Annotated in this window: 108 protein-coding genes, 4 pseudogenes and 1 riboswitch (1 of these 113 only partly in view); of the genes and pseudogenes, 49 read left to right on the forward strand and 63 right to left on the reverse strand. The window is 63.7% G+C overall.

Annotated elements, in window-relative coordinates:
* The 8 genes and pseudogenes from ACDELDRAFT_RS23795 to ACDELDRAFT_RS00540 all read right to left on the reverse strand — a co-directional run.
* Positions 1–287, reverse strand: a pseudogene (locus tag ACDELDRAFT_RS23795) (aldose epimerase family protein); the annotation flags it as partial.
* Positions 277–1,023 (reverse strand): 1-(5-phosphoribosyl)-5-[(5-phosphoribosylamino)methylideneamino]imidazole-4-carboxamide isomerase, encoded by a 747-nt coding sequence (gene hisA, locus ACDELDRAFT_RS00510; RefSeq protein ID WP_005792742.1) that lies wholly within the window; start codon positions 1,021–1,023, stop codon positions 277–279. The pseudogene ACDELDRAFT_RS23795 and the gene hisA, both read right to left, overlap by 11 nt.
* 65 nt (positions 1,024–1,088) lie before the next feature.
* On the reverse strand, positions 1,089–1,766 hold the full coding sequence (gene hisH / locus ACDELDRAFT_RS00515) for an imidazole glycerol phosphate synthase subunit HisH (protein ID WP_005792743.1): 678 nt from the start codon (positions 1,764–1,766) through the stop codon (positions 1,089–1,091).
* Between the two features lie 52 nt (positions 1,767–1,818).
* Entirely contained in the window at positions 1,819–2,454 is a 636-nt protein-coding gene (gene hisB, locus ACDELDRAFT_RS00520; protein ID WP_005792744.1) for an imidazoleglycerol-phosphate dehydratase HisB, read from the reverse strand.
* Positions 2,451–3,569 carry a histidinol-phosphate transaminase gene (hisC, locus tag ACDELDRAFT_RS00525; RefSeq protein ID WP_005792745.1) on the reverse strand — a complete coding sequence of 373 codons (1,119 nt, stop codon included), beginning with the start codon at positions 3,567–3,569 and terminating at the stop codon, positions 2,451–2,453. The genes hisB and hisC overlap by 4 nt, the downstream gene beginning before the upstream one ends.
* Positions 3,566–4,018: a PIN domain-containing protein gene (locus tag ACDELDRAFT_RS00530; protein WP_005792746.1), complete on the reverse strand. Its 453-nt coding sequence runs from the start codon at positions 4,016–4,018 to the stop codon at positions 3,566–3,568. Before ACDELDRAFT_RS00530 ends, hisC begins: the two co-directional genes overlap by 4 nt.
* Positions 4,019–4,035: 17 nt before the next feature.
* Complete coding sequence (locus ACDELDRAFT_RS00535; protein ID WP_040327632.1) at positions 4,036–4,260, reverse strand: hypothetical protein; 225 nt, start codon at positions 4,258–4,260, stop codon at positions 4,036–4,038.
* Between the two features lie 63 nt (positions 4,261–4,323).
* A complete protein-coding gene (locus tag ACDELDRAFT_RS00540) occupies positions 4,324–5,781 on the reverse strand; it encodes an aminotransferase-like domain-containing protein (RefSeq protein ID WP_005792748.1) in 1,458 nt (485 codons plus the stop codon).
* Positions 5,782–5,934: 153 nt separating this feature from the next.
* On the opposite strand from ACDELDRAFT_RS00540, the gene ACDELDRAFT_RS23500 reads away from it, so the two are divergent.
* Complete coding sequence (locus tag ACDELDRAFT_RS23500) at positions 5,935–6,255, forward strand: DUF2917 domain-containing protein (protein WP_005792749.1); 321 nt, start codon at positions 5,935–5,937, stop codon at positions 6,253–6,255.
* A 419-nt stretch (positions 6,256–6,674) separates the two neighbouring features.
* Here ACDELDRAFT_RS23500 and hisD read toward each other — a convergent pair whose 3' ends face one another.
* The 30 genes from hisD to ACDELDRAFT_RS00690 form a co-directional block, all read right to left on the reverse strand.
* Positions 6,675–7,988 (reverse strand): histidinol dehydrogenase, encoded by a 1,314-nt coding sequence (gene hisD / locus ACDELDRAFT_RS00550; RefSeq protein WP_005792750.1) that lies wholly within the window; start codon positions 7,986–7,988, stop codon positions 6,675–6,677.
* A 29-nt stretch (positions 7,989–8,017) separates the two neighbouring features.
* Positions 8,018–8,404: a hypothetical protein gene (locus ACDELDRAFT_RS00555; RefSeq protein WP_232504677.1), complete on the reverse strand. Its 387-nt coding sequence runs from the start codon at positions 8,402–8,404 to the stop codon at positions 8,018–8,020.
* A gap of 66 nt (positions 8,405–8,470) precedes the next feature.
* Positions 8,471–9,115, reverse strand: a complete 645-nt coding sequence (gene hisG, locus ACDELDRAFT_RS00560) for an ATP phosphoribosyltransferase (RefSeq protein WP_420042314.1) — start codon at positions 9,113–9,115, stop codon at positions 8,471–8,473.
* A 2-nt stretch (positions 9,116–9,117) separates the two neighbouring features.
* The gene (gene murA / locus ACDELDRAFT_RS00565) at positions 9,118–10,398 is read right to left on the reverse strand and encodes a UDP-N-acetylglucosamine 1-carboxyvinyltransferase (protein ID WP_005792753.1); all 1,281 of its coding nucleotides are present in this window, start codon (positions 10,396–10,398) and stop codon (positions 9,118–9,120) included.
* Positions 10,399–10,486: 88 nt separating this feature from the next.
* Positions 10,487–10,729: a BolA family protein gene (locus ACDELDRAFT_RS00570; protein ID WP_005792754.1), complete on the reverse strand. Its 243-nt coding sequence runs from the start codon at positions 10,727–10,729 to the stop codon at positions 10,487–10,489.
* Between the two features lie 147 nt (positions 10,730–10,876).
* Entirely contained in the window at positions 10,877–11,632 is a 756-nt protein-coding gene (locus ACDELDRAFT_RS00575; RefSeq protein WP_005792755.1) for an ABC transporter permease, read from the reverse strand.
* The gene (locus ACDELDRAFT_RS00580; protein WP_005792756.1) at positions 11,629–12,567 is read right to left on the reverse strand and encodes an ABC transporter ATP-binding protein; all 939 of its coding nucleotides are present in this window, start codon (positions 12,565–12,567) and stop codon (positions 11,629–11,631) included. Before ACDELDRAFT_RS00580 ends, ACDELDRAFT_RS00575 begins: the two co-directional genes overlap by 4 nt.
* Before the next feature lie 97 nt (positions 12,568–12,664).
* Positions 12,665–12,937: an STAS domain-containing protein gene (locus ACDELDRAFT_RS00585; RefSeq protein ID WP_005792757.1), complete on the reverse strand. Its 273-nt coding sequence runs from the start codon at positions 12,935–12,937 to the stop codon at positions 12,665–12,667.
* 16 nt (positions 12,938–12,953) lie between these two features.
* The gene (locus ACDELDRAFT_RS00590) at positions 12,954–13,595 is read right to left on the reverse strand and encodes an MlaC/ttg2D family ABC transporter substrate-binding protein (RefSeq protein ID WP_005792758.1); all 642 of its coding nucleotides are present in this window, start codon (positions 13,593–13,595) and stop codon (positions 12,954–12,956) included.
* Positions 13,596–13,721: 126 nt separating this feature from the next.
* A complete protein-coding gene (locus ACDELDRAFT_RS00595) occupies positions 13,722–14,516 on the reverse strand; it encodes an MlaA family lipoprotein (RefSeq protein WP_005792759.1) in 795 nt (264 codons plus the stop codon).
* Positions 14,513–15,001 (reverse strand): outer membrane lipid asymmetry maintenance protein MlaD, encoded by a 489-nt coding sequence (mlaD, locus tag ACDELDRAFT_RS00600; RefSeq protein ID WP_005792760.1) that lies wholly within the window; start codon positions 14,999–15,001, stop codon positions 14,513–14,515. The genes ACDELDRAFT_RS00595 and mlaD overlap by 4 nt, the downstream gene beginning before the upstream one ends.
* 34 nt (positions 15,002–15,035) lie before the next feature.
* Positions 15,036–15,818: a lipid asymmetry maintenance ABC transporter permease subunit MlaE gene (gene mlaE, locus ACDELDRAFT_RS00605; protein ID WP_005792761.1), complete on the reverse strand. Its 783-nt coding sequence runs from the start codon at positions 15,816–15,818 to the stop codon at positions 15,036–15,038.
* Positions 15,815–16,648 (reverse strand): ABC transporter ATP-binding protein, encoded by an 834-nt coding sequence (locus tag ACDELDRAFT_RS00610; protein WP_005792762.1) that lies wholly within the window; start codon positions 16,646–16,648, stop codon positions 15,815–15,817. The genes mlaE and ACDELDRAFT_RS00610 overlap by 4 nt, the downstream gene beginning before the upstream one ends.
* A gap of 424 nt (positions 16,649–17,072) precedes the next feature.
* Positions 17,073–17,867, reverse strand: coding sequence for an amino acid ABC transporter ATP-binding protein (locus tag ACDELDRAFT_RS00615; protein ID WP_005792763.1), 795 nt, complete (start codon positions 17,865–17,867; stop codon positions 17,073–17,075).
* Positions 17,848–18,501, reverse strand: a complete 654-nt coding sequence (locus ACDELDRAFT_RS00620) for an amino acid ABC transporter permease (RefSeq protein ID WP_005792764.1) — start codon at positions 18,499–18,501, stop codon at positions 17,848–17,850. The genes ACDELDRAFT_RS00615 and ACDELDRAFT_RS00620 overlap by 20 nt, the downstream gene beginning before the upstream one ends.
* Positions 18,502–18,635: 134 nt before the next feature.
* A complete protein-coding gene (locus tag ACDELDRAFT_RS00625; protein ID WP_005792765.1) occupies positions 18,636–19,433 on the reverse strand; it encodes an amino acid ABC transporter substrate-binding protein in 798 nt (265 codons plus the stop codon).
* A gap of 202 nt (positions 19,434–19,635) precedes the next feature.
* Entirely contained in the window at positions 19,636–20,061 is a 426-nt protein-coding gene (locus ACDELDRAFT_RS26165) for an IPTL-CTERM sorting domain-containing protein (RefSeq protein ID WP_420042313.1), read from the reverse strand.
* A 97-nt stretch (positions 20,062–20,158) separates the two neighbouring features.
* Positions 20,159–21,637, reverse strand: coding sequence for a glutamate synthase subunit beta (locus ACDELDRAFT_RS00630; RefSeq protein WP_005792766.1), 1,479 nt, complete (start codon positions 21,635–21,637; stop codon positions 20,159–20,161).
* Positions 21,638–21,681: 44 nt separating this feature from the next.
* Positions 21,682–26,415 (reverse strand): glutamate synthase-related protein, encoded by a 4,734-nt coding sequence (locus ACDELDRAFT_RS00635; RefSeq protein WP_005792767.1) that lies wholly within the window; start codon positions 26,413–26,415, stop codon positions 21,682–21,684.
* Between the two features lie 177 nt (positions 26,416–26,592).
* A complete protein-coding gene (locus ACDELDRAFT_RS00640) occupies positions 26,593–27,291 on the reverse strand; it encodes an REP-associated tyrosine transposase (RefSeq protein WP_005792768.1) in 699 nt (232 codons plus the stop codon).
* An 86-nt stretch (positions 27,292–27,377) separates the two neighbouring features.
* Entirely contained in the window at positions 27,378–28,289 is a 912-nt protein-coding gene (locus ACDELDRAFT_RS00645; protein WP_005792769.1) for a class I SAM-dependent methyltransferase, read from the reverse strand.
* A complete protein-coding gene (locus ACDELDRAFT_RS00650) occupies positions 28,286–28,921 on the reverse strand; it encodes a DUF1415 domain-containing protein (RefSeq protein ID WP_050784098.1) in 636 nt (211 codons plus the stop codon). Before ACDELDRAFT_RS00650 ends, ACDELDRAFT_RS00645 begins: the two co-directional genes overlap by 4 nt.
* Positions 28,922–29,393: 472 nt before the next feature.
* Positions 29,394–30,563, reverse strand: coding sequence for a deoxyguanosinetriphosphate triphosphohydrolase (locus ACDELDRAFT_RS00655; protein WP_005792771.1), 1,170 nt, complete (start codon positions 30,561–30,563; stop codon positions 29,394–29,396).
* Positions 30,564–30,620: 57 nt separating this feature from the next.
* Positions 30,621–31,739, reverse strand: coding sequence for a 3-dehydroquinate synthase (gene aroB / locus ACDELDRAFT_RS00660; RefSeq protein ID WP_005792774.1), 1,119 nt, complete (start codon positions 31,737–31,739; stop codon positions 30,621–30,623).
* A gap of 310 nt (positions 31,740–32,049) precedes the next feature.
* Positions 32,050–33,597 (reverse strand): Ig domain-containing protein, encoded by a 1,548-nt coding sequence (locus ACDELDRAFT_RS23800; protein ID WP_232504678.1) that lies wholly within the window; start codon positions 33,595–33,597, stop codon positions 32,050–32,052.
* On the reverse strand, positions 33,581–35,641 hold the full coding sequence (gene pilQ / locus ACDELDRAFT_RS00670) for a type IV pilus secretin PilQ (RefSeq protein WP_420042315.1): 2,061 nt from the start codon (positions 35,639–35,641) through the stop codon (positions 33,581–33,583). The genes ACDELDRAFT_RS23800 and pilQ overlap by 17 nt, the downstream gene beginning before the upstream one ends.
* A 74-nt stretch (positions 35,642–35,715) precedes the next feature.
* The gene (locus ACDELDRAFT_RS00675) at positions 35,716–36,258 is read right to left on the reverse strand and encodes a pilus assembly protein PilP (RefSeq protein ID WP_005792778.1); all 543 of its coding nucleotides are present in this window, start codon (positions 36,256–36,258) and stop codon (positions 35,716–35,718) included.
* Positions 36,255–36,923, reverse strand: a complete 669-nt coding sequence (locus tag ACDELDRAFT_RS00680) for a type 4a pilus biogenesis protein PilO (RefSeq protein WP_005792779.1) — start codon at positions 36,921–36,923, stop codon at positions 36,255–36,257. The genes ACDELDRAFT_RS00675 and ACDELDRAFT_RS00680 overlap by 4 nt, the downstream gene beginning before the upstream one ends.
* A gap of 3 nt (positions 36,924–36,926) precedes the next feature.
* Positions 36,927–37,544, reverse strand: coding sequence for a PilN domain-containing protein (locus tag ACDELDRAFT_RS00685; protein WP_040327614.1), 618 nt, complete (start codon positions 37,542–37,544; stop codon positions 36,927–36,929).
* Positions 37,541–38,611 carry a pilus assembly protein PilM gene (locus ACDELDRAFT_RS00690; protein ID WP_005792781.1) on the reverse strand — a complete coding sequence of 357 codons (1,071 nt, stop codon included), beginning with the start codon at positions 38,609–38,611 and terminating at the stop codon, positions 37,541–37,543. The genes ACDELDRAFT_RS00685 and ACDELDRAFT_RS00690 overlap by 4 nt, the downstream gene beginning before the upstream one ends.
* 275 nt (positions 38,612–38,886) lie before the next feature.
* Here ACDELDRAFT_RS00690 and ACDELDRAFT_RS00695 point away from each other — a divergent pair, with 275 nt between their 5' ends.
* The gene (locus ACDELDRAFT_RS00695; protein ID WP_005792782.1) at positions 38,887–41,289 is read left to right on the forward strand and encodes a penicillin-binding protein 1A; all 2,403 of its coding nucleotides are present in this window, start codon (positions 38,887–38,889) and stop codon (positions 41,287–41,289) included.
* Between the two features lie 132 nt (positions 41,290–41,421).
* On the opposite strand, the gene cyaY is transcribed toward ACDELDRAFT_RS00695, so the two are convergent.
* A complete protein-coding gene (gene cyaY, locus ACDELDRAFT_RS00700) occupies positions 41,422–41,751 on the reverse strand; it encodes an iron donor protein CyaY (RefSeq protein ID WP_005792783.1) in 330 nt (109 codons plus the stop codon).
* An 11-nt stretch (positions 41,752–41,762) separates the two neighbouring features.
* Between cyaY and lptM the strand changes: the two genes are divergently transcribed.
* Together lptM and ACDELDRAFT_RS00705 are read left to right on the forward strand one after the other, a co-directional pair.
* Positions 41,763–41,966 (forward strand): LPS translocon maturation chaperone LptM, encoded by a 204-nt coding sequence (gene lptM, locus ACDELDRAFT_RS23805; RefSeq protein WP_081470056.1) that lies wholly within the window; start codon positions 41,763–41,765, stop codon positions 41,964–41,966.
* 107 nt (positions 41,967–42,073) lie between these two features.
* The gene (locus ACDELDRAFT_RS00705) at positions 42,074–42,901 is read left to right on the forward strand and encodes an MBL fold metallo-hydrolase (RefSeq protein ID WP_005792784.1); all 828 of its coding nucleotides are present in this window, start codon (positions 42,074–42,076) and stop codon (positions 42,899–42,901) included.
* 67 nt (positions 42,902–42,968) lie between these two features.
* On the opposite strand, the gene ACDELDRAFT_RS00710 is transcribed toward ACDELDRAFT_RS00705, so the two are convergent.
* The 5 genes from ACDELDRAFT_RS00710 to ACDELDRAFT_RS00730 form a co-directional block, all read right to left on the reverse strand.
* A complete protein-coding gene (locus ACDELDRAFT_RS00710; RefSeq protein ID WP_005792785.1) occupies positions 42,969–43,607 on the reverse strand; it encodes a sulfite oxidase heme-binding subunit YedZ in 639 nt (212 codons plus the stop codon).
* Positions 43,608–43,637: 30 nt separating this feature from the next.
* Entirely contained in the window at positions 43,638–44,636 is a 999-nt protein-coding gene (gene msrP / locus ACDELDRAFT_RS00715) for a protein-methionine-sulfoxide reductase catalytic subunit MsrP (RefSeq protein WP_005792786.1), read from the reverse strand.
* A gap of 105 nt (positions 44,637–44,741) precedes the next feature.
* Entirely contained in the window at positions 44,742–46,079 is a 1,338-nt protein-coding gene (gene ccsB / locus ACDELDRAFT_RS00720) for a c-type cytochrome biogenesis protein CcsB (RefSeq protein WP_005792787.1), read from the reverse strand.
* An 8-nt stretch (positions 46,080–46,087) separates the two neighbouring features.
* Positions 46,088–48,232 (reverse strand): cytochrome c biogenesis protein ResB, encoded by a 2,145-nt coding sequence (locus tag ACDELDRAFT_RS00725; protein ID WP_005792788.1) that lies wholly within the window; start codon positions 48,230–48,232, stop codon positions 46,088–46,090.
* 134 nt (positions 48,233–48,366) lie between these two features.
* Positions 48,367–49,005 (reverse strand): c-type cytochrome, encoded by a 639-nt coding sequence (locus tag ACDELDRAFT_RS00730; protein WP_005792789.1) that lies wholly within the window; start codon positions 49,003–49,005, stop codon positions 48,367–48,369.
* A gap of 72 nt (positions 49,006–49,077) precedes the next feature.
* Here ACDELDRAFT_RS00730 and yihA point away from each other — a divergent pair, with 72 nt between their 5' ends.
* Together yihA and ACDELDRAFT_RS00740 are read left to right on the forward strand one after the other, a co-directional pair.
* Positions 49,078–49,812 carry a ribosome biogenesis GTP-binding protein YihA/YsxC gene (gene yihA, locus ACDELDRAFT_RS00735; RefSeq protein ID WP_005792790.1) on the forward strand — a complete coding sequence of 245 codons (735 nt, stop codon included), beginning with the start codon at positions 49,078–49,080 and terminating at the stop codon, positions 49,810–49,812.
* A gap of 50 nt (positions 49,813–49,862) precedes the next feature.
* Positions 49,863–50,771, forward strand: a complete 909-nt coding sequence (locus tag ACDELDRAFT_RS00740) for an alpha/beta fold hydrolase (RefSeq protein ID WP_005792791.1) — start codon at positions 49,863–49,865, stop codon at positions 50,769–50,771.
* A gap of 298 nt (positions 50,772–51,069) precedes the next feature.
* Here ACDELDRAFT_RS00740 and ACDELDRAFT_RS00745 read toward each other — a convergent pair whose 3' ends face one another.
* Entirely contained in the window at positions 51,070–51,936 is an 867-nt protein-coding gene (locus ACDELDRAFT_RS00745) for a lysophospholipid acyltransferase family protein (protein WP_005792792.1), read from the reverse strand.
* On the reverse strand, positions 51,933–52,781 hold the full coding sequence (locus tag ACDELDRAFT_RS00750; RefSeq protein WP_005792793.1) for a lysophospholipid acyltransferase family protein: 849 nt from the start codon (positions 52,779–52,781) through the stop codon (positions 51,933–51,935). Before ACDELDRAFT_RS00750 ends, ACDELDRAFT_RS00745 begins: the two co-directional genes overlap by 4 nt.
* Positions 52,782–52,913: 132 nt before the next feature.
* On the opposite strand from ACDELDRAFT_RS00750, the gene metK reads away from it, so the two are divergent.
* Positions 52,914–54,095 (forward strand): methionine adenosyltransferase, encoded by a 1,182-nt coding sequence (gene metK / locus ACDELDRAFT_RS00755; RefSeq protein WP_005792794.1) that lies wholly within the window; start codon positions 52,914–52,916, stop codon positions 54,093–54,095.
* A gap of 705 nt (positions 54,096–54,800) precedes the next feature.
* A complete protein-coding gene (locus ACDELDRAFT_RS00760; RefSeq protein ID WP_005792795.1) occupies positions 54,801–54,986 on the forward strand; it encodes a DUF1328 domain-containing protein in 186 nt (61 codons plus the stop codon).
* A gap of 149 nt (positions 54,987–55,135) precedes the next feature.
* Here ACDELDRAFT_RS00760 and ACDELDRAFT_RS00765 read toward each other — a convergent pair whose 3' ends face one another.
* Complete coding sequence (locus tag ACDELDRAFT_RS00765) at positions 55,136–56,377, reverse strand: diguanylate cyclase (protein ID WP_005792796.1); 1,242 nt, start codon at positions 56,375–56,377, stop codon at positions 55,136–55,138.
* 422 nt (positions 56,378–56,799) lie between these two features.
* On the opposite strand from ACDELDRAFT_RS00765, the gene ACDELDRAFT_RS00770 reads away from it, so the two are divergent.
* The 3 genes from ACDELDRAFT_RS00770 to ACDELDRAFT_RS00780 all read left to right on the forward strand — a co-directional run bounded on the left by ACDELDRAFT_RS00770 (position 56,800) and on the right by ACDELDRAFT_RS00780 (position 59,535).
* Positions 56,800–57,837 (forward strand): bifunctional nicotinamide-nucleotide adenylyltransferase/Nudix hydroxylase, encoded by a 1,038-nt coding sequence (locus ACDELDRAFT_RS00770; protein ID WP_005792798.1) that lies wholly within the window; start codon positions 56,800–56,802, stop codon positions 57,835–57,837.
* 604 nt (positions 57,838–58,441) lie between these two features.
* Positions 58,442–58,795 (forward strand): KGG domain-containing protein, encoded by a 354-nt coding sequence (locus ACDELDRAFT_RS00775; protein WP_005792799.1) that lies wholly within the window; start codon positions 58,442–58,444, stop codon positions 58,793–58,795.
* Positions 58,796–59,055: 260 nt separating this feature from the next.
* Positions 59,056–59,535 carry a hypothetical protein gene (locus tag ACDELDRAFT_RS00780; protein ID WP_005792800.1) on the forward strand — a complete coding sequence of 160 codons (480 nt, stop codon included), beginning with the start codon at positions 59,056–59,058 and terminating at the stop codon, positions 59,533–59,535.
* A gap of 62 nt (positions 59,536–59,597) precedes the next feature.
* Here ACDELDRAFT_RS00780 and ACDELDRAFT_RS00785 read toward each other — a convergent pair whose 3' ends face one another.
* From ACDELDRAFT_RS00785 to ACDELDRAFT_RS00795, 3 genes are read right to left on the reverse strand one after another with little or no spacing between them, the layout of a single operon-like run.
* Entirely contained in the window at positions 59,598–60,515 is a 918-nt protein-coding gene (locus tag ACDELDRAFT_RS00785) for a TIGR01777 family oxidoreductase (RefSeq protein ID WP_005792801.1), read from the reverse strand.
* A 53-nt stretch (positions 60,516–60,568) separates the two neighbouring features.
* The gene (locus ACDELDRAFT_RS00790; RefSeq protein ID WP_005792802.1) at positions 60,569–61,150 is read right to left on the reverse strand and encodes a lipocalin family protein; all 582 of its coding nucleotides are present in this window, start codon (positions 61,148–61,150) and stop codon (positions 60,569–60,571) included.
* A 10-nt stretch (positions 61,151–61,160) separates the two neighbouring features.
* Positions 61,161–62,117 (reverse strand): MerR family transcriptional regulator, encoded by a 957-nt coding sequence (locus ACDELDRAFT_RS00795; protein WP_005792803.1) that lies wholly within the window; start codon positions 62,115–62,117, stop codon positions 61,161–61,163.
* A gap of 172 nt (positions 62,118–62,289) precedes the next feature.
* Between ACDELDRAFT_RS00795 and ACDELDRAFT_RS00800 the strand changes: the two genes are divergently transcribed.
* From ACDELDRAFT_RS00800 to ACDELDRAFT_RS00840, 9 genes and pseudogenes are all read left to right on the forward strand, one after another.
* Positions 62,290–63,594 (forward strand): NAD(P)/FAD-dependent oxidoreductase, encoded by a 1,305-nt coding sequence (locus ACDELDRAFT_RS00800; protein WP_005792805.1) that lies wholly within the window; start codon positions 62,290–62,292, stop codon positions 63,592–63,594.
* Positions 63,591–64,415 (forward strand): DUF1365 domain-containing protein, encoded by an 825-nt coding sequence (locus ACDELDRAFT_RS00805; protein ID WP_005792807.1) that lies wholly within the window; start codon positions 63,591–63,593, stop codon positions 64,413–64,415. The genes ACDELDRAFT_RS00800 and ACDELDRAFT_RS00805 overlap by 4 nt, the downstream gene beginning before the upstream one ends.
* A 2-nt stretch (positions 64,416–64,417) precedes the next feature.
* Entirely contained in the window at positions 64,418–65,641 is a 1,224-nt protein-coding gene (locus tag ACDELDRAFT_RS00810) for an SAM-dependent methyltransferase (protein WP_005792808.1), read from the forward strand.
* A gap of 83 nt (positions 65,642–65,724) precedes the next feature.
* Entirely contained in the window at positions 65,725–67,404 is a 1,680-nt protein-coding gene (locus ACDELDRAFT_RS00815; protein ID WP_005792809.1) for a methyl-accepting chemotaxis protein, read from the forward strand.
* Between the two features lie 22 nt (positions 67,405–67,426).
* Entirely contained in the window at positions 67,427–68,029 is a 603-nt protein-coding gene (locus tag ACDELDRAFT_RS00820; protein WP_005792810.1) for a chalcone isomerase family protein, read from the forward strand.
* Positions 68,026–69,349, forward strand: a pseudogene (locus tag ACDELDRAFT_RS00825) (MFS transporter). The gene ACDELDRAFT_RS00820 and the pseudogene ACDELDRAFT_RS00825 overlap by 4 nt, the downstream one beginning before the upstream one ends.
* Positions 69,346–69,882, forward strand: a complete 537-nt coding sequence (locus tag ACDELDRAFT_RS00830; RefSeq protein ID WP_005792813.1) for a DUF3833 domain-containing protein — start codon at positions 69,346–69,348, stop codon at positions 69,880–69,882. Before ACDELDRAFT_RS00825 ends, ACDELDRAFT_RS00830 begins: the two are co-directional and overlap by 4 nt.
* 11 nt (positions 69,883–69,893) lie before the next feature.
* Entirely contained in the window at positions 69,894–70,676 is a 783-nt protein-coding gene (locus tag ACDELDRAFT_RS00835) for an SDR family NAD(P)-dependent oxidoreductase (RefSeq protein ID WP_005792814.1), read from the forward strand.
* A 4-nt stretch (positions 70,677–70,680) separates the two neighbouring features.
* On the forward strand, positions 70,681–71,148 hold the full coding sequence (locus tag ACDELDRAFT_RS00840; protein WP_005792815.1) for a nuclear transport factor 2 family protein: 468 nt from the start codon (positions 70,681–70,683) through the stop codon (positions 71,146–71,148).
* A 207-nt stretch (positions 71,149–71,355) separates the two neighbouring features.
* Here ACDELDRAFT_RS00840 and ACDELDRAFT_RS00845 read toward each other — a convergent pair whose 3' ends face one another.
* On the reverse strand, positions 71,356–71,646 hold the full coding sequence (locus tag ACDELDRAFT_RS00845; protein WP_005792816.1) for a hypothetical protein: 291 nt from the start codon (positions 71,644–71,646) through the stop codon (positions 71,356–71,358).
* A gap of 667 nt (positions 71,647–72,313) precedes the next feature.
* On the opposite strand from ACDELDRAFT_RS00845, the gene ACDELDRAFT_RS00850 reads away from it, so the two are divergent.
* A complete protein-coding gene (locus tag ACDELDRAFT_RS00850; protein ID WP_005792817.1) occupies positions 72,314–72,568 on the forward strand; it encodes a hypothetical protein in 255 nt (84 codons plus the stop codon).
* A gap of 160 nt (positions 72,569–72,728) precedes the next feature.
* Here the strand turns inward: ACDELDRAFT_RS00850 and ACDELDRAFT_RS23810 are convergent, their stop codons facing one another.
* Positions 72,729–73,439 carry an IclR family transcriptional regulator gene (locus ACDELDRAFT_RS23810; protein WP_005792818.1) on the reverse strand — a complete coding sequence of 237 codons (711 nt, stop codon included), beginning with the start codon at positions 73,437–73,439 and terminating at the stop codon, positions 72,729–72,731.
* A 231-nt stretch (positions 73,440–73,670) separates the two neighbouring features.
* Here ACDELDRAFT_RS23810 and ACDELDRAFT_RS00855 point away from each other — a divergent pair, with 231 nt between their 5' ends.
* The 9 genes from ACDELDRAFT_RS00855 to ACDELDRAFT_RS00895 all read left to right on the forward strand — a co-directional run bounded on the left by ACDELDRAFT_RS00855 (position 73,671) and on the right by ACDELDRAFT_RS00895 (position 82,380).
* Entirely contained in the window at positions 73,671–74,678 is a 1,008-nt protein-coding gene (locus ACDELDRAFT_RS00855) for a tripartite tricarboxylate transporter substrate binding protein (protein ID WP_040327649.1), read from the forward strand.
* Positions 74,679–74,721: 43 nt separating this feature from the next.
* Positions 74,722–75,642 (forward strand): amidohydrolase family protein, encoded by a 921-nt coding sequence (locus ACDELDRAFT_RS00860; RefSeq protein ID WP_005792821.1) that lies wholly within the window; start codon positions 74,722–74,724, stop codon positions 75,640–75,642.
* A gap of 12 nt (positions 75,643–75,654) precedes the next feature.
* Positions 75,655–76,674: a Bug family tripartite tricarboxylate transporter substrate binding protein gene (locus tag ACDELDRAFT_RS00865; protein ID WP_005792822.1), complete on the forward strand. Its 1,020-nt coding sequence runs from the start codon at positions 75,655–75,657 to the stop codon at positions 76,672–76,674.
* Between the two features lie 167 nt (positions 76,675–76,841).
* Complete coding sequence (locus ACDELDRAFT_RS00870) at positions 76,842–77,528, forward strand: diguanylate cyclase (RefSeq protein WP_005792824.1); 687 nt, start codon at positions 76,842–76,844, stop codon at positions 77,526–77,528.
* On the forward strand, positions 77,525–78,463 hold the full coding sequence (locus ACDELDRAFT_RS00875; protein ID WP_005792825.1) for an NAD(P)-dependent oxidoreductase: 939 nt from the start codon (positions 77,525–77,527) through the stop codon (positions 78,461–78,463). The genes ACDELDRAFT_RS00870 and ACDELDRAFT_RS00875 overlap by 4 nt, the downstream gene beginning before the upstream one ends.
* A 64-nt stretch (positions 78,464–78,527) precedes the next feature.
* Complete coding sequence (locus ACDELDRAFT_RS00880; protein WP_005792826.1) at positions 78,528–79,532, forward strand: Bug family tripartite tricarboxylate transporter substrate binding protein; 1,005 nt, start codon at positions 78,528–78,530, stop codon at positions 79,530–79,532.
* A gap of 17 nt (positions 79,533–79,549) precedes the next feature.
* Positions 79,550–80,521, forward strand: coding sequence for a Bug family tripartite tricarboxylate transporter substrate binding protein (locus ACDELDRAFT_RS00885; protein ID WP_005792827.1), 972 nt, complete (start codon positions 79,550–79,552; stop codon positions 80,519–80,521).
* A complete protein-coding gene (locus ACDELDRAFT_RS00890) occupies positions 80,518–81,408 on the forward strand; it encodes an amidohydrolase family protein (RefSeq protein WP_005792828.1) in 891 nt (296 codons plus the stop codon). Before ACDELDRAFT_RS00885 ends, ACDELDRAFT_RS00890 begins: the two co-directional genes overlap by 4 nt.
* Positions 81,409–81,429: 21 nt before the next feature.
* A complete protein-coding gene (locus tag ACDELDRAFT_RS00895) occupies positions 81,430–82,380 on the forward strand; it encodes an SMP-30/gluconolactonase/LRE family protein (RefSeq protein ID WP_005792829.1) in 951 nt (316 codons plus the stop codon).
* On the opposite strand, the gene ACDELDRAFT_RS24890 is transcribed toward ACDELDRAFT_RS00895, so the two are convergent.
* Positions 82,331–82,789 (reverse strand): helix-turn-helix transcriptional regulator, encoded by a 459-nt coding sequence (locus tag ACDELDRAFT_RS24890; RefSeq protein ID WP_005792830.1) that lies wholly within the window; start codon positions 82,787–82,789, stop codon positions 82,331–82,333. The genes ACDELDRAFT_RS00895 and ACDELDRAFT_RS24890 overlap by 50 nt on opposite strands.
* A 106-nt stretch (positions 82,790–82,895) precedes the next feature.
* Between ACDELDRAFT_RS24890 and ACDELDRAFT_RS00900 the strand changes: the two are divergent.
* The 3 genes and pseudogenes from ACDELDRAFT_RS00900 to ACDELDRAFT_RS00910 all read left to right on the forward strand — a co-directional run.
* Positions 82,896–83,219, forward strand: a pseudogene (locus ACDELDRAFT_RS00900) (5-methyltetrahydropteroyltriglutamate--homocysteine S-methyltransferase); the annotation flags it as partial.
* A 7-nt stretch (positions 83,220–83,226) separates the two neighbouring features.
* A riboswitch (cobalamin riboswitch) is annotated at positions 83,227–83,431 on the forward strand.
* Positions 83,432–83,587: 156 nt separating this feature from the next.
* Complete coding sequence (locus tag ACDELDRAFT_RS00905; protein WP_232504679.1) at positions 83,588–84,370, forward strand: acyl-CoA thioesterase; 783 nt, start codon at positions 83,588–83,590, stop codon at positions 84,368–84,370.
* Positions 84,351–84,848: a GNAT family N-acetyltransferase gene (locus ACDELDRAFT_RS00910; protein WP_005792833.1), complete on the forward strand. Its 498-nt coding sequence runs from the start codon at positions 84,351–84,353 to the stop codon at positions 84,846–84,848. Before ACDELDRAFT_RS00905 ends, ACDELDRAFT_RS00910 begins: the two co-directional genes overlap by 20 nt.
* A 145-nt stretch (positions 84,849–84,993) precedes the next feature.
* On the opposite strand, the gene ACDELDRAFT_RS00915 is transcribed toward ACDELDRAFT_RS00910, so the two are convergent.
* Both ACDELDRAFT_RS00915 and ACDELDRAFT_RS00920 read right to left on the reverse strand, forming a co-directional pair.
* Complete coding sequence (locus tag ACDELDRAFT_RS00915; RefSeq protein ID WP_005792834.1) at positions 84,994–85,623, reverse strand: hypothetical protein; 630 nt, start codon at positions 85,621–85,623, stop codon at positions 84,994–84,996.
* A gap of 19 nt (positions 85,624–85,642) precedes the next feature.
* Complete coding sequence (locus tag ACDELDRAFT_RS00920) at positions 85,643–86,005, reverse strand: hypothetical protein (RefSeq protein ID WP_040327626.1); 363 nt, start codon at positions 86,003–86,005, stop codon at positions 85,643–85,645.
* A gap of 689 nt (positions 86,006–86,694) precedes the next feature.
* On the opposite strand from ACDELDRAFT_RS00920, the gene ACDELDRAFT_RS00925 reads away from it, so the two are divergent.
* From ACDELDRAFT_RS00925 to metC, 12 genes are all read left to right on the forward strand, one after another.
* Positions 86,695–88,287, forward strand: a complete 1,593-nt coding sequence (locus ACDELDRAFT_RS00925; RefSeq protein ID WP_005792836.1) for a rhodanese-like domain-containing protein — start codon at positions 86,695–86,697, stop codon at positions 88,285–88,287.
* Between the two features lie 124 nt (positions 88,288–88,411).
* Complete coding sequence (locus ACDELDRAFT_RS00930) at positions 88,412–89,248, forward strand: transporter substrate-binding domain-containing protein (protein WP_005792837.1); 837 nt, start codon at positions 88,412–88,414, stop codon at positions 89,246–89,248.
* A gap of 90 nt (positions 89,249–89,338) precedes the next feature.
* Positions 89,339–90,238, forward strand: coding sequence for a transporter substrate-binding domain-containing protein (locus ACDELDRAFT_RS00935; protein ID WP_005792838.1), 900 nt, complete (start codon positions 89,339–89,341; stop codon positions 90,236–90,238).
* Positions 90,235–91,071, forward strand: coding sequence for a transporter substrate-binding domain-containing protein (locus ACDELDRAFT_RS00940; protein ID WP_005792839.1), 837 nt, complete (start codon positions 90,235–90,237; stop codon positions 91,069–91,071). The genes ACDELDRAFT_RS00935 and ACDELDRAFT_RS00940 overlap by 4 nt, the downstream gene beginning before the upstream one ends.
* The gene (locus tag ACDELDRAFT_RS00945) at positions 91,068–92,198 is read left to right on the forward strand and encodes an Ldh family oxidoreductase (protein WP_005792840.1); all 1,131 of its coding nucleotides are present in this window, start codon (positions 91,068–91,070) and stop codon (positions 92,196–92,198) included. Before ACDELDRAFT_RS00940 ends, ACDELDRAFT_RS00945 begins: the two co-directional genes overlap by 4 nt.
* A complete protein-coding gene (locus ACDELDRAFT_RS00950) occupies positions 92,195–93,649 on the forward strand; it encodes an FAD-binding oxidoreductase (RefSeq protein WP_005792841.1) in 1,455 nt (484 codons plus the stop codon). The genes ACDELDRAFT_RS00945 and ACDELDRAFT_RS00950 overlap by 4 nt, the downstream gene beginning before the upstream one ends.
* On the forward strand, positions 93,646–94,908 hold the full coding sequence (locus ACDELDRAFT_RS00955) for an aminotransferase class I/II-fold pyridoxal phosphate-dependent enzyme (RefSeq protein WP_005792842.1): 1,263 nt from the start codon (positions 93,646–93,648) through the stop codon (positions 94,906–94,908). Before ACDELDRAFT_RS00950 ends, ACDELDRAFT_RS00955 begins: the two co-directional genes overlap by 4 nt.
* Entirely contained in the window at positions 94,905–95,657 is a 753-nt protein-coding gene (locus tag ACDELDRAFT_RS00960; protein ID WP_005792843.1) for an amino acid ABC transporter permease, read from the forward strand. The genes ACDELDRAFT_RS00955 and ACDELDRAFT_RS00960 overlap by 4 nt, the downstream gene beginning before the upstream one ends.
* Positions 95,647–96,468, forward strand: coding sequence for an amino acid ABC transporter permease (locus tag ACDELDRAFT_RS00965; protein ID WP_005792844.1), 822 nt, complete (start codon positions 95,647–95,649; stop codon positions 96,466–96,468). Before ACDELDRAFT_RS00960 ends, ACDELDRAFT_RS00965 begins: the two co-directional genes overlap by 11 nt.
* Positions 96,455–97,315: an amino acid ABC transporter ATP-binding protein gene (locus ACDELDRAFT_RS00970; protein ID WP_005792845.1), complete on the forward strand. Its 861-nt coding sequence runs from the start codon at positions 96,455–96,457 to the stop codon at positions 97,313–97,315. Before ACDELDRAFT_RS00965 ends, ACDELDRAFT_RS00970 begins: the two co-directional genes overlap by 14 nt.
* Before the next feature lie 23 nt (positions 97,316–97,338).
* Positions 97,339–97,971 (forward strand): cysteine dioxygenase family protein, encoded by a 633-nt coding sequence (locus ACDELDRAFT_RS00975; RefSeq protein WP_005792846.1) that lies wholly within the window; start codon positions 97,339–97,341, stop codon positions 97,969–97,971.
* The gene (gene metC / locus ACDELDRAFT_RS00980; protein WP_005792847.1) at positions 97,968–99,185 is read left to right on the forward strand and encodes a cystathionine beta-lyase; all 1,218 of its coding nucleotides are present in this window, start codon (positions 97,968–97,970) and stop codon (positions 99,183–99,185) included. The genes ACDELDRAFT_RS00975 and metC overlap by 4 nt, the downstream gene beginning before the upstream one ends.
* Before the next feature lie 128 nt (positions 99,186–99,313).
* Here metC and ACDELDRAFT_RS00985 read toward each other — a convergent pair whose 3' ends face one another.
* Positions 99,314–101,533, reverse strand: coding sequence for a rhodanese-like domain-containing protein (locus ACDELDRAFT_RS00985; RefSeq protein ID WP_005792848.1), 2,220 nt, complete (start codon positions 101,531–101,533; stop codon positions 99,314–99,316).
* Positions 101,534–101,725: 192 nt separating this feature from the next.
* On the opposite strand from ACDELDRAFT_RS00985, the gene ACDELDRAFT_RS00990 reads away from it, so the two are divergent.
* Positions 101,726–102,730, forward strand: coding sequence for a tripartite tricarboxylate transporter substrate binding protein (locus tag ACDELDRAFT_RS00990; RefSeq protein ID WP_005792849.1), 1,005 nt, complete (start codon positions 101,726–101,728; stop codon positions 102,728–102,730).
* 930 nt (positions 102,731–103,660) lie between these two features.
* Here the strand turns inward: ACDELDRAFT_RS00990 and ACDELDRAFT_RS25505 are convergent.
* The 4 genes from ACDELDRAFT_RS25505 to ACDELDRAFT_RS25940 form a co-directional block, all read right to left on the reverse strand.
* A complete protein-coding gene (locus tag ACDELDRAFT_RS25505) occupies positions 103,661–103,894 on the reverse strand; it encodes an alpha/beta fold hydrolase (protein WP_005792851.1) in 234 nt (77 codons plus the stop codon).
* A 27-nt stretch (positions 103,895–103,921) separates the two neighbouring features.
* Positions 103,922–104,458 (reverse strand): alpha/beta fold hydrolase, encoded by a 537-nt coding sequence (locus tag ACDELDRAFT_RS25510; RefSeq protein ID WP_005792852.1) that lies wholly within the window; start codon positions 104,456–104,458, stop codon positions 103,922–103,924.
* Positions 104,407–104,700, reverse strand: coding sequence for a hypothetical protein (locus ACDELDRAFT_RS24505; protein WP_005792853.1), 294 nt, complete (start codon positions 104,698–104,700; stop codon positions 104,407–104,409). The genes ACDELDRAFT_RS25510 and ACDELDRAFT_RS24505 overlap by 52 nt, the downstream gene beginning before the upstream one ends.
* A 553-nt stretch (positions 104,701–105,253) precedes the next feature.
* Complete coding sequence (locus ACDELDRAFT_RS25940; RefSeq protein WP_269763803.1) at positions 105,254–105,385, reverse strand: hypothetical protein; 132 nt, start codon at positions 105,383–105,385, stop codon at positions 105,254–105,256.
* A 532-nt stretch (positions 105,386–105,917) separates the two neighbouring features.
* Between ACDELDRAFT_RS25940 and ACDELDRAFT_RS01010 the strand changes: the two genes are divergently transcribed.
* The gene (locus ACDELDRAFT_RS01010) at positions 105,918–106,637 is read left to right on the forward strand and encodes a Crp/Fnr family transcriptional regulator (protein WP_005792856.1); all 720 of its coding nucleotides are present in this window, start codon (positions 105,918–105,920) and stop codon (positions 106,635–106,637) included.
* Positions 106,638–106,709: 72 nt separating this feature from the next.
* Positions 106,710–107,281 (forward strand): annotated as a pseudogene (locus tag ACDELDRAFT_RS23820) (transposase); the annotation flags it as partial.
* 328 nt (positions 107,282–107,609) lie between these two features.
* Here the strand turns inward: ACDELDRAFT_RS23820 and ACDELDRAFT_RS01020 are convergent.
* Positions 107,610–108,047, reverse strand: coding sequence for a BON domain-containing protein (locus ACDELDRAFT_RS01020; RefSeq protein WP_005792860.1), 438 nt, complete (start codon positions 108,045–108,047; stop codon positions 107,610–107,612).
* Between the two features lie 384 nt (positions 108,048–108,431).
* Here ACDELDRAFT_RS01020 and ACDELDRAFT_RS01025 point away from each other — a divergent pair, with 384 nt between their 5' ends.
* Positions 108,432–109,304, forward strand: a complete 873-nt coding sequence (locus ACDELDRAFT_RS01025; RefSeq protein ID WP_232504680.1) for a GGDEF domain-containing protein — start codon at positions 108,432–108,434, stop codon at positions 109,302–109,304.
* Positions 109,305–109,455: 151 nt separating this feature from the next.
* On the opposite strand, the gene ACDELDRAFT_RS01030 is transcribed toward ACDELDRAFT_RS01025, so the two are convergent.
* Positions 109,456–110,157, reverse strand: a complete 702-nt coding sequence (locus ACDELDRAFT_RS01030; protein WP_005792862.1) for a Crp/Fnr family transcriptional regulator — start codon at positions 110,155–110,157, stop codon at positions 109,456–109,458.
* 190 nt (positions 110,158–110,347) lie between these two features.
* On the reverse strand, positions 110,348–110,739 hold the 3' portion of the coding sequence (locus tag ACDELDRAFT_RS01035; RefSeq protein WP_005792863.1) for a Crp/Fnr family transcriptional regulator. 328 nt of this gene lie beyond the right edge of the window; only the last 392 of its 720 coding nucleotides appear in the window; the start codon falls outside the window, past its right edge; its stop codon occupies positions 110,348–110,350.

Here is a 110,739-nt window from a genome sequence, read left to right on the forward strand (position 1 = left end):
CGCACCGCCAGGCCAGGTTGCGCGCAAACCCGTGCTTGGGCAGCGGACCGCGCTGATTGAACTGGGGAAAACACAGCGGAATGCCGCCGCGGATGGCCGTGTGGCCGTCAAAAAACCGCACGGGGGCTGAGGTAGAGGCGCTCGCGCCCGTCCGCCACCCACGACAGCACCTGGGCGCCATGGCAGGCCACAAGCGCGCTGTCGCCGTTGGCGGCCTGCAGGCGAATGCAGGGCTGGCCCTGCACCGTCTCCAGGCGGCCCGCGGCCACCGCGGAGTCAGGCTGCATTGCCCAGCGCGTCGGCCCGGGCCTGGGCGGCGGCGAAGTCGAGGTCGCCGCTGTAGATGGCCCGGCCGCAGATCACGCCTTCGACGCCTTCGCTCTCCACGGCGCACAGCTGCTCGATGTCGGCCATGTTGGACAGGCCGCCCGAGGCGATCACGGGGATGGACAGCGCCTGCGCCAGCTTGACGGTGGCGTCGATGTTGATGCCCGACAGCATGCCGTCGCGGCCGATGTCGGTGTAGATGATGGATTCGACGCCCCAGTCCTCGAACTTGCGGGCCAGGTCCACCACCTCGTGGCCGGTGAGCTTGCTCCAGCCGTCGGTGGCCACCTTGCCGTCCTTGGCATCGAGGCCGACGATGATGTGGCCGCCGAAGGCGCTGCAGGCGTCCTTGAGGAAGCCGGGGTTCTTCACGGCCGCGGTGCCGATGATCACGTAGCGCAGGCCGCCGTCAATGTATTTTTCGATGGTGTCCAGGTCGCGGATGCCACCGCCGAGCTGCACCGGAATCTCGTCACCCACTGCCTTGAGAATGGATTTGATGGCGCCGTGGTTCTTGGGCACCCCCGCGAAGGCACCGTTCAGGTCCACCAGGTGCAGCCGGCGCGCGCCGGCATCGACCCACTTGCGCGCCATGGCGGCGGGGTCTTCACCAAAGGTGGTGGATTGGTCCATGTCGCCTTGCTTGAGGCGTACACAGTGGCCGTCCTTGAGGTCGATGGCGGGAATGAGCAGCATGGTGGTGAAGTTCGGGGGATAAAGGGCGAGTCAGTGCTCGGCCCGAACGGGTGGATGTGAGGAAATCAGGGGTTCCAGTGCAGAAAATTGCGGTACAGGGCCAAGCCGTGCTCCGCGCTTTTTTCCGGGTGAAACTGGGTGGCGAAAATATTATCGCGTGCAATGGCCGCGGCAAACAGACCGCCGTAGTCTGTTTGCCCGGCGCAGTGGGCGGCATCGCGCGGCACGGCGTAGAAACTGTGCACGAAGTAGAAGTAGCTGTCGTCGGGCACCCCGGCCCATACCGGGTGCACGCCGCCCGCATGGTGGGCGTGGTGCACCTGCCGCACCTGGTTCCAGCCCATTTGCGGCACCTTGTAGCGGCTACCGTCGGGCTGGGTGCGGCCTGCCAGGTCGAACTTGAGCACATCGCCAGGGATCAGGCCCAGCCCCGATGTATTGCCCTCGGCGCTGTGGTCCAGCAGCATCTGCATGCCCACGCACACGCCGAACATCGGCTTGGTGGCGGCGGCCTCAAGCACCGAGTCCTGCAGGCCCGATTCGCGCAGTTCGCGCATGCAGTCGGGCATGGCGCCCTGCCCCGGCAGCACGACGCGCTCTGCTGCGCGCACGTCCTCGGGGCGCTGGGTGACGAGCACGGTCCAGCCTGAGCCCACGGCGGCGGCCTGCACGGCCTGCGACACCGAGCGCAGGTTGCCCATGCCGTAATCAACCACCGCCACTGTTTTTGCTTTCATATTCATAGCTGCTGGCGCTTATCCATCAAGCGCTAGGGCCCGATTTGCTTCAAAAAAATCACAAAGAACCCTTGGTGGAGGGAATCACGCCCGCCGCGCGCGGATCGCGCGTGAGCGCCGCGCGCAGCGTGCGCCCGAAGGCCTTGAAGATGGTTTCGCACTGGTGGTGGGCGTTGACACCCTTGAGGTTGTCGATGTGCAGCGTGACACCCGCGTGGTTCACGAACCCCTGGAAGAACTCGTACACCAGCTGCGTATCGAGCTGGCCGATGCTGCCCGCCGTGAACTTCACGTCGATGTGCAGCCCCGGGCGGCCCGAGAAATCCACCACCACGCGCGAGAGCGCCTCGTCGAGCGGCACATAGGCGTGGCCGTAGCGCTGGATGCCTTTCTTGTCACCCACGGCGCGCGCGAACGCCTGCCCCAGCGTGATGCCCACGTCTTCCACCGAGTGGTGGCCGTCGATGTGCAAGTCGCCGTCGCAGTCGATCTCCAGGTCGATCAGGCCGTGGCGGGCAATCTGGTCGAGCATGTGGTCAAAAAAGCCGATGCCGGTGTGCAGCTTGGCCTGGCCGGTGCCGTCGAGGTTGATGCGCACGGTGATGCGCGTCTCGGCGGTGTTGCGGCTGACCTCGGCGGTGCGGTCGGCCGTCGGGTCGGCCAGTGAGGAGGTGACGAGTGCGGAAGAAGTCATAGGGAAGCTTGCAGGGCGGCCAGCATCTGCGCGTTGTCGGGGGCAGCGCCCACCGTGAGACGCAGGCAGTTGGCCAGCAATGGGTGCATTGTAGAAACGTTCTTGACCAGAACCTTGCGGGTTTTCATGCCCTCGTAGGCTTTGGCCGCATCCGCCACGCGGATCAACACCATGTTGGCCTCGCTGTCCCAGCATTTTTCTACACCCGGCATCTGGCGCAGCGCCTTGACCAGCACGGTGCGCTGGGCCACCAGTTCGGCGGCCTGGGCGGCAAACACCTCGGCGTGTTCCAGCGCAAACAGGGCGGCTTCGCAGTTGAGCACGCTCACGTTGTAGGGCGGGCGCACCTTGTCGATTTCTGCCACGAAGGCCGCCGGACCGATGAGGTAGCCCAGGCGCACACCCGCCAGGCCAAACTTGCTGAGCGTGCGCATGAGCAGCACATGGGCGTTGCGGGCGGGCTCGGCACGCATGCGGTCGATCCAGGTGCGGCTGGCAAAGGGCTGGTAGGCCTCGTCCATGACCACGATGCCGCCCTGCGCGCCCGCGGCGTCGATGATGCGCTGCACGGCGCCCTCGTCCCACAGCGTGGCCGTGGGGTTGTTGGGATAGGCGATGTAGGTGATGGCGGGCCGATGCTGGGCGATGGCGGCCAGCATGGCAGGTTCGTCCAGCTCAAAGTCGGGCGTGAGCGGCACGCCCACGAAATCGAGGCCCTGCAGCTGTGCCGACAGCGGGTACATCACGAAGCCCGGCATGGGCGCGAGCATGGTGGCACGCTGGCCCGTGCCAGGTTGTGCGCAGGCCAGGGCCAGCAGGGTGATGAGCTCGTCCGACCCGTTGCCCAGCACGATGCCGTAGCCCTCGGGCATGCCGGCGTAGCGCGCCAGGGCGGCCTTCAGGTCGGCAATGCGGTCGCCCGGATAGCGGTTGAGCGCCACCATGCCCAGGCGCTGGCCCAGCGCGGCCTGCAGGTGCGGGGGCAGGCCGAAGGGGTTCTCCATGGCGTCCATCTTGAGCATGCCGGCGGAGGGCTGCACGCCATACGCGTGCATGGCGCGCACGTCGGGACGGATGCGGGCCAGGGCTTGGAGGGGAGACGACGGAGTGGTCATTCGGCAGTGTCCAGTTCGGAGGGTGCAACAAGAAAGGGGTTGATGGGGCGCACTGCGTCCAGCGGCTCGCCGTGGGGCAAGGCCTCGGTCAGCAGGTAGCGGCAGCCCTGCTGGTGGGCGGACGACAGGATGAGCGCGTCCCAGTAGCTCAGGTGGTAGCGGTCCTGCAGATCCCAGGCGCCGTCCACGGTGTATGCATCAAGGTGCGGCGGCAGCCACACACGCAGGCGGCGCACCTGGGCGCGCACCTGCTGCACCACGCGTTGCCCATCAAAGCGCTGGATGGCCTGGTTGTACAGCTCGTTGAGCACCTGCGAGCTGATGCGGCCGCTGCGCGTCTGCCAGCAAAAGCTGATCCATTCGCGCGCGCGGGCCTGGCGCGCCGAATCGCGCTCGTCCACGCTGGCCAGCAGGATTTCGGTATCCACAAAGATCGGGGCCGTCGCCATGCAATCCGTCCTGGTTCTCAGCGTCGGAACAGCGTCTCGCGCGGCACGTAGGGGCCACTGGAGGTGCCCCAGGTCTCGAAGCTCAGCGCCTCGCGCATGGCCTGGACGTAGGCATCTTCCTGGCGCATCTTCTCGGCCAGCCATTCACCGAGCAGCCGCGAAACGCTGCTGCCGCGCCGGGCGGCCTCGACGCGCACCCATTCGGCAACGGCGTCGTCCATGGTGACCGTGATGTTCTTCATGACGGGGGCCATATTACACGAACTTCGTGCACCACGAACTTCGTGGCGATTCTTTACACTGCGTCAGGCAGCGCGGAGTTGTGCCCTCCGGCGCAGCATGCGACATGCCACATCGCCCACGGTGCACAGTGCGGCGAGGTGCGCGGGCGACCAGTCGCCACCCACGCCGATGCGCAGGCAATTGCGAAACCGCCCGCTGGCGCTGAACAGGGTGCCCGGTGCAATTAGCACCTTCTGCGCCAGGCAGACTTCGTGCAGCTGCACCGCGTCGAGCGCACGCGGCAGTTCCAGCCACAGCAGCAGTCCGCCGGGCGGATCGCTCACCCGCGTGCCCGGCGGAAAATGCGCGGCAACGGCGCGGCGCACTTCGTCCATGCGCGCCGCGATGGCCGCACGCAGCTGCCGCATCGCGGCCGCATGGCCCGCCTGGGTGATGAGATCGGCCAGCGCCAGTTCCAGAACGGCCGACTGCCCGCCCGCCTGCAGGTCCTTGATGGAGCGCAGCTTGTCGGCCCAGCGCCCCGGCTCCAACCACCCCAGGCGAAGCCCGGGCGCCAGCGTCTTGGAAAATGAATCGCAGAGCATCACCTGGCCCGTGGTGTCGTAGGACTTGACCGAGCGGCGCACCTCGTCTATTTCTGCGAGGTCGTTGTAGATCGCATCCTCGATCACCGCCAGGCCGTGGCGCGCCGCCATCTGCGCCAGGCGCCGGCGTTCAGCCTGCGGCATGCAGCTGCCCAGCGGGTTGCTGAGCGTGGGCACCACCATTACGGCCTTGACGGGCTGGGTGTCCAGCGCGAGTTGCAGCGCATCGAGCGACAGGCCATGGCGCGGGTGCGTAGGAATTTCGAGCGCCTTGAGGTGCAGGCCCTGCAGCACCTCCAGAAACGAAAAATGCGTGGGCGACTCGAGCGCCACCACATCGCCCGGCTGAGTCACCGCCCGAAGGCACAGCGCAATGCTGTCCATGCAGCCGCCGGTGATCACGATGTTTTCAGGGTCCAGGCTGCAGCCCAGGCCCACGGCGTAGCGCGCAATGGCACGGCGCGCATCCTCATGGCCCGAGGACGAAGGGTAGGTGCACAACAAGGTGCGGTGGCGCTGCGCGGCGCGCACCACGGCACGGCGCACACGGTCGGGGTTGAACAGTTCGGGGCCGGGCGTGCCACTGCTGAAGGAGATGATGTCTTCGGGCTGCTTGCGGCCCAGGATGCGCTGGCCGAGCCAGTCCACCGACACCTCGCGCGGGCGGCGCAGGGGGCGGGGCGTGCTGGGCTCGGGCAGGCTCACGGGCCGCGCCGCCACGAAGAAGCCCGAGCGCGGACGCGCCGTGATCAGCCGCGCATCCTCCAGCCAGTGGTAGGCCTGCACCACCGTGGTCTGCGCCACGCCATGCTGGCGCGCCAGCTCGCGCACCGAAGGCAGCTTCTCGCCGCGCGCCAGGGTGCCATTGCGGATCAGCTGCGCCAGCTGTTCGGCGATCCGAAGGTACAGAGGGGGTGCGTCATCTTTGGTGGCCATGGGTGCATTCTGTACTGGCAAGCCCGCGAGAGGGCAGTACAAAGTCGCATCTGTACGTGCAGTACAGATGCCTTGCACCCGTCGTCTGTACTGCACCAGATGGTGTCTGCCTGTGGGTGGCGGCCGGCGCCACGTGCTTTCACAGTACACCCCATGAACTACGCCCCTGCCCTCCTCCCTTCCACCCCACCGGCACCACCTGCACTGCCGCGGCAGCAGCAACCTGCGTGCTCGCTCACGTGGCACACCCAGGCCCTGGCGTCACCCCAGGCCGTGCACGTGCTGGACTTCCGCCGAAACGAGACGGCCCTGCTCGAAGTGAGACAAGGCCGCGCGTGGGTGACCTGCGATGGCCAGCTCGAAGATTATTTTCTCGAACCCGGGCAGCGCCTGTCGTTCACCGGCCCAGTCCGGCTGCGCGTGAGCGCCGAGGGAGGTGTACCGCAGCTTCGCTGGGCATGCGCAAAACCCTGAGCCGGAGTGGCCGGAATCGTAAGCGCCGAGAGCGTCCACAACCCTCCATTGGGGTCCAAGAGACGCCGCCTTGCGTCAGCGAGCGCGAACGCTGAAGGGCCGTGTTCAGTCGGGGCACTCCCTCTGCAATGGGGCTGCTTTGCAACTCTTCGACAGACGCGCGGCACGCTCCCTTCACCATCCCACGGCCCCTTGCCCTGGGCACCCTGCGCTCATTCGCTGCGATGGCCAGCTGGCGGCGGGAGGCTTGAACGCGCCAATGCACGCTGTTGGCACTGTCGGCGCTGAGGAGCAGCTGGGAACTCGGGCAGCCCACATAAGCAACCCGCAGCCGGCACCCTCAACAAAAATAGCTGCTTGCGCCTGATGATCCGGCGCGAGCAGCTATTTTTCTTTAGGAGCATTGACTCCTGCGGCTTCTATCGTTTCAACCGCATCTCCGCCGCCTGGGCGTGGGCCTGCAGGCCCTCGCCATGGGCCAGCACGCTGGCGATGGCGCCCAGCGTCTGGGCGCCGGCCTCGCTCACCTCGATGAGGCTGCTGCGCTTCTGGAAGTCGTACACGCCCAGCGGGGACGAAAACCGTGCCGTGCCGCTGGTGGGCAGCACGTGGTTGGGGCCGGCGCAGTAGTCGCCCAGGGACTCGCTGGTGTAAGCGCCCAGGAAGATCGCACCCGCATGGCGCAGCAGCGGCTCCCAGCGGTGCGGCTCGCTGCTGCTCACTTCCAGGTGCTCTGGCGCAATGCGGTTGCTGATGGCGCAGGCCTCTTCCATGTCTTTCGTGAGGATCAGCGCGCCCCGGCCGCTGAGGCTTTTGGCGATGATCTCGGCACGCGGCATGGTGGGCAGCAGGTGGTCGATGGCCGCCTGCACGGCGTCGATGTAGGCGGCATCGGGGCACAGCAGGATACTTTGCGCCAGCTCGTCGTGCTCGGCCTGCGAAAAGAGGTCCATGGCCACCCAGTCGGGCGGCGTGCTGCCGTCGGCCAGCACCAGGATTTCGCTCGGGCCGGCAATCATGTCGATGCCCACGGTGCCAAAGACATGCTTCTTGGCGCTGGCGACATAGGCGTTGCCGGGGCCGGTGATCTTGTCCACCTTGGGGATGGTCTGCGTGCCGTAGGCCAGGGCACCCACGGCCTGCGCGCCGCCGATGGTGAAGGCGCGCGTGACGCCGGCCACGTAAGCGGCGGCCAGCACCAGCAGGTTCTTCGCGCCCTGCGGGGTGGGCACGACCATGATGATCTCGCCCACGCCCGCCACGTGCGCGGGGATGGCATTCATGAGCACGCTGCTGGGGTAGGCTGCCTTGCCGCCGGGCACGTAGATGCCCACGCGGTCGAGCGGCGTGACCTTCTGGCCGAGCAACGTGCCGTCTTCGTCACGGTAGCTCCAGCTCTCACCGGAGGCTTTTTTCTGGGCCTCGTGGTACTTGCGCACACGGGTTGCCGCCGCCTGCAGCGCATCGCGCTGGGCAGCGGGAAGGGTGTCGAAGGCGGCCTTGAGCTCGGCCTGCGTCAGCTCCAGTGCAGCCATGGCGCCGGCCTGCAGCCCGTCGAAGCGCGCGGTGTACTCGAGCACCGCCGCGTCGCCGCGCTGGCGCACGTCGGCCAGGATGTCGGCCACGCGTTGCTCGATGGCGGCGTCGGTGTCGGCCGACCAGTGCAGGCGGGCCTGAAAGGCAGACTCAAAATTGGCACTGTCGGTGCGCAAACGTGCAGGCGTGGCTTTCATGGATTTCCGTCGATGTTGTCTTACGCTGATTACTCTGTATCAGCAGACACTTCACGTGTCTTGCGGTTGTAACGCAGGGTGATTTTGTCAAGTTCACAGAGGTTGAGCCCCTCCCACTCGACCTCCGACCCATCGTCTGTAAATATGACCTTGATGTCCTGAACGCAGTTTTTGGTGTCACCAAATTTGAACTTTCGGGCCTGCCCATTGAGCAGTTGATTGCTACCGAGTCGGTCTTTGCCCCAATTGTCCTTTTGAGTGGGTGATATGTAGACCTCGTTCAATGCGTAACCCGTCCGATTGACCAGTGTGAAATCCGCGTCTGCGGCATGGGACACGCCGCTCAGAACCAAAAATCCCAGCAAAACTGCCTTCTTCAACATACGTGCCTTTTTTGTTATGCGCAGATACATCATCTGCGCGGGCGCGATTGTGAAACCGCCCCAGCGCACGGGCAAGCACGATTTGGCACGTACGACCGCTCAGGACTGTGCAGGAATGGCCGACGCAAACGCATCGATGATGCGGCGCAACGGCGCCTGCTTGAGCTTGAGCGCCGCCTGGTTGACCACCAGATGCGAGCTGATGTCCATGATGCGCTCCACCTCGACCAGATGGTTGGCCTTGAGCGTGTTGCCCGTGGACACCAGGTCCACGATGGCATCGGCCAGGCCCGTGAGGGGCGCGAGTTCCATGCTGCCATAGAGCTTGACCATGTCGACGTGCACCCCCTTGCTGGCAAAGAAATCGCGTGCGATCGAGGTGTATTTGGTGGCCACCTTCAGGCGCGAACCTTTCTTCACGGCCTGGGCGTAGTCGAAATCGTTGCGCACGGCCACGCTCACGCGGCATTTGGCAATGCGCAGGTCGAGCGGCTGGTACAGGCCCTGGCCGCCGTGCTCGATGAGGGTGTCCTTGCCCGTCACGCCCAGGTCGGCGCCGCCATATTCCACATAGGTGGGCACGTCGGTGGCACGCACCAGCACCACGCGCACGCCGGGCTGGTTGGTGGGCAGGATGAGCTTGCGTGATTTTTCGGGGTCTTCCAGCACCTCGATGCCGGCGGCCGCCAGCAGCGGCAGGGTTTCTTCAAAGATGCGGCCCTTGGACAGGGCGAGGGTGATCATGCTCATCGAATTCTTTCAATGTCCGCGCCGATGCCGCGCAGCTTGGCTTCCATGCAGTCGTAGCCACGGTCGAGATGGTAGATGCGGTCGACCACGGTCTCGCCAGTGGCCACCAGCCCGGCGATGACCAAGCTGGCCGAAGCGCGCAGATCGGTGGCCATGACGGTGGCGCCCGACAGGCGGCCCGCCGTGCCCACGCCCTCGATCACCGCCACCTTGCCATCGACCTGAATCTTGGCCCCCAGGCGCAGCAGTTCGTTGACGTGCATGAAGCGGTTTTCAAAAATGGTCTCGGTCACCGTGGCCGTGCCCTGTGCAACGCAGTCGAGCGCCATGAACTGCGCCTGCATGTCGGTGGGAAAACCGGGGTATTCGGTGGTGCGAAAGCCCTGTGCCTTGAGCGTGGCCCCGCCCGCGCTTTGCACGCGGATGCCGCCTTCGACGGCCTGCACGTCGGCGCCCGCCTCGCGCAGCTTGTCGATCACGGCGTCGAGGTGGTCGGCACGGCCATGGCGCAGCACCACGTCACCGCCGGTGGCGGCCACGGCACACAGGAAGGTGCCCGCCTCGATGCGATCGGCCACCACGCGGTGCGTGCAGCCGTGCAGCTTTTCGACGCCCTGGATGCGGATGCGGCTGGTGCCGTGGCCTTCGATCTTCGCGCCCATGGCGATCAGCATTTCGGCCAGGTCCGAAATCTCCGGCTCTTGCGCAGCGTTTTCGAGCACGGTCTCGCCCTCGGCCAGGGCTGCGGCCATGAGGAAGTTCTCGGTGCCCGTTACGGTGACCATGTCGGTGGTGATGCGCGCGCCCTTCAGACGCGTCCAGCCCGTGGGCAGCTTGGCGATCATGTAGCCGTGCTCGACCACGATCTCGGCGCCCATGGCGGCCATGCCCTTGATGTGCTGATCCACCGGGCGCGAGCCGATGGCGCAGCCGCCGGGCAGTGACACCGTGGCCTCGCCAAAGCGGGCCAGCAGCGGGCCCAGGGCCAGCACCGATGCGCGCATGGTCTTGACCAGCTCGTACGGCGCCTCGGGCGTGCTCAGCGCGCTGGCATCGATGCGCACCGTGCCATCGTCAGCGCGCTCGGCCGCCACGCCCATGTTGCGGATCAGCTTGAGCATGGTGCTCACGTCCTGCAGCCGGGGCACGTTGAGCAGCGTGACCGGGTCTGCCGTGAGCAGCGCGGCACACAACTCCGGCAATGCGGCGTTCTTGGCGCCAGAAACCAGCACCTCGCCATGCAGGGCGCGCCCGCCGCGGATCAGGAGTTTGTCCATCTCGAAAACCAGGTATATGAATAAAAAGTGCCTCTAGCGCTTATGAATCGTGCGCAAGCAGCTATAAAAACAAGAGCGGCGGGCAGTATCACTGCGCCTGCGCCGCCCACTCGGCGGGGGTGAAGGTCTTCATCGACAGGGCGTGCACCTCGTCGTTGGCCAGTTTGGCGCCCAGCGTGGCGTACACCCGCTGGTGGCGCTGGATGGCCCGCTTGCCCTCGAACTCGGCCGAGACGATGGTGGCGTACCAGTGGCGGCCGTCACCCTCGAGAGTGATGTATTCGCAGGCCATGCCGGCGGAGATGATGTCTTTGAGTTGGTCGGCAGTCATGTCAGTCATCCAATGCGTTGTGCGCCGCCCAGGGCGCAGGAAGCCGGCGCTCGCCCTCGGGCTGCCCGGCGGCGGAAAACCGGCTTTGCCGGCGCGCGGCAAAGGCCCCGCTGAAGCAGCAAGGCGCGGGGCAGCTCGAAGGGTATTTCATGTCCTGATCTTGTAGCCCGTGCGCAGCAGGTGCACGGCCAGGGCGCTGACGGCCAGCCATGCAATGGCCACGATGCCCAGGCTGAGCCAGGGAGAGGTGTCGCTCTGCCCGAAGAAGCCATAGCGGAAGCCGTCGATCATGTAGAAAAACGGGTTCAGGTGGCTCACGGTCTGCCAGAAAGGCGGCAGCGACTGGATCGAATAGAACACGCCCGACAGGAAGGTCATGGGCACGATGACGAAGTTCTGGAATGCCGCCATCTGGTCGAACTTGTCGGCCCACAGGCCGGCAATCACCCCCAGCGTGGCCAGCAGCGCGGCGCCCAGCAACGCGAACACCAGAATCCACAGCGGCGCAGCGAACTCGGGCCGCGCAAACACCAGGGTGACGATGAACACCCCCAGCCCCACAACCAGCCCGCGCACCACAGACGAGCCCACGTAGGCCACAAACCACGCCCAGTGCGACAGCGGCGTGAGCAGCACGAACACCAGGCTGCCCATGATCTTGCTCTGGATCAGGCTCGAGGAGCTGTTGGCAAAGGCGTTCTGCAACACGCTCATCATCACGAGGCCCGGCACCAGGAAAGCCGTGTAGCTGATGCGGTCGTAGACCTTCACATGGTCTTCGAGCACATGGCCAAAGATCAGCAGGTAGAGCACGGCGGTGAGCACGGGCGCGGCCACGGTCTGGAAGCTCACCTTCCAGAAGCGCAGCACCTCTTTGTAAAACAGGGTCTGCCAGCCGATCACAGGGCCACCTCCGACATGGGGATGTTCGACGCAGAAGTTCCCGACATCACCTGCAGGAACACGTCTTCCAGGTCCGGGCGGCGAATTTCCATGTCCTGGACCTCAACCCCGGCAATGCGCAGGACGGCCAGATGGTTTTCGATGTCTGCCGCATCGTGCGCGGGCAACTGGACAATGCGGCCGGTGACCCGTGCAATGGCGTCCAGCGACGGGGGCAGCGCGGCGTCGGTCTTGAACTGCAGCACGCTGCCCGAGGCCGTCTTGAGCAGCTCGGACGTGCGGTTGAGCGCCACCACCCGCCCGGCCTTGAGCATGGCGATGCGGCCGCACAAGGCTTCGGCCTCTTCGAGGTAATGCGTGGTGAGCAGCACCGTATGGCCTTCCTTGTTCAGGCGGGCAATGAAGTGCCACAGCGTCTGGCGCAGCTCCACGTCTACGCCGGCCGTGGGCTCGTCCAGCACGATGATGGGCGGCTTGTGCACCAGGGCCTGCGCCACCAGCACGCGGCGCTTCATGCCGCCCGAGAGCTGGCGCATGTTGGCGTTGGCCTTGTCAGACAGCCCCAGGTTGGCCAGCAGTTCATCGATCCAGGCATCGTTGTTCTTCACGCCGAAATAGCCCGACTGGAAGCGCAGCGCCTCGCGCACGTTGAAGAACGGGTCAAACACCAGTTCCTGCGGCACCACGCCCAGCTTGCGCCGCGCCTCGGCAAAATTGGCCTGCACGTCGCTGCCCTGCACCAGCACACGCCCGCTGGTGGCCCTTGCCAGGCCGGCCAGGATGCTGATGAGGGTGGTTTTGCCGGCACCGTTGGGGCCGAGGAGCCCGAAGAACTCGCCTTCCTCAATATCCAGGCTGACCTGGTTCAGTGCCTGGAAAGGGCCTTTGGGCGTGGCAAAGGTCTTGGAGATGGCTTGGAATGAGACTGCGGGCATGGGAGCCTGTGATTTTACGGTCTCGGCCCACCGGCTGCCCGCCGGGTGGCTGCGCCCCCCGCGTCGGCGAAGGACTTTGCAGGCGCTGCGCGCGTTGTCAGCCGGCGACCGGCAACAGGGTATCGACGCCGTAGAGCCCCGCCATGCCGGCAAGCGATGCAGGCAGGCCCTTGACGGCAAAAGACTTGCGTTCCGCCAGCGCCTCGCGGCGGCACTCCAGCAGGACGGCCAGGGCCGAAGTGTCAAATACCGCCAGGGCGCTGGCATCCACCACCAACTCGGGCCCTTTGAGCACTTTAAGGCCCTGCACCAGCATGCGCAGGCAGCCACTGGCCTGGCGGTGGGTGAGCTCGGAGGGAAGCACCAGCATGCGCGGGTTCTCGCCGTCAGCCCTTGGCGGCATTGGTCTTGTTGCGCGCCACCAGCGCCTGGATGAGGCCGTCCACCCCGCGGGCGTTGACCTCGGGCGCGAATTGGCCACGGTAGGTTTCCACCAGCCACACGCCCAGCACGTTAAGGTTGTAGATCTTCCAGCCGGCGCCTTCGCCCGGGGTTTTCTCGAGGCGGTAGTCGAGCTGGATCGGGTCGCCCCGGCCCGTGACCTCGGTGCGTACCAGCACGTCCTTGTCATCAGCGGCGGCGCGCAGGGGTTTCATGTGGATGGTCTGGTCGCTCACCTGGGCCAAAGCGCCCGCGTAAGTGCGCACCAGCAGGATCTTGAATTCTTCCTGCAGCCGCTTTTGCTGCTCGGGGCTGGCCTGGCGCCAGCCCGGCCCCACGGCGGCGGCCGTCATGCGCCGGAAGTTGACGTTGGGCATGACGATCTTGTCCACCAGCGAGATCACCTTGCTGATGTCTCCGGCCTGGATGGCCTTGTCGCCCCGCACGCTGTCGATCACTTCGGTGGACAGGCGCTTGATCAGCGCGTCGGGCGCCTCATCGGCAGCTTGGGCCGCCCAGGGCATGGCCACGGACGCGGCCACTGCCAGCATGGCCGCCATGCGGCCCAGGTTACGTCGATTCATCATAAAAATCACTCCATCGGGCGAACGGGTCACCCTGTCTTTGCATTGTGGGGCGCCACCGTGTACGCCATGCATCGCCACGTTGCACGCAGGCAAACATTGCAACGATGCGCAAGCTCCGCGCGCGACTCAGCGGTCTGGCTCGGGGGGAAGCACGCCGCCCATGTCGTCACCGTTTGCGTCGTGCGCGCCCGGACGCTCGGAGCGCTGGGCACGCACCCGCAGGTACACGTCGCGCGTGAAGCTGTATTTGTCGAGCGCGGCGCCTTCGAGCACGGCGCCCGCGCCCAGCAGGCTGGCACGGGTGTCCACCGCCCGCAGGGCATAGAGGGAATTGCGCGTGGACACCGGATCCACCTGGCGCACCAGATTGCCCTGCATGTCAACCGGCAGCGCCGCCGTGTCGCGCACCGTGGAAGGCCCCAGCAGGGGCAGCACCAGATAAGGGCCGGTGGGCACGCCCCAGCGCCCGAGCGTGAGGCCGAAGTCCTGCCGGTTGCGCTCCACACCCATCTCGGAGGCCACGTCGAACACACCGCCCAACCCGAACACCGTGTTCACATTGAAACGCACCAGGCTGGACAAGGCCTCCTCTGCGCGCAATTGCAGGACACTGTTCACGAACGACCAAGCATCGCCGAGATTGCCAAAGAAGTTGTTCACCCCCGTGCGCACCGTAGAGGGGACGACCTCCTTGTAGGCCGTGGCCACGGGCTTGAGCAGCGCGGTGTCCACGTCGTCGTTGAAACGGGTCATGCTGCGGTTGTAGGGCTCCAGGGGGTCATTGGGATTGGCCCCGGGACCGCTTGCACAGCCTGCCAGCAACACCGCGCCCAGCACCAGCGCGCACCAGCGCAGGCCCGCCGTGGCTGGCCCGTACGCCCCCTTGTTGCGGGCCGGGCCCGCAGTCATCGATGTTGTCATTTTTTTCTTCCTGCGTCGGGGGTTTTACCGCCGTCCTCGGCCTTGCTGTAGAGAAACTGCCCGATGAGGTTTTCCAGCACCACGGCAGACTGGGTGGCCGACACGGTGTCGCCGGCTGCCAGGTTCTTTTCGTCGGCCCCCGCCTCGATGCCGATGTACTGCTCGCCCAGCAGCCCGCTGGTCAAAATCTTGAGCGAGCTGTCCTTGGGGAAAGCGTAGCGCTTGTCCAGCTCCAACGTCACGCGGGCCTGAAAGGTCTTGTCGTCAAATGTGATCGATTCCACGCGCCCGACCACCACGCCGGCGCTGCGCACCGCGGCCTTGGGCTTGAGCCCGCCAATGTTGTCAAAGCGCGCCGTCACGCGGTAGCCCGTCTGGAAATTCAGGTGCAGCAGATTGGCCGACTGCAGCGCCAGAAACACCAGCGCCGCGACGCCCAGCATGACAAACAGGCCCACCCAGACATCGTTTTTGGATTGTTGCATCGTGCTTTCCCTTGTGCCGCCGGCTGCGCCGGCGTCAGATACTGAACATGGTGGCCGTGAGGACAAAGTCCAGCGCCAGCACCGCTAGCGAGGCCATCACCACGGTGCGCGTGGTGGCACGCGAAACCCCTTCGGGCGTGGGTTTGGCCGTATAGCCCTGCAGCAAGGCCACGAAGGTGACGGTGAAACCGAACACCAGGCTCTTGATGAGGCTGTTGCCCAGGTCGCTGAAAACATCCACGCCGCCCTGCATCTGGCTCCAGAACGCCCCTCCGTCGAGGCCGATCATCACCACTGCGACGACCCATCCGCCCATCACGCCCACTGCGCTGAACACCGTCGCCAGCACGGGCATGGCGATCACCCCCGCCCAGAAGCGCGGCACCAGAATGCGCCGCACCGGGTCGACGGCCATCATCTCCATGGCGCTCAGTTGCTCACCGGCGCGCATCAGGCCGATCTCTGCCGTGAGCGACGTGCCGGCGCGCCCCGCAAACAGCAGGGCCGTGATCACCGGCCCCAGTTCGCGCAACAGGCTCAGCGCCACCAGCTGGCCCAGGGCCTCGGTGGAGCCGAAATCCTGCAGGGTGTAGTAGCCCTGCAGCGCCATCACGAAGCCCACAAACAGGCCCGACACGGCAATGATGGCCAGCGAATAGTTGCCCAGGAAATGCACCTGGTCACGCACCAGACCCGGCCGCTGCACGGCGGCAGGGAACAGGCGCACCAGTTGCCCGAACAGGCGTGCCGCCTGCCCCACGTCGGCCAGTTGGCGGCGCACGGCCAGCCCCACGTCGGAAGGTCGCCACCAGCTCATGCGGACCTCCCGTCCAGCGGGCCGAAGTCGGCGTCCACGCCCGGGCCTGGGTAATGGAAAGGCACGGGACCTGTGGGCAGTGCGTTCACGAACTGGTGCACCAGCGGGTCGGGGCTGGACCGCACCTCATCGGGTGTGCCCTGGGCCGCCACCACACCGGCGCCCAGAATGATCACGTGGTCGGCCAGCGCAAAGGTGGCCTCGAGGTCGTGCGAAACCAGGATGGTGGTCAGGCCCATTGCATCATTCAGTTGGCGGATGAGCTGCGCGGCGGTTCCCAGCGAAATGGGGTCGAGCCCGGCAAAGGGTTCGTCGTACATGACGAGTTCGGGGTCCAGTGCAATGGCGCGGGCCAGCGCCACACGCCGCGCCATGCCGCCAGATATCTGGCTGGGCATGAGATCCCGCGCGCCACGCAAACCCACTGCATGGAGCTTCATGAGCACGATGTCGCGCACCAGCGCTTCGGAAAGGTCGGTGTGCTCGCGCAGCGGAAACGCCACGTTCTCAAACACGTTCAGGTCCGTGAACAGGGCGCCGAACTGGAACAGCATGCCCATGCGCCGCCGCGCCGCATAGAGGCCCGCCGCATCCATGCGCCCCACGTCCTGCTGGTCGAACAGGACTTCCCCCTGTTGCGCCCGGTACTGGCCGCCAATCAGGCGCAGCACCGTGGTCTTGCCCCCGCCCGACGCGCCCATGAGCGCCGTCACCTTGCCGCGCGGGATCTTCAGCGAAACGTCGCGCAGGATCACGCGCTCACCGTACCCGAAGGTGACGTTGCGCAGTTCCGCCAGCGCTGGGGCAGGCAAGGAATCGGTGGATGGCATGGTGCAGGACAAAAAACGCCGCCAAGGGCCGGGGCCCTGACGGCAGGCTCAGCATCATAGGGGAAACCCCTTGGATATGCCGCGCCCATCATTAAAACCTGTGGTTTGGATATGACGCTCAGCTATGCTTGACGGTTCTAAGAAACTCGTGACAAGTTCCGCCCGGGACGGCGACGTTGGTTGTCGGGGCGTTTCGCCGCGCAGCGCATTGCTGGTGCCCTCGCTGCGGAACCCGCAGTCCGCCCCGACGCAGCCCCCGCGGCCGCCACCGCCGGGCGAGCGCAGGCACCCACGCAGCACGCAGCAGATTCCTGCCTGCTTCCTTGCTGCCGGCGGGCCCTCTTCCACCAGTGCGCCCCATTAATCAAAAACAATAGCAACACGTGCTTACCGCACAAGCGCCACAGCCATCTTTGGATTCAAATCACAGCATGTGCTGCAAAAACACCCGCGCCCGTTCATGGCCTGGGTCGGCAAAGAACTCTGCTGCTGGCCGGGCAGCCACCAGTTCGCCCTGGTCCATGAAGGCCACCGTGTTCGCCACCTCGCGTGCAAAACCCATTTCGTGCGTGACCACCAGCATGGTCATGTGCTCCTCGGCCAGTTCCCGCATGGTGCGCAGCACTTCGCCGGTGAGTTCGGGGTCGAGAGCGGAAGTGGGTTCATCAAACAGCATGATGTCCGGCTCCATGCACAACGCCCGTGCAATGGCGACGCGCTGCTTTTGGCCACCCGACAGGCGCGAGGGGTAGTTGTCGCGCTTGGCCGACAGACCCACCTTGGCCAACAGGGCCTCGGCCCGGGCCACCGCCACGTCGCGCGCGAGGCCTCGCACCACCAGGGGCGCCTCGATCAGGTTTTCCAGCACCGTGAGGTGGGGAAACAGGTTGAAGTGCTGGAACACCATGCCGGTTTTGGCGCAGATGCGGCGCACCTCGGTGTCGGGCACGTAGGTGCAACGGCCCTGCGCGTCGGTGGTGGCCAGCGTCTCGCCCTCGATGGCGACGTGGCCGCGGTCGATGGTTTCCAGGTGGTTCAGGCAGCGCAAGAAGGTGCTTTTGCCCGAGCCCGAGGGGCCGATGATGGCCACCACCTCGCCGCGTGCGACCTGCAGCGACACGCCCCGCAGCACCTGCGTGGAGCCAAAGGCCTTGTGCACGCCCCGCGCCTCGATCATGGGCGCGCTGCCGCTGGCGCCGTCATTCATCGTATTTGGCATAGCGTTTCTCCAGGCGCTGGAAGCCCCAGGTGAGCACCAGGGTCATGATGAGGTAGAAGGCCGCGGCCACGATGAAGGGCGTGGTGGTGAAGTCGCGCTGCACGATGCCGCGCGCGGCGCGCAGCAGATCGTTCAGGGCCAGCACGTAGATCAGCGAGGTGTCCTTGACCAGGGTGATGGTCTCATTGCTCATGGGAGGCAGGATGCTGCGCACCATCTGCGGCAGCACGATGCGGCGCATGGTCTGGCCGTAGTTCATGCCCAGCACCTTGGCGGCCTCGTACTGACCGCGGTCCACCGACTGGATGCCGGCGCGGAAGATCTCGGCGAAGTAGGCCGCGTAGTTCAGCGCGAACGCCACCACGGCGGCCGGAAAGTCGGGCAGGCGCACGCCGATCACCGGCACGAAGGGCAGAGCGAAATAGATGAACAGCATCTGCAGCATGAGCGGCGTGCCGCGCATGAGCCAGATGTAGCCATTGACGGCCGCCGACAGCGGCTTGAAATGCGACAGCCGCGCCAGCGCCAGCACCAGGCCGAGCGGCACGGCGAGCACGAGCGTGATCGCGAACAGCTTCAGGGTGACGGTGGCGCCCTGCGCCAGCGGCCCCAGAAGGGAAAAAACGTAGTCCATGCGTATTGCCTCGGCGTCCGGCACAGGCGCCGGCCCCTGATTGTCGCGGCCTGTGCGGCCGCCACAAAAAAGCACCGGCAAACCCGCATGGGCAGCCGGTGCCGGGGGCGTGCCGTCTCAGCGACGGCCGCTATTTACTTGATGATGTTCTTGCCGAACCACTGCTCGGCAATCTTGGCGGCGGCGCCGTCGGCCTTCATGTCGGCCAGGGCTTTTTCAAGCTTGCCGTGCAATTCGGTATCGTCCTTGCGCAGGCCCACGCCATATTCTTCGGTGCCGAAGTTGTCGCCCAGCACGGCATAGGCGTCAGGCTTCTTGGCCACGTAGTAGCGGCCCACCACCTCGTCCACCACCACCGCTTCGAGGCGGCCGGTGGTCAGGTCCATCAGGGCGGTCACGTTGTCGCCAAAGGTCTTGAATTCCTTGAACGACTTGAAGACGGCGTCTTCCTTCTTGATGGCGTCCACGGCGCTGGAGCCTTCCTGCGCGCCCACCACCTTGCCGGCCAGATCGGCCTTGGTCTTGATGGCCGAACCGGCGGGCACCACGATGATCTGGTGGTTTTCCATGTAGGGCGCGGTGAAGGCGATGTTCTGCTTGCGCTCTTCGGTGATGGTCAGGCCGTTCCACAGCGCATCCACGCGCTTGCCCGACAGTTCGGCTTCCTTGGCGCTCCAGTCGATCGGCTTGAATTCCACTTCCAGGCCCAGGCGTTTGGCGGCTTCCTTGGCCATGTCGATGTCAAAGCCGACCAGCTGGTTCTTGTCGTCGCGAAAACCCATGGGCGGAAAGTTGTCGTCCAGGCCGACAACGATCTTCGTGGCGGCGGCAGGTGCCGGCGCGGGTGCGGCAGCGGGAGCGCTCTCCTGCTTGGAGCATGCGGCCAGCAGGGCACCCAGCGACAGCAGGGCAACGGCGGCGATCTTCTTCATGGTGTGGCGGTTCTCGAAAGTTGAAAAGGCGGGGCGCGGCGCCCCGGGGAAAACCCTTGATTTTCCCACCGAAGCCCGTGCTTTCACCCATTCGCACCAAATGGGCGTGCAAAGACGGAGCAGCAAGCGCCAAAAACTATCTTTTCAATAGCGATGAAAGACCACAGAACAGGGGCTGCGAGCAGTTTTCCCCAAAAAAACATCAATCCCTCCGCCGAAGCGCGCCAAGCCCCCACAGCCCCATCAGGGATGTGAGCCCCAGCAAACCCCACGTCCCCAACGACGGAACGGCCGCAGGCGCCGCGGCCACCCCAGCAATGGAAAAATTGACGACTGCAGACGCAGCCGACGCATTGCCCGCGGCGTCCGTGGCGGTGGCCTCCACGGTGTGGGGACCCGCTGCAAGCGGCGCTGGCGGTGTAAACGACCATGCACCCACGCCGGAGGCGGTCACCGTGCCCACTGGCACCCCGTCAATGGACACTGCCACCGTGCTCCCGGGTTCAGGGCTCCCATTGAACTCCCAGCCGCGGGCGCGCTGACGCCCCCTCCAATTAATTCCAATGGCTCTTGGCGACGAGGGCGACTCTGCCGTGGAAGGCCCCAACATCAAGACATCTTTGGACATCCGGCGGCCACCCGTCCGGCGGGCCAGCCCGCAGCCAGGAACGTACGGACAAAGCAAAACGGCGCCCAAGGGCGCCGCTTGCAGGTGCAGACGCGAGTCAGCGTGGCAGATCGGAATAGCCCATGAGGAACTCGTCCACGGCCCGTGCCGCCTGGCGGCCCTCGCGGATCGCCCAGACCACAAGGCTCTGGCCGCGCCGCATATCGCCTGCGGCAAACACCTTGGGCACGTTGGTGGCGTAGCCGCCATCGAAGTCGGTCGTGGCGCGGGCGTTACCACGAGCGTCCTTGTCGATGCCGAAGGCGTCGAGCACGGGCGCCACCGGGTGCACGAAACCCATGGCCAGCAGCACCAGGTCGGCCTGGTAGTGCTTCTCGGTGCCGGCAATCTCGACCAGCTTGCCATCCTTGAATTCGACCTGCACCGTGGTCAGGCCCTTGACCTTGCCCTTTTCGCCCGTGAACTCCTTGGTGGAGATGGCGAATTCGCGCACGCAGCCTTCCTCGTGGCTGGAACTGGTGCGCAGCTTGAGGGGCCAGTAAGGCCAGGTGAGGGGGCGGTTTTCCACCTCGGGGGGCATGGGCATCACCTCGAACTGGGTCACGCTGGCCGCGCCGTGGCGGTTGCTGGTGCCCACGCAGTCGCTGCCGGTGTCGCCACCACCAATGACGATGACGTGCTTGCCATCCGCGCGGAGCTGGCCCTTGAGCTTGTCGCCGGCGTTGACCTTGTTCTGCTGGGGCAGGAACTCCATGGCGAAGTGGATGCCGTCGAGATCCCGGCCCGGCACGGGCAGGTCGCGCGATTGCTCGGAGCCGCCGGTCAGCAAGACGGCGTCGAACTCCTTGTGCAGTTGCTCAGGCGTGACGGTTTCCTTGGCCCAGTTGGTGACCTTGGAATCCTTGCCCAGGCCGTCCTTGGCGGCGCCCACGAACACGCTGGTGCGGATGACCACGCCTTCGGCTTCGAGCTGCTTCACGCGGCGGTCGATGTGCGACTTCTCCATCTTGAAGTCGGGGATGCCGTAGCGCAACAGGCCGCCCACGCGGTCGTTCTTTTCAAAGAGGGTGACGCTGTGGCCCGCGCGCGCCAACTGCTGGGCTGCGGCCAGGCCGGCGGGGCCCGAACCCACAACGGCGACCTTCTTGCCTGTCTGGTGCTTGGCGGGGCGCGGTTGCACCCAGCCCTCGGCCCAGGCGCGGTCAATGATGGCGTGCTCGATGCTCTTGATGCCCACGGGATCGTCGTTCACGTTCAGCACGCAGGCTGCTTCGCACGGTGCGGGGCAGATGCGGCCCGTGAACTCGGGGAAATTGTTGGTGCTGTGCAGCACCTCGATCGCGCTCTTCCAGTCGGCGTGGTACACCAAATCGTTGAAGTCCGGAATGATGTTGTTCACCGGGCAGCCGTTGTTGCAGAACGGCGTGCCGCAGTCCATGCAGCGCGCGCCTTGCACCTTGGCCTGCGCCTCATCGAGGCCGATGACGAATTCCTTGTAATGCTTGAGGCGCTCGCCGACAGGCTTGTAGCCTTCTTCGATGCGCTCGTATTCCATGAAGCCTGTGGTTTTTCCCATGACGGTGTCCTTATGAATGCTGTGCTGGAGTCGGTGGTACCGCCTTACTTGGCAGGCGTCACTTCCTTATTGATAGCAGCTACCGCTGGAGTAGCGGGCTCTTCCAGCACTTTTCGCTCATAAATTTCAGACAGCGCTCGCTTGTACTCGGTCGGGAAGACCTTGACGAACTTGCTGCGCGAAGTGGCCCAGTTGTCCAGCAGCTCGCGGGCTCGCTTGCTGCCCGTCCAGCGGTTGTGGTCTTCCAGCAGCTTCTTGAGCTGGGCTTCGTCGCTCTGGCCGTTGTGCCAGATCGCGCGCGGCACCGTGGCCTCTTGTTCAGAGGCGGGAAGGATGCGCTCGAGCGTCACCATGGACATGTTGCAGCGTGTATCAAACTGCCCGTCTTCGTCGTACACGTAGGCCACGCCGCCGCTCATGCCCGCCGCAAAGTTGCGGCCGGTCTTGCCCAGCACCACCACGGTGCCGCCGGTCATGTACTCGCAACCGTGGTCGCCCGTGCCTTCGACCACCGCGGTGGCACCCGACAGGCGCACGGCAAAGCGCTCACCGGCCACGCCGCTGAAGAAAGCCTCACCCGTGGTAGCGCCGTACATCACGGTGTTGCCCACGATGGTGTTGCGCACCGCCTCGCCCCGGAAATCGATGCTGGGACGCACGATGACACGGCCACCCGACAGGCCCTTGCCCGTGTAGTCGTTGGCGTCTCCGATCAGGTACAGCGTGATGCCGCGCGTGAGGAACGCACCGAACGACTGGCCGCCCGTGCCCTCCAGCTGGATGCGGATGGTGTCGTCAGGCAAGCCTTCGGGGTGCACACGGGTGACCGCGCCGGACAGCATCGCGCCGACCGAACGGTTCACGTTGCGCGCCACCTCGATGAACTGCACGCGCTCACCCTTTTCGATGGCAGGCTTACTGCGCTCGATGAGCTTGCGGTCCAGCGTGTGCTCGATGTTGTGGTCTTGCACGTCCACGTGGAAGCGGGGCACATCGGCGGGCACGTTAGGCTGGGCAAACAGGCGGCTGAAGTCCAGGCCGCGTGCCTTCCAGTGTTCCAGGCCCTGGCGCATGTCGAGCAGGTCGGTGCGGCCGATCAGGTCGTCGAACTTGCGGATGCCCAGCTGGGCCATGATCTGGCGCACTTCTTCGGCGATGAAGAAGAAGTAGTTCACCACATGCTCGGGCTTGCCTGAGAACTTCTTGCGCAGCTCGGGGTCTTGCGTGGCCACGCCCACGGGGCAGGTGTTCAGGTGGCACTTGCGCATCATGATGCAGCCCTCGACCACCAGAGGCGCCGTGGCAAAGCCGAACTCGTCAGCGCCCAGCAGTGCGCCGATGGCGACGTCGCGGCCGGTCTTCATCTGGCCGTCGGCCTGCACACGGATGCGGCCGCGCAGGCGGTTCAGCACCAGGGTCTGCTGGGTTTCGGCCAGGCCGATTTCCCACGGGCCGCCGCAGTGCTTGATGGACGACCAGGGCGAAGCGCCCGTGCCGCCGTCGTGCCCGGCGATCACCACGTGGTCGCTCTTGCACTTGGCCACGCCGGCGGCGATAGTGCCCACGCCCACTTCGGAGACCAGCTTGACGCTGATGCCTGCGTGAGGCGCCACGTTCTTCAGGTCGTGGATCAGCTGGGCCAAGTCCTCGATGGAGTAAATGTCGTGGTGTGGAGGGGGCGAGATCAAACCCACACCCGGCACGCTGTGGCGCAGCTTGCCGATGTAGTTGGAGACCTTGCCGCCAGGCAGCTGGCCGCCTTCGCCCGGCTTGGCGCCCTGGGCCATCTTGATCTGGATCTGGTCCGCCGACGACAGGTATTCGGCCGTGACGCCAAAGCGGCCCGACGCCACCTGCTTGATGCGGCTGCGCAGCGAGTCGCCGTCCAACAAGGGCAAATCGACTTCGACGTTTTCCACGCCGATCACGCTCTTGAGCGTGTCGCCCTTCTTGATCGGGATGCCCTTGAGTTCGTTGCGGTAACGCGCAGCGTCCTCGCCGCCTTCGCCCGTGTTGCTCTTGCCGCCAATGCGGTTCATGGCCACGGCCAGCGTGGCATGGGCTTCGGTGCTGATGGAGCCGAGCGACATGGCGCCGGTGGCAAAGCGCTTGACGATTTCCTTGGCGGGTTCGACTTCATCGATGGAGATCGCCTTGGAGGGATCGATCTTGAACTCGAACAGGCCGCGCAAGGTCATGTGGCGCTTGCTCTGGTCGTTGATGATCTGGGCGTATTCCTTGTACGTGTTCCAGTTGTTGGCGCGTGTGCTGTGCTGCAGCTTGGCAATCGCGTCGGGCGTCCACATGTGTTCTTCGCCGCGGGTGCGCCAGGCATATTCGCCGCCGGCATCGAGCATGGTTTCGAGCACCGGGTCATCACCAAAGGCGGCCTTGTGCATGCGGATGGCTTCTTCGGCAATTTCGAACACGCCGATGCCTTCCACGCGGCTGGCGGTGCCGGTGAAGTACTTGCCCACGGTGTCGGTGTTCAGGCCAATGGCCTCGAACAACTGGGCGCCGCAGTAGGACATGTAGGTACTCACGCCCATCTTGGACATGATCTTGGACAGGCCCTTGCCGATCGCCTTGACGTAGTTGTAGATGGCCTTGTCGGCCGACAGGTCACCGCCCAGCTCTTTGTGCATGTCGGCCAGGGTTTCCATGGCCAGGTAGGGGTGCACGGCTTCGGCGCCGTATCCGCCCAGCACGGCGAAGTGGTGCACCTCGCGCGCGGTGCCGGTCTCGACCACCAGTCCGGCCGTGGTGCGCAAGCCTTCGCGCACCAGGTGCTGGTGGATGGCCGACAGCGCCAGCAGTGCGGGGATGGCCACCTGCGTGGCGCTCACGGCGCGGTCGCTGATGATGAGGATATTGGCGCCGCCCTTGATGGCGTCCACGGCCTGCGCGCACAGCGAGGCCAGCTTGGCTTCGACCCCTTCACGCCCCCAGTCGAGGGGGTAGGTGATGTCGATCGTGACGCTGTGGAACTTGCCCTGCGTGTGCTTTGCGATGTCGCGCAGCTTGGCCATGTCGGCGAAGTTGAGCACCGGCTGGCTCACTTCGAGGCGCATGGGGGGGTTGACCTGGTTGATGTCCAGCAGGTTGGGCTTGGGGCCGATGAAGCTGTTGAGCGACATCACGATGGCCTCGCGGATCGGGTCGATCGGCGGGTTGGTCACCTGGGCGAACAACTGCTTGAAGTAGTTGTACAGCGGCTTGTTCTTGCCCGAGAGCACGGCCAGCGGGCTGTCGTTGCCCATCGAGCCAATGCCCTCTTCGCCGTTCTTGGCCATGGGCGCCATCAGGAACTTGATGTCTTCCTGCGTGTAGCCAAAAGCCTGCTGGCGGTCCAGCAGCGGCAAGCCTGCGGCTGGCGGGACGGCATGCGCCGCATCTGCGGTAATGCTGTCGAGCTTGATGCGCAGGTTCTCGATCCACTGCTTGTAGGGCTTGGTGTTGACGATGTTGGCCTTGAGCTCGTCGTCGTCAATCATGCGACCCTGTTCCAGATCGATCAGGAACATCTTGCCGGGCTGCAGGCGCCACTTGCGCACGATCTTGTTCTCGGGCACGGGCAGCACGCCCGACTCCGAGCCCATGATGACCAGGTCGTCATCGGTGATGCAGTAGCGCGAAGGGCGCAGGCCGTTGCGGTCCAGCGTGGCGCCGATCTGGCGGCCGTCGGTGAACACAATGGAGGCCGGGCCGTCCCAGGGCTCCAGCATGGCGGCGTGGTATTCATAGAAGGCGCGGCGGCGCTCATCCATGGTGGTGTGCTGCTCCCAGGGCTCGGGGATCATCATCATCACGGCCTGGCTGATGGGGTAGCCGGCCATGGTCAGCAGTTCAAGGCAGTTGTCGAACGTGGCCGTGTCGGACTGGTCGGCAAAGCTGATGGGGTAAAGCTTTTGCAGATCGGCCGCCAGCACGGGCGAGGCCATCACGCCTTCGCGCGCTTTCATCCAGTTGTAGTTGCCTTTGACGGTGTTGATTTCACCGTTGTGCGCCACATAGCGGTACGGGTGGGCCAGCGGCCACTCGGGGAAGGTGTTGGTCGAGAAGCGCTGGTGCACCAAGCCCACAGCCGAGACGCAGCGCTCGTCTTGCAGATCCAGATAATAGGTGCCCACCTGGTCTGCCAGCAACAGCCCCTTGTAGACCACCGTGCGGCTGCTCATGCTGGGCACGTAGTACTCTTTGCTGTGCTTGAGCTTGAGGTTCTGGATGGCGGCGCTGGCCGTCTTGCGGATCACATAGAGCTTGCGCTCGAGGGCATCCTGCACGATCACATCGTTGCCACGGCCGATGAAGACCTGGCGCAAAATAGGTTCCTTGGTGCGCACGGTGGGCGACATGGGCATGTCGCGGTTCACCGGTACGTCACGCCAGCCGAGCAGCACCTGCCCCTCGGCCTTGATGGCGCGCTCCATCTCCTGCTCGCAGGCCAGGCGGCTGGCGTGCTCTTTGGGCAGGAAGATCATGCCCACGCCATATTCGCCGGCGGCCGGCAACGTGATGCCCTGCTTGGCCATCTCCTCACGGTACAGAGCATCCGGAATCTGGATCAGGATACCGGCGCCGTCGCCCATGAGCTTGTCGGCCCCCACCGCGCCACGGTGATCGATGTTTTCCAGAATCTTGAGGGCCTGCGTCACGATGTCGTGGCGCTTCACACCCTTGATATGGGCCACAAACCCGAGGCCGCAGGCGTCGTGTTCGTTACCTGATGAATACAAACCGTGTTGTTGCAGATGCTGGATCTCGGCAGCCGTGGTCATGGCGCACTCCTCTATTTTTTCGCAGGGACCGCAAGATTAGTGCATTGCAACATGGATATGCAAGCACAACAATTAGGGTCGGGTTCAATTAAAAAAACTTAATTGGCTTCATTTTTTTAATTGGGGACATATCAAAAACACAAGAAATCAGCACTGAAACGCTTGCCCAGTGACTCCTCAAGCCTGCACGACTGGTTTCGGCGGCCGACCGGCCCGCGCCCGCACCATTCGCCGTTCGGTCAATTTTTGCAAGCTCTCCACAAAGCCTGAGTCCCCCAGCACCCAACCGCTGAGGACGGAGCGGGTCAACTCGCTCTGTTGGGTCATACCCACGCCTTCCTGCACCAGCGCCGCATAGGCGGCCTCGCGGGCAAACGGGGTATTGCCGAGGGCCCAGTACAGCGATGGGGGCGTGAGCAAACGGTCGTTGCGCAAGCCCAGCCAATGGCCGTGGCTCGACCACGGGTAGTCCCCTGCCTGAGCGACCAGGCCCGCGCGAACAGGGTTGAGATCGATATAGGCCATGCATGCGAGAAGATAGCGCTCGGGCTGCAGCACGGTAGAGCGATAGCGCCCTTCCCACAGGGTGCCCGTGCGGCCGTGCCGCCGATTGAATGCCTGCACATAGCTGCGCCCCACAGCCTGCATCATTTTGGGAATGCCTTCCACCGTCTGGGGTGTTGCCAGCAGATGAAAATGGTTCTCCATGAGCACGTAGGCGTGCACCGCCACGCCCCACCGCTGAGCTTGGTCCGCCAGCAACGAGAGCATCAACTCATAGTCTTGGCGGTCGACAAAGACACTTTGTCGGTTATTGCCTCGCTGGACAATGTGGTGGGGATAGCCGGGCAGCGCCAGGCGAGAAAGACGGGCCATGACGGAAGAAAGCTCGAGCAGAAATGCGAATCATAAATCTGCCCCTCTGATTCCGATACGGCCGAGACACCCTCAACCGTCGGGTTTCAGATCGCTGCCGGTGCAGCAGAGGAGCCCTGCAAGCCGAAGCGCACGCCCAACGCCTGCTCCAGGCCGAACTCCTCCAGAATGGCGCGCAGTCGCTCGGCGGCCGCGCGCTTCTTGTGGCCTGTATAGCGGGCAATGATGAGTTCGTTTTTCATGCTGTGCTCCCATCCCACCAGTTCCGTCACGGTGACTTGATAGCCGCTGGCTTCGAGGTACAGGCACCGGAGTACGTTCGTGATCTGGCTGCCCAGCTCGCGCGTATGCAGCGGATGGCGCCAGAGTTCGGCCAGCGGCGTACGCGCGAGCTGCAGCGCCTTGCCCTGGCGCAGGCAGGCAGCCACCTCCGCTTGGCAGCAAGGAACCAGGACCATCGCCCGCGCCCGCTTGAGCAGACCGAATGCAATGGCGTCATCGGTAGCGGTGTCGCAGGCGTGCAGGGCCGTCACCACGTCGATGTGATCGGGAAGCTCACCGGCTTGCGCCGACTCGGCCACCGAGAGGTTCAGGAACGACATGCGCCCAAAGCCCAGGCGTTCGGCCAGCGCACGCGAACGCTCGACCAGATCGGCCCGCGTTTCGATGCCATAAATGTGTCCGCGGCCCAAGGCCTTGAAGTACAAATCGTAAAGAATGAAACCGAGGTACGACTTGCCCGCACCATGGTCGGCCAGCGTGGGGCTGTGTCCGTCTTCCGACAACTCCTGCAGCAGCGGTTCGATGAACTGAAACAGGTGCTGCACCTGCTTGAGCTTGCGACGCGAATCCTGGTTGAGCCGCCCATCGCGCGTAAGAATGTGCAGCTCCTTGAGCAGCCCCACCGACTGCCCCGCACGCAATTCGGGCAATTCGGCCCCGCCCTGCGGAACGGGGCCGCGCGAACCATGGGCGACTTTGGCTTGAGGTGCTTTCATGCGGCGCCTTTGGGCGCATTGAGCTGCGCGCTTTCTGAGCGGACCGCGCACCCGGCACCCACATCCAAAGCTTGCCACCCGGCCGCGCCCAACTGCTCGAGCACTTCCATGTTCCGCTCGTATATGGCTTCGGTCTGAGGGTAAGCCTGCACCGCTCTGTCGATACTGTCTTCACGCAGAAGATGCAACGTGGGATACGGTGCGCGGTTGGTGCAATTGGTCACGTCGCCTTCGTCGGTGCCAGCGAACTGGAATTGCGGATGAAAGCTTGCAATCTGCAAGGTGCCGTCCAGCCCAAGGTCTTCGAGCGTGGACTCCGCCACATCGAGAAAATCGTTGAACTCGAGGAAATCTATGAGGCAGTACGGGGCCATCAACAACGTGGTGTCCCGCTCATCGGCAGGCACAGCCGCGAGAGCAGTCAGTTCACGCCGCAAATCCTGCTCGAGTGCCGCAACATCTGCCGCCGTGCTGACGACGTAATGGATCTGGCCCTTGGCGTTCACCCCTTTGGCAAAGGGGCACAGGTTGAGCCCGATCACAGCCCGTTCCAGCCAGCGCACCATGTCTGCCTTGACAACGCCCTCCCCTTCAGAACGTGCCGGCGAAGAGACAGGGGAAACAGGGTTCATGGCAAATCGATTCTGACGGCAACTGATTAGACAGCGAATTTTAGCGCCCCCCCGCCGCAGAGGCTGTCCCGCTTCAACGACCCTTCTTGTTATCCCAAGATGTCGGCGTGTGGTGACACTGTGGCCATCAATCCGGTCGCTAGATGCCGCCAACAGTGACCATACCCGCCCTCATCCGCCTGCGGGCCTGCCAGTGGCTGTGCTGGGCGCTCCATCTGGGTTTGAGCCCACCGAGGTCACAGGTTGGCATGCGCCGTCCATGCAACGTCCGTCCCGGCCCTACCCACACCATCTATCAGGGGATGACAAACTCGCTCGCCATTGCCGCTCCGCCTCCCCCCCCCCCCGCCTTGGGCGCTCTGCGAAGCAGATGGACTCAGTGAGTGGGACATGCTTCTAGGCACGAGCACATGAAAGGGCGGCGCTCCGACTCCCGCTTTAAACTGCAAGGCCGAGCGCAGCCTGACCGAGCTCAGCCAAGCACGCGCAAGCCGGTGAGGCGCTCGTGCTCGCGCGCTGCAAAGCGATCCGTCATGCCGGCAATGAAATCCGCCACTGCACGGGCCCGTGCGGAAGCATCGCCGACCATCGCCTGCTGGGCGAAGCGCGCCTTCATTTCGCGGGGGTCGGCCTCGTATGCAGCAAACAGATCGGTCACGACACGCTGGGCGCGTCCGGTGGTTTCCACGACCTGGGGGTGACGATAAAGGTTCTTGAAAAGAAACCGCTTCAATTCGGACGACATGTCCCGCATCGACGCGCCGAAGGTGACCATCGGCCCTGCCATGCGCACATCGGCCACGCTGCGCGGGGCAACGTCGGCCAGCATGGCACGTGTTGCATCAATGACGTCGTACACCTGAGCACTCAGCATCCGCCGAATGGTTTCGTACAAGAGCCTCCGCCCCATGGTCGCGTCCGTCAGATGCGGATGCTCGGCTTGTGCAACGCGCCGGTACTTGTCAAACAACGCAACGTCGGCCAACTGGACCAGCGTGATGAGGCCAGAACGCACGCCGTCATCGATGTCGTGCGCGTTGTACGCGATTTCATCGGCCAGATTACACAACTGGGCCTCAAGGCTGGGCTGCTCTTTGCGCAGAAACCGCCCCCCCACCCCACCTGGCTCGATCGCTTCCAGGCGCTGGGCATTGGCAAGAGAGCAGTGCTTAAGCACGCCTTCACGCGTCTCAAAAGTCAGATTGATCCCGTCGTAATCGGGATAACGCTCTTCCAAGCGGTCCACCACGCGCAGACTCTGCAGGTTGTGTTCGAAGCCTCCGTGGGCACGCATACACGCGTTCAATGCATCCTGCCCTGCATGCCCGAAAGGGGTATGGCCCAGATCGTGCGCCAGCGATATCGCCTCTACCAGATCTTCATTGATGCACAAAGAACGGGCAATCGAGCGCCCCAACTGCGCGACTTCAAGCGAATGCGTGAGCCGCGTACGAAACAAGTCGCCTTCATGGTTCAGAAAAACCTGAGTCTTGTAGACCAGCCGACGAAAAGCCGAGGAGTGAACGATGCGATCCCGGTCCCGCTGGTACTCGGTGCGGGTGGGTGCGGGTAACTCGCGATGCCTTCGGCCACGACTATGGGCCGGATCACAGGCGTAGGGAGCCAAACCGGAAAATTGCATCAAAATGGCCCGATGCGCTTGCGGACAGGCCACCAATTGCTAGAAATAAAATAGCAATCAAACGCAGCACGCATCAATGACCTCGCGAACAAGGGCATCGGGCGCAGGCCGGACAATCGCCTTGCCCGGGCCATCAATCACAACGAAGCGGATTTCCCCGGCCTCTGACTTCTTGTCCACCCGCATGAGGGACAGGTAACGTCCGGCGTTGTCTTGCGCGTCAAGAACCGGCGCCACCACCGGCAACCCCGCGCGCTGGATGAGCATTTTGAGGCGATGCGCGAATGGATCGTCAACCAGGCCCAGTCGCCGCGACAACTCTGCCGCCATGACCATACCCGCGGCAACGGCCTCGCCGTGCAACCAAGCGCCGTACCCCATTCCTGCCTCAATGGCGTGACCAAATGTATGGCCGAAATTCAAGATGGCACGCAGGCCAGATTCCATTTCGTCCTGCCCCACCACCCATGCCTTGATCTCGCAGCTGCGCCGAACGGCGTGTGCAAGCGCGCGGCGATCGCGGCTGCGCAAGGCATCCATGGATGACTCAAGCCACGCGAAGAACTCCATGTCCGCAATAGGCCCGTATTTGATGACCTCCGCCAGACCGGCGCTGAGCTCGCGCGCCGGCAGCGTATCGAGCGTCGCAAGGTCACAAACCACCAAAAGGGGCTGGTAGAAGGCCCCGATCATGTTCTTGCCCAAGGGGTGGTTGATGGCCGTCTTACCTCCCACAGACGAATCCACTTGGGCCAGCAGTGTGGTGGGCACCTGCACGAAGGGCACGCCCCGCATATAAGTGGCAGCAGCAAACCCCGTCATGTCGCCGACCACGCCCCCACCCAAGGCAAAAAGCACCGTCTTGCGGTCGCAACCGTTTTCCAGCAGTGCGTCAAAAATAAGATTGAGGGTCTGCCATGTCTTGTGCTCTTCGCCGTCTGGAAGCACCACTTGATGAATCTGGCCGTACTTCCCAGCAAGTACACGCTGAAGTCGATCTGCATACAGCGGGGCTACCGTGATGTTGGTGACAATTACTGCATGAGCTGCCGCCGGAAGCGTAGCGTACGTAGAAGGCAAAGCAAAATTCTCAGTGGAAATCTCGATGGGGTAACTTCGTACCCCAAGCTCAATTCGAACGTTCCCCTTCTCCTGGAAAAAATCAATGGACGACATAAACTGAATATCCAAAATTGCACGAAATCCTCAGAGACTCGCGTATAAGAGGGCTAGCCGCAAGTCCATCTGGAACATCCGCATTACCAAACACCACAGCCAAGCGACCTTCCGAAGCACATAGCTTCAGCCTATCAAGTTTAGCGTCTCATCAAGCGATTCGTCAAAACTACTGAATCGCGTGCCTTTTTTTGGATGATCTACCAATAAAAATCGCCCCTCAACCATGAGGGGCGAAATACTGCTGAATGGCCCAGATTGCTGAGGTGAACGCGGCTAGCTGAATTGCCAACACGCGCACCCCAGATGTTTAAGGGCAAACCCCGCCAGTCACCTTAATGGACACTTTGCGAGTTACAGTTGCAGGCGCCTGAGTTGCGGTAACAAAGAATTCTGCTGCAACACAATCAGTGGCGGTCGCAGGAACAGGGGGTTTCCCGGAAATTACTCCGTTGTTACCCACCTGAGCCACGCTCAACCAAGTCGGCTTGGTAGCAGAAATTGTCCAAGCGATACCTTTAGTGGGGTCACCGCCGGAGGCCGAGAAGGCATACTGGTACAGGCTATCACCCGTAGCGCTAGGCAAGGGACATGCCACGTTCACGTCTCCACCACAGCCATTGACAGTGAAAACTAGAGGATCGAGTGGCAAGGCACCCGCAACCGTCAGCTTCAAGTTACTTGTCACTCGGGCACCCACAGCATCCACAACTGTAACTGCAATGTTGTAATCACCCGGTGCCGCCAAAGGAGTCCCCGCAATAACACCTGAACTGTTCAAAGCCAAACCGGGAGGCAAGCTTCCGGTAGCAGACCATGTGTAAGGTGCTACTCCACCCGTTGCCGATAGTGCATACGCAAAAGGAAGCGTATTTGGGACATTGATATCCGTTGCGGCAAACGTTAACGGAGTTGCGGCCACCGCATCAACGACGCTTACGGCTGTCAACGAATAAACTGCGTCTTGAATTCCATTCGCCACATTATTATCAAAGCGGTCGGTCACGAGTTCCAGCAAAATGATTCCACTATTTGCGCCACTCGATAGAGAGAACGATCCCACGCCGCCTGATGTATTGACTTGCAACACACTTCCGGACTGTGCCCCTGACAGCAGGCGAGCACCCGCTGACGCACCAAATGGACGAATGCTCACCTGCAGATTAGCAGCCGAGGCATTAGGAACAGGTTGATTGGCATCGTCCATCAAGAACGCCTGTAACCCAACGTTGTTACGCAAATTCCACAGATTATCGCGCGACCCCAGGAATCCGGGAGCTTGAGTCACGGCCCGCACACTTGCAGGCTTACCGTTGGCATTCCCTCCAACAGCAATATCAACGCTTGCACTACGTATTTGCTTATCACGAGGATCCGTAATCGAGCAGATTATACGCGCCGTTCCAGCTTGGTCGCCGGCGTGGAAATGAAAAGAAGCTGCCCCTGTATTCGCATCAAGCGCCACCGAACGATAAGCCTTGGGGTTCTTATTCTCATCTTCGTGCTCAGCTTTTCCATCCAAGTAATATAAAGCCCCCGAATCGAGCCCTTGGACGATATTGCAACCGAATACTTCCGTGCCACCTGGAACAGGTAACGCACCTTGGCGAGCCTCAACATAGAGAGTTGTAGTATAAGGCGCATAGGCTCCCAAATTGGCAACCTGGTGTGAAATATTCAAGGGCAATTGAGCCTTCACTGATCGCAGCGTAATGCTGTACGGTTCACTGGTGGAACCCGAACTACCCCCACCTCCACCACAAGCGGCAAGGAACCCAAGGGCTGCCATGGCAAATATTTTAAGAGATCTCATCATATATTTTTCCATCTTCCAATCAAAATCATCTGGTGGGGCCACGATCAGAAATCACTTTCGGCGTGATAAAGACCAACATCTCCCGTTTTGTAGACTCTTTCGTTCTACTCTTAAACAAATTACCGACCACCGGCACATCACCGAGCACAGGAATTTTATTTTCTTGATTGGTGTCCTCCATCTCAAAAATCCCACCAATCACTACCGTGCCGCCATTTTCTATCAATATTTGCGTCTTGATATGTTTTGTATCAATTGCCACACCTTGGGTAGTAGTCTCGCCCCGACTATCTTTATTGATATCGAGGTCCAATATTATGTTACCTTCCGGCGTAATTTGAGGAGTCACCTCCAGTTTCAAGACAGCCTTCTTGAAGGCGAGAGTCGTAGCACCATTTGGTGCCGTTATAGAATAAGGGTATTCCGTGCCTTGCTCAATCAAAGCCTTCGTCTGGTCAGCAGTGATGATTCTCGGGCTAGATACAATACGCCCTTTTCCATCCGCCTCCATAGCAGAAAGCTCAAGGGTCAAGAATCGATTGGCAGCAGAGTTAAAGATCGAAAGCGCAAAGCTTCCAACACTGTTCACGTTGGACAAGCTTGCTGGAAGATTGACGAAATTTCCGGTGGTAGTGGTAGTTCCACCCGCGCCGCTCGAAGCTACAGCGTTGTTGTAACTCGTGCCAAAAGCCACCCGATTGTCACCACCAATGCCATAGCCGCCATCCCCTCCCCGATTGGCACGCAAATCCGTGCCACCCAGGCGCACGCCGAGGGATCGCCCAAAGGAATCACGCGCCTCAACAATTCGGGCTTCAATCAGCACTTGGCGTACTGCAACGTCAAGCGAAAGGAGGAGCTGACGCACTTCCTCGAGCTTGCTGGGCGTATCGGTAACGAAAAGCTGATTGGTGCGAGGCTCAGAAATGGCACTACCGCGCTCAGAAAGAAAACGGGTTGACGTTCCGCCACCGCTGCCAGTGCTCGATGTCAACTGGGTAATCATGTCCGCCGCCTTAGCGTAGTTCAGCTGGAATGCCTGAGTCTTGAGCGGCTCTAATTTCTGAATGGCCAAGGCAGCCTCAAAATCCTTCTTGGTGCGAGCGTCGATTTCATCCTTCGGAGCAATCCACAACACCGTTCCCGACTTGCGCATTCCTAGGCCCTTTGCATCCATGATGATCTGCAAGGCTTGGTCCCAAGGAACGTCCTTAAGGCGGAGTGTGAGCGCCCCTGTCACGGTGTCGGAGGTGACGATATTGAAATTGGTGAAATCTGCGATTACCTGTAGGAGCGATCGAACTTCGATATTTTGAAAATTCAGAGAGAGCTTCTCTCCACTGTATCCAGGCCCTTTGGTGAGCTTGGAAAGATCTACCTTCTTTTGCCGAATTTCAACAACAAATTGATTATCACTCTGATAAGCACTGTGCTCCCATTCACCCACGGGCTCAATCACCATCCGCACACGCTCCCCTTGCTGGGATGTGGTGATGTTTTGTACCGACGTACCGAAGTCAGTCACATCAAGACGGCGACGCAACCCTTCCGGCAGCGAGGACCGGAGAAAATCAACGGTCAACCCTTTGCCCTGCTGCCGCAAATCCACGCCCACTTGGCTGTTCGCGAGCCCCACAATGATTCGACCCGACCCATCGGAGCCCCGACGGAAATCAACGTCTTTCAGAGGCAAGGTTTCAGCATTACCGCTCTCAGAAAAAACGGCGACAGTTGCTTGCTGAGCTGCAGCAGCGGATGCTGTCACCGGCACAAGAGAAATCAGCAGTACTTTACCCTGCACTTCTGCTTGATAAGAAGTCGCCTGCTTGAGATTGAGCACCAAGCGCGCCCTGTCTCCAGCCTGCACAATATTGATGGATTTAAGATTACCCTGATTGACATCGACCGATGATCGCCCCATAGCGTTAGATGTTCCTGGGAAATCCAGGGCAATACGTGCAGGCGATTGAATGGCAAAACCACTTGGAACGGCGGAAAGCGGCTGCGAAAGTTCAACGCGAACGACTTCGGCGCCGCCCTGCATGGAGCCAGTAACCGCTTCAATGGCGCTCTGCGCCATGGCCATAGTCGCTGCAAACGTCGCCGCCACAGCAAGCAGGGCATTTCTGTAGCGACTCATAATCCAGATGTTTTTCGTTGTCATTTCTTCCCCTCTTGCAGGTCAAGCGATGCGGTCCGCTCTATCCAATCTCCCGTCGCGTCTTGCACTATTTCACGCAGCTGGATCGATGTTTCCGAGATCTTGGTGATCTTTCCATAATTCTGACCAAGGTAATTACCAACTCGAACCTGATAGAGCAGGTTATCGATCTTAAGAAGAGCGGTAGGAGTTCCCGTTTTATTCAAACTGCCGACCATCACCATTGCGTCAAGTGGATACGCCTCCAAAGGCTCTTTTCGACGTGCCATCTCCGGCGCAATGAGGGTTGCGTTAGAAGCAACCTGCACGGAGTCACGCTTCAGGGCTTGGGTCAACTTGGTCTGGTTGAACGGTTCCACGCCGCCTTCTTGGGTATACGCCTGTGGCAGAAACTTCTTGGGCTCAGTTAATGGTGTAACACGAGGCTTGGTAGTGGCCCGTTGTTCGGTCATCCACTGACGTAACTCATCCTCGCCTGTGGGTCCACATCCAGCCAACACAGCGACACTGCAGATCAGAGCAAAACGGCCGGCCCACATCATTTCTTCCCTCCGGCATTCTTCTGCGCCTGAATCTCTTCCGGATCCAAATATCGGAATGTTCTGGCGGTGGCGTCCATCGACAACATGCCAGCGTCCTTCCCAGCGGGCGCAATCGAGATGTTATTCAACGTCACAATACGCGATAGGTGTGCAACATCCGAGGCAAATGCCCCCATGTCGTGGTACTTGCCAGTCACCCGCACTGCGATCGGCAATTCAGCATAATAGTCTTTCACCACCACCTGCCCTGGTCGGAACAGGTCAAATTGAAGACTGCGCCCCAACCCTGCTTGGTTGATATCCGACAGCAAGGCAGCCATTTCTGCTTTGCTAGGCAACTGCTTTTCAAGCTGGATAACGTACTGTTGTATTTGCTCGCGCTGCTTTTTCAGCTCTTCGAGGCTGACTGCCTTGACAAGCTTCTTTTGGTAATCTTCCCGAAGAACTGTCTCCTTGCCGCGCTCCATTTCGAGTTCCGTCTGATAGTCGGTCAATTTGACGAACCAGAGAACGACTGCCACACCTGCGGCAAGAAACACGCACAGCAGAACTTTGGGCAGCACAGGCCATAGCGATGGATCCTTCGTGTCCAGATTTTTGAACTGACGCTGTAAGTTATTTTGCAGCGCAGCAAAATCAATCTTTGGTGTTTTTGTTTTTGTCATAGGTCACTTCCCCGGGACGACAACAGCCGAGCTTGCAGCGTCCATGACCTTCTGGGCTTCACTGGCCCGAACAAGCTGAAATCGCAGATTGAAAGCAGCAACCCGGCGCTGGTCGCGTGGCGTTAGCGAAACATTACTGGCGACGATTTCCACTAGCTCAGGTTTTGAGAACCATGGGGTGTTGTTGGCCAGGTAACGAAGCATTTCTGATACACGCTCGTTAGACTGTGCCATTCCTTGCATGGAAATGGTCTGCCCACTTTGGCGCATGCTGGTGATGTATACGCCTTCTGGCAGTTGCTTCACCAGTTCATTCAGCAAGTGCACGGGTAAATTGCGGTCGGACTGCAGATCCTCAACTGCCTTCTGCCGCGCACGCAAGGCGGCGATCTCTTCTTCGATAGAAGCAATTTCCTTGATTTGCCCCTCCAGCACCTTGATTTCGCGCTGGAGAAAGCCATTCTTTTCTTGCTGGTCAGTGATCATGACCTGGAACCACCAATAAATGGCTCCCGCAATGGCCAATCCCACCAACAGTGACGCAAACATCGTCGCCTGAAACGTTTCGCGCCGGCGTTTGCGAGCAGCCTCCCGATGAGGGAGCAGATTGATCAATATCACTGCAGGAACCTCCGCATGGCCAAACCACATGAGGTGAGATAAGAGGGTGCTTCGCGGACCATCTTCTTAAGCCTTACGGAACTTCCGATCTCCATGCCGTCAAATGGATTGACGGCACTGCACGCAAACCCGGTCTGCTGGGTCACGGCTTCGGTCAGCCCGGGCAACGGTGCAGAGCCGCCCGCCAACATGATGTGGTCGACGCGATTGTGGGGCGTGCTGGTAAAGAAAAATTGGAGCGCCCGGCCAATTTCCTGGGCCATGCTGTCAACAAATGGTCGGAGCACTGAAGATTGGTAATCCTCGGGCAAGTCCCCGCTGCGCTTCTTGCTTTCGGCCTCTTCGACCGAAAAGCCGTATTGCCGCACGATGAGTTGGGTGAGCTGCGCCCCGCCAAAAGCTTGATCGCGGTCATACAGAACTTCTTCATTCCGAATGACCTGCATGCTTGTCGTGAGTGCACCCACCTCGAACAGAGCGACCAGCGCGTCCACCCCCTTATTGGGCAGCGCTTCGATCAAACGACCCGCCGCGAGGCGCGAGGCATGAGATTCGATGTCGACGACAACCGGCTTGAGACCTGCCGCTTCAGCCAAGCCCTGGCGGTCCTGTACTTTTTCCCGCCGAGAAGCCGCGATCAGCACATCCACATCGCCGGGTGCGCTTTTGCTAGGACCGATCACGCAGAAGTCGAGACTGACCTCATCCAGCGAAAAAGGAATGTACTGGTTCGCTTCAGACTCCACCTGAACTTCGAGTTCCTGCTCGGTCATACCGCCCGGCAAAGTGATCTTTTTCGTGATCACAGCGGAAGGAGGAAGCGCCAACGCGACATTCTTCGTGCGCGTGCCACTTTTCTTGACGAGCCGGCGCAGCGCATCCGCGACTTCATCGAATTTTTCGATGTTGCCGTCAGTGATCCATCCGCGCTCCAGTGGCTCGATAGCGCAACGCTCAAGCACCAACCCACCCGCCTTGTCGCGCCCTAACTCCACCAGCTTGACGCTCGAGGAACTGATGTCGATACCCAGCAGCGGTGCGGACTGGCGACTAAAAAAAGACCCCATAGAGATCAAGATCGGTCCCCTGTAACTTGCCAAAATGACGCAACAAAACTTAACATTTCACATGAATGCTATCAGTAAGATAGTTCTCCAGCAAAGAGTTTTGGCCTTCCGCATTCTTCTGGGCGTTGTCAAAAGCAGACGATTCAGACCCTCGGCGTAATCTCAAAAGGGGCGGTCAGCGAGGACACGACGCCTATCACCCACTGCCTCCTTTCCTAAATTCCGAGGGAGGATGCGTCCTTTTTATAATGGCGCTCTTTTCTATCCGGAGCGATATGGCGCCCCCCCTCCCCAACCCACCGTCTCAGAAGCCAAGCTCCACTGCGGCCAAGCCACGCACCGGCGCAACGCGCTGGATTTTTCGGATCTTGTTGTGGGCCCTGGGGCTGGGCCTTGCAGGGGGCTTGGCGCTGCTACTCGTCATCGCTGTAGCCCTGGCCATGGCTTACCCCAATCTTCCGGACGTGTCCGATCTTGCGGACTACCGCCCCAAGCTCCCGCTGCGGGTTTACTCGTCCGAGGGTGCGCTGCTGGGCGAGTTCGGGGAAGAGCGACGCAACCTCACACCTATCCGCGAAATTCCAGCCGTGATGAAGGATGCAGTGCTCGCCATTGAAGACACCCGCTTTTTTCAGCACGGCGGCGTTGATTACAAAGGAATGCTGCGAGCAGGGCTGGCCAATCTCGGACGTGTCAAAAGCCAAGGCGCATCCACTATCACAATGCAGGTGGCACGCAATGTTTATTTGTCATCCGAAAAAACATTTACACGGAAAATTTACGAAATCTTACTAACATTCAAACTCGAGCATTTGCTCACCAAGGACCAAATTCTCGAGATTTACATGAACCAGATTTACCTTGGCAACCGCGCGTATGGTTTTGCAGCTGCCTCTGAATCTTATTTTGGTAAACCGCTGAAATCCATTTCCATCGCCGAAGCAGCGATGCTCGCGGGCCTGCCCAAGGCTCCCTCGGCATACAACCCCATCAGCAATCCCAAGCGCGCCCGTGTGCGCCAGCTTTACATCATTGACCGGATGGAAGAGAACGGGTTCATCACTGCTCAGGAAGCAACCCAGGCCCGCAAGGAAGAGGTGAAAATCCGATCCGGCCAAGACAATACGCGCGTTCATGCCGAGTACGTTGCCGAGATGGTCCGGCAGCTGATTTTCAGCCAATATGGCAACGAGGCCTACACCCGCGGACTGAATGTGTACACCACGCTGAACGCCGGCGACCAAGAGGCCGCCTATGTGGCCCTGCGGCGCGGCATCATGGACTACGAACGGCGCCAGCACTATCGCGGTCCCGAAAAATTCGTGGCCCTTCCCGAGTCAGCCCAGGAAGTCGAGGACGCGATCGACGACGCATTGGCCAACCATCCGGACAACGGCGATGTCCTTTCGGCCGTGGTGCTCGAAGCCAATGCCCGCAAGATTGTCGCGGCGCGCGCCAACGGCGACATGCTCGAGATCACGGGGGACGGCCTCAAACCCGCGCAGTCGGGACTGAGCGACAAGGCTCCAGCCAACATCAGGATCCGCCGGGGTGCGGTGATTCGCGTGGTCAGGACACCCAAGAACACTTGGGAAGTCACGCAGCTCCCCGAAGTGGAGGGCGCCCTGGTGGCACTCGATCCTCGCAGCGGCGCCATCAAGGCCCTGGTGGGCGGCTTCGACTTCGAGAAGAACAAGTTCAACCACGCCGCCCAAGCCTGGCGTCAGCCGGGCTCGAGTTTCAAGCCTTTCATCTACTCCGCCGCACTTGAAAAAGGCTTTACACCCGCAACCGTCATTAACGACGCCCCTCTTTTCTTCGACGCCGGGGTTACTGGCGGGCAGCCGTGGGAGCCCAAGAACTACGACGGCAAGTACGATGGCCCCATGACCATGCGCACAGGCCTGGCCAAGTCCAAGAACATGATCTCCATACGGATTCTGCAGGCCGTCGGACCCAAGACGGCGCAGGAGTGGATCACCCGTTTCGGGTTCGAGGCAGAGAAACACCCTGCTTACCTCACCATGGCACTGGGTGCGGGCTCCGTCACCCCCTTGGAAATGGCATCGGCGTATTCAGTGTTCGCCAACGGCGGCTACCGCATCAACCCTTGGTTGGTGACGCGCGTAACCGACCACAAGGGGCGCGTCATTTCCGAGAATCCACCGCCTGCCGCCAGCGACATGCCGCGCGCCATCGACGCACGGAACGCGTTCATCATGGACAACCTGCTGCAGGAAGTGACCCGCTCTGGAACCGCAGCACGCGCGCAAGCCACCCTCAAGCGGCCCGATCTGCACGGCAAGACCGGCACCACCAATGATTCGGTGGACGCATGGTTCGCCGGCTACCAGCCCACCATGACGGCAGTGACCTGGATCGGCTACGACAAGCCCCGCAACCTGGGCAGCCGAGAAACCGGCGGCGGGCTGAGCCTTCCGGTATGGATCAATTTCATGGAGCGGGCGCTCAAGGGGGTGCCCGTGATGGAAACTACCGTTCCTCCCGGCGTGGTGAACGTCGGCGGCGAATGGTTCTATGAGGAATATGCGCGCAATGCGGGGGTCGCCAGCGTAGGGGTAGACGACCGGCCTGCCGCTGCTGGCGGGCCGGCTGCGCCCCATGCGCCGCCTCCGACCGAAGAACGCAACCGCATTCTCGACTTGTTCCGCAACTGAGCGAAACCCAGCGTGAACGGCTCCGCTGAGTTGTGCGCGCGGGTATCGCAACCTCAGGAGGCGGCCCGACTTCGAAGGAGCGATTGCCGTTCAGCACGGCAAGGCTCCAATTCAGCGGACCAGCGGGGCATCTCAGGCAGTGAAACGGATCGGCGCACCCGATTGCTGGGTAGCGTCCTGGCTGAGGCGCTCGAAGAACTCGCCTGCGCCTTTCGTGTCCTGCCACGCAGCGCCATCGAAACGGTAGTGGTAGCCCCCTGACCGTGCCGCCATCCACACCTCGTGCAGCGGTTTTTGCAGGTTGATGATGATCTGGCTGCGGTTGGGAAACGTCAGGGTAACCATACCGCCGGAGCGCTGGTTGTCCACGTCCACCTCACCCGCGTCGTTGATGCGATCGCAACTGCGCTCGACGGCCAGCAGCAATTTTTCTGCGTGGTCCAGGAATTCAAGGTCGGTCATACAATTTACGCATGTTGAGAGCTTCGCAAATTCTAGTCAGGACCATTGCCCTTGCGGCGAGTACGGCAGCACTGTGGGGCTGCGGCCAACGTGGGCCTCTCTATCTGCCGGGAACTCCAGAGGCGCGGCAAAGGGCTACCTTGCCCGAAACCCTTTCTCCCTCCCAGAACAATCCCGCACCAGCGCCCACTTCGTCCGCGTCTGCAACCCGCTGAACGCGGCGCAACAGCCCTCACAGCAAGGGCTCTTGGCTTGATTTTCATCAAGCATAAAAAGTAGGGTTACTCGTACAGTCGGTCTTTTATTGCACCGCAGCATCGACATGGCCCTGGAACTCTACCGTGACAAAAATCATTCGTGCCTCATGTTCACCGATCTCATCGAAGAAGATGGGCAGGCGGTGCAGGCCAACCAGTTCCTGATCGTCGACGATGACACGGGCGCCATCATCGATCCCGGTGGCAACCTGGCTTTCAACGAATTGTTCATGGGCATGTCGAAGCACTTCCCGCCCAGCAAGCTCGCCTACGTCATTGCATCGCACGCCGACCCGGACATCATTGCCTCGCTGGACCGCTGGATGAGCACCACCCAGGCCTCGCTGGTGATTTCGCGCGTGTGGGAGCGTTTCGCTCCGCATTTCACAAAGGTCGGCAAGACCGAAAACCGCGTGATCGGCGTGCCCGACAGCGGAGGGCACCTGCCTCTGGGCCGCCACGAGCTCGTGCTTTTGCCGGCCCACTTCATGCACTCGGAGGGCAATTTTCACTTCTACGATCCTGTCAGCCGCATTCTCTTCACCGGCGACCTGGGCGTTTCGATGATGTCGGGCGCGGAGTCCCGCATTCCGGTTACCGATCTTGCAGCGCACATTCCCCGCATGGAAGGCTTTCATCGGCGCTACATGGTCTCCAACAAGATTCTGCGGCTGTGGGTTCGCATGGCCCGCCAGCTGGACATCGCCATGCTGGTGCCCCAACATGGCGCGCCCATTCTGGGCAAGAAAGCCATCGCAGAATTCCTGGACTGGATCGAAAACCTCATGTGTGGCATCGACCTGTTCGACGACCGTGCCTACCAGTACCCCTCTGCCCACATCGATCCGGTGAGCCGGCAACTGCGCCCCGCATTGCGGGCCGTGAATGCGTAGCTTCCATGGATAAAACAGTCCCTTGCGCTTTCTGCACGGACGTTAATAGCTATATTTAAAATAGCAATCAGGAAAGTGGAGTGGCGGAGCCCGGACGCCCGGGCGCACGCTCCCTGGCCATGCGCCGCCACAGGCGCCATCCGAGCAGGGCTGCGAGGATGGCGCCATACACGGCCACTTCGGCGAAATTGTTCTTGCCGGCACGCATCCAGAAGAAGTGCAGGATGGCGAGGCCTGCCACCGCATACACCGCTCTGTGCAGCGCTTGCCATCGGCGCCCACCCAAGGCGCGGATTGCGCGCGGGAACGACGTGGCCGCCAACAGCGCAAGCACGCAGAATGCGGAAAAACCCACAAGGATGAACGGGCGCTTCGCGATGTCACGCAAGATCTCGGCCAGATCGAACCCCATGTCGAACCAGCTGTAGCTCAGCAGGTGCACGAGCCCGTAGAAAAACACAAACAGGCCCAGCATGCGCCTGAACCGTGCCCATTGCGGGGTGGACGTCATGACACGCAATGGGGTCACGGCCAGCACGAGGCAGAGGGCGCGCAAAGTCCAGTCACCCGTGGCGCGGATCAGGGCCTCTGCGGGGTTGGCACCCAACTGGTCGGCCGCAGCGGCAAACACCAGCCAGGCCAGTGGCAGCAGGCAGAGCACGAACACCACCGGCTTTGCTGCCGGGTGAAGCAGAATTTTTCGCATGGGTGCGCCGCCGGTTGTCGGCAGCGGGGTTCAGTAGAACTTCTTGAGGTCCATGCCCGTGTAGAGCTGCCCCACCTGCGCCTCGTAGCCGTTGAACATCAGCGTCTTGCGCTTCTTGGCGAAAAGCCCGTCTTCGCCAATGCGCCGCTCGGTGGCCTGACTCCAGCGGGGATGGTCCACCTCGGGGTTCACATTCGAATAGAAACCGTATTCCTGCCGGGCCGCCTTGTTCCAGGCGGTGGAGGGTTCTTTTTCGACGAAGCGGATCTTGACAATGCTCTTGGCACTCTTGAAACCATACTTCCACGGCACCACCAAGCGGACTGGCGCGCCATTCTGGGGGGGCAGCATCTCGCCGTACATGCCGAAGGCCAGCAGCGTGAGGGGGTGCATGGCTTCGTCGAGGCGCAGTCCTTCGGTATAGGGCCAGTCGAGCACGCGCGAGCCCACATAGGGCATGGTCGCCTTGTCGGCGAGCGTCACGAACTCAACGTATTTGGCGCTGCCCTGCGGCTCCACCCGCCGGATCAGCTCGGCCAGCGAATACCCTACCCACGGGATGACCATGGACCAGCCCTCGACGCAGCGCAGCCGATAAATGCGCTCTTCCTGTGCACCCAGCTTGAGCAAATCGTCGAGGCCGTATTTGCCCGGCTTCCTGACCAGCCCTTCCACCTCGACCGTCCAGGGGCTCGTCTTGAGCGTGTGCGCATTGCGAGCGGGGTCGGCCTTGTCGGTGCCAAACTCGTAGAAATTGTTGTAGCTCGTGGCGTCAAGGTAGCTGGTGGGTTTTTCCAATGACACCGCACCGGGCACAGCCGACCTGGCGGCTTGCAGCGGCGCCTGCTTGCCAGGACGGGGGGGCAGCGTCTGCGCCAGGGCGCTGCGCCCCGCCCACGACGCGAGCGCAGCACCTGCAGCCCCACCGGCCATCAGCCGCAACAGGTCACGGCGCCCCTCGTACACATCTTTGGGCGTGATTTCGCTGGAAGGCAGATGAAAGCCGGATGCACGGGATGGGATCAGCATGGCAGGACTCCGAAGGTTGAACGTGCGGCACCTCCAGCATGGAGACCCGCAGGAGGATTTCGTTCCCTGCGGCAACGCCGCATGCCGCGGCCCCGTCAACGGCAATTACAGGGTGCCGTAGCTGTGCAGGCCGCTCAGGAACATGTTCACCCCCAGGAAGGCGAACGTGGTGACCACCAGCCCCACCAGCGCCCACCAGGCGGACACCGTGCCGCGCAGCCCCTTCATGAGCCGCATATGCAGCCACGCTGCGTAGTTGAGCCACACGATCAGCGCCCAGGTTTCCTTGGGGTCCCAGCTCCAGTAGCCCCCCCAGGCCTCGGCGGCCCACAGGGCCCCCAGCACCGTGGCAATGGTGAAGAAGGCAAAGCCGACGGCGATGGACTTGTACATCAGGTCGTCGAGGATTTCAAACGACGGCAATCGCAATGCAATGCGGCGCCGGCCAAAAAGGATGCTGGCCACGATGAACGCCGAAATACCGAAATACACCATCCAGTAACTGCTGCCCGCCTCTGCCCCCGTCTGCCGGAAAACCACGGGCTCGAAACACAGCACCACACCCAGCAACCACAGCGGCGCCAGCTTGTACCACCGCGTTTCGGTAGCCTGCTGCTTGATCAGATAGGCAAACGCCACCATGGCCGACAGTGCAAAAGTACCGTAGCCAATGAAATTGGCCGGCACGTGCAGCTTCATCCACCAGCTCTTGAGGGCCGGCACCAGGGGTTGGATCTCGTGTGCTTCACGGATAACCGTGTACCACAGCAGAAAGCCCACGGCAGCGCTCACCACCAGCATCACGAAGCCGCCCAAGGCGCGCGTCTGGTAATGCTCCTCGTAATAAAGGTAGAAAGCGGCGGTGATCCAGCAAAAGAGCACGAACACTTCGTAAAGGTTGCTCACGGGGACATGTCCCACGTCACTGCCGATCAGGTAGCTTTCATACCAGCGAACCAGCGTTCCTGTGAGGGCCATGCCCACCGCCACCCAAACGAGGCGCGAGCCAATCAGGCCCATGGTGTGGCCCTCGCCCCGGGCAAACATGCCCAGCCAGTAGAAGATGGTGCTCATGAAAAAAAGCATGCTCATCCACAGGATGGCCGACTGGCTGGACAAAAAGTACTTGAGTCCAAACACCGTGTCGGCCCGAGCAAGATTGCCGGCGCCATCCTGCTGGTACAGGCCAATCGCTACCAGGGCCAGCGCCACCACCACCAGCATCAGCACCCGCAGCGGGCGCCAGAACCATCCCAACCAGACGGTGCACGGAATGGCCCCCAGCAGGATGCCTTTTTCGTACACATCCATGTAGCTGCCATAGCGCTGCAGCACATACAGCCCGCCCACCGCCACAATCGCGGCAAACAGCCAGTCGAACCAGTTGCGGCGGGAGAAAAACCCCTCGTTGAGGGCGATGGTGGTTGTGGTGGCGGTATTCATGCGTTGCCTCAGTGGGGGCGTGCCCCGATCAGTTTCTCTGCGAGCTGGACGAACTCGCGGTCGCCGTCCAGGGTCTTGCGATTGGTGGACAGCGCCATCAGTGCGTGCGACTGGCCCTCATGCGGTGCAACCCACACCCACACGCGCCGTTCGCGAACGTACAGCATGGCAAAAACGCCCAGAATCAGCAAGGCACAGCCCAGATAGACAATGTTCTTCCCAGGGGCTCGCGCCACCTGGAACACGCTGGCCTGCACCTGGGTGAAGTCCTTGAGTTCGAATGCGAGCGGTGCGGGGTAGATCTGGGCGTCGCTCAGCGAGAGCACCGCCTGGGTCATGAATGCCTGGGTCTGGTCGCTCTGGGCCAGCGGCTTGAGGCCGGCGCGCTCGCGCGTGAGCTGGGCCAGTTCGAACAGCGCCCCGTTCAGGATGCGCACCAGCACCTCGCCAGCCCGCGAGCGCTCTGCTTCGGGTACGTTGGCTTCCATGAAATCCGAAATCGCCTGCAGGCCGCCGGTCCTCTTGCCGTCCGGCCCCGCGCTTCCGGCATACAAGGCCAACGCCCGGGATGCAGATTGCGACAGCTGCTCGGCCAGCTCGGGGCGGGATGCCTCTACCGCTTGCGACACATACCGGTGCACCGCCTGGTCGCGCGCCGCAGGGTCGGCCAGTGCCGCGCGCAGGCGCAAGAAGCCTTCCATGGTGCCCTGGTCGTCGGCGGGAACGCGCAGGTAGCGGAAGGGGTCGGAGGGGTTTTCGCGCACGCCGAGCAAAAACACCGGCACGCCGTCCCCCGTGTCCACCGGCAGCATGTAGTTATGGAATTCACGCGCCTGCCCCGCAGCATCGCGCAGCTTGTAGCTCACGCTGGGGCCTACGTTGCGCAGCTCCTTCTTGGTGACCGTCTTGTTTGCAGCGCCCAGGCGCGACTCCACCGATTCACGCAGATCCACCTTGCGCACATCGGCGCCCGAGCCGGGAGCGCCGCTTCCGTCACCAAAATTCTCGACGTTGATCGTGCGCAGGGCCGTGAACTCGAGCGTGAGCGTTTCGCCACCGGACGCACCGTCCTTGGCGGACAACTGGGTTGATCCACCCACCACGCCCTCGATATCGAACGCCTTGGCGCCCGCCGCCATGGGCACGGCGCGCAGCTTGAGGTGCGAGCCGCCGTCGTCGAAGCTTGACTGGTAGATTTCAATACCTTTGTAGCTGGCAGGGTGGTTCACCTCGACGCGGGCGGGCGTCTTCTCGCCCGTGGCCTTGTCGTGGATGATGATGTCGCTGGCAAACAGCTTGGGCATGCCCGTGGAGTAATGCTCCACGATGAATTTCTTGAGTTCGATGGCGAAGGGCAACTCCTGCAACAGCACGCCGTCGGACTGGCTGAGAATGGCCGTGCTCGACTGCGTGCCTTCGGCAACCACCAAGTTGCCACGGAAGGTGGGGTTGCGCTCGGACAGGCGGTGCTCGGGCTTCACTTCGGAGATCAGGCCGCTGCCGGCATAGGGCGTCTTGCCGCCCAGCAGCATCTGCGCCCGAACGATGAGGTCTCCGTCGAACAACCCCCCCAGGCAGATGAGCACGATGGCGCTGTGCGCCGCGATATAGCCGATCTTGTTGGCAGCCCCGGCTTTGGCGGCCACCATCCAGCCGGTACCGGTGCCCGTGGCGGACTCGCGCTGCTGCAGACGAACCTTCCAGCCGCCGCTGGCCAGCGTGCTGCCGATGCGCCGCGCCGCCGCCTCGGCCGATTCGGCCAGCGGTGCCTCGGCTTTGTGGTGGAAGGCCCTCAGGCTTTGCTCGCGGATGTTTTCCTTGTAAACCTTCAGGTCCACCAGAATCTTGGGGGTGTTGCGGGCAATGCACAACGAAGTGCTGATCACCAGGAAGGCCAGGATCAGCAGAAACCACCACGCGCTGTACACCGCATTGAGCTGAATGGCCGCGAAAAGCTCCGCCCAGAACGGGCCGAACTGGTTGACATAGTTCACCGCAGGTTCGTGCTGCTTGAGCACCGTGCCGATGACCGATGCGATGCAAATCACCGTCAACAGCGAAATGGCGAAGCGCATGGAAGACAGCAGCTCGACGCCTGCGCGCAGGGCCTGGGGGCCGGACCGGACTTGAACGCCGTGGGTGATGTCAGACATGGGAGATGTGAACGCGGTGCACTAAAGCAAAAAGGGCGGGGCCATCTGGAGGATGGGCCCGCCCGTCTTGGGGTTTGTTATTGGCGGTTGGTTCCAGGCTTCCCGCCTGGCGGGGCCAGCAAGATCACGAAAACTCAGCGCAGGCCGGCAATGTAGTCGGCCACTGCCTTGATTTCGCGGTCGTTGAGCTTGGCCGCCACCTGGGTCATCTGGATGCTGTTGGCACGTGAGCCATCGCGAAAGCTATTGAGTTGTGCCACGGTGTAGTCGGCATGCTGGCCCGACAGGCGGGGGTACTGCGCGGGGATACCAGCGCCGTTGGGGCTGTGGCAGCCGGCGCAGGCAGCGATCTGGCGGTCGGCAATGCCGCCGCGGTAGATGCGCTCACCCATGGCGACCAGGGCCTTGTCGGAAGAGAAACCGGGCTTGGCGGGCTTGGACGCGGCCCAGTAAGCGATGTTCTTCATGTCCTCGTCGGTCAGCATCGACGCAAAACCCTTCATGACGGCGTTGTTGCGCTTGCCGGACTTGAATTCCTGCAGCTGCTTGACCAGATACTCGGGATGCTGCTGCGACAGCTTCGGGTTGGCAGCGATGGCGGAATTGCCATCGGCACCGTGGCATGCGGCGCACACTGCAGCGAAGCTGGCCTCGCCCTTGACCAGGTCGGGCTTGGCCTTGGTCGGCGTTGCGGGAGTTTCGCCCGCAGAAAAGGCCGGGAAAGCGGGCGCTGCCAGTGCGGCAGCCATCAGCATAGAGGCGAGCAACTTCATATCGAGGGTCTGTATTTAGGTCCGCAAAACCACGCGATTCTACAATGAGGCTCCAACGCATCCCAATTTTCCATGACGACACCCTCCTCCGCGCCAGTTGCTGGCACCCTGCCGCCCGCACCTGACGCCAAGATCGCCATGGGCTGGATGCACACCGCCCGGTTCCTGACCACCGCCGCGCAACTGCACCATTTGCCCCCGATCGACGTGCCCGAGATCGCTTTCGTGGGTCGCTCCAACGCGGGCAAATCCACCTGCATCAACACGCTCACCCAGCAAAAGCAGCTGGCCTTCGCGTCCAAGAAACCCGGCCGCACGCAGCACATCAACCTGTTCGCGCTGGGCAAGCAGGGCGTGACCGACGCGGTGCTGGCCGATCTGCCGGGTTATGGCTATGCCGCGGTGTCGCGCTCTGACAAGGTGCGCTGGCAGCAGGTGATGGTGAATTACCTCGTCAGCCGCCCGGGCCTCACGGGCATCGTGCTGCTGTGCGATCCGCGCCTGGGCCTGACCGAGCTGGACGAAGCGCTGCTCGAAGTGGTGCGCCCTCGGGTGGAGGAGGGACTGAAATTCCTGATCGTCCTGACCAAGGCCGACAAACTCACGCGCGCCGAGCAGGCCAAGGTGCTGTCGATTACGCGACTGCAGGCGGGCGGCGGCGAGGTCAAGATGTTCTCGGCCCTCAAGAAGCAAGGCGTGGACGATGTGGCGCAACTGCTGTGGCAGTGGGCACACCCCGTGGTGCCGGCAGCCGCAGAAGCCCCCGCGCCCGCGCCGGAAATTCCTGAGGATTCTCAGCAAGATTAGCCCCTGGCGCTCATGTATCCAGCGGCATTAGCTACGAAATACATAGCACCATGATCACCACCCAAGACGTTGCCTTGCCGCACGGCATCACCCTGCAATGCCGCGTGAGCGGCGTGGCGGGGCGGCCCACACTCGTCTTCTTGCACGGTTTTCCCGAAGGCGCGTTCATCTGGGATGCTCTGCTGCTGCACTTCGCGCGGCCCGAGAACGGCGGCTACCGCTGCGTGGCGCCGTACCTGCGGGGCTTTGGCGCGTCGAGCAGCCCGAAGGAAGTGGAGGCCTACCGCGCCAAGCATCTCGTGCAGGACCTTGCCGCGCTGATCGCTGCCGAGTGCCCTGGCGGTGCGCTGGAGTGCCTTGTGGCGCACGACTGGGGCGGCGCAGTGGCCTGGAACCTGGCCAACCAGCAACCCGGGCTCATGAAGCGGTTGGCGATCTTCAACTCACCGCACCCCGGCGCCTTCTTGCGCGAACTGCAGCACAACCCCGCACAGCAGGCCGCCAGCCAGTACATGCACTTCCTGTGCAGGCCCGACGCCGAAACCCTGCTGGCCGAAGACGGCTTCCGCCGCCTCTTCGGTTTTTTCGACACGCCCCAGGGCGACAGCCCGGCATGGCTGACCCCTGCAGTGCGTACGCAATACACCGAACTGTGGCGCCATGGCCTGACCGGCGCCTGCAACTACTACCGCGCCAGCCCGCTGCGCCCTCCGCGCGAGGGTGACCCGGCAGCCCAGGCCATCACCCTGCCCGATTCAATGCTGACCGTGCACGTGCCCACGCTGGTGCTGTGGGGGATGGCCGATCCCGCCCTGCTGCCCGGCTTGCTCGACGGCCTGCCGGGCTGGGTGCCGCAGCTGCAATTGCAGCGGGGGGAGGGTGCATCGCACTGGATCGTGCATGAACTTCCCGAGCGGGTTGCCACTGAATTGCAGCGGTTTTTGCAATCAAAACAATAGCAACAAGCGCTTGGCGGGCAAGCGCATAAGGCCATTTTGATCCAAAGGTCTGGTCCGATGCCCGTCGCCGGCCGAGAACGGCGCGTCTGCGGCGCGCGCCGTGGCGATGGAGCACGGGGTTGGATGCGCCATCCGTGTATCGCACCGGCCTCTTCTGAAAGCCCCTCTCCTTTTGCCGACTTGCCCGCTGTCTTGCAATCAGGTGCTCACCCGTTTGGTTTCCGTCGTCGCCCCGGTCGGGCCAAAATCCGCAACCACCCCGCCGAAGCTGGAACCCATTCGTGGCGTGCCGGGCATTTCAGTACACAGGGGGCTCGCCGGGCGGCCGCGTCTTGAAACGCTTGTGCACCCAGTAGTACTGCCCAGGCATGGTGTCTATGTAGCTCTGCAGGCGGCGGTTCATCTCCGCGGTGTCAGCCTCGACATCTTCGGACGGATAGCCCTCCCAGGCGGGCGTGATCTCGGCCACGTAGCCGGTGGGCGTAAGGCGCGTGTACATGCCGACCACCTTGGCCCGCCCCAGCCGCGCAAACCGGGGCAGCGAAGGAACCGTGGCAGCCAGGGTGCCGTAGAACGGCACGAAGATGGACTCTCCGGGCCCGAAATCCATGTCCGACAACAAGTACAGCAGCCCCCCCTTGCGCAGGTTGGAAATGATGGGCTTGACCCCATCGGCGCGGTTGAGCATGCGCACATCGCCAAAGCGCTGGCGCCCCGCCATGAACCAGGCATCCACGGCCGGATCGGGATGGGTCGAGAAGATCGACGTGAACGCGCGCGTCGTGCGCAGCGGCAATGCCAGCCCACCCGCGTCCATGCCGTAGAAGTGCGGCGCAAAAATGATGGTGGGGGTGTCGCCCTCCAGCTCGTGCAGCGCGCCCTGCAGCTTCACGCGTTCCAGCACCACCTCGCGCGGCGCGGCCCACAGCCAGCTGCGGTCCAGCCAGGTCTGGCAGAACACCACAAAGGTCTCGCGCGCCCACTGGCGGCGCTGTGCGGCCGGCGCATCTGGAAAGCACAGCTCCAGATTGCGCAAGGCAACCCTGCGGCGCGGAGCAGCCAGCAGGTAGAGCAACTGGCCAATGCACCACCCCAGCGCCCGCAACGCGGGCAGCGGCACATGGGCGAGCACCCGCATGAACCACACCCCCAGACGCCCGGTCATTCCGTCACCCCTGCCGCGGCTTCTGCGCGCGGCTGCTTGTAGCGGGCATATCCCCAGAGGTATTGCTGCGGGCATTGGCGGATGAGATGCTCCATGGCCTGATTGATCTGCAAAACGGCACTTTCAAGCCGCTCGTCCAGCGGCACAGGCAGGGGTTCGAAGTGGGTGACGAAACCACGGCCCCAGGGCAGGCGTTCGCAACGCGCCAGCACCACGGCCGCGCCGGTCTGCTGCGCCAGGCGCACGGCCAGCGTCATCGTATAGGCGTCCCGGCCAAAGAAAGGCGACCACACGCCCTGCCCGTCGGGCGGCACCTGGTCGGGCAGCAGGCCCACCGCCTCGCCGCGGCGCAGTGCCTTGATCATCTGGCGCACCCCCGACAGGGTGGTGGGCACGGCCAACATGCCAGGGCGGTTGCGCGCGGTCTCCATCACCGAAGCCAGCCAGGCCTGCCGAGCAGGGCGGTACAGCACCGTGATGGGGCCGCGCGCAGCACTCCAGCGCCGCGCCGCCACCTGGGCGGACAGCTCGAAACAGCCCTGGTGGGGCGTGAGGAACACGATGCCACGCCCGGCCGCGTAGGCTTGCTCCACGCAGGCCTCCCCGGTCATCCGGCTGGGCAAGGGCGCACCCAGCCACAGGCGTGGCAATTCGGCCACCATGCGCCCGGCGTGCCCCACGGCGGCGCGCACTTCGCCAAACCGGTAGCCCGCCCGTCGCGCGTTCTCCACAAGACGCTTGCGGTACACGGGCGAAACGGCAAAAACCACCCATCCCATGGCCGCGCCCATGACATGCAGCAACCACAGTGGAAATACGGAAAAGAATCTAAAGACGACTGGCATTAAAATAAAGGGGTCGCTGAGTTAAATGAGCAACTTGCAGGGCGACGTTAAAAAAATCTGCTAAAGCGTTCGCCAGAGCTCCTTCGGGGTGAGGGCAACGCCCCAAATGCCGCAGCACAGGAGTTTATTCAAATGGCGAACGACTTTCTCTTTACCTCGGAATCCGTCTCCGAAGGCCACCCCGACAAGGTTGCCGACCAGATCTCGGACGCGATTCTCGATGCGATCTTCAAACAGGATCCCCGCTCGCGCGTCGCCGCCGAAACGCTGACCAACACCGGCCTCGTGGTGCTGGCGGGCGAGATCACCACCAACGCGCACGTGGACTACATCCAGGTGGCACGCGACACCATCAAGCGCATCGGCTACGACAACACCGACTACGGCATCGACTACAAGGGCTGCGCCGTGCTGGTGGCCTACGACAAGCAGTCCAACGACATCGCCCAGGGCGTGGACCACGCCAGCGACGACCACCTGAACACCGGCGCCGGCGACCAGGGCCTGATGTTCGGCTACGCCTGCGACGAAACGCCCGAGCTGATGCCCGCGCCCATCTACTACGCGCACCGCCTCGTCGAGCGCCAAGCCCAGCTGCGCAAGGATGGCCGCCTGCCGTTCCTGCGCCCGGACGCCAAGTCGCAAGTGACCATGCGCTACGTGGACGGCAAGCCCCACAGTATCGACACCGTGGTGCTGTCCACCCAGCACCACCCCGACCAATCGGAAACGCCCACCAAGATGAAGCAGAGCTTCATCGACGCCGTGATCGAGGAAATCATCAAGCCCGTGCTGCCCAAGGAATGGCTGCAGGACACGCGTTACCTGATCAACCCCACGGGCCGCTTCGTCATCGGCGGCCCCCAGGGCGATTGCGGACTCACGGGCCGCAAGATCATCGTGGACACCTACGGCGGTGCCTGCCCCCACGGCGGCGGCGCCTTCAGCGGCAAGGATCCAACGAAGGTGGACCGCTCGGCCGCCTACGCAGCGCGTTATGTGGCCAAGAACGTCGTGGCTGCGGGCCTGGCCAAGCAGTGCCAGATCCAGGTGGCCTATGCCATCGGCGTGGCCGAGCCGATGAACATCACCGTGTACACCGAAGGCACGGGCGTCATTGCGGACGACCGGATTGCCGCGCTGGTCAAGGAACACTTCGACCTGCGCCCCAAGGGCATCATCCAGATGCTGGATCTGCTGCGCCCGATCTACGAGAAGACCGCCGCGTACGGCCACTTCGGCCGCGAAGAGCCTGAGTTCAGCTGGGAACGTACGGACAAGGCAGCAGCACTCCGTGCTGCTGCGGGGCTGTAAGCCCCCTGCGCGTAGCGCAGCTTTCCCTACGTGGACGAAGCCCCTATCGCACAGCGACGTGAGCGAAGACCAAATGACCGATAAAGCTGCCGCCCTGCGGGCAGCAGCCGGGCTATAAGCCCGCCGCGCGAATCGCGGTGTCGGTCTTCGGACGAAGTTCATATCGCGCCAGCGATGTGAACGCAGACCAAAGAACAGACAAAGCTGCGGCACTGCGAGCTGCAGCCGGGCTCGCGCCATCGACGCGGTGGGCAATTCTTGGGCGCAGGCTCGTATCGCGCAGCGTTGTGAAGGCCCGAAGGGACGGGCCGCAGCCAACGCACGGACAAGGCAGCGGCGCTGCGTGCTGCAGCGGGGCTGTAAGCCCCCTGCGCGCAGCGCAGCTTTCTGTGCGTGGGCGAAGCTCATATTGCGCAGCATGTGAGCGCAGACCAAAAGACCGACAAAACGGCAGCACCACGTGCCGCAATCTCGCAGAAAACCCGCCACGCGAATCGAGCGGTGTCGTTCTTCGAGCGCAGTTCATACCGTGCGAGCGACGTGAGCGCGGGTGTGGCTTGATTTTCAGGCACACGGGCGAGCAGCCGCAGCGGCCCTCTCCTACAGCCATCTCCCGCGCCCACTGACGCACCCGCCGCATGCCGGCCGTTACCGTTCCCTCAGTTTTTTTGCAGCCCCGCTGCGCCAACGCAAGGAACGACCGCCATGCTGAAATACGCCATCATTTTTGCCCTGATTTCCCTCTTCGCCGGTGCCATGGGGTTCAGCGGCGTCGCCGCAGGCGCCGCAGGCATTGCCAAGGTGCTGTTCTTCATCTTCCTGGTCGTTGCCGTGGTGTTCATGGTGCTGGCGGTCCTGGGCGTGGGGGCCGCGCGCAAGGCCCTCAAGTAGGCGGCGGCCCGGGCACAGCGAATCCTCCAAGCACCGCCCAGGCGCACACCGGGGGGCCGCCTGCATCCAGGGTAGAGACCAGGCGGTGCGGTCACCCGCAGTGTGCCTCTTCCGAGAGTGCGTCGGCCAAGCTCTTTGAAGCCCGCCCCTCAGGCCGGGCCTTGCGCCCGCACCACGCAATTGCGCCCGCGGGACTTCGCCACGTACAAGGCGGCATCCGCCCGCTTGATGAGCGCATGGCTGTCTTCCTGGTGGTCCCAGCTGGCCACGCCAAAACTGGCGCTCACGTGCCCCACCGCGTCGAATGGTGCGCCGGCGATGCGGGCACGCACCGCCTCGGCCATCGCCATAGCGGCGTCAAGCGGCGTTTCCTTGAGCAGGATGATGAATTCCTCTCCACCGAAGCGCGCCGCGCAGTCGGATGAGCGCAGCAACTCGCGCACCCGCAATGCCGTGTGCTTGAGCACCACATCGCCCGAATCGTGCCCGAAGGTGTCGTTGATGCGCTTGAAAAAATCGATGTCGAACATCACCACCGAAAGGCTGCCCTTCTTGATGCGGGTATTGGCCATCTCGGCCTCGAGCCGCTCAAAAAAACGGCGGCGATTGACCAGGTCGGTCAGGAAATCCTTGGTCGCCAGATCCTCAAGCTTGCGGTTGAGCCGCGCCATGGGCTCGATCACCAGCGACGAAAGCGAAAGATTCAGCGCCACGAACAGCAGCAAAAAGCTGCCCACCAGCGCGGTCATCACGGTGTTGAAGGTCTGGCGGGCCTTCTCGAGCGGGAAGTACATGGGCACCTTCACCACCTGGATGCCCACGGTTTCATGCATGCCCCAGCCGAAGCCATTCTTGTCGCCATAGACCTTGAGCATGGTCTGCGGCGCCACGGCCGGCGTACTGTGGCAGGCCATGCACTGGGCCTGCCTGATGGTGATGGGGCGCGCCACATACAGGGCGCGGTGCACGCCCTCGCCCACCTCGCCCGAGATTTCCTTGCCAGCCCCCGCACGGCCCTCGCGGAAGTCGCTGATGACCCGCTCCTCCCACTCGGTGGCGCGGTCGCGCAGGTTCGTGGGGTTCAGCACGGCCTCCTTGTATTCATACCCCGGGAAGCGACTCTGCAGGCGTCGCAGCGTCTCGGTGGCGGCATAGGCAGGCACGGTTTGCGGCAGAAACTTCTCTGCGAGCGTCACGTCGAGGTGGGGCTTCACCAGCTCGGTGGTGTAGTCGCGGATGGCCATGGCCGCGTGCATCATGATCTGCGAGTTGTGCTGCACCTCCTCGATGGCCGATTGCTGCAAAAAGCGGTGCACGTAAAGCCCCGCACCCGCCACCGCCAGCAGCAGCACACCGGCCAGCACCAGATTGAATTTGAGACGCAAAGACATGGCTCTCCCTCAGCGGCCGGCGGAGCCGGACAGTTCTTGGACAGGCAAACGCACCACAGCGGGCAGTGGCGCCAGATGCCCCCGGCGACACGCAAGCGCGCGGCAGGCGCCGCGCAGCTCACCGCGCGGGCCCGCATTGTCATCACGCTTTTGCGGTGCAGTCCACCGTTTTTGTGCCAACCCGCTACCAAGCCTTCCGAATCACCGTGGCGCGCGGCAACGGCAGCCACGGTAAAATCACTATAAAAAAGATAGCTTTCTGCGCACACGCACCTTGCACCCGCAGCTCCTGGGGCTTCAAAGAAAGTCTTTCACCCCTCATCTGCCGCGGTCTGCAGGCAGCCGGGCGCTCGCGCACAGGCCCAGAGACAACGGCGACACCAGGCCCGGAGCCAGCGTCGCGCACCACACACCGGAGACGCATGGTCGACACTGCCATTTACATCGGACGCTTCGAGCCCGTTCACAACGGCCATCTGGCCCTGCTGCGCCGCGCGCTGGACAACGCCGCCCACGTGATCGTGGTGATCGGTTCGGCCTGGCAGGCACGCTCGCCCAAGAACCCCTTCACCTGGCAGGAACGCGAAGCCATGCTGCGCGACGCATTGCCGCCAGCCGACCGCAGCCGCCTGCAGGTATTGCCGGTCCGCGACTATTACAACGAGGCCGTCTGGGTGAAGGCCGTGCGCAAGGGCGTGGCGGCACTCACCACCACCGGTGCGCAGATGGGACTGGTGGGGCATTTCAAGGATGCCACCAGCAGTTACCTGAGCGCCTTCCCTGGCTGGGAACTAATGCATGTCGAACGCCAGGGAGACATCGACGCCACCAGCGTGCGCGACACCTTTTTCAGCGCCTCCCCTGAAACCTTGCCGGATACCCTGCGCCAACTCGCCGATCAGGCGCCCGCCAGCACGCTGCACGCGCTGGAGCGCTTTGCGCAAACTGACGCATACCCCGCGCTGCAAGAAGAATGGGCCATGCTGCGAAGCTACCGCGCCGCCTGGGCGGCGGCGCCCTACCCGCCCGTCTTCGTGACCGTCGATGCCCTGGTGCGCTGCCAGAACCGCGTGCTGCTGATCCGGCGGGCCCATGCCCCCGGCAAGGGCCTGAGGGCCGTGCCGGGCGGCTTCATCGAACAGCGCGAAACGGTGTGGCAATCATGCCTGCGAGAACTGGCGGAAGAGACGCATTGCGAACTCTCTGAATCCCGCATGCGCGCGGCACTGCAATCGGTTGCTGTTTTCGACCATCCTGACCGCAGCCAGCGCGGCCGCACCATCACCCATGCCCATTACTTCGATCTGGGCGATGAAGCCCTTCCCGCGGTGCGCGCCGACGACGATGCCATGCAGGTGGAATGGGTGGACGTGGAACGCCTGCCCGCGATGGAAGACGAATTTTTCGAAGACCACTTCCACATGCTGGACCATTTCCTGGTGCTGACCACGCCGCCGTGATGGCGACGGCTGCGCCATGGGGCGCCGATGGCCTGCCAAAGGCCCCGGCAAGGCGCGCACACCGCTTCAGCCGGAAGATGGCGAAGAATGACGCCATGGCGCAAGCTTGGAGAGCGGGCTGCGGGGCACAGTCGGGCAGTGCCCGTACCCAGGCCTATCGGCTGCTCCACAAGCCCCAGGCAAAGAGAGCCACATAGGTCACGAGCAATGCGCACGTCGCCAGCGTGCCCCGCACATCGTGGGAGCCGTTTTTTTGCCACGGTGGTCTGGGGCGGGTGCTTGTTCCTCGGCGAGCCATCCTGTTTCCTTCAACGCTATGAATTGCAAACTACCTGCTGCGCGATCCCGCCGCCGTAGGACATTGCTTACACCGCTGTCCGACGAGCACGCGAATTGCCGAATGGCCCTCTAGGGCTTTTCCTGATTCTTCCCGGGAACGGTCGTCCCGCCGCATGGCCCGTGGCCACGGGCCGAGCCCATCCATCCGAAAAAACCTACGGCCCAGTAGTCCCCCACCTACGCCATGGCCAAAACCGCCGCCGGACAGTGAAGGCTCACACGGAATATCCCGTGTGCAACCTGTTCCAACTTTCAGGAGATCGACATGGCAAACAGCAACAGCAACAGCAACAGCAATCAGGGCAACCCAAACCAGGGCAGCAAGCAAGGGGCGGGCACCTCGGAACGGGGCTTTGCCTCCATGGACAGCGAGCGCCAACGCGCGATTGCAGCGGAAGGCGGACGCGCAGCACACGCTTCAGGCAACGCCCATGAGTTTGATTCCAAGGAAGCGCGCGAAGCCGGCGCCAAGAGTCACGGTGGCAACGGTAGTGGTGGCAATCAAGGCAGCAATACCGGCTCCAGCAACAAATCGTCGGGCGATTCGGGCAATACCCGTGGCGGCAGCAGTGCACAACACGCACGGACCGGCAGCCAGAGCCACAAAGATGATCGCTGAATAGCGTGACGTCACGCTGCGGGCACACAAGGTGCCCATACCCCAAAGGGAGGCGGCCGCCTCCCTTTTTCCTATGCCAACGCTGGGCCGGCGCAATGCAGCGGTCCATGGCCAACCTGCGCTACTACGCCAAGTAGCGTTGCACTGTCAGGCCCATAGGCCTGTTCCTACACGCCCACACCCGAAGCCGGGCGAGGATGCCAAGCTCCATTGACCAAATATGCGCTCGGAGCGCTCACCCGCAGTCATAGGGCACACCCATGAACACTCCCCTCCCCAACCAGTGGGGATCGAATCTGCAAAAGGCTCAAACCCACCAACCCGATTGGGACCACTATGTGGTCACCAAGGTCAAGCACGTGCGAGCGGCACTGCTGTCAGGCATCGACACTTTCAATGCTGAAGGCTTCACCGTTCCCATGGCAAGCGGCTTCATCGAACTCACGGGTATGCGCGCCGGGGCATTTCGCACATTCCTCAAGATCGGCTTCGCCGAATCCAATCGCATGCTGCTGCCGACGTTCCAGCTCGTGGAGAACGGGGCGATCGGCACGCTCATTCTCCCCTCCCACTGTTTCGGATCGGCTCTGCAGCTCTCCAACAGTCCCATGGCCCATTTCCGGATCGGTGGCGACGGGCGCCGTAACACACTCGCTACGGACATCGCGCTGCTGAACTTCGCCCTGACGCAAACCGATGGAAAAAAAGGCAATGAGGCAGGGCTGGAGAGCGCGCGCTGAGCGGCAGGCTTATGGACCGGCGGGCCGGTACGGTATGGGGCCGATAAACACAGCCTGAAAACCTAGCGCAGTAGGTTGCCAGGCGCTTGCAGCAAGTGGTGCAGGGCCTCTTCGAGCCGGGGGTGGCGATAGGTGTAGCCGGCCTCCAGCAGACGCCGAGGCTCCAGCCGCTGCCCACCCAGCAGCAGCACGACCATTTCGCCCAGCAGCAGGCGCAGCGCCCAGGCGGGCACCGGCACGAGGGCCGGCCGGCGCAGGGCCTGCGCCAATGCGCGGGTGAATTCGGCATTGCGCACCAGGTGAGGGGCGCAGGCGTTAAAGGCGCCTGCGCAATCCTCGCGGCGCAACAGAAAATCGATCAGTTCGACCTGGTCCTGCAAGTGGATCCAGGGCATCCACTGCCGGCCGTTGCCAAGACGCCCGACCAGGCCCCAGCTGAACGGCAAGCGCAGCCGAGCGAGCATGCCGCCGGTCGGGGCCAGCACCGGCGCGGTCCGAAGCAGCACCACGCGCATGCCCAACTGCACGGCACGGCACGCCTCGTGCTCCCATGCGGCACAAAGGCGGCTGCCAAAGTCGGTACGGCCGGGAAGGCTGCTCTCATCGAGCGCCCGCTCACCGCCATCGCCGTACCACCCCACGGCCGAACCCGACAACAGCACGCGCGGCATCGTGGACAGCGTTCCCAGCCAGTCCACCAGTTCGCGGGTCCATTCGACGCGGCTTTGCCACAGCAAGCGGCGCCGGGCCGGCGTCCACGGCCGATCGGCAATCGGTGCGCCAGCCAGGTTGACCACCGCGTCCAGCGGCGGGTGCCCGGCCAGCTCCTGCAGTCGCGAAATGCCGAGTGCTCCGCTGCACAGGGCATGCACTTTTTGTGGCTGCCGGCTCCAGACGATGAGCTCGTGACGCTGGGCCTTCCAGTGGCCGCACAACGCTCGGCCGATCAGACCCGTGCCGCCGGTGATGAGGATGCGCATGGTGTGGTTCCAGAGTGCAGATGGCGGTAAGCGCTGGGAAGGGGCGCACAGTATCAGGGTGCGGGGTCTTCGCGCCCGTGCGGCACCCAGATCAGCGCAGCGGTGTCGATGCCGAGGTGGAGGGCGCGGGCCACGATGGCCTCGCGCTCTGACGCTGGCAACTGTTTGTCCCGCGCAAGCACCCAACAGTAGCCGAGCGTGGGCCCCACAACCAAGGCCCAAAGGTAGTCGGGCGACAGGGCGGCCACGTGATAACCGCCGTAGAACGGCCCAAAAAAAGATACCTTGAGCGACCCGGTGGTGGGAGCGCCAATGAACAGGGCTTTGCCCACAGCCTCGCGCCATTGCGCCTTGGCGGAATCAAAGCCGCGGTTCACCACGCGCACGCTTCCATCTGGTTGGGGCACGTACAGCGCGGAGACGTCGGTCATGCCGCGCTCGAAGGCATGGTCCAGCCGGGCCAGTTCATACCAGCGGCCCCGGTAGCGTTGCAGATCAAAAGGCGTCACCACGCTCACCCCAGGGGGAGGGCTGGTACTGGCGCAACCGGCCAGCAGCCACATGGCCGCCATCAACGCCATCCAGAGGCGCGCAGCAACCAACCGGTGCGCAATGTGGCAGAGCAAGCGCCCCATGGAAAGCATCTCAATGCGTGCGGCGCCAAAGCGCCACCTGGGACTGCAGCCCCGACAGATGATGCGGCACGGCAGTGACACCGTCCAAAGGCCTCTGGTACAGCGCGGTGCACGAGCCACCCACCCACAGTGCCGTCTCAGCCGGCAAGCGACTGCGCAGTTCGCGCAGGCTGGCCTGCACAACGGCGCCGTTGTGCACGTTGCTGAAACTCAGGACCACCACGTCGGCACGGTGGGCCTGCGCGGCCTGAACCACATTACCGGAGGGCGTCTGCGTTCCCAGCGATACGCAGGTACAGCCCTCAAGCGCCAGCAGTGCCTCGACCATCAGAAGACCCAGGCCATGAACCTCTTGGGGCAGCGTGGTCAACAACACCTTGGGACCGAGAGGCACCGGCAGTGGGGCAAGCGACCCAATGGCCGTGCGCAGTACCCCGGTGATCACCTCGGTAAACAGGTGCTCCTCGAACACTTCAAAACGGCCACGGGCCCACGCATCCCCGACGGCCGTGGTCAGCGGCGCCACCACCTCCGTGACAAATGAGGCCAGCCCCATCCGCAGCTGTGCGTGGCTGAGCGCGTGCCGCAACGCCTGCGGGTCGTGGGCACCGATGGAGTCGAGCATGGCGGCCAGCTCAGGCCGATGGCCGGGCTCTTCCACTTTTGTCGTGGACAAAAAGGCGGTTGGCGAAGGCTCACGCTGCACCATCAGTGCCTGCAGGGCGTCCGGCTCCAACCCGACAATCTTGCCCGGCCGATGGCCCGCGTCCAGCAGCCGGCTGATGAGTTGGAGCTGCTGCACCTGCGCCGCTGGGTAGCGGCGGTCACCGCGCGTATCCCGCAGCGGCCGGGGAAATCCGTAGCGTTTCTCCCAGACGCGCAGGGTGTCCTTCGACAGCCCCGTTTCGCGCTCGACAGCGGTGATAGGCAGGCCTGCGGCGGTGTCGCCCGACAACCCGGCGCTCATGCGAAGGCCCCGCGGCGGGCCATGCACAGTGGCAGAAAAGAATGGAAAAATGTCATGGACAAACTGGAGGTTTTTCTAAATTGTCTAAGACAAAATAACTTTTGTCCACTACATTACGCCACAACGCAAGCCTTCCGTGGGGCTGCAAGTTCAAGGGCTTATGGGAGTGGTCATGAAAGTTGCAATCGTTGGGTCGGGTATTTCGGGCTTGGCCGCGGCACACCGCCTGCGCGGCCACGCCCATGTCACCGTGTTCGAGGCCGGCAGTTACTTTGGCGGCCACACCCACACGGTGGATGTCTGCCTGCCGGGCAAGCAGGGCCGCGAGGTGACCCATGGCGTCGATACCGGCTTTCTGGTGCTCAACGAACGCACCTACCCCGGCTTGATCGCCCTGCTGCAGGAACTGGATGTGCCCACCGCCCCTTCCGACATGTCCTTTTCGGTGCAGGTGCCGCGGGCCGGCGTGCTGGGGGCCGAAGCCCTGGAATGGAGTGGCTCCAGCCTGGCAACGGTGTTCGCCCAGAAGCGCAACCTGCTGCGCCCCCGCTTTTGGGGCATGCTGCGCGAGCTGCTGCGCTTCAACCGCCTGTGCACGGCGCTGGCCCAAGGCGGCGAAGAAGCGGCGCTGACCCAGCCGCTCGGCGATTTTCTGGACCGCCACGGGTTCGACACGGCCTTCCGGGATTGGTATTTCCTGCCCATGCTGGGCTGCATCTGGAGCTGCCCCACCGACCAGATGCTGCGCTTTCCCGTGGCCACCATGGTGCGCTTCTGCCACAACCACGGGCTCATCCAGGTGAGCAACCGGCCACAGTGGCACACCGTGGCGGGCGGGGCGTGCCAGTATGTGCACAAGATGCTCCTGGGGCTCGATGCACGGTTGGCCACGCCCGTGCGCCGCATCGTGCGCGACGCCGCCGGTGTGTTCGTCCTCACCGCCGAACAAGCCGAGCGATTCGACGCCGTGGTACTGGCGGTGCACAGCGACCAGGCCCTGCGATTGCTGGCCCAGCCCACGGCCCTGGAGGCCCGGGTGCTGGGCGCCATCCGCTACCAGCCCAACCATGCGGTCCTGCACACCGATGTGGGTGTCATGCCCAGCCGCCGCAACGCCTGGGCAGCATGGAACTACGAGCGCGCCGCCCACAGCGCACACGAAGCGTCCCGCGTTTGCCTGCACTACTGGCTCAACCGCTTGCAGCCACTACCGTTCGCCGACCCCGTGCTGGTGTCGCTCAATCCCGCGCGCCCCATTGCCCCGAACAAAGTGCTGGCGGAATTCGACTACGAGCACCCGGTGTTCGATCTGGCCGCCATCGGGGCGCAGACCCAGGTGGCGAAGTTGCAGGGTGGGCAACACACCTGGTACTGCGGCGCATGGACAGGCTACGGCTTCCATGAAGATGGCCTGCAGTCCGGCTACCGCGCGGCCGAATCGTTGCTGGCGCAAATGCAGCGCCTGGAGGCGGCATGACACGCCCCACGCCCGACAACGCCGCGCTCCCCGGCGTGCCACACATAGGCTTTGGCCATGTGTGGCACACCCGGCTGCGCCCGCGCCGCCATCGTTTCATCGTGCCGACCTTCTTCCTGCTGCTGCCCATGCGCACGCTGCGTGCGCGCCCGGAAACGTCGGGCGTGCTGGCGCTGAACCGGCCGGGCGCTTTGGCGTTTCGCGATGCCGACCACGGCGATGGCCGCCGCCCACAGCAAGGCGGCGCCTTGGCATGGTTGGATGAGCTGCTGCGCAGCGAGGGCATTACCGACGCGCAGGGCGAAATCTGGCTGCACTGTTACCCACGCGTCATGGGCTATAGCTTCAGCCCGGTGAGCTTCTGGTATTGCCACCGCAACGACGGCAGCCTGCGCGCCATCGTGGCTGAGGTAAACAACACCTTTGGCGAGCGCCATGCCTACCTGCTCGACGCCCCGCAATACGGCCATGAGCTGCGCGCGCGCAAGGTGTTCCATGTGTCGCCGTTCTGCCCAGTGGAAGGCGGCTACCGCTTTGAGTTCAAGCGCAGCGGCGCCCAGGGCCTGCAGTCCACGCGCGTACGCATTGACTTTGACGACGCCAAGGGCCCGCTGGTGCTGACCGGCGTGGCGGGGCGCTTGCAACCGCTGGACGCCGCCAGCCGCCGCCGCGCCCTGTGGAACTACCCGCTTCTGACGCTGGGCGTGATCGCGCGCATCCACTGGCACGCGCTGCTGCTGTGGATGAAGCGCGCGCCTTTCCACCCCAAACCCGCGCCGCCCGCACGGCCCCTGACCCGATCTTCCTCGCCGAGCCTTTGACCATGAACACCACCACTGTCTCACCGTCCGCGCTCCCATTGCCTACCGACATGCCCGCTGCAGCGCGCCACGGCCTGTGCCTGTTGCAGCGCCTGCGGCTCGGCACGCTGCACCTGGAACTGCCCGACGGCCGCGTCCTGCGGCTGGGCAGCGGCCAGCATCCGCACGCCAGCATGCGCCTTCACAACTGGAGAGTGTTTGGCGCCGTGCTGCGTTCGGGCGACATCGGTCTGGCCGAAAGCTACATCGCCCAGGACTGGAGCACGCCCCACCTGGCCGATCTGCTGCGGCTGCTCATGGACAACCGCGATGCCCTGGAGTCGCTGGTGTACGGCGGCTGGTGGGGGCGGCTGGCCTACCGCCTGCACCACCTGCTCCACCGCAATACCCGTGCCGGAAGCCGGCGCAACATCCACGCGCACTACGACCTGGGCAATGCCTTCTACGCGCTGTGGCTGGACCCGAGCATGAACTACTCCTCGGCCTGGTTTGAGGGCAATCTGGCGGGCGACCTGACCGCCGCCCAGCACGCCAAGGTGCGCCGCGCCCTGCACAGCGCGGGCGTGCAGCCCGGCCACCGGGTGCTGGAGATCGGCTGCGGCTGGGGCGCCCTGGCCGAGATGGCGGCTGACGAGTTCCAGGCGCAGGTGACGGGGGTGACGCTGTCCACCGAACAGCTGGCCTGGGGCCGCACGCGCATGCAGGCCGCAGGCCTGGATGCCCAGGTGGATTTGCGGCTGCAGGACTACCGCGACATCCAGGACGGCCCGTTCGATGCCATCTGCTCCATTGAAATGGTCGAGGCCGTGGGCCAAGCCTACTGGCCCGGCTACTTTGGTGCCGTGGCGCGCTTGCTCAAGCCGGGTGGACGTGCCTGCGTGCAAAGCATCGTGATCGACGACGCGCTGTTCGAGCGCTATGTGCAGGGCACCGATTTCATCCAGCAGTACGTCTTCCCGGGTGGCTGCCTGCCCAGCCCGGCGCGTTTTCGCGCAGCGGCGCAGCACGCCGGCCTGCGCGTGGTGGAGGAATTCGCCTTTGGCCGCGACTACGCCGAGACCTTGCGCCGCTGGCACCAGCGCTTTGCCCAGCAGCGGGCCCAGGTGCAGGCCCAGGGATTTGACGCTGCTTTCCTGCGCACCTGGGAGTTCTATCTGGCGTACTGCGAGGCCGCGTTCGACGCCCGCAGCATCGACGTGGTGCAGTACACGCTGGTGAAGGACTGAAGCGCGGCCACGACGCCCCCATTCAACGGCCCTCGCCTTTCAAGGCCCCACAACGCATTTATTTTTCGCCCAAGGAACCCAGTATGTTTTTTTCTCGAATGACGGTCGCCGCCCGCTTGTACGCGGGGTTCGGGCTCATCCTGGCCCTCTTGGTGGCGCTGACCGGCATTGCGCTGGTCAAGGTGAACCGCATTGACCAGGCACTGCGCGCCAACAACGACATCCACGTGCAGGTGCAGCGCTACGCCATCAACTTCCGAGGCTCGGCCCACGACCGCTCCATTGCCGTGCGTGACGTGGTGCTGAGCCCGTCCCCGGCCGAGCGCGAGAAGGAGATTGCCACCATCGCCGCGCTGGCCGACTTTTACGCCCAGTCGGCGGCGCCCCTGGAAAAGCTCATCACCCGCACGGGGGCCGCACCCGAGCTGGGGCAGTTGTATGCCGATATCCGCAGCGCGGAATCCAAGGCCGTGGCCACCACGCGGGCCATCGTTGCCCAGGTGCAGGCGGGCGACACCGCGGCGGCCCAGACCCTGTGGACGCAGGCCAAGCCGCAATATGTGCAATGGCTGGCGACGATCAACAAGCTCATTGATTACAAGGAAGCGCGCATCCAGAGCACCAACCAGGGTGCAATGGACGAGGCGAGCGGCTTCCTGGGCGTCATGTTCTCGGCGCTGCTGCTGGCCTTGGTGCTCAGCGTGGCCGTGGCCTGGAACGTGGCGCGCAGCATCGTGCGCCAGCTCGGTGCCGAACCCGCCGCGCTGGCCGACGTGGCCAGCCATGTCGCACAGGGCGACCTGCAGCCGGTGGCTGGCGCAGCCCTGGCTCAGCCGGGCAGCGTGCTGGCCTCGCTGGCGGCCATGCAGGCCAGCCTGGCGCGTGTGGTGGGCCAGGTGCGCCAGGCATCGAACGCCGTCACCGTGGGCTCCGAAGAGATCGCTGGCGGCAACGCCGGGCTGCTGCAGCGCACGGAAGAGCAGGCCTCGAACCTGCAGCAGGCGGCTGCGTCGATGGAGCAGATGACCGCTTCGGTGAGGAACAACGCTGGCTCGGCCCGCCAGGCCACGCAGGTTGCCGCCTCGGCCAGCGAAGCCGCGCACAAGGGTGGCGCGGTGGTGGCCCAGGTGGTCAGCACCATGGAAGAGATCTCCGCCAGCAGCCACAAGATGGCCGACATCATCGGCGTGATCGACTCCATTGCCTTCCAGACCAACATCCTGGCACTCAATGCCGCCGTGGAGGCCGCCCGGGCCGGTGAGCAGGGCCGGGGCTTCGCCGTCGTGGCGAGCGAAGTGCGGGCCCTGGCGCAGCGCAGTGCCAATGCCGCCAAGGAGATCAAGGGCCTGATCGACGGCAGCGTGGCCAAGGTGGAGCAAGGCGCACGCCTGGTGGGAGATGCCGGCGCCACCATGACCGACATCGTCGAGCAGGCCCAACGCGTGGCCGGGCTGATTGCCGAAATCAGTAACGCCACAGCCGAGCAGACCGAAGGCATTGCCCAGGTGGGGGGCGCCGTGGCCCACCTCGACCGTGCCACACAGCAAAACGCGGCCATGGTGGAACAAAGCGCGGCCGCCGCGCAAACCCTGAAGCAACAAGCGGCAGAGCTGGCCGAAGTGGTGAGCGTGTTCCGCCTGGCGCATGACGCCGGCGAGCGCGCACCAGTGCCCGCTGTCCGCCGTACCCCCTCGGTGGCTCTGCACGCCGCGCCTTCCGCCCTGCGTTTGTCTGGCACGCGCGCGGCCTCCGTTTCATATTAAAAATCATAGCACCAAGCGCCCGATGCATATGCGCTACAGCCGAATTTCGTCATTGAAACGCCGGTGCCTTGCCGGGGGAGCAGCCATTGCCCTGGCGGCAGCCTCGGCCAGCCCGGTGGCCGTGCCGGAGCCCGGTGCCACACCGCCCTGGCTGCGCCAGTCCCTGGCGGGAGCCACCTTGGCCGGGGAAGGCCAGATGCGCTATTTCGGCCTGCGCATCTACAGCGCGCGGCTGTGGGTCACGCCCGGCTTTCAGGCCCGCAGCTTTGGCGCGCACCCGCTGGCGTTGGAGTTGACCTACCACCGGGCCTTCTCCGGTGCGGCCATTGCCCGGCGCTCCATGGAAGAGATGCAGCGCCAGGCCAACGTGCCCCCCGCCCAGGCCGAGCGCTGGGAGCATCGCCTGGCGGCCGTGATTCCGGACGTGCAGCCGGGAGACCGGCTGACCGGCCTGTACCAGCCGGGCCAGGGCATGCGCCTGTGGCTCGGCGACCAGGAGCAGGCCGCGATTGACGATGCCGAACTGGCGCGCCTGTTCTTTGGCATCTGGCTGTCGCCGCAGACGTCCGAGCCGGGCTTGCGCAGCGCCCTGCTGGCCCGCAGCCCCGGCGGAGCGGCCCCATGACTCCCCTGGCTGCGCCCGCGCGTGCGGCTCCGCTGCCTCGTTGGTGGTCCGGGCCGGCCTATGGCTTGCTGGGTCTACCGTTGGCCTTTGTGGCCTTGCCGCTGTATGTGGTGTTGCCGCACTACTACGCCACGGCGTTGGGTCTGCCACTGGCGAGCGTCGGCGCTTTGCTGATGCTGGTGCGCCTGCTGGATGCTGCCGCCGAGCCGCTGCTGGGGCGCCTGAGCGACCGCCTGTACCAGGGACCGCTGCGCGCGGTGCTGTGGGTGGCGGCGGGCTCTGCCCTGGTGCAGGTTCTGGGGCTCTCGGGGCTGTTCTTTCCCGCCGTGCAAAGGCCGCAGGCGCTGGCCGTGTGGATGGTGGCGGGGTTGTTACTGACCTGTCTGGCGCACAGCCAGTTGGTCATTGCCCACCAGGCCTGGGGCGTGCGACTGGGCGGCGATGCGGTACAGCGCAGCCGTGTAGTGGCCTGGCGCGAAGGGCCAGGGCTGATCGGCGTGGTCACGGCCAGTGCGCTGTCGGTGACCTTGGGAGCCGGGCCCATGCTGGTGGTGTTCGCGCTGAGCTTGCTGGCCGGGTGGCTGGCGCTGTGGTGGGCACCGCACCCTGCGCTGGTGACCCCTGGCCAGAAGCTTCATACCGCCTTGCCGTGGGCCACAGTCTGGCAACCCTTGCGCCAGCCGGCCTTTCGCCGCTTGCTGGCGGTGTTTCTGTGCAGCGGCATTGCCAGCGCCATTCCCGCTGCCTTGATGCTGTTCTTTGCCCAGGACCGGCTGCAGGCCCAGCAGACGCAGACTGCGCTGTTTCTGGTGCTGTATTTCGTCAGCGGTGCGCTGTCAATGCCCGGGTGGCTGCGCGCTGTGCGCCGCTGGGGGCTGGAGCGCACCTGGCTGGGCGGCAAGCTGCTGGCGGTGGCCTGTTTTGGCTGGACGGCATTTTTGGGCGGCGGGCATATTGCGGCCTTCGCGTGGATCTGTGCACTCTCGGGCATCGCCTTGGGGGCCGATTTGGCTTTGCCGGGGGCCTTGCTGGCGCGCTTGGTCGAGCGCCAGGGGGCCCAAGGCCGCAGCGAAGGCGCGTACCTGGGCTGGTGGAACCTGGCCACCAAACTGAACCTGGCCCTGGCTGCCGGGGCGGCGCTGCCGCTGCTGCAGTGGGCCGGCTATAGCCCCCGGCACCCAGGATGCCCAGGCCCTGCAGCGCCTCTCTTGGGCCTACGCGCTGCTGCCTTGTGCCCTCAAGCTGCTGGCGGCGGGTTTGCTGTACCGCCTGCTGATCCGACCTTCCCCACTGTTGCATGACCAAGGAGTTTCCCCATGAACACCCGCCGCCACGCCTTGCTGGCCCTGCTCTCGGGCACTGCCGTGCTGACCGGCTGTGCCAGCCCCCAGGTGACCGACTATGCCCAGGAGCGACCGCTGCTGGAGCTGGACCGCTACTTCAATGGCCGCATCCTGGCCCATGGCATTTTTCAGAAACGAAGCGGCGAAGTGGTGCGCCGCTTCACCGTGGTGATGGACTGCCACTGGGAGGGCAATCAAGGCGTGCTGGACGAGGCCTTCACCTATTCGGACGGCAGCACCCAGCGCCGCATTTGGCGCCTGACCAAGCACGCCGATGGACGCTACACCGGCACCGCCGACGATGTGGTGGACGAGGCGCAGGGCCAGGCCTCGGGCAACGCCTTCCGCTGGAACTACACGCTGCGCCTGCCGGTGGATGGCAAGGTGTACGAGGTGCAGTTCGACGATTGGATGTTCTTGGTCGATGACCGGGTGATGCTCAACCGGGCCACGATGCGCAAGTTCGGCGTCACCCTGGGTGAAGTGCTGCTGTCGTTCACCAAGCAGTAAGGAGCTTCGCTGTGCCCCTGAACCCTGCCATCACCGACTGGCGTGGCAAGCGCGTGTGGCTGGTGGGTGCCTCCAGCGGTATTGGCCGGGCCGTCGCTGCGCAGCTGCACGCACAGGGTGCGCAGGTGATCGTGTCGGCACGCCAGCAGGCGCTGCTGGCGGCGTTCACGCAAGAACACCCTGGCAGCCAGGCGGTCGTGCTGGACGTGACCGACGCCCAGGCCGTGCAGCAAGCAGCCGCGCGCCTGCAGGCCGAGTCACCGCTGGACCTGGTGTGCTACTGCGCCGGCCACTACACCCCCATGCGTGCTGACGCGCTGGCGCTGCCCGAGTTGTTGCGTCATCAGCAGGTCAACCTGACCGGCGCGCTGCATGTGCTCGCCGCCGTGGTGCCGGGCCTGTTGGCGTCTGCCCGGGCGGGGCGTTCGCCGCACCTGAGCCTGGTGGCCAGCGTGGCCGGCTGGCGCGGCCTGCCGAAAAGCCTGGCCTATGGCCCCACCAAGGCGGCGCTCATCAACCTGGCAGAGACGTTGTTCCTCGACCTGCGCCCGCTGGGCGTGGGGGTGAGCGTGGTGAACCCCGGCTTTGTCGATACGCCGCTGACGCGCCAGAACGATTTCGCCATGCCCGCCCTGCTCTCCCCGCAGCAGGCGGCCCAGGCCATGCTGCGCGGCTGGGCGCGCGGCGATTTTGAGCTGCACTTCCCGCGCCGCTTCACGCTCTGGCTCAAGCTGCTACGTGTGCTGCCCTACCGCTGGTACTTCGCGCTGGTGCGCCGTGCGCAGAGAGATTGAACACATGCTTCCTTCCAACACCCCTACCCCTCATTTCCCACACACCCACGCCGCGATAGAGCGGCTAGTGCACTGGTACGAGCACCTCACGCCCGACCACCTGCGCACCCTGGACACCTACTACACACCCGATGCGCGCTTCAAGGACCCCTTCAATGACGTGCGCGGCGTGCCCGCGATTGCGCAGGTGTTCGCCCACATGTTCACCACGCTGGATCAGCCCCGCTTCGTCGTGACCGAGCGGGTGGTTCAAGGGCAGCAGGCGTTCCTGGTGTGGGAGTTCCACTTCCGTTTCCGTCGCTGGCGTTCGGGCATTCCCCAGTGCATCGGGGGCGCTACCCACCTGCGTTTCAACGAAAGCGGCCTGGTGGCGATGCACCGCGACTACTGGGACGCTGCTGAAGAGCTCCATGAAAAGCTCCCCGTCGTGGGCACATTGATGCGCTGGCTGAGACGCAGCGCCAGCCGCTGAAATGCGGCAGCCCGTGCGCATCGCCTCACGCGTCAGTACACATGGGGGCTGCGGCGGACACTGCAGTCTGTGCCCTACAGCTACCCAAACAGAACCCACAGGAGCCCCGCGTAGATGGGGCCTAAGCGTTTCACGGGCGATGTGGCCGGAGCGCAAACGCGTTCGACGCCAGCCCATGCATGACACCGCTGCGCGCCGGCGCTGGGGCTACTTTCGTGCTGTCGGGCCCGTGGCCGTGCTGGAATCAAGTTCACGCAGCACCGCGTTGGATTTGTCCATGGCTTCTGCTGTTTCGCTGAGTTGCTGTTCGATCTCTCCGGTGCGTTCAACGGCGGCTTTCAGGTCACCCTGGGCCGCCTTGGCAGGCACCTGCGTGGACAGCACGGCATGGACTACTTCGAGTTCGCTGGCAGCGGCCTTGATCTGCTCCGCCGCCTCGAGGTTCTGATTCAGCACCTCGCCAATGGCCGTGTCCTTCGATTGCTTCGCTGTGGTCATGAAATGGACCTGTGAATGGTGAAGATGAAGAGATCTGCACTGCTACGGCTGCGGCTACGGCTGCGGCTGCGGCAGGCTGGGTGCCCTTCGAGAAGGCGCTTGTGGGCTGTGGTTCACCCACGACCTACTTCATTCCTGCCCGCGTCCTCGCATATTTCACGACGTATCGTCCCCAGTGACACAACACCGGTCGAGTCACCCCTGTCGCAGCAGCGGTAGCACGTGGTGCGGCGCCCAAGCTTCGGTCGTGCTTGCCCGTGATCGCGCCATTCTCCGTGACCTGTCGCTCACAGCCCGCTCAATGCAAGTACTGCAACCATGGCAATGGCTACTGACATCGCTTGCAAGCCGAAGATCAAAACCATGATGGGCATGACGCTACCTCCTGCGAAGAATGCAAGCGTAGGTATCAAAATCGGCGGCTCAAGCAGGTCTTCAGGCCGGGCGCGTGTCGGACGGCGCTGACAGGCCTACCGACGTACACCGCGGAGAAACCCGCCCTCAGCCACACGACAGTCCATTGCCCCCGCTTCGCCCTGGGCTGGAAGCGTGGCAATTCATTACAACCATGCAGCCGAAATAGGCGCATTCTGATTTCGGCATTGATGACTACTGGAGCTGAGTCTCTTCGCTGCAAGCCTCACAACTCCGCAACCAGGGCCCAGCCATGTGTATCAACATCACTGTCGCGGAGACAGTGTCCGATGACGTTTTCGCGCGCATCGAGGCACTCACACATGCTCTGCGAAAAACGGACACCAATTTCATGGGATTGGCCATTACGGTAGCCTGGGGCAAGGTGCGAAGCGGCACCATCTCCGTCGCTGATGCCGAAGATCCCATCCGAGAAGCGCTGCTGCGTCTTCTGATCGAGGACGCTTTGGCGACCTCCAACCATCGACCATGCACCGCGCTTGGATAGCGCTTTCTAGTGGGGCCAAGGCAGGAAGGAGTTGGCGGGTGGTCCAGCTAAGCACAGCCGGGTAACCCGCCCTGGACGCCGACAGTCATGACGACTGTCGACTTCTCCAACTATTCGTCGCGTCGCTGCGGTGGTGCAGGGAAAAGGCCCGGCGCATGCATCAGGGATGCCAGCGACTTGATGGCCCCGGTTGGGGCGCTGCGGCGTAGCCCGCTAAGGCATACGAAAGCGCCTGAGCTGCCTGCTTGACCTTCGGCGCAAGCTCCTCCAGTCGCGAGATGGGCAGCCTCGATTCGGGTCCTGAAATGCACACCGATCCCAGCAGCCTCCACTGCCTTCCAAAAACGGGGGCCGATACCGTTGAAACGCCCTGCTCCCGTTCGCTCACGGAGCAGTGGTATCCGCGACTTCGAATTTGCTCATAGATGGTCCCTGGCTCACCAGAGAATGCCAGGATCACTCTGCCCGGCGAGCCTTTGTCCAGCGGCAGACCTTCTCCCATGCGGGCGTGATGGCGCAATGCCTGGGGCCCCTCCACCCGAACGAGACACGTACGGACGTTGCCTTCTCGAACATAGAAAGCGGCGCTCTCACCCGTTTGCAGAGTCAACTCACGCAGGGCAGGCTCCAGCACGTTTTGCACGTCAAACCCGGCTTGATAGCGTGCACCGAGCCAGCCTGCAGCAGGCCCCAAACGCCAGTCCCCATCCTCGCGCTGGACCATGAAACCCGACTGTGCCAGCGTGCGTGCCAATCGCAGTGCAGTGGTTTTATGCAGTCCGCAGCGGCGACTCAATTCAGCCAAAGGCAAGCTGGATTCGCCCAGCGCAAAAGCTTCCAGCACCTGCAAAGCGCGCGTGACGGCAATCACGCCCCCCCTTCTTTGACAGGGGTATCTGTGTGGGTATGCGGAGTGGCTGAAGCATTGGCCGGTGATTTCGGCCGCTGGTCTTTGACGTGGCTATTGCTCATGGTGCAATGTGTTTCATTGTATGCAACCGCATTGTATGTATTGAAACGCTTGCATAAAGTCTCCGACCAAGACACTGGCCGCATGCGGTGTCCTGAAAACCTCAACAACAACCGCGACGGAGACAAATACATGCCAGTGCTTTCATCGTTTTCACGTTCTCTTGGTACGCGCCTGTGCGCCGCACTCTTCGCTGTCGCAGCTTCCGCCGCGCCCACGAGTGCTGCCTATGCGCAAGGCGCCTACCCAAACAAGCCGATCCGACTGATCGTTCCTTTCCCACCCGGCGGTGGCACTGACATGATTGCGCGCACCGTGGCTCAAAAGCTGGCGGACCAAAACAAGTGGAGCGTGATCGTGGACAACCGCCCCGGCGCAGGTGGCAATCTGGGCGTGGACGCTACCGCCAAGTCAGCCCCCGATGGCTACACGTTGGTGATGGGCCAGACCAGCAACCTGGCGATCAACCCATCGCTCTACGCCAAATTGCCCTATGACCCGATCAAGGACCTGGCCCCTGTGGCGCTCGTGTCCTCCTCGCCCATCGTGATGGCCGCACCAGCCAACTCGCGCTTGAAGACCTTTGCTGACGTGGTGGCCGCGAGCAAGGGCAAGCCCGATACGCTCACCCTGGGGTACTCGGGTAACGGGACCGTGGCCCATCTGGCGGGTGAACTGGCTGAGAACGCAGCAGGCATCCAGCTGCGCCACATCCCCTACAAGGGCGCCGCCCAGGCCATGACGGACCTGTTGGGCGGGCAGATCGACCTGTACATGTCGTCCGTGCCCACGCTGCTGGGGCAGGTGCGCAATGGCAAGCTCAAGATCCTGGCCATCACCTCGGCCAAGCGCTCATCGCAATTGCCCGAGGTGCCAACGCTGGCAGAACAGGGCTACAAGGGTTTTGAGGCCGTGACCTGGTTCGGCATCCTGGCGCCCGCAGGCACGCCCGCCCCCATCGTGACGCAGCTCAACAGGGCCATCAACCAGGCGCTGCAGCAAGCGGACGTGATTGACAAGCTCAAGTCCGAAGGCGGCGATGTGCTGGGCGGAACCTCCGACCAGTTCAGCACCTTGCTGCGCACCGAAGTTCCTCGCTGGGCCAAGATCGTGAAGGACTCGGGCGCCAGCCTGGACTGAGCGAGCTACCGCCTTCCTTTCCGTCGTTCATCCCGTCATCGCCATGGCCCGCGATTGCTTTGCTACGCCCGTACCGTTCTCGGCGGGTACGGCCGCACCGCACACCGCGCTGCCTGCGGGGGCGTGCGACAGCCATATGCATGTGTACGACCAGCGCTTTCCCGAAGCGCCGGGGGCCAGGCTGCTGCCGCCCGACGCGTCGGTGCAGGACTACCGCGCGCTGCAACAGCGCATCGGCACCCAGCGCACCGTGCTGGTCACGCCCTCCACTTACGGCGCAGACAACCGCTGCATGCTGCTGGGCCTGGCCGCGCAGGGTGATCAGGCGCGGGGCGTGGCCGTGATCGATGGCAGCGAGAGCGATGTGCAATTGCAAGCCCTGCACGACGCTGGCGTGCGCGGTGTGCGGCTCAATCTGTCGCTGGGTGTCACTGGCACGGTCGATGCCATCGTGCCCCTGGCCCAGCGCATTGCGCCGCTGGGCTGGCATTTGCAACTGCTGATGCCGCCCGATGTGCTGGCCACGCTGGGCGATGTGCTGCGCCGTGTGCCGATGCCAATGGTGTTTGACCACCTGGGCCGCATCGCACCCGAGCAAGCCGGAAAGCACCCTGCCCACGCACTGCTGCTGCAGCTGATGGGCGAGGGCCGGGCTTGGGTCAAGCTCTCGGGCGGCTACATCGTCAGCGCCACCCATGCGGTGGACGACCCAGCGCTCGACGCATTGGCCGCCAGCTACCTGCGTGCGGCGCCTGAGCGCGTGCTGTGGGGCAGCGACTGGCCCCACGCCACCGCCAGCGCGGGCCTGCACCCGGTGCCGGACGACGCATTGCAAATCGACACCCTGGCACGCTGGTGCGATCAGGCCGGTGCGGATGCGCTGCGCCGCGTGCTGGTCTCCAACCCTGCCGCGCTCTACGGCTTCCCGCCGGTCTCGACTTCTTCATCCACCACCCCTGTCTGAGGGCCTTGCACCATGACCTCTTTGGTATCTCCCCTTTCCACGCACAGCGCGCAGCGCCGCCACCTGCTGACCACCCTGGCCCTTGCGGGCGCTGGTGTGGGGATGGGGCTGCCCGCCTGGGCGCAAAACGATTGGCCTGCGGGCAAGCTCATCACCTGGGTGGTTCCGTACCCCGCCGGTGGCAGCACCGACGTGCTGGGCCGCAACATCGCCCTCAAGCTGGGCGCGGCCCTGTCCACCAACGTCATCGTGGACAACAAGGCCGGGGCCACGGGCACCATTGGCGCGGCCTACGTGGCCAAGGCCGCGCCGGACGGGCTCACGCTGCTGGGCACCTCCATCGGCCCACAAGCCATTGCGCCGCACCTGATGGCCAAGCTGCCCTACGACCACATCACGGCCTTTGAGCCCGTGATCACCGTGGGCACCATCCCGCACATTCTGGTTGTCGGCGCGAACCAGCCGTTCAAAACGGTGGCTGATTTGCTGGCCGCCGCCAAGGCCCAGCCCGGCAAGCTGGCGTTTGCCTCGGGCGGCAACGGCACCATTTTGCAAATGCAGGGCGAGCTGCTGCAGCAGCAATCCGGCGCGCGCTTCATCCATGTGCCCTACAAGGGCGACACCCCCGCGCTGCAAGACACCTTGGCCGAGCAGGTGCAGTTCATGTTTGCCCCCGCAGCCGCTGCACTGCCGCATGTGCAGTCGGGCAAGTTGCGCGCCCTGGCCGTCACGTCTGCCCAGCGCCTCAAGGCCCTGCCTGCCGTGCCCACCATGGGCGAGGCGGGGCTCAAAGAATTTGTGGTGGAGCAGTGGCAGGCCGTGTTTGCGCCCGCCAAGACGCCCGCCGCCATCGTGCAGCGCCTGAACCGCGAGATCGCTGCCGCGCTGAAAGACCCCGTCCTCATCGCCCTGGCCGACAAGCTGGGCGTGACGCCGGTGGGCGGCACGCCCCAGCAGCTGGGTGACCTGCAAAAGGCCGACTCGGCCAAGTGGGCCAAGGTGATCAAAGACGGAAACATCAAGGCCGACTGATACCCGCGATCCACCCGCCGCCTCTGGCGTTGTTGCCGCGTCTTGTCGTACCGCTGGTACTGCCTGCGACGCGGCGCCTAGCCAGAGACGCCGGGTGAACCGCTCCACCACCTGTCAAAAACATACCGCTGCTTCCTCGTTTTCATTACCTCAACCGGACCATTCCCATGAGCCAACTCCCTGAAATCATCCGCACCATCGACCGCGTGAGCGGCGACGTTGTTGCCCAAGCCGCTACCTACCAAGCCGCCATCCTGGCCGACGTGGCGGGCCGCCGCGGCACCATGCATGGCCGCGTGGCGCCCGTGCACCAGTCCATGAAGGTGGCAGGCCCTGCCTTCACCGTGGAAGTGCGCCCCGGCGACAACCTCATGATCCACGCCGCCATCGCGCTGGCCCAGCCAGGCGATGTGCTGGTGATCGACGGCAAGGGCGACCAGACGGCGGCGCTGATGGGCACGCTGATGCTCAGCGCCTGCAAGAAGCGCGGCCTGGCGGGTGTGATCGTGGACGCGGCCATCCGCGACAAGCTGGAAATTCTGGAGCTGGACTTCCCCGTGTTCAGCGCGGGCTTCAACCCTGCAGGGCCGACCAAGTACGTGCCCGGCCGCATCAACCACCCCATCAGCGCCGGCGGCGCGGTGGTCAACCCGGGTGACCTGGTGGTGGGCGACGCCGATGGCGTGGTCGTCATCGAGCGCGAAAAAGCCCCCGCCATGCTGGCCCTGGCCGACAAGAAGGTGGCCGACGAAGCCGCCCGCATCGAAGCCATCGCCCGTGGTGACACCGCATCGAAATGGCTGCCTGCCGCCCTGCGCGCTGCGGGCGTGCTGAAGGAAGGGGAATCGCTGTGAACCCAACCATCATCGTCACAGGCGCCGACCTGGCGCAACAAGCCCTGGATCTGCTCACAGGCTACGAGATCGTCTACGCTGGCAAGACGCCGACGGAAGACGACATGGTGGCCCTGTGCCGCGCGCACAACCCCGTGGCCATCATCGTGCGCTACGGCAAGGTGGGCGCTGCGGTGATGGACGCGGCCCCCGCGCTCAAGGTCATCTCCAAGCACGGCAGCGGCACCGACACCATCGACAAGGTGGCGGCCAAGGCCCGTGGCATTGAGGTGGTGGCCGCCGTGGGCGCCAACGCCGCCGCCGTGGCCGAGCAGGCCCTGGCCCTGCTGCTGGCCTGCGCCAAGTCAGTGGTGCAACTCGATGCGCGCATGCACGCTGGCCACTGGGACAAGGCCACGCACAAGAGCCTGGAACTGGGCGGTCGCACCGTGGGCCTGGTGGGCCTGGGCGCCATTGGCCTGCGTTTTGCCAAGATGGCCGACGCCCTGGGCATGCGCGTGATTGGCTTCGATCCGTTTGCCAAGAACCTGCCCGCCTATGTGCAGGCGGTGGACCTGGAAACGATCTGGCGCGAATCCGATGCCGTGTCTATGCACTGCCCGCTGACCGAGGAGAACCGCAACCTGCTGAACGCCGCAACGCTGGCGCAATGCAAGCGCGGCGTGATCGTGGTGAACACGGCACGTGGTGCCTTGATCGACGAGGCCGCGCTGCTGGCCGCCGTGCGTTCGGGCCAGGTCATGGCGGCCGGGCTCGACAGCTTTGCGGTCGAGCCCATGACGGCGGGCCACCCCTTCCAGGGCGAAAAGCACTTCATCCTCAGCCCCCATATTGGCGGCGTGACGAGCGATGCCTACGTGAACATGGGCGTGGGCGCCGCCCGCAATCTACTGGCCGTGCTGGCCCGTACACCGGACGCAGTGGCCGTGGCCTGAGCGCCGCGCCTGCCCTAAGAACATGGCCGGGCACTGCGTCCGGCCGCACAGGAGACAACAGACCATGGCACGCAATTTCAAGAGAAATATGCCTCTTGCGCTAGTCAATCATGCGCTGGCAGCTATATTTTTAGTAGCATTCTGTCCTGCGTATGCGCAGACAGCCTATCCCAGCAAACCCGTGAAACTGGTGGTGGGCTTTGCGGCGGGCGGCCCCACCGACGTGGTGGCGCGCGCGTTTGCCGACCACGCCAGCAAGGCGCTGGGCCAGCCGTTCATCATCGACAACAAGCCCGGCGCGGGCACCATCATTGCCGCCCAGGCCGTGGCCAGCGCCCCGGCCGATGGATACACGCTGCTGTTCGGTGCCACCAACCACACCATGATTCCGGCGCTGTACCAGGGCCGCGTCAAGTTCGATGCGGTGAAGTCCTTCCGCCACCTGTGCACGGTGGCCAGCAGCCCCACGGTGCTGGTGGTGCCCCCCAGCCTGCCGGTCAAGACACTGGCCGATTACCAGGCCAAGGCCCGCGCCGAGCCCGGCCGCGTGACAGCAGGCACGGCAGGGGTGGGCAGCTCAGGCCACTTTGCCACCGAGATCTTTGCCCGCGCCCAGGGCCTGCAGCTCAACCACGTGCCCTACAAGGGCAAGGGCGCCGCGCCCGTGGTGACGGACCTGATGGGCGGGCAGCTCGACAGCTCCTTTGCCACCCTGGGCTCGGTGCTGCCGCAGATCAAGAGCGGCAAGCTGCGTGCGCTGGCCGTGGGCGCGCCCCAGCGCTCTGCCTTGGTGCCCGAGGTGCCCACGTTTGCCGAGGCAGGAGGTGGCAACTACGCTGCCGACGTGTGGTACGGCGTGCTGGCCCCTGCGGGCTTGCCCGAGCCCATCGCCCAGACGCTGGAGCGCACGGCCGCCGACTTTGCCAAGAGCGAATCGGCCGCCGACAAGCTGCGCGGCCTGGGGATGGATGCCGAATCGGTGTGTGGCAACGCCTTTGCCATCCGCGTGGCCCGTGAAGTGACCACCTATAGCCAGATTGCCAAAGCGCTCGACCTCAAAGCTGATTGAACGACAAGGAGACTTTCATGCGACGCATTCACACCTCACTGGGCGCAGCTCTTGCGCTGACCTTCGCCATGGCCCATGCCACGGCACAAACCGGCTACCCGGACAAAGCCGTCAAGATCGTGGTGCCATACCCACCTGGCGGTGCGGTCGATCAGGTGACCCGGCGCATTGCCCAAAAGCTCACAGAGCAAACCGGGCAGAGCTTCTTTGTCGAAAACAAGGCGGGTGGCACCGGCACCATCGGTGCCAACCAGGTGGCGCGTTCGCCGGGCGATGGCTACACGCTCATGGCCAATGACACCACGTACTCCATCCTGCCCCAGGTGTTCAAGAAGCTGCCTTGGGACTACGCAAACGACCTGGTGCCTGTGGCTGGTTTCAATTTCGCACCCACCACCGTGGTGGTGGCCGCCAACTCCCCGTTCAAAACACTGGGCGACCTGGTGGCATATGCCCAAGCCAACCCGGGCAAGCTCAACTACGGCACCGGTGGAGCGGGCACCATGCCCCACTTCGCCACAGAAGCATTGCAAGATGCCAGCGGCCTCAAGGCCACCCACGTGCCATTCAAAGGCGCTGGTGAAGCCACCTTGGCGTTGCTGGGCGGGACCATCGATTTCCAGATCGCATCCACTCCTGGTGTGATGGGGCAAGTGCGTGGCGGTAAAGTGCGCCTGCTGGCAGTGAGCGGCGAGCAGCGGCTCAAGGCAGTGTCCGATGTGCCCACGTTTGCCCAAGCGGGCGCGCCGGGCTACAAAGTGGTCAATTTCACCGGCCTGTGGGCTCCCAAAGGCACTCCAGAAGCTGTACTGAACAAGCTGCGCCAGGAAATCACCAAAGCCATGGGCAGCGCGGATGTTCAGACCTTTGCCACAGACCTCGGTGCCGTGCCCAGCGTGCTCAGTGGAACCGCCTTTGCGGACAAACTGAAGGCAGATGCCCAGCTGTGGGAGTCTGTGGCGGTCAAAGTAGGTATTGAGAAGCAATGACTCCGGTGCCCCACTCCGTGGGCCTGAACCGCCCGCAGCGCCAGTTGCCGCCCGGCGCGTGCGACAGCCACATGCACATCTTTGACCCGCGCTTTGCGCCGTCAGCCCATTGGCCGCGCACTCCGCCAGTGGCGCCCGTGGCGGTGTATCGGCAGCTGCAGGCGCGCCTGGGCACCACGCGCACGGTGGTGGTCACGCCATCGACCTACGGCACCGACAACGCCTACACGCTGGATGCGCTGGACCAGTTGGGCGACGCTGCACGCGGCGTGGCCGTGGTGGATGACGGCGTAAGTGCCGACGAGCTGGCCCACCTGGCCGCACGTCGCGTGCGCGGGCTGCGGGTCAATTTCGTCTCGCCCCAATCATGGGGCACCACCACGCCCGCCATGCTGGCCACGCTGGCGCGCAAGGTGGCCGAGCACCCGGCCTGCGCGAGCTGGCACATCCAGATCTTTGCGCAGCCGGAGCAGCTCATCGCCCTCGCGCCCCAGTTGCATAAGCTGCCTGTGCCCCTGGTCATCGACCACCTGGGCCGCATCGATCCCGCCGAAGGCCCGGCCGCAGAGGCCTACGGCGTGGTGCGCGGCCTGCTCGATGGTGGCAACACCTGGGTCAAGCTCTCGGGCGCCTACATGCGCTCGACCGTGCATGGCCCCAGCTACGCCGACACCCTGCCGCTGGGCCAGGCCCTGGTGCAGGCCGCGCCGGATCGCCTGGTGTGGGGCAGCGACTGGCCGCACACCACCGAGGCGCCCGGCACTGTGAACGATGCCGATCTGGTGGACCTGCTGCAGGCCTGGGCTGGCAGCGACGCGGCCATGGACCGCATCCTGGTCGACAACCCGGCGCGGCTGTATGGTTTCGATACCGCTCCCGCCGCCTGAACGAATTGGAAAGACCCCGCCATGTTTTTGCTTCAAGCCCCTGAAGTCCGAGACCTCGATGTCTTCACCGCCATGCCCGAGCCCTTTCGTCGCCGTGAGCGCAGCGACTGGGCTGACGCCAACCGGGGCGGCACCATCACCGATTCGTTCCTGGAAGGCCCGGTGTTCGACGACGCAGGCAACCTCTACGTCAGCGACATCCCCTGGGGTCGTGTCTTTCGCATCAACCCGCAGGGCGACTGGGCGCTGGTGGCCGAGTACGACGGCGAGCCCAACGGTCTCAAGTTCTTGAAGCCCGGCACGCTGCTCATCACCGACTACAAAAACGGCCTGATGCAGCTCGATGTGGCCACGGGCGCCATCACCCCGTACCTGCAGCGCCGCAACAGCGAGCGCTTCAAGGGCGTGAACGACCTGATCTTTGACGCCGAAGGCAATCTCTACTTCACCGACCAGGGCCAAAGTGGCCTGCACGACCCGAGTGGCCGCCTGTACCGCCTGCGCCCCAATGGCCAGCTGGATTTGCTGCTGCACAACGTGCCCAGCCCCAACGGCGTGGCCCTGTCTCCCGATGGGCGCGTGCTGTACCTGGCCGTGACGCGCGGCAACTGCGTGTGGCGTGTGCCGCTGCTGCCCGATGGCAGCGTGGCCAAGGTCAGCCAGTTCTTCACGTCGTATGGCCCCAGCGGCCCCGATGGGCTGGCGGTGGACGCTGAAGGCCACCTGCTGGTGGCCAACCCGGGCCTGGGCTATGTGTGGGTCCTCAACCATCGGGCCGAACCCGTGCAGGTGCTGCGAGGAGTTGCGGGTAGCTCCACGACCAACATCGCCTTTGGCGGGGAGGGTCGCCGTACGCTCTATGTGACGGACTCCACGCACGGCACGGTAATGATGCTTCCGATGAGGTCGGCGGGCGTGAAGCTTAACCATCCCGCTCTGGTTCCCGGCAATACTGACGATTGCACGCCATAGCACGCAACTTAACACGACTAGGCATGTGTTCTGTGGGTGTGCCGGTATGCGAGAACGGATCTCCGGTGATCTGCACACCGCCACCATCTTGAGCGATCTGGCCGCATCTGAAAGCCACAACCGCCTGAGCCAGAATCAGACCTTCGAAACCCTGCAATTGGTTGTTCGGCTCCAGGACGTTGGCCACCCTTGCGTCATATGCAGATTGCAGGCCCGTCCAAAGCGCAGGAGAGGTTCCCGTTGCCCGTCCAATCTTGATGGCCAAGTTGGCACCGATGGTTGTTGAACCCTCCATCACGCTGGACAGTTCATCCGGGCCAATGCCAATCTTGGCGGCTGCATCAATCAGTTTCAGTCCGCCAAGATACTCGGCGAGGACTTCACTCGGCAGAGGGATATCCAGCTTCATGCCCATTTCACCTGGCTGATAACCTGGGTTGTAGCGCCTCAAGACGATACCCCCTTCCACCTACCCCGCTGGGTTCGGCAAACAGACCAATGCAACCGCGTTGCCTATCATCACCTCGATCGCCGACATGGATGCCGACTTCTTCACCATCGAGACCTCACGTTCGGACATGGAGCTGCTCGCCGCCTTCGACCACTTCAAGTACCCGAACGAGATCGACCCCGGCGTCTGCGACGTTCACTCACCCCACATCCCGACGCAGGAACGCATCGTGCAGCTCATGCGCAAGGCGGCCGAGCGCATATCTGCCGAGCGCCTGTGGGCGAACCCTGACTGTGGCCTCAAGACCCTGCAGTGGTCCGAGGTGCTGCCGGCGCTGACGCATATGGTGCGCGCGGCGCGCGAACTGCGTGCCACGGCGGCTGCCTAGGCCCGCTATACTGACTCTGCCTCGCGGTTTCCTGCCCAACAGCAGGAATGAAAAGGGAACGACAGAGGGATGGACGCTCCATCCAAGCTGTGGCTGCCCCCGCAACTGTGATCGGTGAGTCCGCTGCCTGACAACCACTGGCTTGGTGCCGGGAAGGCCGCAGCGGACGACGACCCGAGAGCCAGGAGACCTGCCACGGGGCGATGTGATTGTGCATGGGGCGGGGTGTCCTCGAGCAAGATCGGTGGTACTTCGTCCTGCCTTCGTCTTCCGCGCGCCTGCGCCTTCGGGTCAGCGCGTGTGGCCGTGCCCGCATGCGTTGCGCCTGGTTTTGCCGTGCTCCCGCCTTCTTTACCGGAGGAAGCACCTTGTCTGTACTCGTTGAACCCGAAACGTCCGCCCCCGCGGACTCTCAGCTCCTTTCCATGATCGTGGTCGACATGGTCTGGCCTGATCAATCCAACCACCACGGCACCCTGTTCGGTGGTGCAGCCCTGTCCATGCTAGACCGCATGGCCTTCATCGTGGGCAGCAAGGTGCTGCGTGGTTCCGTCGTCACGGCCGCGGTGGGCAGGTTGGACTTTGCCGCGCCAGCGCCTGCAGGCCACTTGGTGGAATGCCGCGCTCAGGTACTGCACCGGGGCCGCCGTTCCGTCACCGTGGACACACGTCTGATCGCCGAGGACCTGCTCAGCGGTACGCGTACCCAATGCCTCTCGGGGGAATTCGTGATGGTGCGCCAGGCCGATGAGGCGCCCGCCGATGCGGCCGAGGCGGTGCAGGCCAAGCATGAAGCCTGCGCCGAAAACGCGACCATGGCCTGCGCCACCGTAGCCGAGATCGTTTTCCCTGGCCATGTGAACCACCGTGACGTGCTGCACGGTGGCCCGGCTATGGCCTGGATGGCCAAGGCCGGCTTTGTGGCCGCCACGCGCCAGGTGCGCTGCCCCGTGGTGATGGCGGGCACCGAGCAGCTGGACTTCGTCGCATCGGCTCGCGTGGGGGATGTCGTTGAGGTGACGGCCAACGTGATCGGCACAGGCCGGCGCTCGATCCGTGTGCAGGTGGATATGTGGGCAGAATCATCGAGCAGTGGCGAACGCCGGCTCTGCGCCTCGGCTCCGCTGACCTATGTGGCCATCGAGCCTTGATATCTCGCCCTTGCTGCCAGTGCACCGCAGTGCACTGGGCCTGCACCTGCTGGCCCTGCCGGCAGAGCACCGGTATGCCCGCTTCGGCGCCACGCTGAATGACGAGGCCGTGCTGCGCTGGGTGGCACGCCTGGCCTGGGAGCAGCAGCGCTGCTGGGGCGCATGGCTTCCGGGCGACCTGGGTCTTGTCGGCGTGCTACAACTCGCCCACACGCGCCGGTCGGGCAGTTGGGAACTTGCCCTCACAGTGGCCGCTGCCCTGCACGGCCGAGGCGTGGGCACCACCTTGCTGGCTACAGCCTTGGGGCAAATGCCCGACGTACGGCAACTGGTCTGCCAGCACGGGCACGCGGCTATCTTCGCCATGGCGAAGCGGTTAGGCTTTGGTGTGCACCGGCAGGGGCGGCAGCTGTGGCTGGAGGCAGTAGCGAGGAGCGGCCCGGCACCAGCAACTTCCAGACAGGCTGGTATTGGCTGATTCAATTATTCCGGATAATGAAAGTCGCAAACCCCACCCTAGCATCCCTAGCATTCATGCGGGTTCCTGGGCTCTCAACTTTTAAGAGGTGCCAACTAAAGTCGTAAACACCCCAAGTTGCCTGGCTCGGCTGAATCACTGGCCTTCAAACCAGCCGATAACGACCCTTCTGCCCCTCACGAATCGCCCCCGCCGCTATCACCCGCCGTATTGCCAGGCCCACGGATCCCAAAGGAATCCCGGCACCTTGAGCGATAGATGCTTGGGTGAAGGTCTTCCAACCACGACGGTCCAGGACTTGCCGAAGATGCGCCAGGACCTTTTCATCGTTGGCGCTCAGGCGCTGAGGCTGGCTTGCAGGCTCAGTGCCCACCTTGGTAGCCGCCCTCTTCTTCGGTGATTGTTTTTTCAGCGCAGGTTTTACGACAACGTCTTCCGCACCCTCATTGCCAGTCGCATTCGGGTGGGCACGGGTGCGGGAGTGGCGATCAGAGAGTGCGACCAGTACCGGTGTCTCGGGGGCTGTGAGCTCCATGGCGGCCCCGTACAGGGCTTTGAGCTGCTCTTCCATTGCTTGCAACTCATGTGCCATGCGCGCAATGGTGCGTAGCTGTCCATAGGCACGATCGGCATCGTTGCTGAAGGGCTCGCTGGCCACGATGCCCACCACGCGGCTGGCGTTGTGCTGCACTTCCTGGGCGAAGGCCTGTCGGGCTGCATACAGGCTTTCGCCTGCCTGTTGGAGAGATAGCAAGGTCGTTGGTGCAATAGGCATGATAGCTCCAGATGGCGCATCACCACTCATGCGATGGCGTGACGCGCATTCGAAAGATCCAAGTGTATGGGAGCACCGCCACCCGTATCGCCTCACCGCCGCTGAGCGCACAGGCCGGCGTGCTGGCATCCAGGTGCTGCAGACCCTGCTGTGCAAGCGCATGTCCAAGCTGCTGCTCAATGTCCCGTCGGGCACCGACCACATCGAAATCCGCCTGTGCGGAACTGCCTGCCGCGATGCGCTTCAGCGCATCGCGTACGCCCTGCACACCCGCCAATTCAGCAACTGTGGCGTCCGGCCGCAGGCTGACCTGTTGGGCGAGGTAATGCACCGTGCCTGTTCGCATGCAGCGCCCACAGGTGGGCTTGTAGTTGGCCGGCAAGAATGCGCGCCAGAACGGTCTTGCCGCTACTGTTGCGCCCGACCAAGCCGGTGTGCCGCTGGTCAAAGGTTTCATTGAGATCGGAGAAAAGCGGTTCGCCGTTCGGCAGGACGTAGGACACGCACTCCAAGGAGAGATAAAAAGTCGCCATACATGGTCCAAAGATGCAAAGGGCTCCCTCGCGTCATGGGGGCAGAAGAGATTTGCCATCGTGAAGACGGCCGCATCAGTGGCGCGTGGGACTCAATCCTCCGAGAAATGTGTGGAACGCTCGATTCTCAAAATGTCTGCCCCTGGGCACAACCACAGACTGCAATGGTTCGGGACTGTGATTTCCACCCAGAACTGACCCACTGGGGGGCGGGTATTTGAAGTGCTCGAAGGCCGCCTGCCGGCGTCTCGGATGAAACAAGCTCCGCGGCGAATCTGTACCCAGTCTTGAGTTGCTCTTTCAGCGCCTGCAACTCGTGCGTCTATCCGGCACTTATCCACAAAATAAACAACCAGTTTACGCACAGGGGTTGGTCAGATCGAGACAGGAGTCGTGGGTTAGGTTTGCGTGGAAGGCAACTCAAGACGCAAAAAACAAGAATGCATAGTTGAAAAAGTTCGATCGCCCAGCTGCTTGCACGCATGGGCAAGGCCTAAGGTGGCGCACTCACTGGAAATACCTGCGACCGATCACCGCCATGCCCGAACTTTCCCACTCCCGCTCTGTATCCGCTACCACCGTCCGTGCGTGGCTTAACGATGGCTTCGAAATCGCACTGCTGGATGTGCGCGAAGCAGGCCAGTTCGGCGAAGGCCATCCTTTTTTTGCCATTCCGGCAGCCTATAGCAGGTTGGAGTTTGACGTGCCCCTGCTAGTACCCATCCATGAGACACGTACCGTGCTGGTCGATGCAGGCGATGGAGTGGCCGAACGCGCCGCAGCGCGCTTGGCGCATCTGGGCTACACCCAGGTGCATGTCTTGCAAGGCGGAGCCCCGGCGTGGACGGCGGCTGGTTACGTGCTATTCAAAGGGGTGAATTTGCCCTCCAAGACGTTTGGCGAGTTGGTGGAGCATGCGTTTGAAACGCCTCACCTGTCCGCGCAGGAATTGCAGCGCCGTCAACTGGCAGGTGAGCCCTTGGTGCTGCTGGATGGGCGCACCTTCGCCGAGCACCAAAAAATGACCATTCCCGGCGCGACCTCCGTTCCCAACGGGGAACTGGCCTTGCGCTGGCATGCACTGGCGCCGGACCCGCAAACCCCCATCGTCATCCACTGCGCCGGGCGAACGCGCAGCATCATTGGTGCACAGATCCTGCGCAGCCTGGGAGTGCCGAACCCTGTAATTGCCCTGGAGAATGGCACCCAGGGCTGGGCACTGGCGGGAATGGCACTGGACCACGGCAGCACGCGCCGCGATGCCACCCCTGTCCACGCCCGCCCGCAAGACCAGGCCGCCGCAGCTCGTGTTGCCGCAGAAGCAGGGGTACCCCTGCTCAGCAGCGCGCAAGCCCAGGCCTGGATTGACGACCGCACCCGCACCACCTACGTACTGGATGTGCGCAGCGCCGGGGAATTTGCCACGGCCACCCTGGCTGGCGCCCGCCACGCTCCCGGCGGCCAACTGCTGCAGGCCACCGACCAGACGATTGGGGTGCGCCATAGCCGCGTGCTCCTGCTGGACAACGAGGCAGTGCGTGCACCCGTGGTGGCCGCATGGCTCTGGCGGCTCGGCTACGAGACAGCGACAGTGGAAGGTGGTGTCCACGCCCCGCTGGACCTGCGCAAGAACGACAACCCAAAGGTCCTTATCCCCGATGCCCCCCCCATCACACACACAGACCTGAAAGCCTGGACCACCCAGCATCAGCCCCTGCTGGTGGACATACAGCCCTCGCAGTCGTACCGCAAGCAGCACGCAGCAGGAGCGATCTGGTCGGTGCGTCCGCGCGTTGCCGCGGACGTGCAGGCAAACGCCGGCCCCGGCCAGCCCGTCCTCGTATTGGCACCCGACGCCACCACGGCAGCACTGGCCCTTCAGGAACTGGATGCTGGCACCGCACAGTGGGCGCTGGCCGCAGACTGGCTCGCCGCAGGCCTGCCCGTAGAAGCGACGCCGAATCTGCCAGACGACGCATCCGCCATTGACTACCTGTTCTTCGTGCACGACCGACACGACGGCAACCTGGATGCCGCCCGTCGTTACCTGGAATGGGAAACCGGGCTGATTGCACAGTGCCAGCCGGACGAACTGGCCGCGTTCCGGCTGCCTGCTTGCGCAACCAACTGACGCTGGCTGAGGCTTCACGCGCAAACCGCATATCGATCCTCGAAAACATTGGTTGTTGCAGATCGAGGGGCAGGCCGAAGATTCAGCTTCTTTCTGATTTTTTTGTCTGATTCCAGCTCTTTTTATGCGCACCAAAATCTCTGCTTTCGAACGCACCCTTGCAGCCGGTGCCCTGCTTGCCCTGGCCACAGGGTGGGCCCACGCCGACGCCACCCTCGACAAGATCAAGCAGCGCGGCAAAGTCACGATCGGGGTGCTGGTCAACGGCGGCCCGTTTGGCTCGATCGACCCGGCCAATCAACAGCTGGTGGGCTGGAACCCTGAGCTGGCACGCGCCGTGGCCAAGGGGCTGGGCGCGGAAGCGGAACTGGTGCAGGTGCAAACCGCCACACGCGTGCAATTCCTGCAGGCAGGCAAGGTGGATCTGCTCATCGCGTCGATGGAACTCAATCCCGACCGCGCCGAGACCCTGGGCTATGCCCCCACACCGTTTTACCGGGTGGGCGGCACTGCAGCCGTGCGCAAGGACAGCGGTATCTCCAAGTGGGATGACCTGCGCGGCAAGCCCGTCTGCATCTCGCAAGGCAGCAGCTTTGCCAAGCCGCTGGCCAATGACTACGGCGCGCAGGTCCAGGGCTTCAAGAGCTCCTCGGATTCGCTGCTGGCCCTGAAGGGCGGCACCTGCGTGGCGGCCGTGCACGACAGCACGCTGATCCACCCACTGCTGCGCAGCAACCCGGAGTGGAGCCAGTACAGCGCCCCCATCGCCACCGAAATCCTGCCTGCGCCATCCGTGGTCTGGACCCGTAAGGGCGAGGCCGACACCATCGCCGCCGTGGACAAAGTGGTGCAGGACTGGCACCGCACGGGCTGGCTGATTGCGACCGAGAAGCGCGTGGGCATTGAGCCGCCAAACCCACTGCTACCTGAACTGCAAGCCAAGTTCAAGGCAGCGCGCTAACCCGGCCAGAGCGCTCCCACCCCAGCCCCCGGCCCATCCATCAGCCTCCTCTTGCGGGGCTGACTGGACGCTTTCCGAACGGATTTCAGAATGACACGACTCCTCGCCCCCCTCACCGCTGCGCTGGCCCTGGTCTTGAGCGCCTCCAGCGCCCATGCCGACGCCACGCTCGACAAGATCAGGCAACGCGGCAAGCTCTCCGTCGGCATCGACGGCGCCAGCCCTCCTTTTGGCAAGCTGGACCCCGCCACCGGCAAGACGGGGGGTTACCAGACCGAACTGGCCGCAGACATCGCCAAGCGCCTGGGCGTGCAACTGGAGACCGTGCCTGTCACGGCCAACACCCGCGTGCAGTTCCTGCAAAGCGGCAAGGTGGACTTGCTGATCGCCAACATCCAATGGACACGGGAGCGCAGCGAAATTCTGTCCTTCGCGCCCACCCCCTATGACCTGATCGGCGGCGCAGCCCTGGTGGCAAAAGCCAGTGGCATCACCAGATGGGAAGACCTGCGCGGCAAGGTGGCCTGCGTTTCGCAGGGCAGCAACTACGCCAAACCACTGGCCGAGGCCCATGGTGCTGTCGTCAAAGGACTGCGCGGCATCCCGGAGTCACTGCTGGCGCTCAAGGGCGGCACCTGCGCTGCCTCCGTTCATATCCAGCCTGCACTGTACGAGACGCTGAATGGCCCGAATGGCGGTGAATGGAAAGACTTCGCCTTGGTGGGATCGCGCGACCAGTTGATCCCATCGCCTACGGTGGTATGGACGCGCCGTGGCGAAGCCGACACTCAGGCTTTTGTAGACAAAGCCATCCAGGATTGGCACCGCTCCGGTCTGCTTTTGAAGCTGGCACGCGAAAACGGCGTACCAGACACCTGGATCGCCGAACGCCATCAGCGTGCACTCAAGGGCCAGTTTGATCGCGCGCCCTTCGACTTCGCCGTGTACACCGAAGCCCAGGCCGCATCCGCAGAGGCCAAGAAGCCATGACCACCCCCACCGCGCTTCGTCGCGTTGGCGCCGGCCTGGGATTGCTGTGCGCCATCACGGCCCCTGCCGCACATGCCGATGCCACGCTCGACAAGATCAAGCAGCGCGGCAAGCTGGTGGTCGGCGTGATCCTCTCCGGCCCGCCTTTCGGCACCATCGACCCCGCCACGCAGAGGCACGTTGGCTACAACGTGCTGCTGGCCGAGGGCGTGGCCAAAGGCCTGGGGGTAACGGTAGAAACCGTGCAGGTGCAGCCCTCCAACCGCGTGCAATTCCTGCAGCAAGGCAAGGTGGACATCCTCGTCGCCAACATGCAGTGGACGCAGGAGCGCAGCGAGATCCTGAGCTTCGTTCCCACCCCTTTTGAGGAAGTGGGCGGAGCCGCCATTGCCAAAAAGGGCACCGGCATCAAGGCCTGGGATGACCTGCGTGGCGAGCCCGTGTGCGTATCCCAGGGCAGCAACTTCACCAAGCCGCTGGCAGACCAGCACGGTGCACACATCAAGGCGTTCCGGGGCCAGCCGGAGTCACTGCTGGCACTGCGCGGCGGCAACTGCACCGCAGCCGTGCATGTGAGCCCGACATTGCGCGAGTTGGTCGTAGAAAACCCGGACTGGAAAGACTACGAGATCGTATCTCCCAGCGATCTGATTCCTTCCCCCTCAGTCATCTGGCTGCGCAAGGGCGAGAACGATACCCAGGCCGCCATCGACCGCGTGGTGCAGGACTGGCACCGCACCGGGTGGCTCATCCAGGTGGAAAAAACCCACGGGATGAACCCCACGCCGCTGCTGTACCAATTGCACGAGAAGTTCAAGAAGGCACCCGTATGAGCGCCGTGGAATCCCGATTCACTGCCGAGAGCCTGCGGGCCCAGACGGCCGCCATCCTGCAAGCCTGGGGTATGCCGGAAACTACAGCCCATACCACGGCCGCGCTGATGGTGGAAACCGACCTTCTGGGCGTGGAATCGCATGGCATCTCCATGTTGGCGCAGTACGAGGCCATGCGTGACGGCGGGCGCCTGCATCTGGCGGCAAGCCCCCGCGTACTGCGCGACGGCCCGGCCACCGCACTGCTGGATGGCGATGCCGGCCTGGGGCATGCCGTGTCCGCCCAGGCCATGCAGCTGGCAGTAGACAAGGCCCGTGCCCTTGGCATCGCACTGGTGGGCGTTCGCAACTCGCACCACTTCGGCGCGGCGGGCGTGTATGCCCGCATTGCGCAGCGACAAGGCCTGATCGGCCTGGTCACCAGCTCGGCCCAAGGCATTCTGCTGGTACCCACGCGGGCGGCCGAGCCGGTGCTGGGAACCAACCCTATCGCCTTTGCCGCTCCGGTGTCCCAGGGTTCACACAACAACGCCTTCGTCCTCGACATGGCCACCACCACCGCTGCCGCCAACCGGGTGAAAGTCAAGGCACTGCGCAGTGAGCCCGTGCCTTCAGGCTGGGTGGTTGATGGGCAAAGCCAGCCGGTCACCGAGCCCGAGGCTGCCCGCGCCCAAGTGTTCGATCAGCCAGATGGAGGGCTCACTCCCCTGGGTGGCAGCAGCGATGGCGGCAGTCACAAGGGCTATGGCCTGGCGCTGCTGGCGCAGGTGCTGGGCGGCACGCTGAACGGCGGGGCCTTTGCCCCGCTGTATCGTCAAAGCCACGGCCCCGGCGATCCTGCCAATGTGGGCCACAGCTTCATCGCCATTGATCCCCGTTTCTTCGGAGAGCCGGGAGCCTTTGAGCACGAGCTGGACGCGATTCTGGACGTGCTGCACGCCACCCGCCCCGCCAATCCAGCCGAACCCGTGCTGGTGCGGGGCGATCCGGAGGCTGCGCAACACGCCGAGCGTGCGCGCCTGGGCATTCCGCTGCCCGCCCCTCTGCTGCGCCAGATCCGGGACATCACGGCACGCGCGGGCGTCGCCGACCTGCTGCAACCTGCCCATGAGGGAGCCCCTGCATGAGTGCCAGCCTGCTGAACCGACTGCGGGACACCGTGGGCGCCAGCCATGTGCTGACCGACACCGACGCCGAGGCCTACCTGACCGACCAGCACCGCCGCATCACCGGTCGCGCATTGGCGGTAGTGCGCCCCGCCAGCACCGAACAGGTGGCACAAGTCGTGCGCCTGTGCGTGAAGCACCGAACCCCTATCGTTCCGCAGGGGGGCAACACGGGCTTGATGGGCGCTGCAACACCGGACGGCAGTGGCCGCGCCATCGTGCTGTCGCTCACACGGCTGCAACGCATCCGTGCCATCGATACCGACAACGACACGCTCACGGTGGAGGCTGGCGCGGTACTGGCCAAAGTACAGCAGGCGGCGCGAGAAGCCGGCAGGCTGTTCCCGTTGAGCCTGGGGTCAGAAGGCAGCTGCACCATTGGAGGAAATCTCTCGACCAACGCTGGCGGCACGCAGGTTCTGCGCTACGGCAACACGCGCGAGCTGGCGCTGGGCCTGGAGGTGGTCACCGCAGAAGGTGAAATATGGCATGGACTGCGCGGCCTGCGCAAAGACAACACCGGCTATGCACTGCGCGACCTGTACGTGGGCAGCGAAGGAACGCTGGGCATCATCACCGCCGCCACACTCAAGCTCTACCCACTGCCCCAGGCCCAGCACACCGCCTTGCTGGCCTTTGGCTGCATCCGTGACGCCGTGGCCTTTCTGAGCGCAGCACGCGCTGGCTTTGGCGCCAGCCTCACGGCCTTCGAGCTGATGTCGGGCACAGCCCTGGGCCTGATTGCCCGGCACGCCCCCGAGTACCCCATTCCACTGGCGCTGAATGCGCCGTGGTACGCACTGATTGAACTCTCGGACGCCGAGGGCGAAGCCCATGCGCGCGAGCGGTTCGAAGCCGTAGTCGGACAGGCTTTCGAGGATGGCCTGGTGCAGGACGCGGCCATTGCCGAGAGCCTGCAGCAAAGCCAGGCCCTGTGGCGCCTGCGGGACGAGGCCTTGGGCGAAGCACAAAAGCGCGATGGCAGCAATGTCAAGCACGATGTATCGGTCCCCATCTCTCGCATTCCTGATTTTCTGGTCGCCACTGCCGCAGCGCTGCAGGCACGCTTTCCTGGCGTGCGGCCCGTTGCCTTCGGCCACCTGGGCGACGGCAACCTGCACTACAACGTGTCCCCCCCCCTGGATGGCAGACCCGCCGACACCTTCGCCGTTGAAGATGCAATCCATGAGGTGGTGCACGACAGCGTGCACGCCCATGGCGGCTCCATCAGTGCCGAGCACGGCATTGGCCAAACCAAGCGCGACGTACTGCCCCGCTACAAGAGCGCCGTCGAGCTGAACCTGATGCACCGGCTGAAAGCCGCGTTCGACCCGCTGGGCCTGCTCAACCCCGGCAAGGTGCTGGCACAACCTGCCTCCCATCCGCACACAGAAGAAAGCCCCGCACCATGACCACCCCATTTCCCCTCTCGCAACGCGTGCAGCGCGTCAAGCTCTCGCCCAACGCGGCCGCCAGCGCGCGGGCGGCTGCCTTGGCCGCCCAGGGGCGCGATGTGATCAGCCTCACCACCGGAGAGCCCGACTTTGACACGCCCGAGCCCATCAAGCAGGCGGCAATCGCTGCCTTGAAGCGAGGCGAGACCAAGTACACACCCACGCAAGGCACTGCGGCATTGCGCACAGCAATCAGCGCCAAGTACGCCCGCGAGCATGCGCTGGACTACTCGCTCAGCCAGCTCGTCGTGAGCAACGGCGGCAAGCAGGTGATCTACAACGCACTGGCCGCCACGCTGAATGCGGGTGATGAAGTCATCATTCCCGCCCCCTACTGGCCCTCATTCCCGGACATGGTGCTGGTGAACGACGGCACGCCCGTGATCGTGCCTTGCGATATCACGGTGGGCTTCAAGCTGACCCCGCAGGCACTGGAGGCCGCCATCACCCCACGCACCCGCTGGCTGGTGCTGAACACGCCGGGCAATCCTTCTGCAGCGGTGTATGACGCCGCTGAGCTGGCGGCACTGGCCGCCGTGCTGCGCCGATACCCCCATGTGCTGGTGCTGCTCGATGAGCTGTACGAGCACATCTGGTTCACACCCGCAGCCCCTACCCACTGGCTGCATGTGGCACCCGACCTGAAAGAACGCACATTGCTGGTCAACGGTGCTTCCAAAACCTATGCCATGACCGGCTGGCGCATCGGCTGGGGCGCTGGTCCCGCAGCGCTGGTGCAAGCCATGGTGGTGATCCAGTCGCAGGCATCGTCCGGCCCCAATTCGATTGCGCAGGCGGCCGTCACGGCGGCGCTGGAATCACCGGACCAATCCTTCGTGGACGAAGCACGCATTGCCTATGCGCGCCGCGCACGGCTGGTCGAGCAGGCAATCCGTTCCGTGCCGGGCCTGTCCATGCTGCCTCCGGGTGGTTCGTTCTTCGCCTTCATTCACTGCGGCGCACTGATCGGCCAGCTACGGCCAGATGGCCGGGTGATCCACTCCGACGCCGACCTGACCGAGTGGCTGCTGGAAGCTGAAGGGGTGGCAGCCGTGGATGGTGCGTCCTATGGCCTTTCTCCCTACTTTCGTATCTCTACGGCAGCCAGCGACGCCGCTCTGCAAGACGCCACCACCCGCATTGCCCGCGCCGTGGCAGCCTTGCGTCGACCACCCAAAGCCTGCGTACCAGCGGAACAAGCCGAGGCTGCAGGATGAGCGATGCCACCCTTATTGCCCAGAGCGTGGAAGCCCTCAAAGGCATTGGACTGAACTACGCCTTCGTGCTTGATGCCGGAGAGCGCCAAGCCTTCGTTCGCGGCCTGGGCGTCACCGTGCAACTGGCACTGCTCACCATACCCGGCAGCCTCCTGGCAGGCGTGGCGCTGGCCTCGCTCCTGACATCCGGTCGTGCGTGGCTGGCCCGCCCGGCGCGTGCGTTGGTCGAAGTGACGCGCAACACCCCCACGCTGGTGCAGCTGTATTGCGCTTTTCTCGTGCTCAACATGCTCATCACTCAGCAGCTGCGCGATTGGGGCGCGGGCAACAACCCGCTCACTCCCTTTGTGTGGGTGGTGGTGGTGGTATCGCTGCACAAGGGCGTTTTCCATGCAGAAGCTTTGCGCGCAGGCATCGAGGCGGTGCCCGCCACCACGCTGGAGGCCGCTCGCTCGCTCGGCTTTTCGCAGCGCCAGTTGCTGACCCGCGTGCAGTTGCCTCTGGCCGTGCGCTTTGCCTTGCCATCGTTGGTGAACAACCTGGTGGATCTGGTGAAGATGACCGCCGTGGCATCTGCCATCGCGGTGGGCGACGTGACGTACGAGTCCATCATGATCTGGTCGCAACGCGACAACGTGCTGGAGCTGCTGCTGCTGATCCTGCTCTGGTTCGGCCTGCTGACCTGGCTCGTAAGCCTGGCAGGCCGCTGGCTGGAACACCATTTGAGGATGCCCGGCTATGGCCAATGACGCTGTCTTGAACCCACGGCCGGCCGCCGTCCGACCATCAGGGCCGCCCTGGCATACGTTGCGCAGCCCCTGGCTGGTTGCGGCTCTGGCGCTATTGGCCCTGGGGCTGGTGTGGAGCGCCACTGGCACCACACCCCGCGCCTTCACGTATTTGTGGAACTGGCTGCCTGCGCTGCTGCGTGGCTTGGGTGTCAACATCCAGATCAGTGTGCTGGCGGTGGCACTTGGGACTGCCGTGGGCCTGGTCGTGGGCGCGCTCTCCCTCTCGCCGGTGCATGCCGTGCGCGTGGTGGTCCGCAGCTACGTACAGGTCTTCCGCAACGCGCCGATCCTGGTGCTCATTTATTTCACCACCTACGTGTTTCCGTTCGAGGTGCACCTGGTGTCCTGGACCTTCCCCTTTCCAGACTGGGTGAAGGTGGTCCTGGGCCTGGCACTGCCCACCAGTGCCAACGTGGCGGAGATTTTCCGCGGCGCGATTCAATCGATTCCCAGTGCGCAATGGGAGGCCGCGCAGTCGCTGGCCTTCCGTCGCAGCCAGATCTTCCGCCTGGTGGTGCTGCCGCAATGCGTGCGCCGCATGTTGCCGCCGTGGATGAACCTGTACGCCAGCATCACCATGAGCACATCCCTGGCATCGCTGGTGGGCGTGCACGACGTGGTGGACACCGCCCAGATCGCCAGCAACACGGTGGCACGAACGGATTTCACCATCCTCGTCTACTTCACGCTGCTAGCGCTCTTCTTCGCCTACTGCTACCCCATTGCCCGCGCCACCCGCGCCCTGGAAAAACGCCATGAACGCCACTGACGCCTTCCTCTCCACCCTCGTCACAGCCCCGGCCTCCAACGCTGCTCTGGTGAATCTCAAAAACGTACACCTTTCCTTCGGAAGCAACGAAGTACTCAAGGGCATCGACGTGCAGGTGCGCAGGGGCGAGGCCGTGTCCATCATCGGTCCCTCGGGCTCGGGCAAGTCCACCATCCTGCGCTGCATCACAGGCCTGCTGCGGCCGCAACGTGGAGAGATCCTGGTGGGGGCCACCCGGGTCGATACGCTCAGAACCGAGGCGGAACTGATCGCCCTGCGCAAGCGCGTGGGATTCGTGTTCCAACAGTACAACCTGTTCCCCCATCTCACGGTGCTGGAAAACCTGGTCCTCGCCCCCACCCGCGTGGTGGGCCGCGACCGGACCGCTGCCCTGCGAGAGGCTCGCGAACTGCTGAAGAAGGTACGGCTGGCACACAAGGAAAGTGCCTACCCCGGTGAGCTGTCTGGCGGCCAGCAGCAGCGTGTGGCCATTGCCCGCGCCCTGGCCATGCAGCCTGAACTGATCCTTTTTGACGAAGTGACTTCCGCCCTCGACCCGGAAACCGTGGGCGAAGTGCTCACGGTGATCCGCGATCTGGTGAAGGACGGCATGACCTGCGTGCTCGTCACCCACGAGATGCGTTTTGCGGAAGAAGTGAGCGATCAGGTCTATTTCACCGAGGCGGGACGCATCGTTGAACACGGCCCGGCCCGCCAGATTTTTGGCAACCCGAGCAGCGAACGCACCCGTGAATTCCTGCAGCGTTCCCTGGGCGAGGGCACCCGTCCGCGCAACATGCAGCCCACGCCGCCCCTCCCCTTCAACCAACTGCGCTTCGCCCTTTGAATCGCTCACCCCTGGAGATTCCCATGACCACCTCTTCCACTTCTGCCTCCATTTCACTGGTACGCCGCCAGGCCGTTGATGCGACCCTGGCCGATGTGCGGCGCCTCACCGCACAGGGCGTGCCGGATCGCGCCACGCTGTCTGCCATCACAGCCCGCCTGGAGCAACTGGCCGCACAGAAGGCACTCTTCAGCCGTGCCGACTTCCCCCCACCCGCCGAAACGCGAGGCGTGGGCGCCTCCACCCGCTATCGGCTCAACCCCGATGACGGGGACGGCGGCCTGGCCCTCTACCTGAACTCGATCAACCCCGGCAAGACAACCGCCCCGCACAACCACACAACCTGGGCCGTGATCGTGGCCGTAGAGGGCCAGGAAGTGAACCACATCTACGAACGCACGGACGACCGCAGCAACCCCCACCACGCGCACATCCACCTGGCGCGTGAGTTCACGGTGCAACCCGGCGCACCCATTGCCTTCCTGCCTGACGACATCCACAGCATTGCGGTGGTGGGTACCGAACCCACCCTCCACTTCCACCTCTATGGCCAGCCACTGGAGACGCTGACCGGCCGTGTCGCCATCGACCCGGACACCGGCGAAGTGAAAAACTACAACGCGGCCTACTTCCGCCCCAGCGAGGCCGTGGCATGACCGCCCCCCACGCCACCTTGGGCGCGGCCACGCGGCTGCTGCATGCCGGAGCCCCTGCGCTGCGCGACGGATCAGGCCCTGTGAACGTGCCCGTCGTGCGCACCAGCACCGTGCGTTTTGAAAGCACTGCGGCTTACACCGATCACCACCACCGCCGCATGGCTGGCGAGCGCGTCGCGTCGTATGGCCGCCATGGGCTCGATACCCACCGCGCTCTGGAGGACGCCATCACGGCGCTGGAAGGCGGCCACCGCGCCTTCCTGGCGCCCTCGGGCTTGGCGGCCATCAGCCTGGTGCTGGTTGCTCTGCTTTCGCCAGGCGACCACGCATTGGTCGCCGACAGCGTGTACTCCCCCGTGCGCCGCGTGGACGCCACACTGCTGCAGCGCCTGGGCATCACACTGGAGTACTTTTCGCCCTCGCAGGACGACTTGTCGGCCAAGATCCGCCACAACACCCGGCTGGTCTATGTGGAGTCCCCCAGCTCTCTGCTGTACGAAGTGCTTGATCTGCCCGCCATCGCGGCCGTGGCGCACGCACACGGCATTCCCGTGGCGACCGACAACACCTGGAGCGGGGGCTGGTTCTACCAGCCTTTGAAGCTGGGTGCCAACATCTCCATCCAGGCGGCCACCAAATACATTGCCGGGCATTCGGATGTGATGCAAGGCATCGTCGTCACCGATACCCCCGCCCTGACCGAGAAGATCTCCACCGCCTACGAGGCCCTGGGCCTCACCATCGGCGCCGATGACGCCTACCTGGCGCTGCGCGGTGTGCGTACCTTGCCTGTACGGCTGGCGCAGCACCAGCGCCATGCCACACAAGTGGCGGAATGGCTGCAGGGGCAATCGCAAGTTGGCCAGGTGTTCTACCCCGCCCTGCCGTCCGATCCGGGCCATGTGCTGTGGAAGCGGGATTTCAGCGGTGCAAGTGGCCTGGTGTCCTTCGCATTCGACGACGATGCCGATGCGCACACCGCGCACGGCTTTGTGGATGCGCTGCATCACTTCGGCATCGGGGCCTCGTGGGGCGGCTACGAAAGCCTGGCCCTGGTTGCCCAGCCGGAGCGCCTGCGCGAGCACAGCGCCTGGAAAGGAACCGCCCCCGTGGTGCGCCTGCACATTGGCCTGGAAGACCCAGCAGACCTGATCGCCGACCTGGAGCAGGCGTTCGCCAGAGTCGCGTCACGCCCCCGTCTTGCAGTGGCATGATCGACGCACCGAGGTCCACAAAACGCTATAAAAACAATAGCTTCTAGCGCTTTACAGATAAGCACGAGAAGCTATTTTCATTCATAACTGACCGGGATCCGGCAGCCATGGCAGCGTCGTGCAATGGGCTACGCCTGCACGGTGGGAAGCAGCCGAATTCCCGTATGCCCCTCTCGCTCCAGTTGCGCCACCAACCCCAGCTCCCAATCCAGATACTCCTGAAAACCGGCGTTGCGCAGCGCGACATCCCGATGGGCATAAGGGCTGTACCAGTGGTCGTCATCGCCGGTCAGCACTCCCTCGTCTCCCTGCTCCAATGGCAAGCCTGCAGCGGCCCAGCCAGCTGTGCCCCCCGCAATGGCGCGCACGTCCCGCCCCGTGTGCGCACCCAGCTCGGCCGCCACAGAGCGGGCCAGAACGCCATCCGGAGACGTGAGCAGCACGACGCGATCGGCTGGCAGATCTGCCACGTAGGCTGGCAAACGGTCAGGCACAGAGAATTGTGCGCCCGGAATATGGGCCTTCTCGTAATGCGCACGGCGGTCCACATCGAACACCACGGCACGGCCTTCGCGCAGCAATGCATCGGCCTGGGAGGGAGCCAGCTGCGCTGCCGGCGCAAACGACGCCAGCACCCGCACAGGTTCCGCCCCCGTCACCAGAGGAGCCAATGATGGTGGCGTGTACAAAAACACCTCCCAACCACCCAACTGCGCCAGCCAAGCCGCCGTGGTGAGCGCCCGTACGCCATCCCAGTCGGCCAGGACGATGCGCGCGCCCCGCGTGGCAGCGTATTCGTCGGTGGCCTGCACCAACTGGCCACCCGGTGCCCAGCGCCAGCCCGCCAAGTGCCCCGCCTCGTACTCACCCTGGGTGCGTACGTCAAAGGGATACAGCGTGCGCTCCGGGGCTTCGTTCTCCCACTGAGCCAATTCCGTGGTGTTCACGCGCCGCACACCGGCACGCTGGGCCACCTGTGCGGCACGCTCACGCGCAGCCACCAAAGCGGGGGCGGATGGCTCTGGCAACGGCGTCGTGCGCCCGTGGGCCAGGGTGCGCCCCGTGAGCAGCCAATCCATGGTGCCATTGCGCAAGGAGGCCACGCGGTTGGGAATCCCCGCGTCGATCAGTGTCTGCGCACCCACAATGCTGCGGGTGCGGCCTGCGCAGTTCACCACCACGAAGGTGTCCGGGTCCGGGGCAATTTCACCAATGCGGTACACCAGCTCGGCCCCCGGCAGGCTGTGCGCAAAAGGCAGGCTGAAGGCTGCAAATTCTTCCGGGGTGCGGCTGTCCACCACCACGATGTTCTCGCCCCGCTCCACCCGATCGTGCAGCTCTTGGGAGGTGATCCACGGCGTGTGCTTCTCGTGTTCAATCACTTCACCAAATGCCTTGCTGGGCACATTGGTGCCGCTGAAGATTTCGTGGCCGGAAGCCTCCCAGCCGTCAGTGCCGCCCACCAGCACAGAAACGTTGCGCCATCCCAAGCGCACCAGCTTGGCAGCGGCTTCATGCGCCAATGAACCATCGCCATCCACCAACACGATGCGGGTGCTTGGACGTGGCACAAGGCGGTCAATCAGCAATTCCAGGCGCCACAGCGGCGCTGAAGCCGCCAACAGGATATGGCGGTGCGCAAACACCCCGGTTTCGCGAACATCCAGTACGGCAATCTCCTCCCCGTCCTGCAACGCGGCTTTCAGTGCCCCGGGAGTGATGACGGGGTGCTGGATGGACTTGGGAGGCGCAAACGTGCGGTAGGTACCGCCAGCCTTGCTCTCGAACACCACACGTTTGGGCATGCGGTCCAGCCCCCGTCCATAGAAATGCAGGTGCAAGCCCGTGGCATCTCCCACCAGTTCAATCGTATGAACATCCGTGGGGGAAAGCACGACGGAAACCCCAGGCACCACGTCCACCGTCTTTTCGGCAGTGAGTGCGTCACGCGCCGTGTCCGCCGTGGTGTCACGGCGGTAGAAGACGTTGCGTTCCACTCCAGAAATACCGGCAATCATGGCCCAGGTGGTGTGGTCATGCGGAGGCTGTGCCTTGCCCGGCAGCCCTGCCGACACATAGAGCGCATACCGCCCGCCTGCGTCTTCACTGAGTCGGTATACCTGCGCCGGATTGTCAGCTGATACGGGAAAGTGATCCTCGGGAAACAACTCACGTTGCAACCCCAGCTGCTCCAGCGCCGCAGCCACGGCCTTCAGGGCATCGGGTGTCGCGGCTTCCGGATCCGGGACCAGACGGCGTGCGGTGGAAATGAAAACCGCTACGGCGGCTGTGCGACGGCTCGCGATATCGCTGCCGCTGAAATCAAGGGGAATATTGGTCTGGGTCATGGGATGGCTCTGTCAGAGAAACGGCTTCCACGTTAGGAGCCCCTGCCCAAGCTGGCTACGAATGAATTCAGCTATCCATATGCAGCAAGCGCCATTGCTCCCTGAACGCCTATGCATATCCGGAAAACTTCGTTCGCAAACAGGGCGGCACTCTCCAGACTGCAGGCATTACCGCTTCACGCCATCGCCGTCATGACCTTTACCCGCCACACTTTGCGACGCAGCGCCATCGCCGCACTTGCGTTGACCGCATTGACGTTCGCCACACGCCAGCACGCGGCACCCGATCCCGCCGCCCGATTCCCCACCAAACCCGTGCGCATCGTGGTTCCGGTTGCACCCGGCGGCAGCGCTGACAAGCTGACCCGGACCCTCGCTGAAAAACTGGCGGTGCTTTGGGGACAAAGCGTCGTTGTGGAAAACGTCGCAGGTGCCAGCGGGACCATTGGTGCCGCCAAAGTGGCAAAGGCGGCCCCCGATGGATATACCCTGCTGCAGCAGGGTGAAGGCATCACGCTCAACAGCATCCTGTTCCGAGACTTGCCCTATGACACGAACAAGAGCTTCACCCCCGTCATCAAGGCTGTGGTGAGCCCACAGATCCTGGTGGTGCATCCAGGCACCGGCATCAAGAGCCTGCACGACTACATTGCCCGCGCCAAGGCCCAACCCGAAAGCATCAGCCTGGGTCTGCCCGGTAATGGCGGCATTGCCCATGTGGCCCATGAAATCCTGTCGCAGGAGACGGGGGCCAAGGTGAACTACATACCTTACCCTGGCGGCGGACCTGCCACGGTTGATGTACTGGCCGGCCACACTAACGCGACCTTGATCACACTGGCGGCTGTCACGGAATATGTGCGCGCCGGGCGCCTGCGCGCTCTGGCGGTGACAACCAGCTACCGCTCCCCCGCCCTGCCTGATGTGCCCACAGTGGCCGAGGCGGGCAAGCTGCCGGGCTTTTCAGTGGAGAGCTGGCAGGGCTATTTCGCACCCGCTGGTACACCACCAGATATCGTGGCCAAAATCAACCGGGACATACAGGCCGTACTGAAAACGCCCGAGGTACGCGCACAGCTCGAAGCCCAAGGGTTCAAAGTAGCGGGAGGCTCACCCGCCGACCTGGCCACCAGCCTACAAAGCGAGCACCCACGCTACGCCCAAGCCATTAAGGCTGCTGGGCTGTCGCTACGGTGAGCCACAGAACTCCGCCAACCGGGAGCAGCGAAGCCTGTCAGACATCACAGCTCACTGAATTCAAGATTACTGTTTTGCAGTTCCAGCAACTTGACCGTGAACTCGTATGAGTGCCGGAGGCTTGTTATGGCGCGTTTGCATATTCACGACTTTCACTATGAATCGCCCCTGAATCCACCCGGCTCCAGTAGGCACCTTTGAGCCACACACAAGTGCGTCGCCGGCCGACGACTGGTGTTAGCCGTTGCAGTCATTCATGCAGCCCGCCGCGAACGACTGAGATCAGCCTGAAGCAGTCCACCCCACCGCCCATACACCGTCGTGATCAGGCACGAAAGCGCCTCAACTGAGGCACTTTCGCATTTCTTAATGTGGAATTTTCCCGACGAACTTTATTTGCGCCCGACAGACTTTATTTGTTGGAGTCAATGTGATCGTAAAAATAAACTCTGTAAAACGCTCGCACGGCTGCTTCCATTTCGAGAACCTGTAAAAAGTCGCGCGTCAGCCAAAGCTGGCTGAGAGTAAAAAATAAAAGCTGTAACGCTGCTCACAGCGACGGCATATTGTCGCATTGAGAGAGGGGTCAGAGCAGTTGGTGAAACAAGTAGAGCGCCTCCTTTTTGAGCTTGCCCCACACTCCGCGTCGGCGCCAGTACAGACGCTGCTGCGCATCCATTTCATGCAGCAGGGGTTCAAGCTCAGTGACCCAGCCATGAAAGAAATCAGTCTGAAGCGACCTTCGACGGTCCAAGTACGGCTTTGTAGCGGTTGCAGTCGATCAAGGCCATGCCGTGTATTTCCGGTCTTGGTCACATAGGGATCACTGAGGGGCTCCTGGCCCGTCGATTCCAACGACCGTTGTCGGCGGTGCTGCTGGACCTGGCCGGTGCCCACGGCGGCCGCAAGCCATGACAGCGGTGACGACGGTCACGTCCGCAGGAACGCCAGCAGCGCATCGTTGAACGCCTGCGCGTGCGACACGTTCAGAACGTGCAGCGCACCGTTACCTCTCACCAGCTTGCTGTGGTGCACGGCGTGGTGCGTGCGCAGGCCAAAGCCTTTGATGGGCACGATCGAATCCGCCTCGCCGTGGATCACCAGTGTGGGCACTGTCACCTTCTTGAGGTCTTCTCGGAAGTCGGTCGTGCCGAACGAGTCCATGCAAGCCAGCGCCGCATGCTGCGCTGACTAGTAGCACAGGGCGATCGCGTCGCTGCGCTGCGACTCGGTGACCTGCAGCGCGCCATCGGCCGAAAAGAAGTCCTTGGTGAAATGAGCGAAGAAGGCGTCGCGGTCCTGCTCGAGCGCTTTCTTGGTCTGCTGCGCCTTCTCGGGCGTGAGCGGGCTTTCGGGGTTGTCGGCCGTCTGCATCAGATACGGCGGCACGGCCGCAGCAAATACCACGCTGCGCAGGCGCGATTCACCGCACCGCGCGATGTAACGTGCCACTTCGCCCCCGCCCATCGAGAAGCCCACCAGCGTCACGTCCTGCAGTTCGCGTTGCTCCAAGACGCGCTGCAGATCATCGGCCAGCGCGTCGTAGCTGTAACCTGACTCCGGCTTATCGGAACGGCCGAAGCCCCTTCGGTCATAGGCCACCACCCGATAGCCGGCGGCTTGAAGCACCGACACCTGCGGCTCCCAGGCCTGGGCCGACAGCGGCCAGCCGTGGATCAGCACCAGCGGCCGGCCGCCGCCACCGCTGTCTTCGATGTACAGGCGCACTTTGTCCGCAGGCGCTGTTTCGGTGTTTCGGTGTGGCTCGAATCGTCCGGGTTGGCCGTGGCGCCAGCGGCAGCGCCACCCAGCACGCCAGCAACAGCACCGAGCGCGGCCCCGACCACCACCCAGACCGGCCCTGCCACCCCGACACCGATGGCGGCGCCCGTGACCATGCCAACGACCATGCCGCCGCTCGCCAGTACCGAGTTGACTTCGCGCTCAGCGTCTTGGGGTTCCAGCGACATCTATGCCGGAGGATCCGGGTCCTGCGACGGAATGCCATGGCCGGGGCGGGCCTGCTCGGCAAGGTCCTGGTCGGCGGGTGCGGGGTTGGCTGGCGCGGTGACCGATGGATTCATGGTGATCTCCTGAGTGCGTTGCCGATGGAACGGGCACGAGCCCCGCGCCATGAACTGATGCCCGACCTTACGCCCGAGAAAATGGTCCCGTCCGTTCGATAGCGGACGGACACAGCTCACTGGTTACTGGACTCAACGGTTTCGTCTGTTGCGCACCGGAGTACGCAGGTCGAACTCCCGCACCATCGCCGGCTCGATCGACCCCTGAGCCACGCACCTGCGTACAGCGGCGGCAATATCTTCGATGTGGGTGCGGTAGGTTTTCAGTGGATCCTCACCCTGGGCATCTGGGCGATAGCAGTGGTGCAGCCCCCCCCTGCGCGACGCTGGCGCCCACCAGGCACTCGCCCACGGACACCCAGAACCGCACCGACCCCGAGGCTTCATGGAAAAACGGGACGGGGTGCACAAAATCACCCATGCCGGTGCCCGCGCAGTATCACCATGACAGCCCCAGTCCGTCCGTGTGGCGCCGCAGATAGGCATAGGTCACCGCATCCTGGAGGCTGTCGCAATGGAACTCGCCCACCCCGTACACGCCTGCCTCATACGAAATGCCCAACAAGTCCATGCAGCTTCGCTCCCAATCGCAGGGTTCACCGCCCATGGCCCCGGTGCACACAGGCCCAGCGTGCGCCCCGTGCACGAGCGGCGGCAGAGAACGCCGGCCCAGAGCACCAACGAGGCGGTCGTAATGGAGACCGGTGTACTTGCTGCGGGCCTCGCCTGCCCACAGCAAGATCCCCTCGGTGAGACGGCGCCCCCTGCCCGGCGGCTCCGGCAGCGAAGGGCACTCTGCCAACGGCTGCGCCGTGGCGGGTGGATTCTGAATCTGACTGGAGTCAGGGGCGCACGCCTGCGGGCGACTGCCAGCTTGGCGGATAAAGAGGGTTTCCATGGTGAGATCTCCGAAATGGGGCCGTGTCACTGGAACGGACTCGTCCGTTGAACGTACGCGCAGGCCCCGATTCCGTCTGTGCGGCAGGCCACATTGCCCATGCATCGGGTATGGACTCCCCGGCACTCTTCTCTATACTGGGATGGTGATCGCAGTTGGCGGCAGTCACCCCGGCCGCGCGTCGGGCTCCACATGGGAGACTTGCATGGCATTGGTTTCCGACCCGCGCGCCAACCACCTGCTGGCGGCGCTTCCCGCCCTCGAATGGGAGCGCGTTCAGCCCCACCTGGAGCGGGTGGAAATGCCCCTGGCCAAGGCCCTGTACGAGTCCGGGGGCAAGCTCGGCCATATCTATTTCCCCACGACCGCCATCGTCTCCCTGCTCTATGTGACGGAAAACGGCGCCTCCACAGAGATTGCCTTGGTCGGCAACGAGGGCGTTGTGGGCATTGCCCTGTTCTTGGGCGGTGAATCCACCCCCAGCCGTGCGGTCGTGCAGAGCGCGGGCGAGGGCTACCGGCTCCAGGCGCCCCTGCTGACCCAAGAGTTCAACCGCACTGGGCCGTTGATGCATCTGCTGCTGCGCTACACCCAAGCCCTCATCACGCAGATTTCACAAACCGCCGTGTGCAACCGCTACCACTCGGTGGATCAGCAGCTGTGCCGCTGGCTGCTGCTCAGCCTCGACCGACTGGAGGGCAACGCGCTAGGGATGACGCAGGAGCTGATCGCCAACATGCTGGGCGTGCGCCGCGAAGGCGTGACCGACGCCGCGTGCAGCCTGCAAAGAGACGGCGTGATCCGCTACCAGCGCGGCCACATCACGGTGCTGGACCGCGCGGGACTCGAAAAACGCAGTTGCGAATGCTATGCCGTGGTCCGGGGCGAATACGAGCGACTGCTGCCAGGTCTGCAGGCCCACTGAAGGCAGGCTGAATCGCCCCGGCTGAACTAGAAACCTTCGAGCCTCAAACCTGAGGCACCAATAGGAGGTGCCATGACAAAGCAGGCATATCCCGAAGAATTCAAGATCGAAGCGGTCAAGCAGATCACGAAGCGAGGCCACCGGGTGGCCGATGTGTCCACCCGGATCGGCGTGAGCCAGCACAGCCTGTACAAGTGGATCAAGGCCTATGCGGTGCCCGCGCCAGAACGACAGATGCAGACGTCCCAGACCGAGGAGCTGCGGCGACTGAAGGCTGAACTCAAGCGCGTGACCGAGGAGCGCGACATCCTAGAAAAGGCCGCCGCGTACTTTGCTAGGCAGTCCGGGTGAGATAAGAATTCATCCAGCGCCATGCGCCGGAACACAGCGTGCGGCGCATGTGCAAGGTGATGCAGTTGCATCCCAGCGGCTACTACGCGTGGAAGGCAGCGCCGCAGAGTCCATGGGCCAAGGACGACCAGAGGCTGCTGGGCTTGGTCAAGCAGGCATAGCTGGAGAGCGGCGGTGCCTATGGCTACCGCTAGCTCACGCTGGACATGCGCGACCTGGGCGGGCGCTGCGGCAAGCATCGCGTGGCGCGGCTGATCGCCGGGGCCCCGGTTTCGCCCCGGTTGGGACGGGGTTGATTGATTTGGTGCATTGGGCTTGGGATGTTGAGATGGAATGGGGGTCATGGCACTCCCCGATGTAAGCAGACAAAGGCGTCTGCAATTCATATTGACCGGCCCAAGCCATTTACGATGCGTGGTGCACCACCTTCCGGGCGTGTAGGTGACGGCGCCGATGGCAGGCCCTACTCCGAAGTGGCGTTGTCCGTCTCGATGAAATGGAACACGAAACGCCCTACCTTCTAGCCGATCTAGTCGTTAGCCTCCCCGGAGTTGGCCTTTAGCAGCTTTATTCCCCTTGCCCAACAACTACCACCTGAGTGACGGGCAGAAGGCACTTGGGCTAGAACTGTTGGGTGCTTTGGAGCAAACGCCTGGCCCGCAGCTCATCGAGGCTCGGGGCATAACTGCTGAGGTTGGCCGTGGCCGGCTCGGCGCCGGTGGAAAACATGACGCTATCCACCCTGTTCACGCTCGGCACGGTCTGTGCCACGAACACGGCCACATCCATCTGCGTCTTGTCGGCCGCCGTGCCGCTGAGCAGCACCACCCCCTGGTGCGATTCGATGTTGATGTCGATGCTGTGCTGCACGGGCGAGAGAATCAGCGCGGCGCGCACGCGTGACGCGAGCACACCGTCTTCCACGTACATCGTCGATGCCGGGCTCGGGGGCACCCAGGTGCTGACCATATCGGTGCGCCGGCAGCCCTGCAACGACGCCATGGCCAGTGCCCCCAGAAAGGCACCGGACAGGCAGCGGAAAATGGAATGGTGAAGCATGTAAAACAGGCCCTTGGAAAGCTGGCCTCCATGTGGATGACCGATGGAATCACTGTCCCATGCTGCAGCGGCCCCGTCTGTTCGTAACCGCACCCATGGAGTGAAGAGTCTTTGAGCCCCGGCCATCCGACTTGATGCGTGCAGTGGTGCTGCCGCACGATCACCGCGAAACACATGGTTTCAATCCGGCGTCAACTATGTGCGGTGGCAGACAGTTACGCAAACCCCGTCGCCCCAAAATCAGCCGCAGCAAGGGCTCGGTCTGATGGTGTGCCCGTACGGGCGCCCTGCTGCCCCACGCACCCCTGGGCGAAGGCAGGAACACAAAAGGTTCAGCGTATGGCGATCAACCACAGACAGTTCATGTCAGGCAAGGCCCTCACCGTGTCCTGGCCCACCGCGGTGCAAGTGCGTCACTGGAGTCAGGTTTTCCGGGCGCTTCGGGTGCAGTGGATTTACTGCGGCCTGTACAACGGCAGCCCCCTCCCCCAGCTGGCGTGCGCCACTCCGGCTCAACCCGACCCGGATTTCAGCGTGCCTGAATGCGTCGCTGCACTGGAGATGTTGAATCAGGCTCTCGAACGCGAATCCGCGCAGCGGCAGGCGCTGGAGCGCGCATTTCAACATGCCAAGACGGCACTTGCCCAGGCCGAGGCCGACCTGGCCTGTGTGCGCAGCGGCGAGCGCCAAGCGCGCCACCTGGCCTTGCACGACGATCTGACCGCCCTGCCCAACCGCCGCCATCTGCTGCAGCAACTGGACCATGCTCTCGCCCAACACGGACCCGACAGCACGGGACCCACGGTGCTGTACCTCGATCTCGACGACTTCAAGGCCGTGAATGACACCCACGGGCATGGCGTGGGCGACGAGGTGCTGCGCATCACCGCTGCACGCCTGATTGGGGCAGTGCGCCACGGCGACATGGTGGTGCGTCTGGGCGGCGACGAGTTTGCATGCCTGCTGCGAGGCGTGGCAGATCCAGTGCCCTTGCGCCAGCTGTGCGCCAAACTGCTGGACGCTGTGTCGTGCCCCATGAAGATCGATAGCGTGCAACTGCTGGTGCGCCCGAGCATTGGCATTGCCATCTGCTCCCAGCAAGACACTACGGCAGAAGACCTGCTGGCCTGCGCCGATGCAGCGATGTATGCGGCAAAGCGCGGCCGAAGCGGATTTGCGCTTTATGGCGAGTCGGCCGCATCTGGATTCAATGCCACCAGTTCCTGCAGTGTCCACAACGCATCTGCCCGGCACTGAGAATGCCACGCCCTGCGGGAATCACTTCCTCAGAGCCGCTGGGCGAGTCTGATCCACAGCGTGTTGAAAATGGGCCACATTCAGGGAGCCAGGCACAGGCAGACATGCACCAGTGGGAGCACAAGGACGCACCGGGCGTGTAGCGCCTCGGTCATTTTTTGACCATCATCAACCGGTTGTAGATCTCCTTGTCGGCGACATAGCAGCTGCAGGCTGCGGCTTCCAGCGCCTTGCGGTTGAGCACCGTGAGTTCGCCCCGGTGGTATGCAATGAGCCCGCTGTCCTGAAAATGGCTGGCTGCCTCGGTTACGCCGACCCTGCGCACGCCCAGCATCAAGGCCATGAATTCCTGGGTCACGTGGAAACTCTCAGACCGTGACCGGTCCTGGCTCATCAACAACCAGCGAGCCAGGCGTGGTGCGATCAGGTGATAGCGCTGACACGCGGCCGCCAGCGTCTGCTGATGCAAGCGCATCAACAAACAGGCCTGGAGCAACGTTTCCAATGCGGGAATCGCATTGATCTGTGCCCTGAGCTCTCTGGCGCCAATGCGCCAGCTCGACCCCGCACCCTGCACCAGTGCCCGCCAGGGCGTGGCCGCCAACCCCAAAATCAGCTCCGACCCCAGCATGGCCTCGGCCCCCACCATGCCGACTTCCAGCGGCGGATGGCTGTCCACATCAATCACCAGGGACAGAAACCCTTCCATGGGGAAATGGGCGTGGCTCAGGGGTTCGCCGCGCGTACTCAATTCAGCTGAGAGCACCAGCTCGAACGGCTCGCAATGGCCCAGCAGCTGCTGTCGCGCTGCAGGGGGCAGCTGTTGAAGAAGGGAGTTTTCTGGGCGATGCATCAGGACGTCTCACGGGTCGGTCAGCGCCGCTCAAAGAAGCGGCGTCACGACGACTGCACAGAAGCTTGCCTTGCGCAGGTCTGTGCGCAGTGTGGGCGCCCCTTTGCGGCGTGACTGTCTGCCAGCGCACACAGCAGGCCATACAGGGCACGCCCAAAGTGCAAGCGCCCTGTCCTGCCCAGCCAGCCAGCTAGCTGGCGGTGCGTGTGGGCAGCAAGCGGTCGTATTCTCTTTTCACCACCCCGTAGCACTCACAAGTGCGGCCCTCCAGGCCCGGTCGGTCAAGCACATCAATGCGCCCCCGCGCATAGCTGATGAGACCCGCGCGCTGCAGCTTGAGTGCCGCTTCGGTCACGCCCTCGCGGCGCACGCCCAGCATGTTGGCGATCAGCTCCTGGGTCATCACGAGCTGATTGCTTTGCAGGCGATCGAGGCTGAGCAGCAGCCAGCGGCACAGTTGCTGGTCCAGCGAGTGGTGGCGGTTGCATACGGCCGTTTGCGCCATCTGGGTGATCAGTGCCTGCGTATAGCGCAGCAACAGGTGCATAACCGGCCCGGAGCGCTCGAACTCTTGCTTGATCA

The organism is Acidovorax delafieldii 2AN (assembly GCF_000175235.1).
GTDB classification, from domain to species: Bacteria; Pseudomonadota; Gammaproteobacteria; order Burkholderiales; family Burkholderiaceae_C; genus Acidovorax; species Acidovorax delafieldii_B.

Excerpts from the sequence above, each read along its gene's own strand:
- hisA (WP_005792742.1), bottom strand. The coding sequence starts at position 1,023 with ATGCTGCTCATTCCCGCCATCGACCTCAAGGACGGCCACTGTGTACGC.
- hisH (WP_005792743.1), bottom strand. The coding sequence starts at position 1,766 with ATGAATATGAAAGCAAAAACAGTGGCGGTGGTTGATTACGGCATGGGC.
- hisB (WP_005792744.1), bottom strand. The coding sequence starts at position 2,454 with ATGACTTCTTCCGCACTCGTCACCTCCTCACTGGCCGACCCGACGGCC.
- hisC (WP_005792745.1), bottom strand. The coding sequence starts at position 3,569 with ATGACCACTCCGTCGTCTCCCCTCCAAGCCCTGGCCCGCATCCGTCCC.
- ACDELDRAFT_RS00530 (WP_005792746.1), bottom strand. The coding sequence starts at position 4,018 with ATGGCGACGGCCCCGATCTTTGTGGATACCGAAATCCTGCTGGCCAGC.
- ACDELDRAFT_RS00535 (WP_040327632.1), bottom strand. The coding sequence starts at position 4,260 with ATGAAGAACATCACGGTCACCATGGACGACGCCGTTGCCGAATGGGTG.
- ACDELDRAFT_RS00540 (WP_005792748.1), bottom strand. The coding sequence starts at position 5,781 with ATGGCCACCAAAGATGACGCACCCCCTCTGTACCTTCGGATCGCCGAA.
- ACDELDRAFT_RS23500 (WP_005792749.1), top strand. The coding sequence starts at position 5,935 with ATGAACTACGCCCCTGCCCTCCTCCCTTCCACCCCACCGGCACCACCT.
- hisD (WP_005792750.1), bottom strand. The coding sequence starts at position 7,988 with ATGAAAGCCACGCCTGCACGTTTGCGCACCGACAGTGCCAATTTTGAG.
- ACDELDRAFT_RS00555 (WP_232504677.1), bottom strand. The coding sequence starts at position 8,404 with ATGATGTATCTGCGCATAACAAAAAAGGCACGTATGTTGAAGAAGGCA.
- hisG (WP_420042314.1), bottom strand. The coding sequence starts at position 9,115 with ATGATCACCCTCGCCCTGTCCAAGGGCCGCATCTTTGAAGAAACCCTG.
- murA (WP_005792753.1), bottom strand. The coding sequence starts at position 10,398 with ATGGACAAACTCCTGATCCGCGGCGGGCGCGCCCTGCATGGCGAGGTG.
- ACDELDRAFT_RS00570 (WP_005792754.1), bottom strand. The coding sequence starts at position 10,729 with ATGACTGCCGACCAACTCAAAGACATCATCTCCGCCGGCATGGCCTGC.
- ACDELDRAFT_RS00580 (WP_005792756.1), bottom strand. The coding sequence starts at position 12,567 with ATGCCCGCAGTCTCATTCCAAGCCATCTCCAAGACCTTTGCCACGCCC.
- ACDELDRAFT_RS00585 (WP_005792757.1), bottom strand. The coding sequence starts at position 12,937 with ATGCTGGTGCTTCCCTCCGAGCTCACCCACCGCCAGGCCAGTGGCTGC.
- ACDELDRAFT_RS00590 (WP_005792758.1), bottom strand. The coding sequence starts at position 13,595 with ATGATGAATCGACGTAACCTGGGCCGCATGGCGGCCATGCTGGCAGTG.
- ACDELDRAFT_RS00595 (WP_005792759.1), bottom strand. The coding sequence starts at position 14,516 with ATGACAACATCGATGACTGCGGGCCCGGCCCGCAACAAGGGGGCGTAC.
- mlaD (WP_005792760.1), bottom strand. The coding sequence starts at position 15,001 with ATGCAACAATCCAAAAACGATGTCTGGGTGGGCCTGTTTGTCATGCTG.
- mlaE (WP_005792761.1), bottom strand. The coding sequence starts at position 15,818 with ATGAGCTGGTGGCGACCTTCCGACGTGGGGCTGGCCGTGCGCCGCCAA.
- ACDELDRAFT_RS00610 (WP_005792762.1), bottom strand. The coding sequence starts at position 16,648 with ATGCCATCCACCGATTCCTTGCCTGCCCCAGCGCTGGCGGAACTGCGC.
- ACDELDRAFT_RS00615 (WP_005792763.1), bottom strand. The coding sequence starts at position 17,867 with ATGCCAAATACGATGAATGACGGCGCCAGCGGCAGCGCGCCCATGATC.
- ACDELDRAFT_RS00620 (WP_005792764.1), bottom strand. The coding sequence starts at position 18,501 with ATGGACTACGTTTTTTCCCTTCTGGGGCCGCTGGCGCAGGGCGCCACC.
- ACDELDRAFT_RS00625 (WP_005792765.1), bottom strand. The coding sequence starts at position 19,433 with ATGAAGAAGATCGCCGCCGTTGCCCTGCTGTCGCTGGGTGCCCTGCTG.
- ACDELDRAFT_RS26165 (WP_420042313.1), bottom strand. The coding sequence starts at position 20,061 with ATGTCCAAAGATGTCTTGATGTTGGGGCCTTCCACGGCAGAGTCGCCC.
- ACDELDRAFT_RS00630 (WP_005792766.1), bottom strand. The coding sequence starts at position 21,637 with ATGGGAAAAACCACAGGCTTCATGGAATACGAGCGCATCGAAGAAGGC.
- ACDELDRAFT_RS00635 (WP_005792767.1), bottom strand. The coding sequence starts at position 26,415 with ATGACCACGGCTGCCGAGATCCAGCATCTGCAACAACACGGTTTGTAT.
- ACDELDRAFT_RS00640 (WP_005792768.1), bottom strand. The coding sequence starts at position 27,291 with ATGGCCCGTCTTTCTCGCCTGGCGCTGCCCGGCTATCCCCACCACATT.
- ACDELDRAFT_RS00645 (WP_005792769.1), bottom strand. The coding sequence starts at position 28,289 with ATGAAAGCACCTCAAGCCAAAGTCGCCCATGGTTCGCGCGGCCCCGTT.
- ACDELDRAFT_RS00650 (WP_050784098.1), bottom strand. The coding sequence starts at position 28,921 with ATGAACCCTGTTTCCCCTGTCTCTTCGCCGGCACGTTCTGAAGGGGAG.
- ACDELDRAFT_RS00655 (WP_005792771.1), bottom strand. The coding sequence starts at position 30,563 with ATGCAATTTTCCGGTTTGGCTCCCTACGCCTGTGATCCGGCCCATAGT.
- aroB (WP_005792774.1), bottom strand. The coding sequence starts at position 31,739 with ATGTCGTCCATTGATTTTTTCCAGGAGAAGGGGAACGTTCGAATTGAG.
- pilQ (WP_420042315.1), bottom strand. The coding sequence starts at position 35,641 with ATGGCCATGGCGCAGAGCGCCATTGAAGCGGTTACTGGCTCCATGCAG.
- ACDELDRAFT_RS00675 (WP_005792778.1), bottom strand. The coding sequence starts at position 36,258 with ATGATGTGGGCCGGCCGTTTTGCTCTGATCTGCAGTGTCGCTGTGTTG.
- ACDELDRAFT_RS00680 (WP_005792779.1), bottom strand. The coding sequence starts at position 36,923 with ATGACAAAAACAAAAACACCAAAGATTGATTTTGCTGCGCTGCAAAAT.
- ACDELDRAFT_RS00690 (WP_005792781.1), bottom strand. The coding sequence starts at position 38,611 with ATGGGGTCTTTTTTTAGTCGCCAGTCCGCACCGCTGCTGGGTATCGAC.
- ACDELDRAFT_RS00695 (WP_005792782.1), top strand. The coding sequence starts at position 38,887 with ATGGCGCCCCCCCTCCCCAACCCACCGTCTCAGAAGCCAAGCTCCACT.
- cyaY (WP_005792783.1), bottom strand. The coding sequence starts at position 41,751 with ATGACCGACCTTGAATTCCTGGACCACGCAGAAAAATTGCTGCTGGCC.
- lptM (WP_081470056.1), top strand. The coding sequence starts at position 41,763 with ATGTTGAGAGCTTCGCAAATTCTAGTCAGGACCATTGCCCTTGCGGCG.
- ACDELDRAFT_RS00705 (WP_005792784.1), top strand. The coding sequence starts at position 42,074 with ATGGCCCTGGAACTCTACCGTGACAAAAATCATTCGTGCCTCATGTTC.
- ACDELDRAFT_RS00710 (WP_005792785.1), bottom strand. The coding sequence starts at position 43,607 with ATGCGAAAAATTCTGCTTCACCCGGCAGCAAAGCCGGTGGTGTTCGTG.
- msrP (WP_005792786.1), bottom strand. The coding sequence starts at position 44,636 with ATGCTGATCCCATCCCGTGCATCCGGCTTTCATCTGCCTTCCAGCGAA.
- ccsB (WP_005792787.1), bottom strand. The coding sequence starts at position 46,079 with ATGAATACCGCCACCACAACCACCATCGCCCTCAACGAGGGGTTTTTC.
- ACDELDRAFT_RS00725 (WP_005792788.1), bottom strand. The coding sequence starts at position 48,232 with ATGTCTGACATCACCCACGGCGTTCAAGTCCGGTCCGGCCCCCAGGCC.
- ACDELDRAFT_RS00730 (WP_005792789.1), bottom strand. The coding sequence starts at position 49,005 with ATGAAGTTGCTCGCCTCTATGCTGATGGCTGCCGCACTGGCAGCGCCC.
- yihA (WP_005792790.1), top strand. The coding sequence starts at position 49,078 with ATGACGACACCCTCCTCCGCGCCAGTTGCTGGCACCCTGCCGCCCGCA.
- ACDELDRAFT_RS00740 (WP_005792791.1), top strand. The coding sequence starts at position 49,863 with ATGATCACCACCCAAGACGTTGCCTTGCCGCACGGCATCACCCTGCAA.
- ACDELDRAFT_RS00745 (WP_005792792.1), bottom strand. The coding sequence starts at position 51,936 with ATGACCGGGCGTCTGGGGGTGTGGTTCATGCGGGTGCTCGCCCATGTG.
- ACDELDRAFT_RS00750 (WP_005792793.1), bottom strand. The coding sequence starts at position 52,781 with ATGCCAGTCGTCTTTAGATTCTTTTCCGTATTTCCACTGTGGTTGCTG.
- metK (WP_005792794.1), top strand. The coding sequence starts at position 52,914 with ATGGCGAACGACTTTCTCTTTACCTCGGAATCCGTCTCCGAAGGCCAC.
- ACDELDRAFT_RS00760 (WP_005792795.1), top strand. The coding sequence starts at position 54,801 with ATGCTGAAATACGCCATCATTTTTGCCCTGATTTCCCTCTTCGCCGGT.
- ACDELDRAFT_RS00765 (WP_005792796.1), bottom strand. The coding sequence starts at position 56,377 with ATGTCTTTGCGTCTCAAATTCAATCTGGTGCTGGCCGGTGTGCTGCTG.
- ACDELDRAFT_RS00770 (WP_005792798.1), top strand. The coding sequence starts at position 56,800 with ATGGTCGACACTGCCATTTACATCGGACGCTTCGAGCCCGTTCACAAC.
- ACDELDRAFT_RS00775 (WP_005792799.1), top strand. The coding sequence starts at position 58,442 with ATGGCAAACAGCAACAGCAACAGCAACAGCAATCAGGGCAACCCAAAC.
- ACDELDRAFT_RS00780 (WP_005792800.1), top strand. The coding sequence starts at position 59,056 with ATGAACACTCCCCTCCCCAACCAGTGGGGATCGAATCTGCAAAAGGCT.
- ACDELDRAFT_RS00785 (WP_005792801.1), bottom strand. The coding sequence starts at position 60,515 with ATGCGCATCCTCATCACCGGCGGCACGGGTCTGATCGGCCGAGCGTTG.
- ACDELDRAFT_RS00790 (WP_005792802.1), bottom strand. The coding sequence starts at position 61,150 with ATGGGGCGCTTGCTCTGCCACATTGCGCACCGGTTGGTTGCTGCGCGC.
- ACDELDRAFT_RS00795 (WP_005792803.1), bottom strand. The coding sequence starts at position 62,117 with ATGAGCGCCGGGTTGTCGGGCGACACCGCCGCAGGCCTGCCTATCACC.
- ACDELDRAFT_RS00800 (WP_005792805.1), top strand. The coding sequence starts at position 62,290 with ATGAAAGTTGCAATCGTTGGGTCGGGTATTTCGGGCTTGGCCGCGGCA.
- ACDELDRAFT_RS00805 (WP_005792807.1), top strand. The coding sequence starts at position 63,591 with ATGACACGCCCCACGCCCGACAACGCCGCGCTCCCCGGCGTGCCACAC.
- ACDELDRAFT_RS00810 (WP_005792808.1), top strand. The coding sequence starts at position 64,418 with ATGAACACCACCACTGTCTCACCGTCCGCGCTCCCATTGCCTACCGAC.
- ACDELDRAFT_RS00815 (WP_005792809.1), top strand. The coding sequence starts at position 65,725 with ATGTTTTTTTCTCGAATGACGGTCGCCGCCCGCTTGTACGCGGGGTTC.
- ACDELDRAFT_RS00820 (WP_005792810.1), top strand. The coding sequence starts at position 67,427 with ATGCATATGCGCTACAGCCGAATTTCGTCATTGAAACGCCGGTGCCTT.
- ACDELDRAFT_RS00830 (WP_005792813.1), top strand. The coding sequence starts at position 69,346 with ATGAACACCCGCCGCCACGCCTTGCTGGCCCTGCTCTCGGGCACTGCC.
- ACDELDRAFT_RS00840 (WP_005792815.1), top strand. The coding sequence starts at position 70,681 with ATGCTTCCTTCCAACACCCCTACCCCTCATTTCCCACACACCCACGCC.
- ACDELDRAFT_RS00845 (WP_005792816.1), bottom strand. The coding sequence starts at position 71,646 with ATGACCACAGCGAAGCAATCGAAGGACACGGCCATTGGCGAGGTGCTG.
- ACDELDRAFT_RS00850 (WP_005792817.1), top strand. The coding sequence starts at position 72,314 with ATGTGTATCAACATCACTGTCGCGGAGACAGTGTCCGATGACGTTTTC.
- ACDELDRAFT_RS00855 (WP_040327649.1), top strand. The coding sequence starts at position 73,671 with ATGCCAGTGCTTTCATCGTTTTCACGTTCTCTTGGTACGCGCCTGTGC.
- ACDELDRAFT_RS00860 (WP_005792821.1), top strand. The coding sequence starts at position 74,722 with ATGGCCCGCGATTGCTTTGCTACGCCCGTACCGTTCTCGGCGGGTACG.
- ACDELDRAFT_RS00865 (WP_005792822.1), top strand. The coding sequence starts at position 75,655 with ATGACCTCTTTGGTATCTCCCCTTTCCACGCACAGCGCGCAGCGCCGC.
- ACDELDRAFT_RS00870 (WP_005792824.1), top strand. The coding sequence starts at position 76,842 with ATGAGCCAACTCCCTGAAATCATCCGCACCATCGACCGCGTGAGCGGC.
- ACDELDRAFT_RS00880 (WP_005792826.1), top strand. The coding sequence starts at position 78,528 with ATGGCACGCAATTTCAAGAGAAATATGCCTCTTGCGCTAGTCAATCAT.
- ACDELDRAFT_RS00885 (WP_005792827.1), top strand. The coding sequence starts at position 79,550 with ATGCGACGCATTCACACCTCACTGGGCGCAGCTCTTGCGCTGACCTTC.
- ACDELDRAFT_RS00890 (WP_005792828.1), top strand. The coding sequence starts at position 80,518 with ATGACTCCGGTGCCCCACTCCGTGGGCCTGAACCGCCCGCAGCGCCAG.
- ACDELDRAFT_RS00895 (WP_005792829.1), top strand. The coding sequence starts at position 81,430 with ATGTTTTTGCTTCAAGCCCCTGAAGTCCGAGACCTCGATGTCTTCACC.
- ACDELDRAFT_RS24890 (WP_005792830.1), bottom strand. The coding sequence starts at position 82,789 with ATGAAGCTGGATATCCCTCTGCCGAGTGAAGTCCTCGCCGAGTATCTT.
- ACDELDRAFT_RS00910 (WP_005792833.1), top strand. The coding sequence starts at position 84,351 with ATGTGGCCATCGAGCCTTGATATCTCGCCCTTGCTGCCAGTGCACCGC.
- ACDELDRAFT_RS00915 (WP_005792834.1), bottom strand. The coding sequence starts at position 85,623 with ATGCCTATTGCACCAACGACCTTGCTATCTCTCCAACAGGCAGGCGAA.
- ACDELDRAFT_RS00925 (WP_005792836.1), top strand. The coding sequence starts at position 86,695 with ATGCCCGAACTTTCCCACTCCCGCTCTGTATCCGCTACCACCGTCCGT.
- ACDELDRAFT_RS00930 (WP_005792837.1), top strand. The coding sequence starts at position 88,412 with ATGCGCACCAAAATCTCTGCTTTCGAACGCACCCTTGCAGCCGGTGCC.
- ACDELDRAFT_RS00935 (WP_005792838.1), top strand. The coding sequence starts at position 89,339 with ATGACACGACTCCTCGCCCCCCTCACCGCTGCGCTGGCCCTGGTCTTG.
- ACDELDRAFT_RS00940 (WP_005792839.1), top strand. The coding sequence starts at position 90,235 with ATGACCACCCCCACCGCGCTTCGTCGCGTTGGCGCCGGCCTGGGATTG.
- ACDELDRAFT_RS00945 (WP_005792840.1), top strand. The coding sequence starts at position 91,068 with ATGAGCGCCGTGGAATCCCGATTCACTGCCGAGAGCCTGCGGGCCCAG.
- ACDELDRAFT_RS00950 (WP_005792841.1), top strand. The coding sequence starts at position 92,195 with ATGAGTGCCAGCCTGCTGAACCGACTGCGGGACACCGTGGGCGCCAGC.
- ACDELDRAFT_RS00955 (WP_005792842.1), top strand. The coding sequence starts at position 93,646 with ATGACCACCCCATTTCCCCTCTCGCAACGCGTGCAGCGCGTCAAGCTC.
- ACDELDRAFT_RS00960 (WP_005792843.1), top strand. The coding sequence starts at position 94,905 with ATGAGCGATGCCACCCTTATTGCCCAGAGCGTGGAAGCCCTCAAAGGC.
- ACDELDRAFT_RS00965 (WP_005792844.1), top strand. The coding sequence starts at position 95,647 with ATGGCCAATGACGCTGTCTTGAACCCACGGCCGGCCGCCGTCCGACCA.
- ACDELDRAFT_RS00970 (WP_005792845.1), top strand. The coding sequence starts at position 96,455 with ATGAACGCCACTGACGCCTTCCTCTCCACCCTCGTCACAGCCCCGGCC.
- ACDELDRAFT_RS00975 (WP_005792846.1), top strand. The coding sequence starts at position 97,339 with ATGACCACCTCTTCCACTTCTGCCTCCATTTCACTGGTACGCCGCCAG.
- metC (WP_005792847.1), top strand. The coding sequence starts at position 97,968 with ATGACCGCCCCCCACGCCACCTTGGGCGCGGCCACGCGGCTGCTGCAT.
- ACDELDRAFT_RS00985 (WP_005792848.1), bottom strand. The coding sequence starts at position 101,533 with ATGACCCAGACCAATATTCCCCTTGATTTCAGCGGCAGCGATATCGCG.
- ACDELDRAFT_RS00990 (WP_005792849.1), top strand. The coding sequence starts at position 101,726 with ATGACCTTTACCCGCCACACTTTGCGACGCAGCGCCATCGCCGCACTT.
- ACDELDRAFT_RS25505 (WP_005792851.1), bottom strand. The coding sequence starts at position 103,894 with ATGGACTCGTTCGGCACGACCGACTTCCGAGAAGACCTCAAGAAGGTG.
- ACDELDRAFT_RS24505 (WP_005792853.1), bottom strand. The coding sequence starts at position 104,700 with ATGTCGCTGGAACCCCAAGACGCTGAGCGCGAAGTCAACTCGGTACTG.
- ACDELDRAFT_RS25940 (WP_269763803.1), bottom strand. The coding sequence starts at position 105,385 with ATGGACTTGTTGGGCATTTCGTATGAGGCAGGCGTGTACGGGGTGGGC.
- ACDELDRAFT_RS01010 (WP_005792856.1), top strand. The coding sequence starts at position 105,918 with ATGGCATTGGTTTCCGACCCGCGCGCCAACCACCTGCTGGCGGCGCTT.
- ACDELDRAFT_RS01020 (WP_005792860.1), bottom strand. The coding sequence starts at position 108,047 with ATGCTTCACCATTCCATTTTCCGCTGCCTGTCCGGTGCCTTTCTGGGG.
- ACDELDRAFT_RS01030 (WP_005792862.1), bottom strand. The coding sequence starts at position 110,157 with ATGCATCGCCCAGAAAACTCCCTTCTTCAACAGCTGCCCCCTGCAGCG.